This window comes from Microbacterium sp. ZW T6_19 (genome assembly GCF_044987465.1).
Classification (GTDB): Bacteria; Actinomycetota; Actinomycetes; order Actinomycetales; family Microbacteriaceae; genus Microbacterium; species Microbacterium natoriense_A.
Genome location: NZ_JBJDRH010000003.1, coordinates 337,304 through 423,693 on the forward strand (window position 1 = coordinate 337,304; position 86,390 = coordinate 423,693).

The following is an 86,390-nucleotide window of genomic DNA, read 5'->3' on the forward strand; positions in this document are numbered from 1 at the left end:
GCGTCACCGTGTACGTCGCCGTGCAGATGACCTGTGCGCCGGGCGCGAGCGACGCCGCCCCAGCCGGGCAGGTCACCGCCGACAGTGTTCCGGTGCCGGTGAAGCCGGTCTCGTTCACGACGATGTCCGTGAGCGTGAGGTTGCCGGTGTTGGTCACGACGAACGAGTACGTGATCGCCTGTCCGACCGCGGTGGCGCGGTCGATGCTCGCGGTCTTCACCACGTTCAGCCCGGGCGCCGGAGCACTCGGAACCGCCACCTCGGACGGCGGTGACACGGGGTCCGGTCCGGTGGGCGGAGTGCCGGTCGCGGTGGCGGAGTTCGTCACCGTGCCGGCGTCGACGTCTGCCTGCACGACCGTGTAGGTCGCGGTGCAGGTGACCTGAGCGCCCGGGGCGAGGGCTGCCGCGGCTTCCGGGCACGCGATCGCGGAGAGCTCGCCCGCACCCGAGAAGTCACCCTCGACGACCGAGACGTCGGTCAGGGTCACGTTTCCGGTGTTGGTCACGAGGAACGAGTACGTGACCTCTTGCCCCACCGCGATGTCGGCCTGTGCGGCCTCATCGGCGGACTTCACGACCGTGATCGCCGGGGTCGGCGGGATGTCGACCGTGACCTCGTCCGGCGGGGACACCGGAGGCGGGGTCAGCGGGTTCGGCGGCGTGCCAGTGCCGGTGGCCGCGTTCGTGATCGATCCGGCATCCACGTCGGCCTGCGTCACGACGTACGTCGCGGTGCAGGTGACCGAGGCGCCCGGAGCGAGGGATGCAGCGCCCGCCGGGCATGCGATGTCCGAGAGCGCACCGGTGCCCGAGAAGTCCGTCTCGGTCACGGTGACGTCGCTGAGCGTGACGTTTCCGGTGTTGGTGACCAGGAACGAGTACGTGATCGTCTGGCCTGCAGCCGTGATCGTCTCCGGGTTCGCGGTCTTGTCGACCTCGAGAGCGGGGGCAGGCGGCACATCGACCACGACCTCGTTCGACGGCGTGACCGGCGGAGGCGTCAGCGGGTTCGGCGGGGTGCCGGTCACCAAGGCCGCATTCGTGATCTCTCCGGCATCCACGTCGGCCTGCGTCACGACGTAGGTCGCGGTGCAGGTCACGTCCGCGCCCGGAGCGAGGGACGCAGCCCCCGCGGGGCACGTGATCGCCGAGAGCTCACCGTTGCCCGAGAAGTCGGTGTCGGACACGGTGACATCGTTCAGGGTGACGTTCCCGGTGTTGGTGACCAGGAACGAGTACGTGATCGTCTCACCGGCCTCGCTGATCGTCTCGACATCCGAGCTCTTGACGATCGTGAGCGCGGGCGCCGGGTCGACCGACGGGATCGTGACCTCCGACGGCGGAGACACCGGCGGCGTGCCTTCCGGCGGGGTGCCGGTGGCGGTCGCGCTGTTCGTGATCGACCCCGCGTCCACGTCGTCCTGCGTGACGGTGTACGTCGCGGTGCAGGTCACGGACACCGAAGGCGCGAGGTTCGCGGCGCCTGCCGGGCAGACGATGGGCGACAGCTCACCCGTTCCGGTGAATCCGGTGTCGGTGACCTCGACGTCGGTCAGAGCGACGTTGCCGGTGTTGGTGACGACAAAGGAATAGGTGACCTCCTGGCCGACCGTGAACTCCTCCTCGGAAGTCGGCGTGGCCGACTTCACGACGCGGATCGCGGGTGCCTGCTCATCGAACACGACGGTGGAATCGGCGGGCGGGTTCAGGCCCGTGCTGGTGATGTTATCGGGGCCGTTCGTGAACGAACCGGCCACCGGAGACGTGACGTTCACGGTGATCGTGCACGACGCCATTCCGGCGGTCAGGTTGCCGGACGCGGTGATCGACGTGCCGCCGGCCGGCGCGTCCACGACGCCTGCGGGGCAGGTCGTCGCGGCGGCGCCGTCGGCGATCGTGAGTCCGGCGGGCAGGTCGTCGGTCAGCGACCAGCCGTTCTTCGCCGCAAGATCGTTGGTGTTGGTCACGGTGAGCGTGAGAGTGGAGACCTCACCGGCGACGAGGGATGCCGGGCTGAACGACTTGTCGAGCTGCGGGGTGACATCGAGGATGCGGATGTTGTCGAACGCCGCGTCGTTTCCGATACCCGAGCCGTTCGCATTCGTCATGCGGATGCCGAGCGCCGAACCGCTGAACAGCACCGAGCCGTTCGAGGTGTACGTGCCCACGCTGACGGCCCGAGCGGCGAGAGGTCCGACCGCCGGAGCGGTCACGGTCGAGCTCGACGTGCACGCGTCCAGCACTCCGCCGACGTTGGTCGCGGTGCCCCCTTCGTTGAGGAACGCGAACTGGTACTGCGGCGCGGACACCTGGCAGTTCACCGCCGCGGTGTCGACGCTGAACGTGAGGAACCGCCCGGATGCCTGAGCGAGCGGAATGTTGTTGACCGTCTGGAACTCGACCGCGTTCGCGCCCGGGTTGTTCTCCGTGTATGCCGCGACGACATCATTCGCGTTCGGGTTGGCGGCGCCGCTGTGCACGCCGAGCGCGTACGCGAGCTGACGGAGGTTCGCCGAACTCCCATCCGAGACGCAGTTGCCGCGGGACGTGTACGGGATGCTGAAGTTGACGATCGCGCCGTTGCAGTTGGTCAGCCACGACTGGTCGGCCGTGTAGGTCTGGCCGCCGGCACCGGTGTACGCGCTCAAGAGCTGCGGAGCCGTGCCGGGACCGTTCTCGAAGTTCTCCTGGAACACGACCGAATTGGCCTGCGGCGTGCCCGGCGTGCCGGGTGCCGCCTGTGCAGCAGTCGCGACCCCGACGAGCGAAGCGCCCGTTAGAGCCAGAAGACCGAGGACGGCGGCGATCGACCGCCCCGCAGCTCTCGGAGATGATGGGCGCGATCGCGCCCGATGGTGTGTACGCATGTGTTCCTCCCCGTCTGCTCGGAAGAGCAGACCCTGTGTGCCGGCGGCGACGACGTCCGGAGCACCCCTCGCACCATGACAAGCGCGGATGCGCAGGACCGGATTCATCGCCCGGATCAGAGCCTGAACGGACCGCTCGGGCCTGACTCCAGGGGGAGTCTTTCAGCGACCCGAGAACTCACCTCACCCACAGAACGGAAAATCACCCCTCCGCGAGAAAAATCACCCCGTCGCCTGACCGCCCGATCTCCTCGCGGCGCCCAGAGAGCGCAACGGCACGAACTAGCCGGAGCCGCTCAACGGCCGAGCTGGAACAACTGCTGCAACTGTGACCGATTCGAGACGCCGAGTTTGCGGTACGCGGTGCGCAGGTGCGTCTTCACCGTGTTGACGCTGGTGTGGTGGTCTTCGGCTATCTCTACGTTCGAGCGCCCTGCCAGCGCGGCACGCACGACCGCGTTCTCGCGTCTGGTGAGTGCTTCGGCGCCCGCGACGGCTGCGCTTTCGACGACCGCGAGCAGGCGGTCGGCGATCTTGCCCTCTCCGCGCTCCCGCACCAACTCGGCCAGGCGCCCCCGCACGTCCGCCGAGCCGAGAGTCAGGGGGGCATGACAGTGATTCCACGCCGCCAGCGCCGCCGCACGACGCAGAAGCGCATCGCGGTGATTGACAGTGTCGGTTTCGGCGGCGATGAGCAGAGCAGGAATGAGCACACGCGGGTGTGCGCTGGAGGTGTGCAGCAGAGGCGTGATCACCGCGCGAGCGTCGGTGCCGCGCCCGAGCTTCAACAGACGAAGAGCGTGCAGCGTGGCGCCCGTCTGTCGCACCACGCTCGACTCGGCGTCCACCCGCGCATCGCCGAGCGCCCTCGTCGCGCGGTCCGACTGGTGAAGGATCTGCAGCAGCAGATACCGAACGATGGAGGTGTACTCCGCGTTCAGCGGGACGTTCGCGTATTCCGGCGCGAGTCCACCCACGAATGCGTCGAACTCCGAGAGCAGTGCCTGGGCGTCGCCCGGGTCGTCGGGGGTGAGAAAGGCGCGAAGCGCGAAGTACGGACCCCAGTAGTCCAACGACAAGCGGATGTCGATGCGCGACAAGACCACGCGCGCAGCGTCAGGCTCCAATCGCTCGGTGTGCAGGATCGCGTCGGCCAGGCGCGCTGGGGTGGCAGCGTCGCTCGCCCACCAGGCGTCGTCGGGGATGGGCGGGAGCTTCGCGAGCCATTCGGATGCCTGTCGGCCCCGCCCGTGAAGCGCGTGGATGAGAGATGCAGCGCCGACCGCGCGGGCGTCGACCATCCGGTTGCCAGCGGACACGGCCCAATCGTGGCTGTGCGTGAACTGCTCGAGAGCGTCGTCGAAGCGACTCACCAGAAGGAAGGTGACTCCCCAGTGATAGTGGAACTCCGGCAGTGCGTTCGCGAACGTCGGAATCACCTCGACGGGCATGCTGCGCAGAGTCGAGACGGCGACCTCCGTCGCCCTGACGGCATCACGATGTCGGCCCGCTCCCCGCGCCGCGGCGATGCGTCCAGTCAGCGAGGCAAGGCGGTCGAGTGGTGCCGCTTCCGGGTCGTCGCTGATGATGTCGTCGTAGGCGCGCCCCTGGGGCTGGCGATCGAGCGAGCGGCGCAGGTACTGAATGGCCAGACGAAGCCGACTGTTCTCGGCCATCACCTCTTGCGGCAGGGCGGCGATGACATCGATCAGGACCTGCGGCGCATCCTGGGACAGCGCGCTCCATTCGTCGCGCAGTATCACCAGGACGCGATCCCAATCGCCCGCCCGTTGCGCTTTCGAAAGCGATTCGACCACGCCGACATCGATCGGTTCACTCACAATTCTGCCCTCCCAAACAGAACCTTCCGGCCCACTCGGTGTTACGGAGCAGCCACCGCCTCAACGATATCCATACCGACCACTCGGTCGGGATCGTCTCCTTTCACACCGGCCGTGTGTGTGAGCTGGTGGAGAGGCGCGCGCGGGAGGGTGAACCGCGTCAGAGGGAGGTGTCGACGCCGATCCCGTGCTGCTTGCGGAACCACTTCTCGGCAGAATCAGCGTCTCCGGCGAGCATCGCGGCGCGCATCTCGCGGAAGCACTCGATGCGGTCGGCCGCCGAGCCCTCTTCCGGGCGCAGGTGGCGGAGGTTGCGAGCGACGAGAAGGCTGGTCTCGGCCATCATCGCCGCGAAGACCGGGTTGGCGCTCTTGCCCACCAGGTACTCGAGGAGCGCGAGAGACTCGTTCATCATCGCTTCGGCCTCACCGGCTTCGGTCGCAGCCACGACGCGGTCGAGGATCCCGACCGCCTCGGTCAGCTCGTCGGCATCCATGCGGCGCATCGCGAGCTGCAGCGCGATGCTGGCCTGCATGCCCATGTACTCGAGCGTGCTGCTCACCATCTCGTCGGTGATCTCGGTGACGCGGGTGTAGCGGCTGGGTGCGACTTCGACCAGTCCGACCCAGGTGAGGCGCTGCAGAGCCTCGCGCACCGGAGTGCGGGAGATGCCCAGAGCCGCCGCGAGTTCCTTGTCGTTGACCTTCTCGCCGGGCTCGAGCGTGCCCTCGACGATGGCGTTGCCGACGATGTCGAAGATCTGATCGGCGAGCGCCGATCCCTCGACGCTCACGGGGCCGAGTCGCTCATCGAGCGACACCTGTGCATCAGTCATGGTGCTGTACAGCTTTCTGTGTTCAATTCGCGCCCACGGGCCCCTCGCAGCGCGGCTCGATACTACGTCGTGAAGTTCAAGATTTCCTGGCAGCACGCCAGCGCCCCGGCGCCCGAGAGCGCCGGATCGCGACCGGCGACCGGCCCGGCTGCCCGGAGCGTTCTCTTCGGCGGCATCCGAATCCCGGTATATTTACGTCACGCATGCGATCGGCAGGGAGTGGCCGGTCGAACGGAGCCGGCGGCTTCGGACGAAGGGATCGGCGGTACGGATGTTCCAAGGGCAGGAGGGGCCCGTTGTGGACTCGGACGCGCCTGAAAGCACGGGCGCACGCAAGGTCCGCCACAGCGCGGAAGCGACAGCGCCCCTGCCCGCCGCCGGAGCCGTCGCTCGCGCGCACACGCGTGTGAACGGCTGGTCGCGACCGCGGAAGATCCTCGCGATCGGCTCCGTCGTCGTCGGCGCGGGACTCATCGCCTTCGGTCTGTTCAGCCCGGGTGGCGGCGATGTGACGGCGCTCGCGAACGCCCCGGTGACGACATATGCCGACCGCACCGATGACAAGGTTCCGGCCGGGGAGTACGGAGTGGTCGATCGCACGGGCGCACCCACATCGCCCGCCACGGACGAGCCGTCGACCGACGAGCCGTCAACCGACGGGGCGAAGACCACGCCCGATTCCGAGTCGCCGACGACGCCGCACTCGGACGATCCGGGTACGACGACACCCGGGACGACGACACCGACAGACCCCGGGACGCCCACGACGCCTACAGCGCCGACTACACCCACGGTCCCGACGATGCCCACGACCCCACCACCGGTCGCCCCGAAGCCGCTCACGTTCGCGGGGGTCCAGAAGGAGAAGAGCCCGCTCGGGCTCATCACCAGCTACACGCTGAGCGTCACCGGCAATCCCGGATCGAAGGCGCTCGTGAAGTACGGCACGCTCGAAGCGGGGACGATCACGTTCGACAGCGACGGCAACGGATCCATCGGCGTGGGTGGGGCGCTACTCGGCCTCAACCTGTTCAACCCCATGATCCGCGTGTCCTACTCCGATGGCACCGCCGGCTCGGCCATCGAGGCCCGTCGCGACGACATCTGAGCCGTTCGCCTCATCTGACCCGCACTCCCGACCGCGACAGTCCTGAAGCGAGACCGCCGGCGAGCGCGAGCGCGATCAACTCGCCGCCCAGACGTCCCAGAAGAGTGGCCGTCAGCACGACCGGCGTCAGATGATCGGGGCTGAACACGGGCAGCGACACGACGAACAGCGACACTCCGGCGAAAGCGGCGGCGGGGATCAGCCGCCGCCATGCGGCAGACCGCGAGCCGAGCAGGGCGACGTCGAAAGCCGCGGCGCCCGTCACGAGGGCGACGATGAACAGCGGCCCGATGGGGCTGAACGGCCAGACCAGCGCCCCGGCCACCCCCGCCGTCAGGGTGGCTGACCAGGGCGTTCTCGTGAGTATCCGCGCGAGGAACGGCATGACGCTGTGAACGGCAGCGACCAGGGCGTACAACGGGGGTGCGGCCGTGGCGATCGCCGGAGTCACCGGTGATACGCCCAGCGACGCGACGGCCTGTACCGCGGCGAGCGCAGCGCAGATCAACAGCATCCTCGTGGTCCACCTCGACCCGTCGCCGGAGGTCTGACGGGTCACGACAGCGTGTCCAGGCTCGTCGGCGAGATGAGCCGGCGATGCATCGCGATCGTGAGCGCTTCCTCTCGAGTGCGGGCACCGAGCTTGCGATACAGGCTCTTCATGTGGGTCTTGACGGTGTTCGGCGACACGAAGAGCTCGGCGGCGATCGCGCTCCGTGAGCCCGATCGCACCAGTACCTCGAGCACGGCCCGCTCCCGCGACGTGAGGCGAGGACGATCCGGCTCGGCGAGGAGCGAGCCGATCTCGCCGATCTCGGCGAGATCGGCGGCGCCCATCCTGGTCAAGGCCTCGGACAGCAGCGCCGAATCCTCCGGGGGCACGAGGCGCAGGGCGGTGCGCTGCTGCGACTGCCGGATCGTCGAGATCAGCTGACGCAGCAGCACATCTGTTCGCCGGCCGGAGCCGGCCCGCAGCGCTATCGCGGATTCGAGCGTGAGCGCCTGCGCCAGGGTCCTCGTGCTCTGCGTGCGCCCCGCTATGGCTCGGAGATGGCGCAGCGCATCGCTGGTCGCGCCTGTAGCCAGAGCGACTCTGGCTCGGTCGACGTGATCCTGCGGAGTGCGACCTGCGTCCCGTCGCAGCACCGTCGCGGCCGCCTCGTGATTCCCGAGCGCGAGATGGAGCACGCTGCGGATGGTCACCAGCCGGCTCCGGTTGGCGGCCGCCTGCCCCTCGGAACCTCGAAGCACGACGAGCTCCTCCAGCCGGGCGAGGGCCCCCGCCGGGTCGCCGGCGAACAGCCCCGTCATCGCTTCGACCCGTCCGATCGCCACCCAGTGCTCGATCGATCGCCGGTCGTGCCGCATGGCGGCGAGATGCTGCGCCGCCATGCCGGTGTCGAACCGCTCGAGCGCGAGGAGCGCCTCGGCCAGCCGGTAGAAGGTTCCGGTGTACATCGCCCGCTGCTCGTCGGTCCACGGTTCGCCTCGCGCGATGGCGACGAACGACGCCGCCTCGGTCATGTTCCCACGCAGCGCATGGATGCCGGCCATCATCGACAAGCTGCTGAAGCTCGAGACATCCGCCTCGCCGAACTCGGCATAACCACGGGCGAACACCTGCAGGGCGGTGGTTTCCGCTCCTCCGTAGTACAGAGAGGCGCCGAGCTGGGAGTAGAGGCGCGGCAGGTATCCGATGAGAGCGGCGCGGTCATCGCGGATCTCCTCCAGCGCAGCCACTCCTGCTCTTGCCGACCGCACGGACAGCGCAGACTTGCCCATCAACCGCAGCGCGGCGCTCTCGCTCGACAGCACCAGGGCCCGCTCCGAAGCCGGTGTTCGCTCGGTCCACGACCGTATCCCGAGCGAGGCGAGCCCGAAGTAGTAGGCGGCTTTCGTGCGGCGCAGTCCGTCGGCGTTGAGCAGTATCCCGAGAGCCATGGCGAGAAGGGGATGCGAGGTGAGAGCTGCGGCCGGAAGCTTCTCCAGCGCCGTCCTGCTCTCGTGCAGATGGTCGTCGCGCAGCAGATCGAACCAGGCGATGCGCAGGACGTCGGTCGCCGAAGAGAGGTCGTGCCCGTCGAGGGCCGCTCGCAGAGCCGCCCCGGGATCTCCGAGGCGGAGGGCGGAGAGCACATCGTCCGGAACGGTGTCGGGCAGAGAAGCGATCAGCGCGGCCGGAATCGGCGCGCGCGCACCGTGGTCGGAGGGCGAGCCGATCGTCATGATGCCTTCGGTGAGATGTCTACGTCAACAGGAGCATCGGCCTCCCCCCAGCGGGACCGCTCCCCTGATCATAGTTCTCACCCGAACAGAGGGCGTGCGCCCGCCGAGGAGGGAGCCGTCGTCGCGGCGACGACGGCTCCCTCAGCCGCTACTCCGCGATCACTCGCCGGCGTCGGAGGAAGAGCAGCACCGCGCCAGTCAGGAGAAGGACTCCCGCCGCAGACAGCACGCCGACACTGAGCTCGCCGCCGGTCGACGCCAGCGGAGACGTCACCCCCGCCGGCCACTCGGGCACCGCGCAGGCGTCGTCCGTGGCAGCGAGATCGTTGCTCTCCACGCCCGCGGTGTTGGCAAAGCCACCCACGTCACCCGCGCCGGGCGCCGGGCAGATGAGCGCGGTGCGATCCGCCGTCCTCGTGTCGAGCACGGCCGTCACCTGCACGCGGTAGGTGTGCGCCGCGCCAGGGCCGAGCTCATCCTTCGCCACTACGTTCTCGGCGGATCCCGCCGCTCCGCGCCCGGTCCAGGTCGGGCTCGATACGACACCGTCGGGCGTCTGTGCGATGTTCGCACTTTTCACTGTGATACCGGTCCCGAACCGCAGACGATCCGTCAGGGTGTAGTCGGTCGCGGCCGAGCCGTCGTTGGCGACGACGATCTCGTAGACGATCGACCATTCTCCGTGCAGGCCCTTCACCGGCTCGCCCACGATCGACTTCTCGATGCTGATCGAGGGGATCGGCGCACAAGCCTGATCCTGTTCGGTGTCGCCTGTCGCATCCGTCATGGTCGAGGAGTTGTTGAACCCCTGGTCCGCGTCAGACCCCTCCGCGGGGCACGCGGTCGGATCGACGCCGGCATCCGCGCCGTCCAGATGCAGGGGCACGTCGGCGATCACCGTGACTTCGTAGTGATGCGCGGCGTAGCCCTCGTCATCGGTTCCGAGCAGCGGCGTGCCGGCCGAGATCGTGAGCCGATCCGTTCCGTTCCACTCCGGATCGGCCAGCAGCACCCCGTCAGGAGAGGCCGTCACGACGGCGGAGTCGACGGTGACCTGCGCAGAGAAGTGCAGCTCATCCGACAACGTGTACGTGGTCGCGTGCGCGGAGGTGTTGCTCACGTCGATGCCGTAGACGATCTGCCACTGCCCGCCGCCGATCGGCGAAGCCGAGATGAGCGACTTCACGTGCGTCGGCTCCCCCTCGACTTCGACCCCGGCTGGGTCGCAGTTGATCGTCGGCGGGACGCCCGAGTCCGCAGGGGTCGCCGCCGTGCCGCACGCGGTGTTCACAACCGTGTCGAGATCGCCCGCTCCGAGCACGATCTCGAACTCGTGAGCCTGTTCGGCACCGGGAGCGAGCTCGTCGATCGTGAAGGAACCTTCGGGGAACAGATCGTCCGTGATGACCAATTCCGTGAGGGTTCCCTGCCCCGTGTTCGTGACGACGATGCGGTACGGCACGGTCTCGCCCACGTGATAGCTCGGATACTCCTCGACCGTGTTCGCGTCGACCCACTCTCCGGCCCGGTTCTGCACGTACTTCTTCAGCGATGCCGAATAGTGGTTCGCGACCGAGATCGGAGCGGAGGTGCGCATCACGAGTTCGGTGTTCCCGGTACGCGCCTGGGCACGGTTGACGAGAAGATCCCCGCCTTCGACGCCGTCGGTCTCGATCTCGACCGTGAACTGCTGAGTCGCACCCGCCGCCAGGGCCGGACCGATCACGCGCACGGCGGTGGGAGCCGCTGGCATCGTGGTCGACCAGCCGACAGTGTTGCCGGCGACTGAGCCCGCGGAGCCGTTGGAGGCCAGGGCCGGGTCATCACTCAGCGTTGCAGGGTCGGCGTCTGTGTAGTAGACGGTCGCCCCGGGCGCGACGACGCCGGTCAGGACGTACCCGCCAGCGAAGCTGGTGCCTCGACCGTCGCCGTTGTACGGGAGGATGTCGATCGTGTCGGTGAAGGCTTGCGACACCGGATCAAAGGACCGCAGCGTGACGGTCCAGGAGCCGGCTCCGACTCCGTCTCCGTTGAGGTTCGGGATGAACGCGGTGTCGGCGCTCTTACCGATGCTGGTGTATCCGCTCGTCGGCACGGTGATCGAGCTGCTGGCCGGGTAGGAATGACCCGCCACTGACGCGTTCGCCGTGTTCACCAGGGTTTGCCCCGGCGTCACACCGCTGCCCACCACCGCCTGATAGGTGAGCGCATGGGTCTCGTTCGTGGTGACGCCGTCGAACATCCAGGTGAGCACCTGCTGACCCGACCCGTCGGTGGAGACGCTCGGTGCCGGAGAAGCGGAGCCCTCCACGTACGTCATTCCGACGGGGAGCGTATCGGTGATCACGTAGTCGTCGACGGTGAGCGGACGACCGGGCCCGCCGTTGGCGGCGTAGTTGAGGGTGAACGTGGCGCTCTCGCCCGGTCGAACAGAGGACCGATCCGAGGACTTCTGCAGGAACGGCGCGACGCTGACGATGCGGACCACGTCACGGAAGGCGTTGACTCCCGAGTACCGCAGGCCTGGTGTGGGCGAGATCAGGTTTGCCGAGTCGTGGGCCCACGGCTGTGCGCCGACCTTGAACGAGTCGAACTTCCAGATGTCCGTTCCGGCGGGAGCTGCGAGGGTGACCTGCGAGTACCAGGCGAATCCGCCACTCGACGCCGGATACGCTGCGACATCGGCCCCGGTGAACACCAGCTTGGTCGCCTTCACGGTGCTGAGATCTGCTGGCGGCGTGGTGGACCATCCGCCCGGGTCCTGGTCGCAGTCCGTCGCGAGTGCTTCAGGGTTGTAGGACGGTGAAGCCGGGTCAACCGATGCCAGGGTGCCGGTGTAGTACCAAGTGGTACCGAAGCTCGTGTTCTGACCGGTTCCGATTCCTCTCGTAACGTGCCCGTTGAAGCTCATCCAGCGCGAGTCGTAGACCGAGCAGGCCTGCATCACTGTGGCCGGGGTCTCACCCGAGTGCAGGAGCCAATGCTGCTGGATCGTAATCTGCGAACCGGCGGAGGTCTCGATCTGTCCGCTCCATGCGCTGACAGTGGATCCCACGGACTGCGGCAGGAATGCCGAGGACCAGGCACCGGGCACTGTAAACGCCTTCGTCGCCGTGTTGTTCGACGCGTCGTCCTGTACCGTGATCGCCGTCGTCCCTGCGGCGGTGTAAGTGGGCGCGGAGGACTGCAGCTGCACGCTTCCCGAACCGGGCGTCGGCACGCGGAAGACGACCGCACCGCTTGCGATGGCATCCCGATCGGTGGGAAGCGGCTTCCCGGACGAGTCGAGGGTGGGGACGTTCGCGGGCGAGTAGTCGATGCCGCTGAGAGTGAGCGTGTACTGGTTCGGCGTCGCCGTCGGGGTCAACGAACAGGCGACCTGGTTCGCCATCTGCTCAGCGGGGTGAGAACCCGCTGACCACGGGTGCCCTGAGCTTGCGCCGCTGGTGCTGAACGGCATGCAGCCGATCGCCGTCGAAACCGCTCCCGGGTTCGGGGCGATGTCGATGATGTACGAGACCGAGGCCGGTCCCGCCTGGCTGCCCTTCAGAAGATTGAGCGTCCACTCGAACTGGAAATCGGTGGAGGCACCCGCGTTCGTCGTCGTGAGGCTCGGGTTGGTCCAGTTGATGTCCATCCCGAACGGCGTGACGATGGGGACCTCTGGCAGTGATGCGGAAACCCCGCCCACCGTACCGGATACGGAAATCGCGTCACCGCTCACCCCGTCCGCGACGACAGGCGACTGGACTGTGAGCGCCGTGCCCATGTCGTGGGTGCCGAAGTTGCAGACCATGACTTTCTTGTCGTCCGACAGCGAGGAGACGGGCGTCACATCCTGGGTCATACAGGCATCAGGAATCCCGGAGAAGTAGCCGTGCTCGATTGTGAACGTCGCCGTGACGTTGTCCACGGCCCCATTCGACGGCGCAGGGGAATCGTCATTGACGTTCACCCGCCACTGCGCGGTGATGACCTCGCCGGGGCTCACCGTCGCCGCTGTGCCGTCGGTCCAGCGCCCGGTGATCTCGTACACCGTCGCGGCCGACGCCGGCGTCGCCGTGAGCACAGCTGATGCGGCGAGGAGCACCGCCGTCGCCGCCGATGTGAGCGCTCGGAATCGGCGCCTTCTTCCCTGTGACTCGCGCATTCAGGTCCCTCCCGACCAGACGAACAACGGACGTATGTCTCCGATCGTGGCGGTCGGCGCCGACGAGTTGGGGAAATCTCACCCCGGCCTCACCCCGCCCCGCTGACCGCAGAGCGGATGCCGAGGCATCCGTCATGGGCAGTTCTCCCCACCGCGAGCACAGCGCAGTGCCGTTACGCTGATTCCCGGGGGATGGCCGTCGTGTCCCCGTGCGAAAGAGGAGACACCGATGAACGAGCCTTACGCGCCCGGCGCAGTCGCGGGTCAGGTCCCGCCTCCGCCTGCACCTCCTGTTCCCGCGACGCCGATCGCTCCCGCCCCTCCCGCGCAGGCGGCACCGCAGCAGGCGGCCGCCGCCGCACCACAGGCGCGCGCGAACGCCGAGCAGGCGCCTGTGAACAGGCAGGGCCCGTCGGCAGAGGAACTCGCCCACGCGAGCAAGGTCCTGGGGATCATCTCAGATTCGTACTCGGCGAAGATGGTGGGCCAGGATCGCCTGCGCATGAGCCTGCTGATCTCGCTCATCGCGGGCGGTCACATCCTGCTCGAGAGCGTGCCCGGTCTCGCCAAGACCACCGCCGCGAGCACCCTGTCCGACACGGTCAAGGCGTCGTTCAAGCGCATCCAGTGCACGCCCGACCTCCTGCCGAGCGACATCACCGGCAACCAGATCTACGACGCGTCGAGCGGCACCTTCCGCACCGTGCTCGGTCCTGTGCACGCCAACTTCGTGCTGCTCGACGAGATCAACCGCTCGAGCGCGAAGACCCAGAGCGCGATGCTCGAAGCCATGCAGGAGCACCAGACCACGATCGGCGGCGAGATCCACCACCTGCCGAAGCCGTTCCTCGTGATCGCGACGCAGAACCCCATCGAGCAGGAGGGCACGTACGAGCTCCCCGAGGCGCAGATGGACCGCTTCCTGCTCAAGGAGATCGTGGAGTACCCGAGCCCCGCAGAGGAGTTCGAGATCCTCGGCCGCATCGACTCCGGCGTGCTCGACCCCGACCGCCACGTCGAGAGCGCCGTGACGCTCGACGACGTGCGGATGCTGCAGGACACCGCCTCGCGCATCTACGTCGACCCGGCGATCCGCAACTACATCGTCTCGCTCGCGTACGTGACGCGGAACCCCGCACCGTACATCGGCGAAGAGCGCGCCCGCTACATCAAATACGGTGCGAGCCCGCGTGCGAGCATCGCTTTCCTGCAGGCGTCGCGTGCGCTCGCGCTGCTCAACGGCCGCGCGCACGTGCTGCCCGAGGACATCCGGTCCCTCCGCCATCTCGTGCTGCGCCACCGCGTGCTGCTCACGTTCGAGGCCGACGCCGAAGGCATCCGCAGCGAGGAGATCATCGACCAGATCTTCGCGGCCGTGCCGACCCCCTGACCCTCCGAACCCTTCGACAAGCTCAGGGACCCAGCCGGAAAGCGCAGATGCCCAGCCTGATCACCCAGGTGAAGAGCAAGCTCTTCATCCACTCGTCGCGCAAGTCGCTGCACGCGCTCGACGGCGCCTACGCGTCGCTGATGCACGGCCGCAGCCTCGACTTCGAAGACCTGCGCAAGTACGAGTACGGCGATCAGGTGCGCGACATCGACTGGCGCGCGACCGCCCGGCAGGGAACCCCGCTTGTGAAGCGGCACCGTGCGCAGCGGATGCACACGATCATGTTCGCGGTCGACACCGGTCGGTCGATGGCGGCACTCGCCCACGACGAGAAGTCGAAGAAGGACCTCGCGATACTCGCCGCCGGTGTTCTCGGGGTGCTCGCCCTCCGTCACGGCGACGACTTCACGGTCGTCTACGGCGACGCCGACCGCGTGCGGCGCCGGGCGCCTGGGCGCAGCGAGGGCGCCCTCGAGCATGCGCTGCAGACGATCGACTCGGCGATCGACTCGAGCCACGCCCCCAGCGACCGCGATGCGCTGCTGTCGTTCATCACCCGTACGATCTCGCGCCGGATGATCGTCGTGATCATCACCGACGAGGCGCCGATCACCGAGAACACCGAACGGATGCTGCGCCGGCTGCGCGTGCAGCATGACGTGCTGTGGCTCACCGTGCGCGATGCGGAGGTCGTGCTCGACCACGCGACGAACGCGACCCGCACCGACGTCGACACCATGTGGGACGTGCCCGACTTCGTGCAGGGCGACGTCGAGGTCGTGCGCGAGCTGACGGAGCAGACCGCGGCGGATGCGGCCTATCTCGTCGAGACGCTCAAGCGCATGGAGATCAGTCACAGCGTGCTCGAGGGGCAGGACGACGCGGTGCCTCAGTTGCTGCAGCTGCTGAACCGGAGGTCTCATGCCCGGCTCTGACGAACTGTATCCCCCGTTCCAGTACTCCGGATGGTGGATGCTGCTCGCCTTCGGCATCCTGGCGGCGCTGGTGCTGGGCGCCTGGCTCCTTGTCGTCCTGACCCGCCCGCGGCGCGGGCTCAGCGAGCTCGATGCGAATCAGCCCGGCCCGCAGCTGCTCACGATGGACGTGCTGTCGCAGCTGCGGCTCGAATACCTCGATCGGATCCAGCGCATCGAAGACGACTACCGTGCGCGCAGGCTGTCGGCTCGTCACGCCAACTTCGAGCTCAGCAAGGTCGTCCGCACCTTCGTCAACGAGTACAGCGGTCTCGAGGCGCCGGTGCTCGCGCTCGACGATCTCGTCGCCCGCGGAGTGCATCCTGCGCTGATCGATGCGATCAGCCGGCACTTCTACCCCAGCATCTTCCGCCCGGGCCCGGCGATCGATCCGACCGCCGGCGCCGAGGCCGCCAGAACGGTGGTGCGCTCATGGCACTAGCGAACTGGTGGATCATCCTCGTCGCGGCGGGCGTCGTAATCCTCGCGGTCGGGATCGGCCTCTTCCTCGGACTCCGCTCCCGCGCGCGCACCGCGGCGGGTGAGCGAGCGCGCATCGCCCGTGCCGAGCGCCTGCGGGCGCTGCCGACATTCCGCTCCGCACTGCGCCGACGCGTGCTCGGGCTCACCGGCATCCTCGCCCTCGGTGCGATCGCGACTCTGAGCGCCGGCGTCGTGGCCGCCCGGCCGATGTCGTCGCAGACGATCCAGCCGGTGAACACGAGCCGCGACATCATGCTGTGCCTCGACGTGTCGGGCTCGATGAGCGAGGTCGACGTCGAGGTGCTCAGCGTCTTCGAGGAGCTGCTCGAGGGCTTCAAGGGCGAGCGCATCGGACTCACGATCTTCAACAGCTCCCCCGTGCAGGTCTTCCCCCTCACCGACGACTACGAGTTCGTCCGCGAGCACCTGCAGAGCGTGCGCGAGAGCTTCGACTACACCGAAGACATTCCCGAGCACTGGGTCGGCACCCTGAACGGCGACGGCGCCTCGCTCATCGGCGACGGGCTGGCCGCGTGCGCGATGGCCTTCGACCACCCCGACGACGAGCGCTCGCGCTCGGTGATCCTCGCGACCGACAACGAGGTGAACGGCGCCTCCATCGTGACCGTCGAGGAGGCGGCCGCCTACGCGAAGGGCAACGGCGTTCGCGTGTTCGCGATCAACCCGGTGCAGGGCAAGGACGCCGCGGTGAGCGACGAACTCACGGCGGCAGCCGAGAGCACCGGCGGTCAGGCGTACGGTCTGCGCGACACGACGACGGTCGGCGACATCGTCACGGCCGTGCAGGAGCAGGACGCCACCGAGCTGAGGGGTCAGGCGCAGGTGGTCTGGACCGACACCCCCAACCTGTGGATCGTGGTGCTGATGATCGCCTCCCTCGCGTTCGTCGGGGTCGTCTGGAGGGTGAAGCTGTGATCTTCCAGCCCGTCCTCAACGTCTTCCTCCTGCTGCTGTTCTTCGCACCGGTGGTGGCGGTCGCGGTCATGACCATGACTCGGCCAGCGAAGCGGGGCGCACCGCTGTGGCTGTGGGTCATGCGACTGGCGATGCTGCTCGCCTGCTTCGTGATGCTGCTGCGCCCCGGCATCCCCGGCGGCGCCACACAGACCCTCGCGACCGACACCGACGTCGTGCTGGTCGTCGACACGACCGCGAGCATCGTCGCGGAGGACTGGGACGGCGACAAGCCCCGCCTCGACGGCGTGCGCGCAGACATCCAGGCGATCGTCGAGGAGTACCCGGGCGCCCGTTTCGCGCTCATCACGTTCGACGCCGCGGCCGACCTGCGGATGCCGTTGACCACAGACACCACGGCGCTGATCTCTTCTCTCGACGTGCTGCGCCCCGAGGTGACCAGCCAGTCGCGCGGCAGCTCGGTCGGCATCGCGAGCCAGATGCTCAGCGACACCCTCTCGAGCGCTGCCGAGTCCTCGCCCGACCGCTCGCGGATGGTGTTCTACTTCGGCGACGGCGAGCAGACCGATGGCAGCACACCGGAGGCCTTCACCGGCAGCGCGAAGCTGACCGACGCCGGCGGCGTGTTCGGCTACGGCACCGAGGAGGGCGGCGCGATGAAGCTCACAACAGGCGGAGTCGACGGCGCCGACGGCGGATACATCCAGTACCAGGGTGCGAACGCGAAGTCCGTGATCGACGAGGCGAACCTCCAGACGATCGCCGATCAGCTCGGCGTGGAATATCTGCACCGCACGGCGGATGCTGAGCCGAAGCTGCCCGAGGCGCCGTCGACCACGACGACCTATTCGAAGTCGGGTGAGATCGGCAACGTCACCGAGCTGTACTGGGTGGCCGCGCTCGTCGTGGTCCTCCTGCTCGCGGTCGAGCTCGCCAGGGCCACGATGCTCGTGGCGCGACTGCGTCTGCTGAAGACGCCGGCGACCCACGACGCTTCGTCTGGTCGCTCCGTTCCTCGCTCAACGACCGAGGAATCCACCGGAGGTGAGTCATGACCGACCTCTCGACCGACCCGGCCACCCAGACGACGAGCGCGGACACCACGGCCGCGGCATCCGCTCTTCTCGCCGCGAACCGCCGGCGGCGGCGCATCCGTCGCTGGATCGCCATAGGCACCCTCCCCCTCACACTCGCGGCGCTCCTGTTCGTCGGCAAGCTGCTGAGCATGTACGCCTTCGCCCACCAGAGCATCAGCGCCTACGTGGTCGACGACTACGCGGGTTCCGAGGCCTCAGCGCGCGGTCAGGAGTTCCTGAACTGGTTCGAGCCGTTCAAGGCGCCGTTCAACGTGGGCACCGCGCTCGCCGGCGCAGAGAAGCTCCCCGAGGCGCGCACGAAGCTCGAGGAGTCGCTCGAGCTCGCGCACGGTCTCGAGGTGTGCACCGTGCGCATCAACCTCGCGCTCGTGATCGAACGGCAGGGCGATGCGGCCGCCGCCGACGGCGACGGGGCCGCCGCCGCCGAGTTCTACGGCGAGGCTCTGACGCTCACCAGCGAGACGCCCGAGGAGTGCAACAGCGAAGAGGCGCAGCAGCAGTCGTCCGATCCCGACCGCGATATGCAGAAGACCAAGGAAGACACCGAGGACCGTCTGAAGCAGAAGCAGCAGGAGCAGCAGGAACAGCAGCAGCCCGAAGAGCAGAAGCCCGAGGAGCAGGAGCAGCCAGAGCCGCAGCCCTCGGACGAGAAGCTCGACGAGCTCAAGGAGAAGCTCGAGCAGGGTCAGCAGGAACGCGATCAGCGTCAGGACGGCGAGGAGCCGGGCGGCACCGGAACGGACAAGCCATGGTGATGGATCGGGAGAAGCAGCGGCAGCGCTACATCGCCGGCACCGAGGGCGCCCCGCCCGTGCCGCCGCCCGGCGGATACCGCGGGGCGAAACGGCAGCAGTCCGCGTATGCGGCGCCTACGCCCGCAGCGTCGATCTACAGCGCCGGCGAGACCGCCGCGGCAGCCATCGAGAAGAAGCCGTCGTCGGTGTTCAGCCGCGTCGTGCTCGTGGTCGCCATCGTGTTCGCGGCGATCCTGCTCATCGTGATGGCCGCCGGAGGCACGGACATGCTGTACGGCGTGACGATGTTCGCGTTGCAGCTCGTGGTGCTTGGCCTCGTGATCGCCACGCTTTTCACTGCGCGAGGACGGATGCTGGGCAGCATCGCGCTGGTCGTCACTCTGCTCTTCAACGTCGCCACGGTCGGTGGACTGAGTGCGCTGCGCACATCGGCGGCCGGCGCCTACGACGGCATGAAGAGCGACGAGCAGAAGCACGAGGAGGCGTACCCCGGGATCAAGGGCACCGACCCTCAGGAGGCGCTCGATCAGCAGTCCGTCGAAGAAGTCCGCGCCGCGGCCGCCGAGCTTTTCGCCGACATCCGCGCGCAGGTGACGGCGGAGTTCGGCTACGAGTGGGTGCAGGTCGGCGACGAAGACCTGCGGCCGGAGCGCAACGGCTACGGCGGCGAGTCGATGCTGTACGAGTTCGCCACCGAGGGCTGGGCGACGACGGAGCCGATCCACGACTATGCCACCAAGGTGGCGATCATGGACTTGATCGGTCAGATCGTGGTCGATCACGGCATGTACGGGCTGTACGCGTTCAACGACCCATCGGTGTCGAGCATCGACCCCTCGGTGATGACGAAGCTGTACGGCAGCGATGACCCGCGCACTCAGCACACCTGGGAGTCGTACACCGAGAACTACCCCGACCCCATGCGGTTCTACGCCGACATCTACGACCTGTCGCACGACAGCGACGGCAGCTTCCAGCGCACACGCGAGGCGCAGAACACCCGAACCGGCGAGCCGCTCGAGGGCCTGCAGCTCGTCGTGATCGCCAGTGCGGTGCTGCAGGATGCCGATCGCGATGCGTTCGAGAAGAAGCTCGAGGAGTATCCGGGGTTCGACTGAGGCGCCGACGTGCTGCCAATCAGCGTGTCAGCGCAGAAAACCGAGTTCGCCGAGCGCTGACCGGGATGCGTATCCGAAATCTGACACAAGGGTCGTTGCGTTGATCGGAGCGCTTGCTGGGGATGCGAGGAAGAGGACCTGGCGGGCGAGCTGCGAGGCTTTCATGACTGGCAGTGCGCTGTCCTCGAAACCGAGTTCGACGCGGCCGAGGTCGGTTCGCGACATCGGGGTGTCGACGATTCCGGGGCAGATGGCGTTGACCCGGATACCTGGGTGATCGATGGCTATTGCTTTGGCCAGCATCACGACCGCCGCCTTCGACGTGCTGTAGGCGGCCATGCCTTCGAAGGCGACCAATGCCGCATCAGATGCGACGAGAACGATCGTGCCTGCCTCGCTTCTCTCGAGGTGCGGCATCGCGTGCTTGGCCATCAGGAAGTTCCCGCGCACATTGATCGCGAGGACCCGATCGAAGTCGGCTGCGTCCGTCTCCGCCAGCTTCACACCTACGGGGCCGGAGATGCCGGCGCAGCCGATCAGGATGTCGATTCCGCCGTGCTGCGCGATCACTTCGGCGATCGCGGAACCGACCTTGTCCTCGTCGGTGATGTCCACCTCGTGTGAGGTGACCGTCTTTCCGTTGCGAGCATGCTCGGCCGCAACCGCCGCTCCTCGTGGATCTCGGTCGAGTATGGCGACGCGTACGCCTTCGGCAGCCAGCGCAGCCACGCACGCCTGACCGATTCCGGATGCGCCTCCGGTCACGACAGCGACCCGCCCGTCGATCTCGAGGTTCATCACGCCCTCGCTTTCTCGAAGGCGAGGGTTGGGAGATCGACGATGTGCGCTCCGCCGTCGACGACCAGCGTCGTACCGGTGATGCAGGCCGACTCGCCTGAGCCGAGGAACCGCACGGCGGCAGCGATGTCTGATGGGTCTGCCACACGACGTAGCGGAAGGTCGGTCGTCACCAGGTCGTAGGCCTCGTTGCGGTCGCTGAGTTCGAGATGCTCGACGAGTTCGTCCATCTCTTCGTCGGCCAGCGGCGTGCGGACCCAGCCGGGGCAGATGGCGTTGACGCGAATGCCTGACGCTCCGTAGTCCCGTGCGAGGGACTTCGTCAATCCGATCACGGCGTGCTTCGCCGTGGTGTATCCCGCCATGGCCGGACCGGCGAACAGGCCGGAGAGCGAGGAGATCATCACGATGCGGCCGTGTGAGAGCGCCAACGCGGGAAGGAATTCCCGCGAGGTCGTGAACGCGGTGGTCAGATTGGCGTGCATGGACGCTGCCCAATCGGCGTCGTCGGTGTTGCCGACCGTCGCGAACCCGCCGCCGCCGGCGTTGCACACCAGTGTGTCGACTCGCCCGTACGTCGCGATGATGTTCTCGACGGCAGCCTCCACCGATTTCGCATCACCGGCATCGGCGACGATCGGCAATCCTCCCGTGCGGCGCGCGACCTCTTCGATGGGTCCAGCACGCCGGCCCAGCAGCACGACGCGAGCGCCTTCGGCGGCGAATCGATCGGCGATGGCGGCGCCGATGCCGGTGCCGCCACCGGTGATGACGACGACGTCGTTCTCGACGCCGGCGCCGCCGAACGTCATCGGCTGATGACTTTCGGCGCGGCGACGGCCTTCAGGCCCGCGGTGCCGAACTCCTGTCCGTAACCCGAGGCCTTGGTGCCTCCGAACGGCACCTGGGGGTTGAGTGCGCCGTGCTGATTGATCCATACCGTTCCGGCCTGGAGTCGGTGGGCGACGGCGAGAGCCGCTTCGGGGTCGTCCGACCAGACGGAGGCGCCCAGCCCCTGCTCGCTGGCGTTCGCCCGAGCGACCGCGTCGTCGACGTCGGTGTACCGGATGACCGGGATCGCGGGACCGAACTGTTCCTCGTCTACGAGTGATGCACCGTCGGTGATGTCGGCCACGACGGTCGGCTGGTAGAACAGCGGTCCGAGGTGTGTCGCTGCCTCGCCACCCGCAACGATCCGGGCGCCGGCCGCACGGGCCTCTTCGACGAGGCGCGCGACGATGTCGAACTGGTTCTGGTTCTGCAGCGGGCCGAGCACGTTCGCTTCGTCCAGGCCCTGGCCCATCGGCATCGTGCGCGCGAGCTGAGCGAGGGCGTCGACGGTCTCGTCGTAGACGGAGTCGTGCACGTAAAGACGCTTCAGAGCCGCACAGGTCTGCCCGGTGTTGATGAAGCAGCCCCAGAAGAGATCCTCCGCGTGCGCGGTGATGTCCGTTCCGGGAAGGACGATACCGGCGTCGTTTCCGCCGAGCTCGAGGGTGAGCCGCGCGAGGTTGTTCGCGGATGCCTCGACGATCTTTCGACCGGTCGGTGTGGATCCGGTGAACATGATCTTGTCCACACCGGGGTGGGCGGCGAGCGTGGAGCCGATCTCGCGGTCGCCGGTCACGGCTGTGAGCACGCCGGTCGGGAGGTGCCGGTTGAAGATCTCGACGAGGGCGAGCACGCTGAGCGGCGTGAAACCGCTGGGCTTCACGATGACGGTGTTGCCCATGCGCAGGGAAGGTGCGATCTGCCAGACGGAGATCATCATCGGCCAGTTCCAGGGGCCGATCGCACCGACGACGCCGAGCGCGCCGTAGTGAACCTCCGCGCGCGCGGTCCCGGCCTCGAACACGACTTCGGGCTCCAGGACGGTGTCGGCGGCGTTACGGGTCCAGACCGCGCAGGCGCCGACCTCGAAGCGCGCGTTGGGGCCGTTGAGCGGCTTCCCCTGCTCCCGGGACAGGAGCACAGCGAGTTCTTCGGCGTTGGCCTCGAGATCATCGGCGACGGCATGCAGGATGCGGCTGCGCTCGGCGTGACCGAGTGCTTCCCATGCCGGCTGAGCGGTACGGGCGGACGTGATGGCGTGCTCGAGGTCTGCGAGGTTGTGAACCGGTGCGTGACCGATGACCTCACGGGTCGCGGCGTCGGGGATCGCTCGGCCGTTGGACTCGGGCACGGTGATGGTGTCGAGGATGCTGGTTGCGGTTGTCATGATGACTCCTGATCGTGTGAGGTCGAGATCGGGGCCGGCGCGCCGGCGGGCCCGGATGGCTGGCGATTGAGGATGCTGCGGGCTGCGGTGAGACCGCTTTCGATGGCACCGTCGATGAATCCGCCCCATCCGTCGGCGAAGTCCGACCCCGCGAAAACGATCCGTCCGTGCGGTGTTCGCATGGCAGGCAGCCCGGTCTTCAGGTAGCCGGCGCGGTGCATCGGCCAGGTTTCCCCGGAGAGCGGATCGCTCGTCCAGTCGTGTCCGGCGACCTCGATGACGGTGAGGCCGTCCACGAGCCGGTCGACGGCTTGTTGCACGGTCGACCGGTCGGCGGCATCGATGGCAAGAGCGTCGGTACCGAATCCGATGACGATGGTGCGCCCGTCGACGTGATACTCCGATTGCAGGAAGTTCAGGGGCGCGTCGTGCTCCCCGAACGCGACGAAATGCGGTTGCTCGCCATCGACGGAGAACCAGATCTTGGTTCCGAGTCCCACCTGCCCGGTGTCGAGCGTGCGCACGGTATCGGCCGGGAGCTCCGGCTCGAAGCAGATGCGTCCGAGGGCGTGCAGTGGCGCTGTCACGATCACTGAGGCGGTGCTGACAGACGAGCCATCCCCGAGGCCGACGATCAGACCGTCAGGACGATCCGTGATCGACGCGACGTCGGCGCCGAGCCGAAGGTCAGCGTTCGTATCCGAGAGGATCGCCTCCAAGAGTGCGCGCGTGCCACCAGCGATCTTGTAGCTCGCGCACGCCTCGAACAGCACGCGCCAGTCGCCGTTCGCCACCGCAAGCCAGCGCAGGGCCTGCGTGTACGCGGCATCCTCGAGTCGTCCGTTGAAGTTCAACGCCCAGAAGGACCGAAGAAGTGCGCGCTGTTCCTCGTCGAGGTCCAGCGCATCGAGACGGTCGATCAGAGGCTCGTCATCAAGGAGCGCGCCCTGCTCCGACTCGAGAGGAGAGAAGGGTTGAGGGAAGACTTCGCGTGCTACGCGTCCGAGTTGCTGGTTGGGCTCGTCGAGCAGGTCGAGGAGCGCATCGGGCGCGATGGGCGCGGGGCGGCCATCGATCGGCCGCCACGCCGCCACCGGCTCAGGACTGGGAATCAGTCCGAGCCCGTACCTGTGCAGCTCCGCCCAGACGAAGGGCTGGATCCAGTGGACCCACGTGCCGCCCAGCTCGATGTCGAGGCCGAGGCGCCGGTCGAGCCATGTGCGTCCCCCGATGCGGTCCCGCGCCTCGAGGATGAGTACGCGTCTACCGCTCCACGTGAGTTCACGGGCGGCTGTGAGACCCGCGAACCCGGCTCCCACGACGACGACGTCGTAGTCCTGCTCTGTCATGACCGGGCCTTCAGGAGTAGACGAAGAACTCGACAGTCGGCGCGAGTACGGTCCAGACGGCGGCTGTGTCCTTGTTGAACGTCGCGACGGATCCGGCGGTCAGCTCGAATGCGTTGCCGTTCTCCAGCTCGATGCGCAGATGGCCCTCGATGATGTACACCGTCTCGTCGGCGTGCCCGACTACTCGCATCGGGCCGGGCGCTTCCTCGGGGGTGATGAACCAGAATCCGGACGCAAGAGCCTCGCGGTCTCCTTCTCCCGGTCGGCGGGTCCACTGGACCGTACCGACCTCGAACGGCTCGGCGGCGGATCGGTCAAAACTGGAATTGCTGGCGAAATCGGACATCGTCGTGCCTTTCTGAGCCGTGAGCGGCTCAGTCGTTCGGGTAGGTGGTCTCGTTGAGGATCGTGAAGCGGCTGTCGAAGGGGATGTGGACGACGCTTTGTGTGGAGTTCTCCCAGCAGAACATCCGGCCGATGGACCGCTGCTCGTGCAGATCGACGACGAGGAAGCTCTCCACAGGCATCACGCTCTCCTTCCAGAAGAAGATGACGAGTCCGTCCGCCAGCGCGAGAGCCTTCGTCTGGTCGACGTCTGCGAGTCCCGATTCTGCACCGGAGATGCAATGCCAGACGAAGGTTCCCCCGTTGAGGTAGATGTGTTCGTAACGCTCCGTCTCGCTGTAGCGGTAGTAGATCCGTTTGCCGACGAGTTCCTGGCTGCTCGGCCGCTGCTCGATCTCGCCCATGCCATCGATGCGCCCGGAGAGGAAGAGGGTGTCGGTGCGACCGACCCCATCGGTGAGCGTGATGCCGCTCTCAGCGGCGGTGACCCTGCCATCCGCGAGGTCGATCACGAAGGTGATCGCTCGGGTTTCCGCGTCTGCACCCTCGACCACATCGATGATCTGGATTCCCGGGCGCACCTCCACGGCGCGATAGGCGAGCGTGCCGGATGAGCCGGCACGCGGTCCGGTGAGGACGGTCCTCGTTAGCTCCCGTGCGGAGCGGAACTCGTGCCGGATCGTCCGGCCATCGTCGAAGCGGATGTCGATGGTCTGACCAGCCAGAACCTCGCTCGCGGGCAGGCTCGGTTCGCCGAAGCCGTCGATCATCGCGGAGACGTCGGGCCAGTCATCCTGGGCGATGAAGCCCTGCGCGTGGACCTTCGAGTCGGTGGAGTTCACTGTGGGGATTCCTTTCGGGGGAGGATGTCGGGGGGCGATCGTCAGGCGATCGCGACGACCTTGAAGTCGATGTCCTTGCGGAAGCTCGGGATGATGAACCCGATGACGAAAGCGAGGGGAATGAGCCAGAGCATCGCCTTCGCCACCGTGCCGTCGCCGAACAGGAGGACATCGAAGTTCGACAGTGCGATCACCAGCACGGCACCGTTCAACAGGAGCGCGAGAGCCGGAGCGAACTTGGTGCTCCAGAAGCCCGTTTCAAGCCGCTCGCGGAGGAAGAACGCGAGGATGGCGACGGAGGCGAGAGTCATCATCGTGATGAACCCGATGGTCCCCAGCGCGACGAACCACGCGTAGATGACGACGATGGGGTCGGCGCCTGCAGCGAAGAAGATCGCGAGGACGACCACGCAGACGGCAGCATCCACGAGCGCGGCGACGTGGGGCGCACGCTTGACCCGGGAGACCCGCGCGAAGATCTGCGGAAGGACCCGTGCACGTCCCAGGGCGAAGCAGTAGCGGGCGAACATGTTCTGCACGCCGATCAGCATCGCGAGGAAGCTCGTCAGGACCAGGATCTGGAGCACCAGCGAGAGCCAAGGGCCTACGGCGCGCGAGGCGAGATCGAAGATGACGCCCGAGAGGTTGTCGGCCGAGGCCTGCTGCACGTTGTCGGCGCCCAGCCCGTAGCTCACGGCCCACGTGGCGAGGGTGTAGTAGACCGCGACGAAGCCGATGACGACGAACAGGGCGATCGGGATCGTGCGGCGCGGATTCCGCGCCTCTTCGGCGAAGACCGTGGTCGCTTCGAACGTGGTGAAGCAGGTGAACACGAACAGGCCGGCGACGCCGACGCCGGGGTTCGTCAGCACCGCAGGGCTGAAGCTCACCAGAGAAGGATCCTGCCCGGGGAAGGCGATGAGAATGCCGACGATGAGCACGGCCACGACGATCACCTCGAGCGCGATGATGACGCCAAGAACGCGCATGTTGAGATCGACACCGCGGATGACGAGGACCGTCGTGATGGCGATCGCCAGCATCACCCAGACCCACACCGGCAGGTTCAGCCCGACGCTCACTGCCAACTGCTGTGCGAAGACTCCGAACTGGGCGACGAGTCCGATCTGGAGGGCGAGGTAGGTCACCACGACGATGCCCGCGGATCCCGTCGCGGCACGCGAGCCGAGCCCTCGTGCGATGTATGCGACGAAGCCTCCCGCGTTGGTGATGTGACGGCTCATCTTCAAGTAGCCGACGGCGAACACGGCGATGATGGCGGCGACGATGATGTAGACGGCCGGGGCGCCGCTGCCGACGAGGGAGAAGACGACAGGAGCCGCGCCCACGAACGCGGCCATGGGAGCGGCCGCAGCGATGACGAAGAACGCGACACCGACCACGCCGAGGCTGTTGCGCTTCAGTGCTGTGGTCTGCTCAGCGGCGGATTCTGCGGTGGTCGACGCCATGGCGTTCTCCTTTGAACAAGGCGGATGGTGAAGCCATTTGAGCAGGTGCTGAATTCAATGTCAAGCATTTGCTCAATTCTTGTGCGTGCGGGCGGCTCGGGAGAGGTAGGGTGCCAAACATGGCCGAGGAACTCCAGCGCATCAAATACGGCACGGGCCGAGAGGCTCTCATCGAAGCGGCGGTCCGCGTTGTAGCGCGCCACGGCCTGCACGGCATGACTTTCAGAAAGGTGGCGCAAGAAGCCGGCGTCAACAACTCCCTCGTAGCTCACCACTTCGGCTCCTTGTCATCGCTGGCATCAGCCGCGCTCTCGTGGTCCGCGACGACCGCACTGAACGACTCGCATCTCGCTGGCTTCCGCGACTCGGCCGAGGACTACAGGTCAGCACTGTGGTCGACGCTCAGCGAAGAGAAGGACCTGCATGTCTATCAGTTCGAGATGGTCCTCGAAGCCAGCCGCGACGAAGAGATCCGGGAACACATCATCGCGATGTACGACCAGTACACCGCTGAAGTCTCACGAAGCATGTTCGGCGATTCGGCCAATGATGAGGACCGCGCTCTCGCCCGCGCCGTCTTCGCTGCCCTCGACGGGCTCGTCCTGCAGTTCGTAAGCGGCGCTATTGATCGCGAACAGGTCGACTCGTCGGTCGACGCTCTCTGGAAGCTGGCGGCCCTCGCGAGTGCTTCGAGCCATTGAGCACGGTGCCGGAGTCGAGCCGATGTCAGGGCGGTAGGCGACCGCGCTCCGGGGTCGATTGCCATGCCGATCAGGTCGCCAAACGGGGATCCGGCTTTGCCGCACATCGTGGACGTCCTACGCTGTCATACGCCCGGCCGCTCCCGGCGGGCTTCGCAGACGAAGGAACGCCGATGAGCACCCTCGCCCTCCTCTCGATGGACGCCGGACAGACCGGCACCAAGGTGCGACTGCACGGCTCCGACGGTTCGACCCGCGACGATCTTCTGCCCGGCGTGCTGACCGACAGGCCGCTCGCGCCGCAGCTGGCTGAGATCGCCGAGCGGTTGTCTCAGGCGGCCGGAGCGGCTCCCGACACCATCGCGATCGGCGTCTCGGGAGTCACCGACGTCCACTCCGAGGCCGAATCGCTGCTCCGCCACCCGGCACTCGCGGACGTGCGCCGAGTGATCGTCGCCCACGACTCGGTGACGTCGTTCCTCGGCGTTCTCGGCGACCGCCAGGGAGCGGTGATCGCCGTCGGCACCGGCGTCGTCACGCTCGGCGTCGGGCCCCGTTCCGCCGTGCGCGTCGACGGCTGGGGGAACATCATGGGCGACGCGGGCAGCGGCTACTGGATCGGTCGCGAAGCGCTGGATGCCGTGATGCGCGCGTACGACGGGCGCGGCGAGGCGACCGCGCTCACGCCTCTGGTTCGCGAGCGCTGGCCCGACCTCGAGGGCGCATACACCTCGCTGCAGGCGGACTCCGACCGCGTGCGTCTCGTCGCGTCGTTCGCCGCCCCGACCGCGACGCTCGCGGCCGAGGGCGATCCCATCGCTCGGCGCATCTGCGAGAAGGCCGCCGCCGAGCTCGCGCTGTCGGTGACGTCCGCCCTGCAGACGACCGCTGCTCCCGCCGATGCAGCGGTCGGCGCGATCGGCGGCGTGCTGCGCTCCGACCTCATCCGCAGCGCCTTCGAGGCGGCGGTGCGCGCCGCGCGTCCCGCGGTGCGCTTCGCACCCCCGGTCGGGACCGGCCTCGACGGAGTGGACGCCCTCGTCGAACTCGCGTCGGACCATCCGCTGAGAGGTCGCCTGGCCGAGCTCGTCCGCACTGAGAAGGAGGTGACGGCATGACCGCCGTCTTCTGGGAGATCGACAACACCCCGCGCGACTACGCCTGGGGAGAGATCGACGGGGTCGCGCACGTGCGCGGCACCGCCCCGACCGGTCTCCGCGAAGCGGAGCTGTGGCTGGGCGCTCATCCGGCGGCGCCGAGCCGCGTCGTCGGCGATGCCCCGTGGCAGACCCTCGACGAATGGGAGCGGGCAGCCGGCGTGCGTCTGCCGTTCCTGCTCAAGATCCTCTGCGCCGCCGAACCGCTGTCGCTGCAGGCGCACCCGAGCACCGCGCAGGCACAGGAGGGGTTCGCGCGCGAGAACGAACTCGGGATCCCTGTCGACGCCCCGAACCGCAACTACCGAGACCCGAACTCGAAGCCCGAGATGATCGTGGCGCTGCACGACGGATTCGAGGCCCTCTGCGGGTTCCGTCCGGTCGCCGACGTGCAGTCCGACCTTGAGGCGCTCTCGGCGGCGATCGGCCCGGATCACGGGTCAGCGCTGCAGGCCTGGAGCGAACTGCTGGCGGATGCCGACGGCATCCGCTCCGCGTTCCTGTGGCTGCTGTCGGGTGACGAGCGGATCGCTCCTCTTGTCGCTGCCGTCACCGAGGTCGGCGCGGCCGACGACCGGTTCGCTGTGCTGCGGCCGATCGCGCAGGCCCACCCGGGCGACCCCGGCATCCTCGGTGCGCTCATGCTGCAGCACGTGACGCTGCGGGCGGGCGAGGCGCTGTGGCTGCCGGCCGGGAACATCCACGCCTACCTCCGCGGCTCGGGGATCGAGCTGATGGGACCGAGCGACAACGTGCTCCGCGGCGGACTCACGCCCAAGCACATCGACACCGACGAGCTCGGCCGGGTGCTCGACGCTCGAGAGGGCGGCGACCCGCGCCTCGACGCGTCGCCTGCAGGCGACGGCATCCGTGTCTTCCGTCCCGGCGCACCCGACGATGCTCCCGGCTTCGTGCTCTACGAGTGCACGAGCGCCGGCGAGCTCGACCTCGCCGGCGCCGCGGTCGCCTTGTGCACCGAGGGCGCGTTCAGCCTGTCATCCGGCGACGCCACGATCGACGTGCCACGAGGGCGCGCGGTTCTCATCGCGCGCGCGGCGCGCGTTCACGTCGAGGGCGAGGGCCGGCTCTTCTTCGCCACAGGCGCCTGAGGCCTCCAGCTCTGGCCTCGGGCACCTGCCGCTCTACGGCGCCGGCGCTCCGATACGCTCGGCCTGAACCTTCACACCATCACCCCCGGATGAACCCTGGAGATCGACCGTCATGCCCCGTTTCGACCTGCCCCCTGCAGAGCTGCGCTCCTACCACCCCGAGGTCTCGGCGCCTGAGGACTTCGACGAGTTCTGGCGGAGCACGCTCGCGGAGTCACGGGCGGTCGCGCAGCCGCCGACGCTGACTCGCATCGACTCGCCGCTCTCACTGGTCGAGGTGTACGACGTCTCCTTCAGCGGCTTCGGCGGAGACGCGGTCCGTGGCTGGTTCGTGGTGCCCGCCGGCGCTACAGGGCCCCTGCCGACCATCGTCGAGTTCAACGGATACGGCGGCGGTCGTGGCCTGCCGCACGAGCGTCTCGCGTGGGCGGCATCCGGATACGCCTGGGCGTTCATGGACACGCGCGGCCAGGGCAGCTCGTGGGGCACCGGAGGCGGCACACCCGACCCGCACGGCACCGGAGCCTCGATACCCGGTTTCATGACCCGCGGCATCGACGACCCTGCGCAGTACTACTACCGGCGCGTGTTCACCGACGCCGCGCTCTTCATCGATGCGGTGCGTGGGTTCGACGGCGTCGACCCCACACGGGTCGCGGTCACCGGCGGCAGCCAGGGCGGCGGTATCGCGATCGCCGCGGCCGGCCTCAGCGAGGGCCTGGTCGGCGTCATGCCCGACGTGCCGTTCCTGTGCCATTTCGAGCGCGCGGTCGGGCTGACCGACAAGGACCCGTATCAGGAGATCGTCCGCTACCTGTCGGTGCACCGCGACGCCGTCGACCAGACGTACCGCACGCTGTCGTACTTCGACGGCGTGAACTTCGCAGCCCGCGCCACCGCTCCCGCGCTCTACTCGGTCGCCCTGATGGACCCGATCTGCCCGCCGTCGACCGTGTACGCGGCGGCCAACCACCATCTCGGCGGCGCCGAGGTGATCGAGTACCCGTTCAACGAGCACGAGGGCGGGCAGGGCGTGCACTGGCAGCGCCAGGCGGTCTGGCTCGCGGGGCGGCTCGGCCAGGACTGAGCGGGAGCTCACCGCCTCCCGAGCCTTCCCGAGCTCTCGCCGCTTCCCGAGAAATAGGTCAACCGCACGAGAACAGGACGGATGCCGACAGGTATCCTCCCCTGGCGCGGTTGACCTATTCTCGCGATGGGGTGCGGGCGGCTCGCCCGCCTGCGCCCGCTCAGCGGGCGAGGGTGAGCAGCATGCGCGCGAGCGCGTAGCGGGTGCGGCCCCGCGAGGCGCGTGGGTCGTAGCCGAGCACCTCGATCAGAGCTGTGAGCTTCTCCTGCACGCTCGAGTGGTGGCGGCCGAGACGCACCGCCGCGGCGCGCACGCTGCGCTCTTCGGCCACGGCGTCGAGCAGTTCGAGGGTGCGTGCGTCGAGGCTCCCGAGGACTTCGGCATCCGGATGCAGCGGCTTGCCCTCTGCGGCCTCGGCCACGATCAGGGCCGCGCCGATGTCGGCGGCGTCGACGACGGGATCCGCGGCACTCGTGAGGCGGACGGCGATGAGCGCCGACGACCACGATGCCGGGGCGAGTCCTTCGACGCCGACGCCGAGACGGAGGTCGACTCCGACCGGCCAGGGCGATCGAGGCTCGGTTCCGGACGGCACGATGGTCGCCCTCGTCAGCCCGTGGCGGGTGGCGACGACGGCTGACGGATGCCGGGTACCGGGCGCCGGATCAGGCGGAGAGGCCAGAACCACCAGAGGTCCGTCGCCGAATCGCAGCCGCGCCAGGGCGCTCGCGCGCTCCTGCGCACTCGCGTACGCACTGATCGCCAGCTCGACCGCGCTCTCCGGCCCGACAGTCCGCCGCGCGCGGATGATGCCCAGAGCCAGCACGAGCCGTTCGAGGATCATGGCGTCGTTCGTGTGCGGATCGCCGTCGCGCTCGATCCAGACGACCGCATCCGATCCGCTCTCGCGCATCGACCAGCCGTCCGACACATCCGCGGGATCGATCCGCACCCCGTCCGCCCGCACACGCGTGGTCTGGCGGCCCTCGCGGTGCCCGACGGTCGCGCCGCTGAGCAGCGCCGCACCGCGAAGCATGCTCTCCGCGCCCACCGACCGGGCGACGAGCGCGTCGAAGTACGAGACGACCTTGAGCGTCTCGCTCGCATCCGGGTCGAGGGCGGTGAGCCGCCCCAGCAGATCTTGCATGTCGGGCTCCATCGCGCGGGATTCCACCCTACGGGGTCGATCCCGCACCCCGTAGGGGCGGATCAGCCGAGCAGGCGGTTCACCCAGTTGTCGCGCGCCGCGAGCATGGCCTGTGAGACAGCGGCATGCGGCGCGAAACCGTCGAACGCGTGGAACCCGCCGGCCCACACGTGCAGCTCGGCCTGGACACCGGCTTCCCAGAGCTTGCTGGCATAGGCGACGTCTTCATCGCGGAAGACCTCGGCGCTGCCGCAGTCGATGAACGCAGGCGGGAGACCAGAGAGGTCGGTCGCCCTCGCCGGGGCGGCGTAGATCGACACATCCTCCTTGCCGCGGCGCTCGCCGAGCAGCGCGGTCCATCCGGTCATGTTGGATCCTCGGTCCCACACTCCGACGCCGTCGATCTGACGAGTCGAGACGGTCTCGTCGCGGTCGTCGAGCATCGGGTAGATGAGAAGCTGACCGATCAGGCCGGGACCGCTGCGATCCCTGGCGAGGAGGGCTGTGCCCGCGGCGAGACCTCCGCCGGCGCTGCCACCGCCGATCAGGATCCGGGACGGATCGATGCCGAGGTCGTCGGTGTGCTCGGCGGTCCACTCGAGCGCCGCATAGCAGTCCTCGACCGGGTAGGGGTCGGGGAACTCGGGGGCGAGTCGGTACTCCACCGTCACGATCACGCCGTTGAACCGCTCGGCCCAATCGAGGAATCCGGTCACGCCCAACCAGCGGTTGCCGAGGATCATGCCGCCGCCGTGAGTGTGAAAGAACCCAGGGCCGGTTCCGGTACGGCCGTCCTTCTCGATCACGGACACGACGATGTCGCCGGCGTCGTGACCGGGTATCGTCACGTCGCGCCAGACGAAGCCGCGTTCGGCGAGCAGCTGGAAGATCTCATCCTGACCGGCCATCGGCATCTGTCGCATGAGCGGGATCATCTCCGCCGTGAGCGTCGGCGGGATCTGATCTCCGACGAGCGCAAGCGCCGCCTCGAGTTCGGGATCGAATGGCGGTCGCGCCAGCGTGTCGGTCATCAGCAACTCCTTCGTCGACGCCGCCCGAGTGCGGCGTCCCGCCAGCATGCGTCACCTCGGGCACGAGGATAACCCGCCACTCACGCCCGATCCGCCCCCGCGAAGCCGCCGGGCGGCGGGTCGGGCCGTCATCCGACCCGGGCAGTCAGGTCAGCAGCGGCTGCAGCTTCCGGCGCTCTGGCCTGTCCTGGCCTTCGTGCTGCACGTGGAAGCGGTCTAGGGCCCGACGTCGGGAACACGCGCCGTTCAGCGCGTGTTCCCGCCGTGTGCCGTTCAGTCGATCGTGACGCGGTGGATGCCGAGGTCGGTGCGACCGGGAAGCAGATCCGCTCGGAGCGCTCGGGTGCCGTGGTACTCGCCGTCGCGGAGTCGGCGAAACGGGCTGCTCGGCGATTCGTCTCGGATGCCGGAGAGCCTCTCGACCAGCCGCACGCTCTCGTTATCGACCCCCGCCGACTCCAATCCGTCGGCGTCGTGGACGACGTGCAGGTCGAGCGGCTCGATCCCGGTGTACCAGAGTGTGCCATGGGTGAGCGGGAACAGCAGCGAGTCCAGGTCGCCGCTCACGCCCCGCTGTCCGATGGAACGCTCGTCTTCGCCTGCCGTCACGATCACGAGGGCACGGCGCCCGGCGAGCAGGCCGTCGCCGTAGCGCAGCGGCAGACCGGTGTGCGGGTCGACCGGGCCGTAGGCGAACCCGTTGGTCAGCACGCGATCGAACCACCCTTTGAGGATCGCCGGGGGTCCGTACCACCACAGCGGGAACTGCAGCACCACGAGATCGGCGGCCTGGAGCTTGCGCTGCTCCTCGCTCACATCCGACGGCACCCGCCCCTCGGCATGCGCCTCGCCCATGAGGTCGACGACGTTGCCGTCTCTCCCCTGCGGGTAGCCGAGATCCGGAGCCGCGAGCACGGGGTCGAACCGCTGGCGGTAGAGGTCGGTCGTCTCCACATCGTGATCGCGCGACAGCGCCTCCACCCCGTCGCGGAACAGCCGGGCGTTGAACGAGTTCTCCTGGGGGTGTGCGTAGATCCAGTGGACGGTCGGGCGTGATGCGGACACGGATGGCCTTTCTTCAGCGGGGTTCGAGGACGGAGGGCTTCGCGGCGCGTCTCCCGAGCGGCAGGAGCGCTGCGGCGACGACCATCCCGGTCGCGACGAGGAGCGCCACGATGAAGCCGCGAGAGCCGACGATCGAGGCGATCGTGCCGAGCACGGCGATGCCGAGACCTCCGCCGAGGGCGAAGCCGACCTCCTGGATCGCCCCGACCTGGCCGGCGTCGTCTTCGGTCGTCACGTCGAAGAGGGTCGTCGCGGCGAGCGTGGCGGCGATCCCGAAGCCCACCCCGACCAGCACGAGGGGGAGCGCGACGAGATCGACCCCCGTCGCGAGCCAGGCGAGCCCCGCCCCCTGCACCACGAGCGCCAGCACCGTCAGCGCGGGTGACGTCAGCCATCGGAGGAACAGTGGTGCGAGCACTCCGCCGAGCGCGATCGCCACCGCCTGCGGGAGGATCGCGATGCCGGCTTCGGCCGCGCTGAAGCCCCTGGCGTCCTGCAGGTGCAGGCTCACCAGGAGCACGGATGCCGTCGACACACCGCTGCTCGCCACGATGCGCACGATGGCGGGGCTGAACCCGGGTGCCCGGAAGAGTCGCATATCGATGAGGGGTTCGCGCAGGACGCGCTGCCTGCGGATGAAGAACACGAGCGTCACAACCGCGACGACTCCGGCGATGCCCGCGGCGAGCGGAGCTGCGAGCACCTCGTGCAGGGCGAAGACGAGAGCCCCGAGGGCCACGATCGACGACCCGATGCTGAGGATGTCCCACGACGGTGGGCGCGAGCTGCGGGAATCGGGCACGAGCCGGATCGCGAGCACGCCGGCGATGACCGCGAGCGGCACGCTGCCCAGCAGCAGCCAGCGCCACCCCGGGCCCTCGGTGACGAGTCCGCCGAGCACCGGCCCCAGAGCGCTGCCTGCCCCGAAGGTCGCGGTCCACAGCCCGTAAGCCAGTACGCGCTGGCGGGCGTGATAGTGCGCCCCGATCGTGGCCACGACGCCGGCCACGACGAAGGCCTCGGCGACGCCCAGGAGAGCACGCACCACGACCAGAAGCATCCCGTCCTGAGCGAACCCGCCCGCCGCGTTGAGCACCGCGAAGCCGGCGAGCCCCAGGAGCACGATCCGCTTGCGCCCGAACGCGTCGCCGATCCGTGCGGCGATGATCAGCGTCGCCGCCAGAGAGAGCGAATAGACGTCGACGAGCCACAGGGCGCCGCTGTCGCTGAGGACGAGGTCGCCTCGGATCGACGGCAGCGCGGTCGACATGCTGCTGATCGCGAGCGCGCCGATCAGGATGCCGAGAAGCAGCGGGATCATGGCGAGCCACGGATGGAGGGCGGAGCGGGGTCGAGCGGCTGTTGCGGGCGTCGAGAAGGTCACCGTCTCAGTCTCGAGGGAAGGTACACTTCTGACAAGTACGGTCATTGAAGGTACATAGTGACCTTTTGGATACTGTGGCACAGCGGGAGGCAGACCGATGAGGGAGAAGACGGAGCGCATCGTCCGGGAGTGGGGAGACGCGTGCGATGCCGAGATCTCGATCGCCGTGCTCGGCGGGGCCTGGAAGCCCAGCATCCTCAGTCTTCTCGACCAACACGAAGTGCTGAGGTTCGGCGAGCTCAGCAGGCTGCTCGACGAACCGACCGCTCGCGTGCTGACCCGACAGCTGCGCGAGCTGGAGGACGACGGTCTCCTCATCCGCACCGTCTATCGGCAGGTCCCGCCCAAGGTCGAGTACCGGCTGAGCGACCTCGGCCGGGGCTCGATGCCGCTCGTCGAGGCGCTGACGAGCTGGGGCGGTCGCTACGCCGCGCACCAGCGACGCGAATTGGCACGGACGGCGGACGAGCCCGAACTGCTCGACGAGCTCGAGGCCACCGGCGCGCCCTGACTCCCGAGCATCCTTCTACGGGTCGTACCCGATGCTCGCTGCAGGTCCGAAACAGCCGACACGCCGCCGATAGACTGGGAACCATGTCCAAGGTTCTCCAGTCACTGCCCGTCGGCGAGCGCGTCGGCATCGCCTTCTCCGGAGGACTCGACACCTCCGTCGCCGTCGCGTGGATGCGCGACAAGGGCGCAGTGCCCTGCACCTACACCGGAGACCTCGGCCAGCCTGACGAAGACGACATCGAGTCGATCCCCGGTCGCGCACTCGAGTACGGCGCCGAGGTCGCGCGCCTCGTCGACGCGAAGACCGCACTCGTCGAAGAGGGCTTCGTCGCTCTCGCCTGCGGCGCATTCCACATCCGCTCCGGCGGCAAGACCTACTTCAACACGACTCCCCTCGGCCGCGCGGTCACCGGCACCATGCTGGTGCGCGCCATGAAGGACGACGGCGTCGACATCTGGGGCGACGGCTCCACCTACAAGGGCAACGACATCGAGCGGTTCTACCGCTACGGCCTGCTCGCCAACCCTCGTCTGCGCATCTACAAGCCGTGGCTCGACGCCGACTTCGTCACCGAGCTCGGCGGCCGCCAGGAGATGAGCGAATGGCTCGTCTCGCACGGCTTCCCCTACCGCGACTCCGCCGAGAAGGCGTACTCCACCGACGCGAACATCTGGGGCGCCACCCACGAGGCGAAGACGCTCGAGCACTTGAACGTCTCGCTCGAGACCGTCGACCCGATCATGGGAGTGAAGTTCTGGGACCCGTCGGTCGCGATCGAGACCGAGGACGTCACCGTGACCTTCGAGGCCGGTCGCCCCGTGGCGATCAACGGGGTCGAGTACAGCAATCCGGTCGAGCTCGTGCACGAGGCCAACCGCATCGGCGGCCGCCACGGCCTCGGCATGAGCGACCAGATCGAGAACCGCATCATCGAGGCGAAGTCGCGGGGCATCTACGAGGCTCCGGCGATGGCGCTGCTGTTCATCACCTACGAGCGCCTGGTCAACGGCATCCTGAACGAGGACACCCTCGCGACCTACCACGAGCAGGGTCGCCGTCTCGGCCGCCTCATGTACGAGGGCCGCTGGCTCGAGCCGCAGTCGCTCATGCTGCGCGAGTCCATCCAGCGCTGGGTCGGCTCGACGATCTCGGGCTCGGTCACCGTGCGCCTGCGTCGCGGAGACGACTGGACGATCATCGACACGGTCTCGCCCAACCTCTCCTACGCGCCCGAGAAGCTCTCGATGGAGCGCGTCGGCGACGCGGCCTTCGGGCCGGTCGACCGCATCGGACAGCTCACGATGCGCAACCTCGACATCGCCGACTCGCGTGCGCGTCTCGAGCAGTACGCGAGCCTCGGCCTCGTGGGCGGTGCGACGGGCGAGCTCGTCGGCCGTGTCACCGCAGGCGAGTCGGCCGAGATCACCGAGTCGGTGCACGGCTCGATCTCCGAGGCCGACGAGACGCTGGCGGATGCCGTCGACACCGCGTCCGAGGGCGCGGCGTTCGACTCCGGCACCGACTGACGCCTGCTTCTCTGAGGGGGCGGATGCTTCGGCATCCGCCCCCTCAGGGTTCCTGCCCCACCCCTCTTCCACTTCGGGGGGCGACACGCCACATCGGGGGATCGTTTCGCGATTCCGTCCCCCGATCTGGCGTGTCGCCCCCCGATGTGTGATGGGTCGCGGACCGGATGCTGTGAACTTTCCGAGTTATCTTGCACACGCATGTGCACTATACGTAAAATGGTGCCATGACCACTCGTGCACCCCGCCGCGATGCCGTCGAGAACCGCGCCGGCATCCTGTCCGCCGCCCGCTCCGCCCTCGCGAACGACCCCCATGCCTCCGTCGACGTCATCGCCCGCAACGCCGGCCTGTCCCGCCGCACCCTGTACGGGCACTTCGACGACCGAGACGCCCTCATCCGCGAGCTCATCTCGAGCGGAGCCCAGCGGTTCAACACGATCGCCGAGTCTGTGACCGACGACGACAGCCGCCTCGCGCTCGCCCGCCTGGCCGCGCTGCTCTGGCGTGAAGCCGCGCACGTGCAGGTCGCCGCAGCCCTGGCTCTCGACGAGGCGCATGTCGAGCACACAGCCGAAGCGCTCGCGCCGCTGCGCCGCACCGTCGCGAACCTCGCCCGTCGCGGTCAGGACGACGGGAGCTTCCGCACCGATCTCGCCGCCCCCACCCTCGCGCGACTCATCGAGGAGATGGCGCGCACGGTCATCTCACGCACCGACGCGGCGAGTTCCGAAGCCGCGAACGTCGCCGTCCGCGCCGTGCTGAGCATCGCCGGACTATCGTGGCGCGAAGCGGACGAGCTGCTCGCCGCGCATCCTCAGATCGTCGCTGCGGAGGACGCCGAATGAGAGTCGCACTGCATGACGTGAGCAAGGGCCGCGCGCTGCCCACCACGAGCCTCGAGTTCCACACCGGCGCCGTGCGCTACGCGATCGCAGAGACCGAACAGCGGCCGACCGTGCTCGGTCTGATCGCGAGCGGGCGCATGAACCCGGCGACCGGGCGGGTCACGATCGACGGAGCCACGGACAATCGCCTGCTGCGACGCACGATCGCGCTCGTCGACGCCCCCGATGTCAGCGACCCGCACGCCGACATCGCTCTCGCAGGCGTCGTCGGCGAGGAGCTCATGTTCGCAGGACGCGGCGCCACGCCTCTGCACGCCCGGCGCTGGCTCAACGATCTGGGCTTCGGTGAACTCGCTTCGGTGCCGATCGGCAACATCGACCCGGCTGCGCGCGTGCGCATCATGTGCGAGCTCGCGATCCTGCGTGAAGGGACCGAGGGCATCGTGCTCGTCTCCCCCGACCGGCACGGCGGCAGTCCCGATGGCTGGTGGCGCATCGCGCGCGAGTTCGCCGAGCGCGGCTACGCCATGCTCGTGATCGTGGGAGGCTCGGCGGCCGTCGCTCTGGATCGGATGCAGGAGCTGGGCGCCGTGAACGCCTCCGGTCCGATCGAGCCCCTGGTGCTCGACGACGCACCGGACGCGGAACCCGACGATGACCTGCCTCTTCCCGCAGACGGGTCGGACACCCGGCCCGACGCCGACACCGATGACCCGGATCCGGGGGATCTCGAGTCGGATGCCGCAGCATCCGCTCCGATGCACGAGCCCTCTGCCGATACAGCCGCAGGCGACGACGAAGACCAATCGCCGAACGCCACCCCCGAAGACCTGAACGAGAACGGAGCCGAACGATGAAGGTTCCCTCGATGATCGCCGCCGAGCTGCGGCGACTCACCGCCAGCAGGATGGGCATCCTCGCCCTCGTCGCTCTCGTGTGCGTGCCGATCCTCTACGGAGGTCTGTACCTCTGGGCGAATCAGGACCCCTACGCGAAGTTCCCCGACGTCCCCGTCGCCCTCGTCGTGAACGATGAGGGCGCCGCCTCGACGAGCGACCCTTCGACAGGCTCAGAGACCCAGGATTCGAGGGTCAACTACGGCGAAGACGTGGCCGACAACCTCATCGAGGGCAACGCCTTCGACTGGCAGCGGATGACCGCCGCCGAGGGTGCACAGGCGCTCCACGACGGATCCGTCGACTTCATGGTGACGATTCCGGCGGACTTCTCCGAGGCGCTGACCTCGGTCGCGTCCGACGATCCGCACCAGGCGCGCATCGAACTCGACACGAACGACGCGAACAACTACCTCGCCTCATCCATGGGCACTCAGGCCGTCGAGAAGATCCGCAGCTCGGTCGCCGAGATGGTCGGCAGCGAGGCCGCAGAGCGCCTGCTCACCGGGCTCAGCGACGTGCGCGACAACCTGATCACCGCGACAGATGGCGCCTCGCAGCTCGCCGACGGTGCGACGACAGCGGCGACCGGCAGCAGCACTCTCGCCGACGGCACGGCCCAGCTCGCCGACGGCACCGCCCAGCTCGCCGCAGGCGCCACCACGCTCGCCGCGGGTGCGCAGCAGGTGAGCGACGGCAACCGCAAGCTGGCCGACATCGCCGACCGCGCGGGCTCCGCCGTGCAGCAGGCCGCCGACGCCCTGCCGCAGGTGCGCACAGACATCACCACTCTGCTCGCCGATCAGGGGCTCACGCAGGAGGAGATCGACGGCGTCCTCGCCACGCTCGATCCGCTCGGCACGAAGCTGCAGGAGGGCAACACCAAGGTGCAGACCGCGGTCGGCCAGGTCGATCAGCTGGCCGACGGCGCCGCATCCGTCGCATCCGGGGCGTCGACCCTCGCAACCGGCGCCGGTACCGTCGCGACGGGCGCTGCGGCTGCTAACGACGGCGCCGCACAGCTGCGCGACGGGCTCGTCACTCTCCGCGACGGCATCGGCACGCTGCGTGACGGCCTCTCCGACGGAGTGGCCAAGATCCCGGCATCCACCGCCGAGCTGCGCACCCTGCAGGCCGACACGATCGCCGACCCGGTGAAGGTGTCGAGCGACAAGCTCGCCTCCGCCGAGGACTACGGCGCAGGCCTCGCACCGTTCTTCGCCGCCCTGTCGGCCTGGATCGGCATCTACGCCCTGTTCCTGATCGTCAAGCCGATCTCTCGGCGCGCGGTGACCGCACTGCATTCGCCGCTGCGCATCACTCTCGCCGGCTGGCTGACTCCGGCGATGCTGGGGGCTGTGCAGATGATCGGCCTGATGGGGATCCTCGCCATAACCCTCGGCTTCACCTTCAACCATCCGCTCGGCACCCTGGGCGTGCTGATCTTCGCCTCGGCGACGTTCGCGGCGATCATCCTCACGCTGAACGTGTGGCTGGGATCGGTGGGCCAGTTCCTCGGCCTGGTCCTCATGGTTCTGCAGCTCGTGACCGCCGGAGGCACCTTCCCCTGGCAGACGCTTCCCGCCCCGCTCGCGGCGCTGCATCACGTGCTGCCGCTCGGATACGTCGTGGACGCGATGCGTCAGCTGATGTACGGCGGCGATCTCGCCAGGGCGGGCTGGGACCTCGCCGTGCTCGGCATGTGGCTCGTGGGCGCCCTGCTGCTGGCGGCGATCGGCGTGACGCGCATGACGCACAAGCGCACACTGCGCGATCTGCAGCCGAGCCTGATCGGTTGATCGGATGCCGGGGCCGCACTTCCGTCAGGAGGTGCGGCCCCGGCTATGATGCGAGGACGCGTTCTGATACGCGGACCGGGGCTCTGTGGGACTGAGTCCCACTTACCCGAAAGAGTTCTCGACGATGACAACCGATTCAGAGACCCCTGCCGCGCCTTCACGACGGCCGCTCGCCGCCCGCATCGGCCGGATCGCCTTCCTCGTGGTCGCCGCGATCGTGGTCGTCGCCGTCGCCGCCGCCCTCTTCGTCACCTGGACGATCCAGCGCTCCTTCCCGCAGACCGGGGGGACCCTGGCGCTCGACGGACTGAAGGCCGAGGTCACGGTGCAGCGCGACGACAGCGGCATCCCCACGATCACGGCGGATTCCACCCACGACCTGTTCTACGCCGAGGGCTTCGTGCACGCGCAGGACCGCTTCTTCGAGATGGATTTCCGCCGCCACGTCACCGCAGGCCGCGTATCGGAGATGTTCGGCGAATCGCAGGTCGGCACCGACTCGTTCCTGCGCACGCTCGGCTGGCGCGATGTCGCCGAAGCAGAAGTCGCGGCCATGGACGAGACGACGCTCGGCTACTACGAGGCATACGCCGACGGCGTGAACGCCTATCTCTCGACACGCTCCGGCGCCGAGCTCTCGCTCGAATATGCCGTGATCGGCATGCAGAATCCCGACTACGCACCCGAGCCGTGGACTCCCGCCGACTCGGTCGCCTGGCTGAAGGCCATGGCGTGGGACCTGCGCACGAACATCGAAGACGAGACAGAGCGCGCTCTGCTCGCCGCCGATCTCGCCGCATCGGGATCCGATACGGCCGAGACGCAGGCGACGATCGAGCAGCTGTACCCGCCCTACCCGTTCGAGCAGAACCCGGTGATCGTCCCGAAGATCTCGAGCGTCCCCGCGACGGAGACGGATGCCGACGCCGCGGCCTTCACGACGGACGCCGACACCGGCATCCAGAAGGCGAGCACGACGATCGAGTGGCAGACGGCATCAGACGTCATCGAGGCGGCGAGCCTGCTCGTCGGCGATGTCGGCGAGGGCATCGGATCGAACTCGTGGGTGGTGTCGGGCGCCCTCACCGAAAGCGGTCTGCCCCTGCTGTCGAACGATCCGCACCTCGGCGCCGCGCTGCCCTCGGTCTGGTACCAGGTGCAGCTCAAGTGCTCGAAGGTCACCGACAGCTGCCCCTTCGACGTCGGCGGCTTCTCGTTCTCCGGTCTCCCCGGAATCGTGATCGGCCACAACCAGCAGGTCGCCTGGGGCTTCACGAACCTCACCACCGACGTCACCGACCTCTACGTCGAGATGATCGAGGGCGACCAGTACTGGCGAGACGGCGCCCTGGTGCCGATCGGCGAGCGCACCGAGACCATCGAGGTCGCGGGCGGGGACGACGTCACCCTGAAGGTCCGCTCCACCGTGCACGGCCCGATCATCTCGGGGCTCGTCGACGACTTCACCGCGTTGGCCGAGGACCCGGAACCCGCACTCCCGACCCTCCCGACCCAACCGGCGGTGTCTGCTCCCGATCACGAGTACGCGGTCAGTCTGCGCTGGACCGCCCTCGACCCCGGCACCGCATCGACCGCGATCTTCGCGCTGGCGACCGCGAAGGACTTCGACGACTTCCGTCGCGCCGCCTCCCTCTTCGACGTTCCCGCGCAGAACCTCATCTACGCCGACACCGCGGGCAACATCGGGTATCAGGCTCCGGGACGGCTGCCTGTGCGCGGCGCCGGAGACGGATGGATGCCGCAACCGGGATGGGACAGCGCCTACGACTGGACGGGCTTCATCCCCTTCGAGGATCTGCCGGTCTCGTACAACCCCGCCTCCGGATACATCGTCACCGCGAACAACGCGATCGTGACCGATGACTACGACTACTTCCTGTCGAAGGACTGGGACTACGGGTACCGGGCGGCCCGCATCGCGCATCTGATCGAGCGCCGCTCCGCCACGGCTCCCCTGACGGCTCAGGACATGAGGGACATCCAGATGGATGCCGAGATGTGGATCGGCAAGCAGCTCGCGGCCGCTCTCGTCGACGTCGAGGTGTCGGGTGCCGGTCCGCGCGAGGCGGTCGAGCTGCTGCGCGGCTGGGATGCGCAGAACGAGGCCTCCTCGGCTGCCGCCGCGTACGCGAACGTGCTGTGGTCGAACCTCGTGCAGAACCTCTTCGCCGAACGCGAGCAGCCGCTGCCGATCGACGGGCAGGGCCGGTTGTTCACGGTGGTGGGCGCTCTTCTCGACGACCCGTCCGATCCGCTGTGGACCAACACGGCGATCGACGTCGCCGGAATGGACGAGATGCTCGCGCTGTCGGCCGAAGAGGCGTACGACGAGCTGTCGGGTCTGCAGGGAACCGCCGTCGACGCCTGGAACTGGGGCGAACTGCACGCGCTCACCCTGACCAGCTCGACTCTCGGGGAGTCGGGCATCGCCCCGATCGAATGGCTGTTCAACCGCGGGCCGTATCCGGTCAGCGGAGGCGCCTCGGTCGTCGACGCGACCGGATGGAAGCTCGGCGCCTCGTATGCCACGACCACGGTGCCGTCGATGCGCATGGTCGTCGATCTGTCCGACTTCGACGCCTCGACCTGGATCCACCTCACCGGGGCGTCGGGTCACGCCTTCCACGAGCACTACACGGATCAGACCGAGCGCTGGGCGGCCGGGGTGCAGCAGCCGTGGGCGTTCTCGGCGAAGGCGGTGGATGCCGCGACCACGCAGACCCTGGTGCTGACGCCCGCCGGCGGGGAAGACTGACGGTCCCGCGTCGCGGCGCGTTCCGTGACCGAGCCGGTGGCGGACGACCCGAGCGGGCCGCCCGCCACCGGATCAGCGCCGCGGCGAGGTGCCGGGCGTCGCGTCGCGCAGCGAGCTGAGCATCACGTCGAACGCGGGCTTCGGCGAGTAGTCGTCCTCGAAGATCGTGGCCCAGCCCTCACCGGGGAAGACGTCGGGAACCCACGAGTTCGCGTCGGGGAATCCCCATACGGTGAACGACGAGCACGCCTTCACGTTCAGGCATGCCTGAAGCAGCCCGTCGTACCGCTCGGCCTGCGTCGCCACCTGCTCGGGCGTCGGGCCGGTCTCGCCGTCCTGCAACGGGATGCGGACGTCGGCCTCGGTCACCGCCACGTGCAGACCCAGTGCGGCGAACCGCTCGAAGTTCGCCTGCAGGGTCGTGTCGAAACCGTAGAGAAGGCTGAGATGCGCCTGAGCACCGAATCCGCCCAGCGGCATCCCGTCGGCCAGCATCCTCTGAGCGAGCGCGTAGTACGCGTCGGTCTTCTCGTTGATGCCCTCCGCGTTGTAGTCGTTGAGGAACAGCACGGCATCAGGATCGGCTTCGTGCGCCCAGCGGAACGCGTCTTCGAGGAGAGCCACCGGGTCGTCGGCGCAGGCCTTGAGGAACGGGTTGGCCTCGGTGCGCAGCTTCACGCCGCCGTTCTCCCAGGTGTCCTGGAAGATCTCGTTCGCGACGTCCCACTCGTAGATCTCGCCCTTGAAATGGCCGACCACGGTGCGGATGTGGTCTTCGAGCACGTCGCGCGCTTCGTTGCAGGTCCAGGTCTTGCTCGCCTCGGTGACCCAGGCCGGGTTCTGGCTGTGCCACAGCAGCGTGTGCCCGCGGACCTGCTGATGATTCGCCTTCGCGTAGGCGACGAGCGCGTCAGCGGACGTGAAGTCGTACACGTCGGGGGCGGGATGCACGGCATCCCACTTCATGTCGTTCTCGGGGGTCAGAGACGAGAACTGCGCGCCGAGCACCTGCTGGTACTGCGTCGGGTCGGCCGCGTCGTAGTCCATGAGCTGCTTCTGGCCCCACACCGCGCTGCCGATCGCGAGGTCTTTGGGCGCCTGGTTGCGCAGAGCGTTCTTGTCGGCGTTGCTGTGCCCGGGCGGCGCGGCATAGGCGGTGCTCACGCCGCACAAAGGCAGCAGCAGCACGGCTGCCGCAGTGACCGAGAAGAGTGATCGCAGAGATCGTCGCATGTGGTTCTCCTGACATCATCGTCATGGCGGGCATGCCGCCGCACATATGTTGCTTACGCCAACAAAAGGTAGCAGCAGTTCCGCACGATGGCGACCCTCGGATCGCGATCCGGGAGCGGGCGTCAGGCTGACGCTGTCGCGGCACGCCGGGCGATGAGCCAGGTGCCCGACGCCGCGGCGAGGAAGATCGCGGCCAGCACGACCCACCCGAAGAAGCCGTAGGTGATCGCGGTGGCGTTCACGACGAGGGGCGCGGCGAGGGCCCCGAGCGAGAACCCCATGCCGAAGACGCCCTGGTAGGCCCCGGCGCGCTTCGCGTCGGCGAGCTCGAAACTGAGACCCCAGCCGCCGGCCTGGGACAGGATCTCGGCGAACGTGTATGCGATCGTCGCGATGAGCAGCAGCACGATCGCCGCCCACACGGGCAATCCTGCGGCGAGCGCGTAGACGAGGCACGCGATCACGATCAGTCCGCCTGCGATCAGCGTGACACGACCCGCGGTGCGCACATCGTGCGTGCCGCGGGACGCGCGCACCTGGAACATCACGACGAGGACCGTGTTCACGATCAGCAGCACGGCGACCATCACCTCGGGGGCGGTCGTCTCCCGGGTGATCCACAGCGGCACGCCGAGTTCGAAGACCCCGAACTGCATGGCGAAGATCCCGGTGAGTGCGGTCAGCGCCAGGTACTGCGGGTCGCGCCATGGCGAACGCTGGGCCCAGTCCTTGCGCTCGGCGAGCGCGGCAGCCGCGGCGGCCGTGTCGATCGAGCCGGTCTCGGTCACCTGCGGCCCGAGCCGCGTGCGTGCGGGCGCGTCGACGTCCGCGGTCAGCCGCAGCAGCGGCAGGGAGCCGACCGCGCAGAGAAGGCCCGCCACGGCGATCACCGCACGGTACGCCTCCGGGGTGCCGAGAGCGAGGGCGATCGCGCCGATCGCCGATCCCAGTGCGATCGAGAGGTTGGTGACCGTGCGCAGCACGGCGCGGGCGTGCACCCGCCGCTCAGGCGCGAAGCCGCGTGCGATGATCGCGGAGCGTGCCGAGTGACCCATCGAGTCGAAGAAGCCGGAGAGGGATGCGAGCAGCAGCGCTGAGGTGAAGTCGCCGGCGAACGCGTACGCCGCGAGCAGCAGTCCGCCGAGCGCCTCGAAACCGAAGGTGAGCCGGCGGGCGCTCCATCGATCGGCGAGCCAGCCGCCGAGGAAGGACGCCACGACGCCGCATCCGCTCGACACCGCGAGCACGATGGCCGCCTCGCCCGCACTCAACCCGACGATCTGCGTGAAGAACAGCACGGTGACCGCGAGGAACACCCCGCGGCCGATGCGTGAGACCGCGACGGCCGCGACCAGGGCGTTCAGCACCGGGTCGGTCAGGCTTGCGGAGATCCGCGCCCGCAGCCCCCGCTTCTCGGCAGTTTCGGATGCAGGGGAGGACACTGATCCATCCTCGCACGCGGCTCGCTCCCTGCCGCTCCACCGGTGGCGGATCCTGGACCCTCGCGCTCCGTCACGGCGGGAGTGCGCGGGTCGGATAGCGTGGGAGGATGCCGAACCGTCTGCTCGCCCCGCAGGGTGCTCCGGCATCCGTCGTCGAATTCGAGCATGCCGGCGCGACGCTCGTGGCCGAGACGTTCGGAACCGGCGGACCGGTGTTCCTGCTGCTGCATGGCATCGGCATGGGCCGCAGCGTGTACCTCGACCTGGTCCGCCAGCTCGACGGACGCGTGATCGCGGTCGACCTGCCCGGATTCGGCGAGGCGCCCGAGCCCGAGCGCACTCTGACCATGCAGCGGCACGCCGACTTCCTGGCGGCGTATCTGCGCCATGCCGACGAGTCGCCGGTCATCGTGATCGGGCACTCCATGGGCAGTCAGATCGCCGCGGAACTCGCGGTGCGGCATCCGGCGCTCGTCGAAGGCGTCGTCCTGGCGGGTCCGACCGTCGACAGCGCCGCGCGCAGCATCCGCGCTCAGGCCAACTATCTCCTGCGCGACCTGCTCGGCGAGAGCCCGCTGGTGCTGTGGCGCGGAGCGCGCGAATATCTGCGCGGCGGGCCCCACCTGCTCCGCAAGATGCGTGCCACGATCGTGCACGAACCCGAGAAGGTCTATCCCCGCATCGCGGTTCCGGTGCTGGTGCTGCGCGGCGAGCGCGACCCCATGGCTCCGCAGACCTGGTGCCGCGAGATCGTCGATTCGGTTCCGCAAGCCGAGCTCGAGGTCATCCCCGATCGCGGCCACAGCACGCTCATCAGCGACGCCGAGGTGGCCGCGGACCTGATCCATCGGTTCGCCGAGCGGATCTGATCCGGTCGGCGTTCGCTCACCGCAGCGGTGGAGGGGATGTCGGCAGGAGCATCGCGTTCCGGCGCGAGCGCGTCAGGAGCAGGATGAACAGCGCCAGTCCGGCGAAGACCACTGCGAAGACGAAGCCGATCGCGATCATGAACGCGCCCGCGGGACTCGCGCTGAGCGCGGCGCCCGTCACGCCCAGGGCGAGTCCGAGTACGGCGAGACCTGCCATGAACCAGCCGACGATCATCGACGTGATGTAACCACGGGGACCGGCGTAGCCTGGGCGCGCGCCGAACTTCATGCCGATGTACCAGCTCCAGCGAGCGCCCGTCCACCACCGGGTGACCTGCCCCGTCATCGGATACCAGCCGGCACCCGGGCCCTCCACTTCGCCGGGGAGCGGCCGGGCGACCGGGTCGATGATCGGCATGCTCTGCGGCGCAGGCAGGGCGCGCACCCCCTGCGAATGTCGCGCCCCGACGATCCAGACGACAGCCACCAGCACGAACAGCACCGGAGTGACGAAGTTGCCGGGACTCCGTGTGGCCAGCGCCAGTGACAGCTGAGCCAGGCCGAGCACCAGGAACATGATGCCGAGGATCAACCCGGTCGACGGCGGCTCGATGGCGAAGGCGTCAGGCTTCGGTTTGCCGTCGCGGATGCGGTAGGGCGTCCACACCGTGCCGTCCCACCAGCGGACGTCCACGGTTCCCGGCACGAGGTACCACCCCATCGATGGCGCCGCGACCGGCGAGTCCCGCTCGTGCGCGGTCCATTGCGCTCCGTCCCACCAGCGCTGCCGCCCCGGCACGCCTGCGTCGTACCACCCCTGCGGTGTCGTCATCTCGGCCCCTTCCCTCACCCCGCCGCGGGCGGAGTCTGCTTCGAATCGGCGAGCTCGTCGACCACGAGGTTGCGCTGCTCGATCGAGCCGTTGCGGTACGCCTGCCGTCCGACCATGTGCGCCGACAACGGGGCGGTGGCGAACTGCATAAGCACGATCGGCGCGACGAGCACGAGGCCCAGCAGGATGCCGCCGATCGAACGCTGAGACAGCGCGATCGCCAGGCAGATGAGCAGGAGTCCCAGCACCTGGGGCTTGGTGGCCGCATGCAGACGGGAGGGCACATCGCGGAAGCGCAGAAGGCCGATCGCAGCGAACAGGCACAGCAGGGCGCCGACGAGGATCAGCACGAGCACCGCCGCGTCGATCACGGCATCGGGGATCATGAGACCGAAGACGTTCATGGTGTCGTGTTGTCCCTCCGGGCGACGAAGCGCGCCACCGCGATCGAGCCGAACACCCCGATCGCGGCGATGATCAGCAGCACCGGGATGCTGCGGGTGTGCCCGTTGATCGCCATCTCGGCCCCGAGCACGCACATCACCTCCGTCAGCAGCACGTCGCTCGCGACGGCGCGGTCGAGGATCGACGGGCCGCGGACGATGCGGATCACGGTCAGCAGCGCCGCGACGCCGAAGACCACCATGATCACGCCCAGCAGGATGCTCATCGGTCCGCCTTCCGCTCGTCGGCCCTCAGCGCACGATACTGCGCCGGATCTCCCAGTGCGCGGACGATGCGCTTCTCCCAGCGGAGCACTCCCTCGCGCTGCTTCTCGACGTCCGCCATGCTGCGCACCCCGATCACGTGCAGATACAGGATGCGGCGGTCGCGGTCCGCCTCCACGACGAGCGATCCGGGGATCAGCGACGAAGCGACCGACACGTGCGTCATCATCAGGTCGTCGGAGTATCTCAGCGGCACGGCGATGATCGCGGTTCCCGGATGGCGACGGAGATCGAGCACCTGCATCGCGACGATGAGGGCGCCTCGCACGACGGCGAAGAGGAACTGCACTCCGAGGATCACCGCGAACCAGAGGTTCACCCGGCCCGAGAGCTCGACCGTGGGGAGGCGGAACACGCGCGTCACGAAGACCGCGACGATGAGGCCGGTCACGAACGAGAGCAGCGTGAACTGCGCCCACAGCAGCATCCACAGCACGACGAGCCAGGCGAGAAACGGCAGTTGCACGCCGAGGTCCCGCCAGAAGTGCCGGGTCGTGTCTGGACTCATCCCTTCACCTCGTCTTCGAGCTGGGTGAGCGTGACCGGCTGCAGCAGCGCCTCGCCGATGCGGTCGCAGAGCGCGTACAGGGGTCCCGCGAACACGGTGAGGGCGATCGTGACCACGACCATTCCTGAGGTCGCGATGGTCATGATGGCCGGGATGCGACGGCGCTCCTGCTGCTCGTCGGCGGCGGGCGCGTTGCCGAGATGCGAGAGCCGCCCCTCGGTCTCGGCCGAGTCCTCCTCCTCGCGCCAGAACGCGAGGTTCCACGCGCGCATCAGGGCGTAGAGCGTGAGCAGAGAGGTGACGATGCCGCCGACGATCAGCACGATCATGAGGGGGGTGCCGACGGATGCTGCGGCCTCGAACAGAGCGAACTTGCCGATGAACCCGGAGAAGGGCGGTAGGCCGCCGAGGTTGATCGCGGGGATGAAGTACAACACGGCGATCACGGGCGCGACTTTGAGCAGGCCCTTCACCCTCAGGATCGACGTGCTGCCGGCCCGGCGTTCGACGAGTCCCACGGCGAGGAACAGCGTGGTCTGCACGATGATGTGGTGGACGATGTAGTACACCGTCGCGCCGATCGCCGCGGGCGTCGCGATCGCGAGGCCGAAGATCATGTAGCCGACGTGGCTCACCAGGGTGAACGACAGGATCCTCTTCAGCTCGGCCTGCGCGACCGCGCCGAGCACGCCCACGATCATGGTCGCGAGAGCGATGATCAGCAGCAGCGTGTTGATGTCGTTCTCCGAGAACAGCTGCGTCTCGGTGCGGATCAGCGCGTAGACGCCGACCTTCGTCAGCAGTCCCGCGAAGACCGCCGTGACCGGCGCGGGCGCCGTCGGGTACGAATCCGGCAGCCAGAACGACACCGGGAAGATCGCGGCCTTGATGCCGAAGGCGAGGACCAGCATGAGATGCAGGACCAGTTGGGTCTCCTGCGGCAGCTCCGTCATCCGCTCGGCGATCTGCGCCATGTTCACGGTGCCGAGGGCGCCGTAGACCATCGCGATCGCGGCGAGGAACAGGATCGACGAGACCAGCGAGACGACGATGTAGACGGCGCCGGTGCGGATGCGGGACTCGGTGCTGCCGAGGGTGATCAGCACGTACGACGCGACGAGCAGGATCTCGAATCCGACGTACAGGTTGAACAGGTCGCCCGCGATGAACGCGTTGAAGATGCCGGCCGCGAGGATCAGGTACGACGGATTGAAGATCGAGATCGGGGTCTCCTCCGCCCCGTCTGCGATGCCCTGGCCGACCGAGAAGAGGAGCACCGCGAGCAGCACGATGCTCGACACCAGGACGAGCAGGGCCGCGAGCCGATCGACGTAGAGCACGATGCCGAACGGCACCGGCCAGCCGCCGACCGAGACCGCGAGCGGGGCACCGGCATCGACCACGACCAGCAGCACGGCCGCGATGATCGAGACGACCACCAGCGTCACCACGGTGACGATCGACTGCACTCGCGCGTTGCGCCCGAAGATCAGCGTGATCGCGGCCCCGAGGAGCGGCAGGGCGACCAGAAGCGGGATGAGCGAGTTCATCGGCCGTCCTCCTCTCCGGCTTCTGGAGCCTGACCTCTGGGTTCCTGAGCCTGTCCCCCGGGTTCCTGAGCCTGTCCCCCGGGTTCCTGAGCCTGACCTCCGGGTTCCTGAGCCTGACCTCTGGGTTCCTGAGCCTGTCGAAGGACGGGCGCGACCGGCCGGTCGACTGGCGCCCCGTCGACGATCGCAGGATGATCGCGCATGTGCAGCACCGTGATCGGGGCTGTCTGCAGGCCGACGAAGTCGGTCGTGGCGTCGTCGTCGGCGTAGTCGCCCTCGTCGTCGCCCATGAGATCTTCCTCGGCATCCGTGCGGCCGCGGATCGCGATGTCGTCTTCGTCGTCCTCGACGGTGTCGGCCTGGCCCAGCTGCCAGGAACGGTAGATGAGGGCGAGCAGGAAGGCCGAGACGGCGAACGTGATGACGATCGCCGTGAGGGTGAGCGCCTGCGGCAAGGGGTCGCTCATCTCGCCCTCGGCGCCGAAGAACGGCGCGTTCCCCGGCGCGCCCATGACGATCAGCAGCAGCAGGTTCGTGGCGTTGCCGAGCAGCAGGAATCCGATGAGCACCCTGGTGAGGCTGCGCTCGAGCATGGCGTACACGCCGCACGCGAACAGCACGGCCATGATGACGATGAGGGTCAGCGACACATCCATCAGATGTTCACCCCTCTCGCCCGCGATCGGGTCCCTGAGCCTGTCGAAGGGTCCTGAGCCTGTCGAAGGGCTGCGGCCTGCCGATCGACCTCGGCGCCGAGACTGCGCAGAACGTCGAGCACCAGCCCGATCACGACGAGATACACCCCGATGTCGAAGATCGTCGATGTGACGAACTCCATGTGACCGAGCCCCGGGATCTCCCACTCCCAGAATCTGCTGGTGAGCGGGGCCAGGCCGAAGAACAGCGGCACGACCGCCGAGCCGACCGCCAGCACGAGCCCCGTGCCGAGCAGCCGCCCGGCATCGGTGGGCGCCGCGGCGCCCAGCTCCCAGCGTCCGCCCGCGATGTACCGCATCACGAGGGCCATGCCCGCCACGAGGCCGCCCGCGAAGCCGCCGCCGGGCAGGTTGTGCCCCGAGAACAGCAGGAAGATCGACACGACGATGATGGTGTGGAACAGCACGCGGACGATCACTTCGAGCAGGATCGACCGGTTCTCGGGTTTCATGTTCGTGCCGCCGACGAGCCAGGCGCGAGGGCTGCTGCGATTCTCGGACGTCTGGAAGCGGATGCCGTCGGTGGTCTCGACGAGCGGCCTGCTGCGCGTCGCGCGTCGAGTGGTCCGGGGAAGGGTCCTGGTCTCGGCGAGCAGGTCGGCGCGATGGGTCACGAAGACGAGGGAGGCGACTCCCGTCGCCGCGAGGACGAGCACGGAGAGCTCGCCCATGGTGTCCCAGCCGCGCAGGTCGACCAGGGCGACGTTGACGACGTTTTTGCCGTGCCCTATCTCGTACGCGAGCTTCGGGAACGCCGCCGAGATGGGATCGGCGACGCGCGACTGCGTCGCGACGATCGCGACGAGAGCCATGGTGACGCCGACCCCGATGCCGAGCAGGGCACGGGGGATGCGGCCGACCGAGGCGTTGTGCTCGCCCATCCGCGCCGGCAGCCGCCGGAGTACGAGCGCGAAGGTGACCATCGTCACCGTCTCGACGAGGATCTGCGTGAGCGCGAGATCGGGCGCCCCGCTCGTCGCGAAGAGGGCGACCATGCCGAGGCCCGTGACCGACACGAGCACGACGCCGGTGTATCGCTTCTGCGCGCGCACGGCGAAGATGCCGGCGACCGCCATCAGGGGTGCGGCCGCGATCTGCGCCGGAGTGTGCCAGGCCGAGAGCTGGAAGCGGTCGATGTCGCTCGCGAGCAGCGCGGTGGTCTCGGCCGCCACGAACACGACGAAGATCGTGCCGACGTAGACCGGCAGCGAACCCCGCTGCGTCAGCGTCGTGCTCAGCACCGACAGCCGGTCGATCGCGCGGACCACCCAGTAGTACGCGTCGGCGGCGGTGAACGGCAGCACTCGCGGCCTGCGGTCCCACCCCGTGCGACGGGTCAGCAGGAAGACGCTGATGCCGAGCAGGATCGAGCCGATCGAGATGCCGAGTGCGGGCTCGAAGCCGTGCCACAGGGCGAGGTGTCCCGGCCCTTCGGCGGCGTCGCCCGCGTGATCGAGACCCGGCGTCGCGGTGATCGCGTAGCCGTGCAGAGCGATGTCGAGCGCCGGGGCGGCGAGCCCGGCCGCGATCGTGAGCGCCGCGAGCACGATGGGGGCGGCCACGAAACCGACCGGCGGGCCGGGCCACGCCGTGTCGGGCAACCGATCTCCGCGCTCGTCGCGCTTGGAGAAGAACGCACCCCACAGGAATCGCGCGCCATATGCCGCAGTGAGCATGGACCCGAGGACGACGCCCACGAGGGCGACCAGACCCCAGACCGAGCCGCCCAGCGCGTCGTCGAGAAGGGCGGTGAGCGCCGACTCCTTGGCGACGAATCCGATGGTCGGTGCGATGCCCGCCATCGAGGCGACCGAGACGAAAGCCGTCACGGCCAAGACCGGCGCCTGACGGCCGACCCCCGACAGCTCGGTGATGTCTCGAGTGGAGAGCTGACGGTCGATCACGCCGACGATGAGGAACAGCGCCGACTTGAACAGCGCGTGACCGATCACGAGGGCGAGCCCGGCCAGAGCCGACGCCTGCGTGCCGTAGCCGATCACGACTGCGAAGAAGCCGAGCTGGCTCACCGTCCCGAAGGCGAGGATGCGCTTGAGATCGGTCTCGCGGAGGGCCTGCACGCCGCCCAGCAGCATGGTGAAGACGCCCAGTGCGATCAGGATCGGCCGCCACGGGCCGCTGAATGCGAAGATCGGCGCGAAGCGCGCGATGAGGTAGATGCCTGCCTTGACCATGGCGGCGGCGTGGAGGTACGCGCTGACCGGAGTCGGCGCCGCCATGGCGCCAGGCAGCCAGAAGTGGAAGGGGAACAGCGCCGACTTGCTGATCGCGCCGATCAGCAGCATCACGATCGCCGCGTCCACGATCGGCCCGGTGGGCGCGAGTGCGAGGATCTCGCGGATGCTCGAAGTGCCCGCGTCGACGACGAGCAGCACCACTCCCACGAACATGATCAGGCCGCCGAGTGTCGTGACGAGCAGCGCCTGCAGTGCGGCACGGCGGCTGGCGGCGCGGCGGCGGTAGTAGCCGATGAGGAGGTACGAGAGGATGCTCGTCACCTCCCAGAACATGACGAGCATGACCAGGTCGTCGGTGAGCACGAGCCCGTACATCGCTCCGGCGAAGCCGAGCAGCACGGCCGCGAACTGCCCGAGACCGGCCGAGTCGTCATGGAAGTACCAGCGGCAGTAGAAGAGCACGAGCGCGCCGACACCGGTGACGATGAGAGTCAGCACCCAGCCGAGCACGTCCATGCGCATCGACATGTCCAGCCCCAGCTGCGGAATCCAGGCGACCGACTCGAAGGGCGTGGATCCGGCGTCGAGAACCTGCGGCGTCAGCATCAGGGCGTGGATGAATGCCGCGGCTGGAATAAGAGCGGCGATGAAGAACGCCCGAGCGCCCATCCAGCGCACCAGAACGGGCATGAGAACCGAGGAGAGGAGGAAGGCGCTGAGGAGAGTCAGCATGATCGTGGCTCCCTCGGGGCTCGTCGGCCTTGCGGCGCTGGCGGGCGGGTGTCCATCCAGTTTACCCGGGCGCGTGCGGGCCCCGTGCGAGAGTTGTCACATGCGACGGGTGTGGGCGCGGGAGCTGCTGGGGTGGTGCACCGCTCTCGGCATGTCGATCGCCGTCGCCGCGCAGGTGGTGGCATCCGCTCGTTCCGAGCTGTTGTTCCGCGACGGGGATTCACTGATCGTCGCGATGCTCACGCGCACGATCCTGTCTGGCGAACCTCTCGACTGGGCGATGTCGAGCGTACTCTTCCTTCCGGAGTCCGCCGTGTTCGCGGGTCTCTCTCTGCTCGCCTCCGGCGATCTGAACACGCTGCTCGCGATCAACGCCATCGTGAACCTCCTCGCCGTGTACGGCGCCATCCGCCTGGTCGCCGGGCCTCATCGAGCCGGCGCCTCGCCCGTCGGCTGGTCTCTGATCGCGCTATCGCTGTTCGGAGTCGTGGCGGTCACCGAGACCTCGGCGTCGCGCGACGCCCTCGAGCTCGCCTCCCTGCAGCTCACCACGACGTACTACTCCTCGACCGTCGTCGCCGTGATGATCGTGGTCGGTCTGCTGCGCCGCGCTTTCGACGGAGCGGGTCGCTGGCCGTTCGTCGCGGTCGGGGCCGTCACGATCATCGCCACTCTGAGCAACCCGTTGTTCGCGGCATGGGCGACCGCGCCGCTGACGGTTCTCCTCGCCGTCGGTGCGATGCGCGGTCGATATCGGCGCTGGATGCCGGTCGCGATCGCCGTTCTCGTAGGCGGCACGCTCCTCGGCCTCCTCGCGCGTATTCCGTTCACGGCATGGATCGCGAACACCGGTGCCGGATACGCGCAGCCCGAGCTCTGGCGAGAATCGATCGGGTACTACGGCGGCCTGCTCGCCGAGCGCCTCTCGACGCCGCTCGGCATACTCGGCGCACTGGTCGTCGTCGTTCTGCTCGCTCTCTCGGTGCTGCGTACAGTGCGCGCTGCGACGGACGGCGAGCGCCTCGTGGCTTCAGCGGGGTGGATGCTGCCTCTCATCGTGGTGATCGGCGCCATCGCTCTCGGCACGCACGCGGCCCGCTACCTGCAGCCGGTCGTGTTCGCTCCTCTTTTCGCCCTGGTCGCCTCGCCGCGAACCGTGCGGATGCCCCGGCCCCTCGTTGCGATCGCCGCGGCCCTCATCATCGTCGCCGGGGCGCTCAGCGTCCCTCGCCTTGAGGCTGCCGCGCATCGCCCCGACCCCGATCTCACATGCGTGACCGATTGGGTGACCGCGTCGGGCCGCACCGGCGCCGGCCAGTTCTGGACCGTGCGGCTCCCGAAGACGCACCTCGACGACCCCGCTCAGCTCGTGCAGGTCGACCATCGGCTGAACGGTTACGCGTGGCTGGTGAATCGCAGCGACCTCGATGCGCAGGCGGTGTCGTTCCTCCTCCAGGACTCGCAGAGCGTGCAGTGGCAGCTGCCCGAGCCGGCGATTCCCGAGCAGGTCGTGTCGTGCGGTCGCTACACGATCCTCGACTTCGGATCCCGCACCCTCCCTGTGGGCCCCGCGCACTCCTGACCCCTGTCAGCGGGGCGCGGCGGTCGTCGCGCCGGCGCGGAATCGGCACGTGAAGTGCACGTTCACGCCCTGCTCTCCGCGGAGCATCCTCGCGACCTGCTCTCCCGCGGCGCGCCCCTTCTCGACGGCCGGCTGCACACTCGTGGTGAGCACAGGTCCGCCGAGCCCGTCGACGGCGATCCCGTCGAAGCCGGCGACCGAGAGGTCTTCGGGTACCCGGAGGCCCAGTTCCTCGGCGGCTCGGATCACACCGACGGCGAGCAGGTCGCTCTGCGCCAGGATCGCGGTGGGACGGTGCGCGGCATCCGCGAGGAGCATCCTTCCGACCAGCTGGCCCTCGTCGATCAGACTGCCCGCTGCCGAGATGGCCGGGGCATCGGGGAAGATCGACCGCATGCCCTCGAGGCGATCGATCGTGACGTCGACGGTCGCACGGTCGACTCGCTCCTGCGTGACGACGCCGCGCTCGCGAGCGGCGTCGAGGTGCAGGGTGACGAGCGCGACATCCCGGTGCCCGAGGTCTCGCACGTGTCGGGCGACATCGGCTGCCGCTGTGACGTTGTCGAGGATGATCTGCGGGACCCCCTCCCCCGCATCCCCCTCGATGACGACGACGGGCAGACCCCGGCTGCGGACGATGTCGAGGGATGCTCGCGTGCGGCCAGAGCATCCGATCAGCACCACGGCGTCGACCGGGGCGTTCGCGAGCGCAGAGCCGTCACTCTCCCCCGGGTCGTCGCGAAGCAGCAGGATTCCGGCGCTGAGGTCGGCGAGGCCGTCGGTCAGGCCGTCCATCATCGCCGTGGTCACCGGGTCGAGGAAGGCCGCGCGCAAGTGCCCCTCGAGCACGACGGCGACGATCCCGCTGCGCCCGCGACGCAATGACGCGGCGCGCGGGTCGGGCCCGGTGTAACCGAGATCGGCGGCGGCGGCGAGCACCTTCTCGCGTGTCGTCGCCGACACCTTGGCTTTGCCGCTGAAGACGACGGAGGCCGTCGACGTCGCGACTCCGGCTGCTCGCGCGACGTCGGCGATCGTCGCGCGGCGCACCGACTCGTGACTGGTCATACTCCGAGGATAGCTCGCCCGGGTTTCAAACGATCGAATCGATTCGATAGGGTGTTTGGCATGGACACCGCCCTCACCCGCTCTCAGTTCGTCCGCTGGCGTGCCGCGATCTTCGCGATCTTCCTCGCGAGCGGCCTGTCGATCGCGACGTGGGCCTCGCGCGTGCCCGACATCAAGGTCTCGCTCGGCATCGACAACGCCCAGATGGGCCTGCTGCTGCTCGGCATGGGCATCGCGTCTATCATCGGCATCTCCACGAGTCCGGCCGTGATGGCGCGCACCGGAGCGCGGCTCGGGATGCTCGTGACGATGCTCATCTTCGGAGTCGGCGTGGCGCTGATCGGCCTGGGCACCAACGTGCTCGGATCGCTCCCCGTGGTGCTCGTCGGCCTCATCCTCTTCGGTTTCGGCAACGGTTCGCTCGACGTCATGATGAACGTCGAGGCCACCGCGGTCGAGCAGCAGATGGGCAAGACGATCCTGCCGGTGTTCCACGCCTTCTTCAGCTTCGGCACTGTGATCGGCGCCGGTGCGGGCGCCCTGGCCGTGCAGCTCGGTGCGAACGTCTCGGCTCACGCGTTCGTCGTCGCGGCGGTGATCGCGGTGCTCGCGGTGGTCTGCTTCGCGAACGTGCCCAACCGCGAGGCCGCCCTCGATCCCTCACCCGCCGAGAAACCGCATTGGCGTGAGCGCATGCACGTCGCGCTCGAGGCGTGGCGCGAGCCGCGCACCTATGCGCTGGGCATCGTGATGCTGGGCATGTCGTTCGCCGAAGGCGGCGCGAACGACTGGCTCGCGCTCGGCGTCTCCGAAGACCACGGCGCCGGGCCCGCGGCGGGCGCTGCGGCCCTCGCCACGTTCTCGGTCGCGATGACCGTCGTCCGCCTGTTCGGCGGCCCGCTGGTCGACAGGTTCGGACGCGTGATCGTGCTGCGGATCCTCGCCATCACCGCCGCGGCCGGCATCCTGCTGTTCATCCTGGCGCCCGACACGCCGCTCGTCTTCGTCGCCGCCGCGCTCTGGGGTGTCGGCGCCTCGCTCGGCTTCCCCCTGGGCATGTCGGCAGCCGCCGACGACCCGGCCAAGGCCGCCGCCCGCGTGAGCGCGGCTGCGACCATCGGCTACATCGCCTTCCTCGGCGGCCCTCCTGTGCTCGGCTTCATCAGCGAGCACATCGGCCTGCTCAACACCCTCTACATCCTGGTCGTGCTCGCGGCGCTCTCGGGACTCTTCTCGGCCGCAGCCCGTCCTCTCCGCGAAGACCAGATGACCTCGGCGAACAAGTAGTCGGCGTCACCCGTCGATCCGGCGCACGAGCGCGGCCGCATGCGAACGGCTGCGGGCGCCGAGTTTGGCGAGCACATTCGAGACGTGCGTCTTCACGGTCGGCACGCTGATGCCCAGACGTTGCGCGAGCTGAGCGTTCGACCACCCGCAGACGATGCCGTCGAGAACCTCCTGCTCACGCGCGGTCAGCGCCGACAGGGGGGCCTCGGCGGTCGTCGACGGTTTCGCCGCGAGGGCTGCCGCGGCGAGCGCTCGCCTCGTGACGCGCGGGTCGAGTGCACCGTCGCCGGAGGCCACCGCCCGCACCGCGGCGACCAGGGATGCAGCATCGGCGGTCTTGAGCAGGAAGCCCGCCGCACCCGCGCCGATCGCGCCGAACACCAGCTCGTCCTCGTCGAAGCTCGTCAGCACGAGCACGTCGCTCAGGCCGCGCTCGACGATCTCGCGAGTCGCCGAGACGCCGTCGCGTCCCGGCATCCGCAGATCCATGAGCACGACGTCCGGGCGCAGAGCGGCCGCGTTCCGCACCGCGACTTCACCGTCGGCCGCCTCCCCCACCACGGTGACGCCGTGAGACTCCAGCATGATGCGCAGCCCCGCCCTGATCGCCGCGTGGTCGTCGGCGATGAGCACGGTCGGTCCACCGCTCACGACACGGCCGCCGGAAGTCGCGCATCGACCCGCCACCCGCCGGGCCGCGGGCCCGCCGAGAACCGTCCGCCGAGGGCGTCGACCCTCTCAGCGAGCATGCTGAGTCCCCAGCCTCCCCCGGCGTAGGACGTCGCGACGAGCTCGGCGCCTCCGCGGGAGTCGACCCGCACATGCACGCCGTCGCCGGCGTCTTCCACCCTCACCTCGACGTGCGACCCGCTGGCGTGCCGGACGCAGTTCGACAGCGCCTCGCGCACGATGCGCACCGCCGCCTGCTCGACGGCGGCCGGCATGGCGGCGAGCTGCGCCACCGTCACCTCCACCTGCAGCCCCGCCCGCCGCGCGTCCGCGGCCAGCGCCCCGATGTCGTCGATCCGCGGCGTCGGCGACAGCTGTCCGTCGCCGCGGCGCAGCACCACGATCATCGACCGCAGCGCGCTGTGCGCGTCGAGTCCGGCATCCCTGACAGCACGCAGCGCGGCCCTGTCGACTTTCTCGTCCGCCGGCACCGACAGCGCGGCCTCCGCGCGGATGGCCATCGCCAGCACGTGGCCGGCGACCACATCGTGCAGTTCTCTCGCCATCGACTCGCGCTCGCGCTGTACCGCTTCCTCGCGATCTCGCTCAGCGACAGCAGCCGCCTCCTCGGCACGCTGACGATGGAGTTCGGCAAGCTCGTGCGCCTGGGACACCGCGACCGCCCACCAGTAGTCGGTGCCGACGAGGGCGCCGAACTGGACGGCGACGAGAAGGGCGAGAGGAGCGGACCCCTCCGGTCTCATCACCGCGATGATGAAGATGACCGCGACGCCGACCGCAGCCGCGACGAGGACACGGCCGCGGACGGACGGGCGGGCGACGAACACCGCGGTCCAGAGCACGTCGAGGAGGACGACGAGCGGGCCGAGCCCCCCGGTCGTGAACAGGTCGACGCCGAATATCACCGTGGCGACGATCAACGACGCCCACGGCGCACGGTGCTTCGTCAGCACGAGGACGCACGCGGGCACGGCCGTCGCCAGCGTCCACCAGGGAGAGACGTCGGCGGGGAGCACGGAGAGAACGCTCCAGTTCCCGCTGAAGCCGAGGAGAGCGGAGACGACGCTGAGCCCGGCGATCAGCAGCGCGTCGATCGGAGAGCGATGCGCCAGGTACCAGCCGCGGATGCTGTCAGCAGTCGCCTCCTTCATCCCCTCATGCAATCACGACCTCCCCACGGCCGCATCCGACCAAGGGATGAGAAATCGGCCACGGCGACCGCGACCTTCGCCCGATCCGCCTCGGCGTCGCCCGCGTGACGCTGGGAGCATGGAACTCCTCGGCGGCCTGCCCCTCCCCCTCGCACTTGCCGTGCTGGCTCTCGTCGACGGCCTCAGCGTCGGCACGCTGCTCATCCCCGTCTTCCTCCTCCTCAGTCCCGGACGTGTGCGCACCGGGCGCATCCTGCTCTACCTCGGAACGATCGGCGCGTTCTACCTGCTCGTGGGTCTGCTGTTCCTCTGGGGTCTGGTCAACGTCGTCGACGTCGCCTCCGGGTTCCTCGCTTCGCCGGCCGGGGTCGTCACGCGTCTCGTGGTAGGGGTCGGGCTGATCATCGTCGCCTTCACGATGCCGACCGGGCCGCCCGCGTCGACGCACCGAACCCCTGCGCGTGCGGCGGCGTCGGCATCCGTCACGACCGGCTCCAGCGATCACGAGGCGGCCACGCCCACCGAGTCCGATGCGGCGCCGTCGGGCCGCATGACCCGCTGGCGGGATCGCCTGCTCGATCCTCGGACCCGTGGCGCAGCGGTGATGGCCGTCGCCATCACCGCCGGGCTGGTCGAGGTCGCCACGATGCTCCCCTACATCCTCGCGATGACGATGCTCGCCGACGCCGGCGTCAGCACGCCCTTCCGGGTCCTCTCCCTCGTCGCGTACTGCGCCCTCATGGTGGCCCCGGCTCTCGTCCTGCTCGCGCTGCGGGTGGTCGCCGCGCCGCTCGTGCAGCGGCCGCTCGAACGGTTCGCCGCCTGGATGCAGCGCACCGGTGCGGAGAACACGGCCTGGCTCATCGGGATCATCGGGTTCCTGGTCGCACGTTCGGCGGCGGCCGAGCTCGGTGTCTTCGATGCGCTCGACGGGATGCTCAGCCGCTGACGGCTCCGCGACGAAGTAGGCTCGACGGGTGCGTCTCGTCATCGCCCGCTGCTCCGTGGACTACACCGGGCGGCTCAATGCCCACCTCCCTCTCGCCACGCGTCTGCTGGTGCACAAGGGCGATGGGAGTCTGCTCGTGCACTCCGACGGCGGCAGCTACAAACCGCTGAACTGGATGAGCCCTCCCTGCACGCTCGCTCCCGAGGAACCGGGCGAGGAAGAGGCGATCGCGGGGGTCGTGGAGGTGTGGCGAGTCACGCACAAGAAGACCGGCGACGCCCTGCGCGTGCAGATCTACGAGATCATCCACGATTCGAACCACGACCTCGGCATCGACCCCGGCCTGCAGAAGGACGGCGTCGAAGCCGATCTGCAGCGCCTTCTCGCCGAGCAGGTCGACCTGATCTCCGAGGGGGCGACGCTGGTGCGCCGCGAGTACCCGACGGCGATCGGTCCCGTCGACCTTCTGGTGCGCGATGCCGGCGGCGTGGCGATCGCCGTCGAGGTGAAGCGCCGCGGCGACATCGACGGCGTCGAGCAGCTCACCCGCTACCTCGAGCTGCTCGGCCGCGACCCGCATCTCTCCCCCGTGCAGGGCGTCTTCGCGGCGCAGGAGATCAAGCCCCAGGCCCGCGTGCTCGCCGAAGACCGTGGCATCCGCTGCCTGGTGCTCGACTACGACGACATGAAGGGCATCGAGTCGGGCATCCCCCGGCTGTTCTGAGCCGCGCAGTCGCAGCCCATAGGCTGGAAGCATGCCCTCCTCCCCCTATTCCTGCGTCCTCTGGGACGTCGACGGCACGATCATCGACGCGTCCGTCGGGATCCTCCGTCGGCTGAACGTCGCCCTCACGCATTTCGGGCACCCGGCGCCGACGAGGGACGACCTCGTGCACTGGATCGGTCCGCCGATGTTCGAGTCGTTCCAGGTGCAGGCGGGCATGACGCCCGAGCAGTCATCCGAGGCCGTCGCCTTCTACCGCACGCTCGGCAAGGCCGACGGATACACGACCGACGTGAACACGTACCCCGGCGTGCCCGAGATCATCCGCGAGCTGCACGCCGCCGGCATCCCGCAGGCGACGGCGAGCTCGAAGCCGGAGAACCAGGTCGACGCGCTCGTCGACCACTTCGAGCTGCGCCCGTACTTCCTCGCCACGGTGGGTGCGACGCCCGACGAATCGACTCTCGCCTCGAAGGCCGACATCGTCGTCGAGGCTCTCAAGCGCCTGACGGAGGGGGGAGCCGACACCTCGCGCCCCGTGCTGATCGGAGATCGACACCACGACGTCGAAGGTGGCAACGTCAACGGCGTGCCCGTGATCTTCGTCGAATGGGGCTTCAGCGACGCGCACGAGGGCGATGACGCAGCGTTCCGCGCAGCATCCGCCGAGGAGCTGCGCGCCCTGATGCTGAGCTGAATCCCGCGCCGGCGCCACTCCTCCGGGAGCGGCGCGCCCCGGCACGCGTTCGGGAGGAGTTCCCGCGCTCAGGCTGAGGATTTCAGCCCGAAGCTCCTCCCGAGTGCGCGTTCTCCTCCGGCAGAGCCACCGGAAAGCACAGAACTCCCCGCCGGATGCCGCACATGATGTCGGCCCCGGTCGGGGAGTTCCGGTGGAATCCGCGCTTAGAGCGGGCGGATGTTCTCTGCCTGCAGGCCCTTGGGGCCCTGCGCGACCTCGAACTCGACTCGCTGGTTCTCTTCGAGAGACCGGTAGCCGGATGCTTCGATGGCGGAGTAGTGCGCGAAAACGTCAGCGCCGCCGTCGTCGGGGGAGATGAAGCCGAAGCCCTTCTCCGAGTTGAACCACTTGACCGTGCCCTGGGTGCTCATTTACTGCCTGTTCTGCTGGAAAAGAAGCCGACGCAGGATGCACCGACGAGCTCAAAGATAGTGGAGCACGGCGTGAGCGGAAGAGCAGGGGTCAGCCCGTAACAGAAATGTTGCACGAGGCGTCATGTCGCGACACACAGAGGTCGCGGCTCGAGCCCGAAAAATTGTGTGGCCCTCACCGCGGGGGGAGCGATGAGGGCCGAAGACGACCGGAGGGTGCGTCAGAAATAAGCATATCCCCAACGCGACGTCCTTGTCCCCCATTTGGGGGACATTCTTCGAAAATCTTCAGGAGGGGGATAGCGACCCCCTCGAGCGGCCCATTGGGGACTGAACTGCTCGAGGGGGCCCAATCGCATACACGGATCGTCGCGCCTCTGGGGAAGGCTTCCCGTCCTCTGGGGAAGGACGGAGACGATCAATCCCCTGTGCATGCACCTACACCCTAGGCGACCCCGACCGTTCCCGTCAGCCCCCGGAATTCGGTTCCCGAGAGCGTTACCCTTGTGGCGTGACCATGCTGAACAAGGACATGACCCTGTGCATCTCGCTCTCGGCGCGTCCGAGCAACAACGGCACCCGATTCCACAACTTCCTCTACGAGGAGCTCGGCCTGAACTGGATCTACAAGGCCTTCGCGCCCACGGATCTCAGGCAGGCGATCGCAGGGGTCCGCGGTCTCGGCATCCGCGGATGCGCGATTTCGATGCCGTACAAGGAGGACGTGATCGCGCTCGTCGACCGCATGGATCCCTCCGCCTCCGCGATCGATTCGGTCAACACGATCGTCAACGACGACGGCGTGCTCACGGCGTACAACACCGACTACTCGGCCATCGCGCAGCTGATCGCGCGGAACGGACTGGATGCCGCAGCCGCTGTGCTGCTGAAGGGTTCGGGCGGCATGGCCAAGGCCACCGCCGCCGCCTTCCGCGACGCGGGATTCACGAACGTGACGATCGCGGCGCGCAATGAGGCGAACGGGCGAGGTCTCGCCGATCTCTACGGCTTCGACTGGACCGCGGACGCCGGCGCCCGCACGGCGGACATCATCGTGAACATCACGCCCATCGGCATGGCCGGGGGAGCGGAGGAGCACGACCTGTCGTTCAGCGAGGAGCAGGTGTCGGCGGCATCCGTCGTGTTCGACGTCGTGGCGCTGCCCGCCGAGACCCCGCTGGTGCGGGCCGGCCGTGCCGCGGGGAAGACCGTCATCACCGGCGCGGAGGTCGCGACGCTGCAGGCGCTCGAGCAGTTCGTGCTGTACACCGGCATCCGCCCGAGCGCCGATCAGGTGCGCACGGCCGAGGAGTTCATGCGGGCGCAGCAGCCCGATCTCATCCGTTGAACTCCGCCGGGTGCGGGCCGGTGCGGCCATCGCGTTCGAGCCCGTCGATCGCCGCGAGCTCGTCCGCCGACAGGTCGAAGCCGAAGACGTCGAGGTTCTCGGCGATGCGCGCGGGCGTCACCGACTTCGGGATCACGATGCGCCTCTGCTGCAAGTGCCAGCGGAGCACGACCTGCGCAGGAGTCCTCCCGTGGAGCTCGGCGATCGAGAGCACGGCCGGGTCGCCGAGCACCGCCCCCTGGGCGAGCGGGCTCCACGCCTCGGTCACGATGCCGCGAGCGCTGTTCGCCTCGACGACCGCACGGTTCTGCAGCGCGGGGTGCAGCTCGACCTGGTTCACCGCGGGAACGATGCCCGACTCGGTCTCGAGACGCACGAGATGCTCGGGCTCGAAGTTCGAGACGCCGATCGCTCGCACGCGTCCGTCGGCGTAGAGCCTCTCGAGAGCGCGCCACGTCTCGGGACAGGTGCCCGCAGCGGGAGTCGGCCAATGGATGAGGAACAGGTCGAGGTGGTCGAGACCCAGTCTCTCCAGCGCGGCGTCGTACGCGCGCAGAGTGCTGTCGTAGCCGTGGTCGCTGATCCAGACCTTCGAGGTGACGAAGAGGTCGTCGCGGGCGATGCCCGACTCCGCCAGCGCTCGGCCGACGCCCGCCTCGTTGCCGTAGATGGCGGCGGTGTCGATGCTCCGGTAGCCGGCCTCGAGCGCCGCCGACACGGCTGCGGTCGTCTCGGCATCCGGCACCTGGAAGACGCCGAAGCCGAGCTGGGGCATCTCGATGCCGTTGTTCAGGGTGAGGGTGGGGATGGTCATTCTCCTGCTTTCTGTGGGGGTACGGTCAGGCGGCGACGGTGCGGACGGTGCCGGTCGCAGAGTGCCGGGCGGGTCGCGCCGTGAGGGCGGCGACGGTCATCACGACCAGACCGGATGCCGTGATGGCGGCGCCGATCCAGATGGGCGAGGTGTAGCCGAGCCCTGCAGCGATGCCGACGCCGCCGGCCCACGCGCCCAGCGCGTTGCCGACGTTGAAGGCGCCGATGTTGGCGCCGGATGCGAGCGTGGGGGCTCCGCCTGCGTACTGCATGATGCGGCTCTGCAGGCCGGGAACCGTGCCGAAGCCGAACGCGCCGAGCAGCACGAGGATCGCGATGGTGGCGGGCTGCGACCAGGCGAGCAGTCCGAAGGCGATCAGGATCAGCAGCAGCAGACCGGTGAAGCCGAGCAGCGTGCGGTCGATCGAGCGATCGGCGAGGCGTCCGCCCACGGCGTTGCCGATCACGAGGCCGATCCCGAACAGCACGAGCAGCCACGGCACGGCGGAGGCCGCGAAGCCGGTCACCCCGGTGAGCGTGTACGCGATGTAGGTGAAGGCGCCGAACATGCCGCCGTATGCGAGCACGGTCACGGTGAGTGAGAGCCAGACCTGCCCGGAGCGGAAGGCGCGGAGCTCGTGCACCAGGCTCACCTTCTCACCCGTGGCGGGCGGTACGGTGACGAGCAGCGCGATGCCGGCGAAGGCGACCACTCCGATCGCCGAGATGGCCCAGAACGTCGCGCGCCAGCCGAACTGCTGTCCGACGAACGTGCCGAATGGCACGCCGAACACGTTGGCGGCCGTGAGTCCCGTGAACATGATGGCGATCGCGCGGGCCTTCTTGGCCGGAGCGACGAGGTCTGCCGCGACGACCGAGCCGATGCCGAAGAACGCGCCGTGGCACAGCGCGGCGATGATGCGGCCGGCCATGGCCGCCGGGTAGTCGGCGGCCAGCGCGGTGAGCGCGTTGCCCGCGATGAACAGCACGACGAGTCCCAGCAGAACGGGTTTGCGTGGCAGTCGGGTGGTTGCCGCCGTGAGGCCGAGGGCGCCGACGACGACGCTGAGCGCATAGCCCGAGATGAGCCAGCCTGCGGTGGCTTCGGTGACGCCGAAATCGGCGGCGACCTCGGGCAGCAGGCCCATGATCACGAACTCTGTGAGTCCGATCCCGAAGGCGCCGATGGCGAGTGCGATGAGTCCGAGTGGCATGATGAGCTCTCTGCTAAAGTAGTTGCAGACGCGGGATGTTGCGTCGCGAGCATTAATCATTGCACACGCAATTATCCCGCACAAGCAACTACTTTTGTGGAGGACATCATGGGCATCTCCGACGACGCCGTCGAGATCCGGGCACGCGGATGGCGCACCCTGGCGGCTCTGCACGGAATCATCGAGACCGAGCTCGAACGCGCACTCGGAGCATCCGTCGATCTCTCCGTCGTCGAATACACGGTGCTCGACGCGCTCAGCCGGCAGGACGGCTGGCACATGCGGATGCAGCAGCTGGCCCGCGCGGCGGCGCTGAGCCCGAGCGCCACCACACGACTCGTCACGCGTCTCGAGGATCGCGGGCTGCTCACCCGCATCCTGTGCGCCGACGACCGCCGCGGCATCTACACCGAGCTGACCCCGACCGGGCGGGAGCTGTACGAGAAGGCGCATCCCATCCACGACGAGACACTCGAACGCACGCTCGGCGAGGCGGTCGCACAGCCCGAGCTCTCACCCGTCGTGCACGCGCTGCAGGGGACTTCGGCCCTCACCTGACGGGATCAGTGATCGGGAGACGATTATCTGGATACCCTAGGCCCATGAGCCCGCGACGCAGGATCCTCCGCAGAATGCCGGCCGCCATCGCGGCCACGGCCCTCATCGCTCTGGTCCTGTCGGCCTGCACGCCGGGCGACGACACGGGAACCGACACCGAAGGACAGGGTTTCCCCTCGGACGGCTGCACGCACATCACCATCGCGACGTCGTCGGAGAAGGTGAACATGCTCGACAAGCTCGCCGAGGCCTTCAAGGACTCGCCCGAGCACGACGGCCTGAAGACCTGCGCGACCGTGCGACCGATCAACGTCTCGTCCGGCAACGCCGCACGCTATCTCACCGCGGGCGACGACTGGCCCAGCGACGATCACGACCTGTGGCCGACGCTGTGGTCACCGGCCTCCACGGTGTGGACCGACCGCGTCGCCGCCGCCGCGTCGGCGAATCTCGTCGGGGAACCTGCGTCGTTCACCCGCACCCCGGTCGTGTTCGGCATGCCCGAGCCGATGGCGAAGGCTCTCGGCTGGCCCGACAAGCCGATCAGCATCACCGACCTGTCGCAGCTGTGCCAGGACCCGGAGGGCTGGGGGAGTGTCGGGAAGGACATCTGGGGCGCGTTCAAGATCTCGAAGACGAACCCGAACACTTCGACGACCGGACTCTCGACGATCCTGATGCAGTCGTACGAAGCATCCGGCAAATCGGCGGATCTCACCTCGGCCGACGTCGACGCCGCAGCCGACTTCTCCCGCGTGTTCGAGGAGTGCGTGATCCACTACGGCGACACCACAGGCAACGTCCTGTCGACGCTCTACGACGAGACGCAGAACGGCTCGAACGGCTCTGCCTACGTCTCGGCGGTGGCTCTCGAGGAGACCTCGCTCCTCAACTACAACCAGGGCAACCCCGATTCGCACACGGTGCAGCCGGGCGAGACCCTGACCCCGCCCAAGACCAAGCTGGTGGCGGTGTACCCCGCGGGCGGCTCGATGTGGTCGGACAACCCCGTCACGGTGCTCGGCGCCCAGTGGGTCACGGCCGAGCAGCGCACTGCCGGAGAAGCCTTCGCCGCCTTCCTGCAGACGACCGACGCCCAGAAGATCCTGCCCGAGTACGGCTTCCGTCCACTCGACGAATCGGTGCCGCTCGGCAAGCTGTTCACGGCGAACTTCGGCGTCGATCCCGCGCAGCCGGCGGTGACGCTGCCCAAACCCGACGTCGACGTCATCTCGACAGCGATCGATCAGTGGACGCAGGTGCGCAAGCCCTCCTCCGTGCTCGAGCTCATCGACATCTCGGGCTCGATGGACGACCCGATCGGCGACGGTCGGTCTCGCCTCGACGGAGCGATCCAGGGAGCGCAGACCACACTCGATCACTTCCGCTCCACCGACGAGGTGGGCGTCTGGGCGTTCACCACGGGGATCTCATCGGATGCCGGTGAAGGCATACAGATTCTGCGCGACGTCACCGCGCTCGGGTCGGACGGCGAGAAGCTCGACTCCTCACTCGAGGATCTGCACTACGCGCAACGCAACGGCACGCCGCTCTACGATGCGATCCTCACCGCCTACGAGGCCATGAGCGAACGCGCCGAGCCCGGCCGCATCAACGCGATCGTCGTGCTCTCCGACGGCGAGGACACCGACTCCGCCACCTCGCTCGACTCGCTGATCGCGAAGATCGGCAAGAGCACCAAAGAGGGCGGAAGCGACGCTCCTGTGCGTATATTCCCGATCGCGTATGGAGAGGGAGCCGACACCTCTGCTCTGCAGCGGATCGCGGATGCCACGGGCGGGCAGCTGTTCGACGCGTCGAACGCCGAGCGCATCGATCTCGTCTTCGCCTCCGTGATCAACAACTTCTGAGGCGCGCATGCATCACTTCTCCGTGACTGGCGATTCCTGGACGGGTCCCGCGATCGAGGCGCTGGCCTCGACGAACGTGTACGTCTCCACGGACATCCCCGGCTATGCGGACCTTCAGGCCTCGTTGTCGCAGACGGTTCCCGCCGACGGTTCGATCGCTGTCGTCGTCCTCCCGGACGAGGCGGCGAAAGCCGACCAGTACACCTTCTATCTCCTCGACAAGCTCACGAAGGGTGCCGATCAGCAGACGGTGATCCTGGCGATCGGCGACGATCTGATGGGCGACTCCGCCGCGCTCGGTCGCGACGCCGTGCTGACGATCGCGAACCAGAACGAGGGCGCGGGGATGCCGGCGGGTCTGGTCGAGACAGTGCAGGAAGTGTCAGCGGAGCTCCCCGCGGCCGGCGGGAACCCGGGCAGCGGCTCCGGCGGCGCCGACCTCCTCATGCCAGTGATCATCGGCGGCGTCGTGCTGGTGGCGGCCGTAGGCACCGCCGTCGGTCTGGTCGCTCGCCGGCGACGCACGTCAGCGCCCTCCCTCGAGAGCGCCGACCCGGTGCCGCCCGGCATCCGTCTGCGGGTCGACCGACTGCGGGAGCTGGCCCCCTTCTACGCCGCCGTGGCGGGCAACGCGATCGCCGCCGAGACGGCGACGAACATCGAGGCGCTCGCCTCGCACGTCGAGCAGCTGTTCATCCGCCTGGATGCGAAGGCGGGTGAAGACCAGAGCGTCATCGCCGAGGCCGAGTACTCCGACAAGCTCGCCCGTCTGGTCGCCGCCCTCGACCGCGATTACCTGCTCGATCTGCTCACGCGGCCGGATCTGTGGGACGCGCCCGACGAGCGCATCGGCGAGGTCCGCGAAGCGCTGAGCGCCGTCACCACGCAGATCGTCGACAACATCAAGCAGGTGAACGCACGCAAGGGACTGCTCTTCCAGGTCTCGCTGGACTCCCTGATCGGCCGCAGCGAACTGCGCGACTGGGAGCGCCAGTTCAAGAAGAGCTCAGGGGAGCAGTAACGCACGATCTCGCGCCTCTCGAGCGTCAGAGCCGCGGTCGATCCCGCCGGCGCTCACGCACCCGCATGATCGCGATCGAGGCGTCGGGGGAGGACACCGCGATCGACCGCGCGTCCGGTCGGATCACGGCGCCCGGCGGCGCCACCTCGCCGCGCACCTCCACCCTTCCTGCGAGCACGACGATCGCGTCGGCGGTCTCGGCGATCGCACCCGAGACTCGCCGGATCGCCCATTGCATGCGTCCGCTCGACCGTCGAGCCATCAGGTTCACCACGGTCACCCGGCCCGAGCCGGTGTCTGCGAAGACCTGATCCTCTCCGCGGAACGTGATCGCCGAGTGCTGCGGCACGCGGCTCACGCGGCCGTTGATCTCGAGCGCGACGCCCGCAGGGCTGAGGGGGATCAACAGGCGATCGGCTCCGAGGAACGGCGAGAACGGCATCCGCCCCTCGATCTCCGCGAGACTGATGCGCCATCCCGGTCGCGCGGCGAGCACCCGCGTGACCCCGAGACCGTTCGCCCATGCCTGCGGGGCGACGTCCGTCGGGCGGACGATGAGGGACTTCACGCGGGTGCCGTGCGACATGACGTGCTCAGCGGATCGCGGTCGGGCCGGTCTCTCCCGTGCGAACCCGGATGACCTGCAGAACGTCTGTGACCCAGATCTTGCCGTCGCCGATCGCGCCCGTGCGCGCTGCCTCCTGGATCGCCTCGAGCGCCGACTCGAGCTCCTCGTCGGTCACGATCGTCTCGATCTGGATCTTGGGGAGGAAGTCGACCTTCACCCGCTGCGAGCGGTACACCTCGACCTTTCCGACCTGGCTTCCGTGCCCCTTCGCGTCGAGGATCGTCATGCCGGTGACGCCGATCTCGGCGAGGGCGGTCTTGATCGGCTCGAGAGCGCCGGGCTGGACGACTGCGGTGATGAGCTTCATGATGATGTCCTTTCTCGGGGACCGGCGCTCAGGAGCGCACGTCGTCCAGGTCGTAGGCGGTCTCGGCGTGCAGCGTGGTGTCGAGTCCCATGATCTCGATGCCGTCGCCGACCCGCAGACCGATCGTCTTCGAGAGCACCCACGAGATCAGCGCGGTGACGACTGCGGTGTAGGCGAACACCGCGACGATCGCGATCGCCTGTGTGCCGAGCAGGCTCGCATCTCCGCCGAAGAAGATGCCCTGCGCCCCTGCCGGAGAAGCCGGGTCGGCGAGGAAGCCGATCGCGAGGGTGCCGAAGATGCCGGGGAACATGTGGATCGCGACGGCGTCGAGTGCATCGTCGTAGCCGAAGCGCTCCTTCAGGCCGAGCGTCGCGAACGCGACGACTCCCGAGAGCAGGCCGATGACGATCGCGCCGATCGGAGACACGGAGTTCGCGGCCGGGGTGATTCCGACGAGGCCGCCGAGCACGCCGGAGATCGCACCGAGCGAGGTCGCCGCCTTCCGCACGATCCGCTCGACGACGAGCCAGCCGAGAAGACCGGCGCAGGCGGCGACGAGGGTGTTGGTGACCGCGACGCCCGCACTCTCGTTGATGCCACCCGACGAGCCGCCGTTGAAGCCGTACCACCCGACGAGGAGGAGCCCGCCGCCGACGATGGCGATCGGCAGGTTGCCCGGTCGTCCGACGTTCGGGAAGTGCCGGCGCTTGCCGAGGAAGATCGCGAGCACGAGGGCTGCGACACCCGCGTTCATGTGCACGGCGGTGCCGCCGGCGAAGTCGATCGCGTGCAGGCTGTTCGCGATCCAGCCGCCCGTGACCGAGCCGTCGGCGGAGTCGAAGGCGAAAACCCAGTGCGCGACGGGGAAGTACACGAGCGTCGCCCAGAGGCCGGCGAAGACCAGCCAGCTGGAGAACTTCATCCGGCCTTCGACCGCCCCGCCGATGATGCCGACGGTGAGGCCCGCGAAGATCAGCTGGAAGACCGCGATGAGGATGCCGGGCACGGCTCCCTCTGGCGTCTCGGCGCCCAGTAGCGACTGGATGCCGAACAGCCCGGTCGGGTCTCCGATGAGTCCCACGCCGCCGACCGAGTCGCCGAGCGTGAGGCCGTAGCCGTACAGGACCCAGAGGACCGCGGTGACGGCGAAGCCACCGAGCACGATCATCATGGTGTTCAGGATGTTCTTGGTGCGCGACAGGCCGCCGTAGTACAGCGCGAGACCGGGCAGCATGAGGGTGACGGCGACGGTTGCGGTGAGCATCCAGCCGGTGTTGACCTGCGAGGTGATGTCCATGTCGTTCTCCTTTCGATTGTGAGGGTGGGCCCCTGAGCCTGTCGAAGGGTCAGCGGGTGATCAGGGTTTCGAGCACGTCGGCCAGCGCGATCACGCCCACCGCGACGTCCTCGGGCCTGGCAGCCTCGGCAGGTGTGTGCGAGGCGCCGGTCGGGTTGCGGACGAAGAGCATGCCGGTGGGGATGACTCCGGCGAGCACGCCCGCGTCGTGCCCGGCGCCCGTGTCGAGCACGGGGGCGTCGGGGAGCACCGCGTGCATCCGCTCGCGGAGTCCGTCGTCGAACGCGACGGTGGGGGAGAACGACTGCTCGGTCACCTTGACCGTGCAGCCCTCTGCGGCGGCCGACCGCTCGGTCGCGGCGGTCACCTCCTCGACGATGCGCCTGACCGCCGGCTCGTCGCGATGGCGGACGTCCATCCACAGGTCGACGGATGCCGCGATCACGTTGGTGCCGCCGGGGGTGACCTTGATGCGGCCGATCGTCCCGCGGGCGTCGTCGACCACGAGAGCGTGCGCACGGAGCGCGCGCACCGTCTCGGCGGCGACCACGACCGGGTCCTGTCGATCGGCCATCCGGGTGGCGCCGGCGTGATCTCCACGGCCGTCGATGCGCACGTGCCAGCGGCCGTGGGCGATGATCGCTCCCGCGAGTGCGACGGGCTGCCCCAGGTCCTCGAGACCTCGGCCCTGCTCAACGTGCAGCTCGACGAAAGCGGAGATCGCTGCCAGGCGGGCGGCATCGAGGCCGATCAGTACGGGGTCGAGACCGGCGCCCCTCGCCGCCTCGGCGAAGGTGACCCCGTTCTCGTCGCGCAGCTCTCGCACGCGTTGCGGGTCGACGAGCCCGGCGAGCAGCCGTGTGCCGAGGCAGGCGATGCCGAAGCGCGACCCTTCTTCCTCGGGGAACGCCGCGACGACGAGAGGTCGCACGGGCCGGATGCCGCGCTCTCGAAGGACGTCGACGGCGGCGAGCGCACTGGCGATGCCGAGCGGTCCGTCGAGGTTGCCTCCGCCCGGGACGGAGTCGAGATGCGAGCCCGTGGCGATCGCGTCGACGCGACGCGCGTCGGGAGCATCCCACCACGCCCAGATCACGCCGTTGCCGTCGATCTCGACGTCGAGTCCGCGATGATCGGCCTGCGCGATGAACCAGGCTCTCAGTTCGAGCTCGGGAGCCGAGAACACGGGTCGGGTGTATCCGCCGCGCTCCGGATCGACGCCGATGTGCGCGATCTGGGCGAGGAGGGCGCTTGCGTCGCCGCTCATCGCAGTGCTCCCGCGAAGCGCTGCCCGACGGCGCGGAATCGCTCGGACGATCGTCCGGTTCCGGCGACGAGATCGTGCACGAGTTCGCCGAGCAGGGGAGCGAACTTGGCGCCCTGACCTGAGCACGGCGAGAGGATCGTGACCCCGGCGGCTCGATCGATGATCATGTCGTCGCGCGGCACGTTCGTGAACAGGCAGGTGGTCTCCGCGTAGGACTCGGCCTCCAGCCCCGGCGCGAACTCTTCGACGAATCCGGTCACACGTCCGCGGTTGTCCGGATCGACCGCGCCGTCCTGATCGCGGGCGGAGCGGATGACGCGGCCGCCGTTGTACTCGGCGATCTTCTGTCCGGCGAACTCCGCGTCTCGGCCTCCCGGCAGCCCGTAGGTCTGAATGTCCTCGCCCTTGTAGATGAAGGTCGGCCACGAGGTCTGAGATCCTCGGGCGGGCTCGCCCCGCTCGCTCTGATCCCGATACCTGTAGTGGAACGCGTTCTCCTGGCGCACCTCGAACTCGGGCAGCGCGTCGGCGAAACCCGGCGGCAGGTCGAGCTCGCCCAGCAGCGCGGGCAGCCATCCGCCCGCGGCGACGATCACCTGCTCGGCGTGCACGGTGCGGCCGGTCGTCGACGTGACCAGGTAGCCGGTGAATCCGTGCCGCACGGATGCGACCTCCCACTCGGTGCGCACCTGGGCGCCGGCCGCGCGGGCCAGATCGAGCATCGCGGTCACCGACTCCTCGGCGTCGATGACGCCCGCGCCCGGGTGCCAGAGCACCTCGGTGTCGAAGCGCAGCCCGGGCCAGCGGGTCGCGGCATCCGCGCCCGAGAGCAGCTCGTGCTCGACTCCCACCGTCTCGAGGACCTCGGCGAGCCGGCGCGGATCGCGCACGGCGCCGAAATCCAGCGACCCGCTCGGCGTGATCAGCCGCCTGCCGCTCGCCGCTTCGAGCTCGTCCCACGAGCTCTTCGCCCGCACGACGAGTCCTGCGTAGAACGGGTCGAGATAGCCGTAGCGGAAGATGCGCGCCGAACCGTGCGAGCTGCCGAGGGCGGATGCCGGCACGTCGCGCTCGAGGACGATCACGTCGGCGCCGGACGCCGCGAGGCGCCAGGCGACCGCGGCTCCGCTGAGACCGGCGCCGATGACGGCGTAGGTGGCGGACTCCCGCCTGTCGATGTCGTGCACGGGTCAGACCAGGTCAGGCGCGTCCCAGAGCTTCAGCGTGGTGCCGATGCCCTTCGCGACCGCGTTCTCGTAGACGGTCTTGGCCCAGGCGACATCCTCGACGCCCATGCCTCCCACGCTGAACAGCACGGGCTGCTCGTCGAACTCGCGGCCGACCGCGGTGCCGTCGAACACGTCGCCGATGTTGACCACGCGCGACTCGTCGAGCTCGCCTGCGTCGATGAGGTCCTGCCAGTACAGGCCGATCATGCCGAAGGCGGTCTCGTGCGAGGGCGAGGGGTACTCCTCGGCCCATGCCCCGTAGATCTTCTTGGCGTCCGCGATGAGCCGTGCCTTGCCGGAGGTGGTGTACTCCTTGTCCATGCGCAGATTGGCCGGCAGGCTGAGGAACGCGCCCGGCTTGATCCAGTCGCCGTCGATGTACGGATAGTTCTCCGAGCCGACCAGACCCGTGACCGCTTCGGAGACGATGTCGGAATCGCGCACGGCCTCTTCGACCGTCTCCGCGATCTCGATCGTCGTGAACTGCGGATAGTGCGCCTTCACATAGGCGGCGAACGCCTCGGAAGTGGAACGACGGCGTCCGTTGATGCGGATCGTGTCGAGCGTGGGGCGCGCCGTGGTCATGGCGTGCAGCGCGCTCTTGTTCATGGCGCCTGGGCCAATGATGCCCAGGGACTTCGCGTTCACGGGCGCCAGCTTCTTGGCCGCCGCTCCCGGCACGGCCGCCGTGCGATAGGCGCTCTCGAGATTGCCCGACATGATGGCGAAGGGCGCCCCCGTCTCCTTGTCGTTCAGCACGATCAGGTGGATCGAGCGCGGAAGACCCTTGTCGCGGTTGTCGACGTTCGAGCCGTACCACTTGACGCCGGCGACGTCGAAGCGGCCGCCGAGGTAGGCCGGCATGGCCATGAAGCGCCGGTCGGCTGCATCCAGAGGCATCGTCGGGAAAGGCGACGACGAGGGGAAGCCGATCTGGGCGCCGTGCGAGTTCGCCGAGCTCCCCGCCATCCGATAATCGCCCTTGGCGACCAGCACGAGCACTTCCTCCATGACCTCCATGCACCGCTCCATGTCCTTCATGCCCGCAGCGATGACCTCGGGCTCACTGAGGTAGAGCATGTCGATGCGGGTGTCGGGGGTGGGGTCTGCGGCCATGTCGGGTCCTCCATATCGGGTGCTTCACCACCAGATAAGCCGTCAGAACAACCCCAGGTCAAATACCTTTTCCACCTTCAATTGATAGCGTTTCGCTCGCAATGCGGCCGTAACGGATCGGTAATACACGGCGCGTATCGTGCCGGGAATGGAACTGCGTCAGCTGCGGTACTTCATGGCCGTCGCGGACGAGCTCCACTTCGGGCGCGCGGCGCAGAAGCTGCATATGTCACAGCCGCCGCTGAGCGTGCAGATCGGACGTCTCGAGCGAGAAGTGGGCACGCCGCTGTTCGTCCGCAGCACGCGCCGTGTCGCTCTCACCGCTGCGGGCATGCATCTGCAGGAGAGCGCGCGGCGGATCCTCGACGAGGTCGACGCGGTGCGGGCGGACATGCGCGACTACGTCGGCGGACTCTCCGGTCAGCTCACGGCCGGCTTCGTCAGCTCGGCGAACTACACCGTGCTGCCGGAGGTCGTCCGACTGTTCCGCGCCAGACGCCCGAAGGTGAGCCTCACGCTCGTGCCGCTCACCTCGGGCGAGCAGTTCGACCGTCTCCGTGCGGGCACTCTCGACATCGGCATCGTCCGCGACGAGCTCCCTCGGACCGGAGTCGGCGCCGATTCGCTGTCGACCGCCGTGGTCTTCGAGGAGCGTCTCGTGGCGTGCCTGCCCGCCGGCCATGCGCTCGCGGACCGCGCCGAGGCCTCCCTTCAGGACGTCATCGCCGAACCGATGATCGCCTACCCCCGTGCGCTGATGCCCGGTTACGTCGATCGGGTGACCGAGCTCCTCGCTCAGGCGGGACGCATGCGCGTGGTCGAAGAGGTCGTGCACCAGGAGACGGCGCTGGGGTTCGTGGCGGCGGGTGTGGGGATCAGCATCCTGCCGGAGTCGGTCCGCCAGCTGGTGCCGCCGTCCATCGCCGTCGTACCCCTCGCCGGATCACCGACGACGCGGCTCCTGGCCGCCTGGCGCACGCGGGACGACGAGAGCGCGGTCCGCGGGGCGTTCCTGGAGTGCCTGCGGGACGCAGCGTCCGCCTGACGGCTCTTTCCGCGGGTTCAGCGCTCGGCATCCACCTCGTCGTCCTGGAGGTCGAAGTCGTCGGGCGCTTCCTCGGGCACGAGCGGCTCCTGGGGGCCCAGGAAGGCTTCGGGATTCATCATCATGCTCTCCTCTCCTGTTCAGGTGGAGTCCAGCATCCGCGCGCGGCGCACACGGGGCAGGCCCGTTGACAGGAAGGGGTCGCCGGAGTATCCCGTCGCCGCCTCGTCCCCTCCGCCGGTCGAGAAGGGACCAGGCGGACGACATCAGGCGAAGAGCGTGTCTCCGATGAACCCGCCCTCTTCGCATCCGGGCGGGACGGCGAAGACCGCGGAGCCGATCGGCGTCGTCCACTCGTTCAGCAGATCGAGTTCGGCGAGGCGCCGCTGCATCGGCGTGAACTGCCGCTCGACGTCGGCCTGGAAGGACACGAAGATCAGGCCGGAGTCGGAAAGCCCCGCGCCGATGGGTCGCTCCTCGTAGTTGTAGGCCCGCCGGAAGATCTTCTCGGCATCGTCCCCCCGCGCACGCCGGATGTGCGCGAACTGAGGGATCACCGGGAAGCCGATCGCCGTCTTCGCGTCGAAGTCCGGCTCGTCGAACTCCTCGCCGCCGGTGAGCGGCGCACCGTTCGAGAGTCGGCGCCCGACGGACGCCTCTCGACCGCTGCGATCCAGGCGATCCCATTTGTCGAGGTCCATCCGGATGCGTCGGATCACGACGCCCGTCCCGCCGGCGAGCCACCCTTCGCGCGACCACACGACGTCGTCGAACTCCTGGGTGCCGGGTCGCGGGTTGGCGGTGCCGTCGACCTGGCCGAACAGGTTGCGCATCGTCGTTCCCGGGCGCTCGGTGCCGTACGCACGGCGGAAGCCCGCCTGCGTCCAGCGCACGGCGGCGAACGACCTCGAGTCCTTCAGCAGCATCCGCCCCGCGTGCGCGACGGTGAGCGGGTCGTCGGCCGCGATCTGGATGAGCAGGTCTCCGTCGGAGAACTCCGGCTGCAGCGCGTCGATCCCGAAGGCCGGCAGGGGAGCGAGCCAGGCCGGCGGCTGCGCGCTCGCCCTCGCCACGAGCCGCGCGCCGAAACCGAAGGTGACGGTGAGACGTGCGGGGCTCGCGGCGAGCTCGGGTTCCGAGTCGGCGAGGGCGGGCCTGCCCTGGGTCAGCCTCGCCGCGTCATCAGTGAGGAGCCGCAGCAGGCGGATGATCCCGTCACGGTCGACGGCGTCGAACAGGTCGAGCGCGATGAACATCCCGTGGGCTTGAGCCGAAGTGTCGACGCCCGCCTGGTGCACGCCGAAGAACGGCACGCTCTCTTCGCCGTTCATCGGCTCGGACGGCGCAGCGGGCGCCGGTTTCTGATTCAGGGCGTAGTCGATGCCGACCGCAGCCGCCGCCCCCAGCCCGGCGACAGCCCCTCCGAGGAGGAACTGCCGCCGGGAGGAACCGGCGCGGTCGGATCGAGCGCCCTCGAGGGGCGCCGACATCACTGATCCGTGTCGTAGTTCTCGTTGGCGCCGGAGTAGTCCTTGACCGGTGCCGTGAAGTCGACCGTCGAGCCATCGGAGAACGTCAGCGTGAAGGCCACTTCGTCTCCGGCCTTCAGCGGCTTCGCCAGATCCATCAGCATGATGTGGTTCGCCCCCGGCTCCAGTGTGAGCGTGCCTCCGGCCGGAATGACGAAACCGCCCTCTCGCTCGCGCATCACCATCTCGCCGGCGTCGTTCTCGACGGTTTCGTGCAACTCGACCATGCTCGACGCTTCGGTCTGCGCCGAGACGACGGTCACGTCCTGTTCTCCGGAGTTGCGGAGCATCCCGAATCCGGCGGACATGCCCTCGTCCGCCGCCTTGACCCAGGCGTCATCGATCGTGACGGTGTCGGCGGCGGCGACCTTCTCGGCTTCCGCCGCGGGCGAGGCCGATGCACAGCCGGTGAGTGCGAGCATGGCGGCCGCGATCACCGCGGCCACGTGCAGGGTCGATTTCTTTGCAGTGGTGTCCATGTTGTTGCCTTTCAGAGTTGAGAGTCCGCAGGGTCGCCCTCGTCGGGCGCCGCGGCCGTCGCCTTCCGGCGACGGAGGAATCGATAGAGGAGGTAGGCGATCGCGGCGACGGCCGCTCCGCCTGCAGCGACGAGCAGCGTCCGCACCGCACCGTCGGCTTCGTCAGCCGCTTGATCCGTCGTCGTCGACGGTGGGTTCGCACCGCCGGTTCCCGCTTGTTCGCCCTTCATCGGCGCTGCGTCGCCGATCGTGAACGGGATGACTCCCGAGATCGGATGCCCATCCTCGGAGATGACCTGCCAGCGCACCTGGTAGCCCGCCTCGGGCATGCCCGGCTTCACCGCCAGCGTGACGCTGTTGCCGTTCACGACGGCGTCGCCGTCAGCCCACTCCCGGCCCTCCTCGTCCACGACGAGCACCACGGCGCCCGTCATCGAATCGCCGAGCGTGAGCAGCTCGCCGCTGAAGGTGAGCGAGATGCCGTCGGGCGGGACGGAGAGCCTTTCGTCGGTTTCGGGTGTGCTCGAGGTGAGCGAATCATGAGCGGATGCAGGCAGGGCGGTCGCGAGGATCACGACGACCGCCGCGAGCGCACCCGCCGCGAATCTGCGGACAGGGGACATGCAGGACGGACCTCTCGACGGGCGTCGTCGATCGACGCCTCGGATGGGAATCGCGACACCGGCTGCGCCGGATGGCACGCGACGGGAGTCGCCGAAGGACTCGGAGGAGTCGCGACGACGCGGATCAGACGGCGGCGAGAGCCGGCGGAGCGCGCCCGCGGAGAGGGGAGAGGAATGCGAGGTCGCGAAGGGCCTCGGGTTCGCGGGACGCAGTCGGGGAGCCGACAGGCGAGGGGGTCGGCGTGAAGAGGATCGCGTCGATGCGACGACGCAACCAGCGGATGCTCTGCTCCGCGAGATCGCGCAGAGCGAGCAGCATGCTCTCGCCACGATGCAGGGCGACGATCGTGATCAGCGCCGCGACGAGGTGCCCGAACCACATCATGCCGTCTGCCGCCGCGGTGGCGCTGAGCCCCTCCGTCGGAGGAAGCTGCAGCGGTGCGCCGTGCACGTGACCGCCGACGGTCCCTGACGGCGTGATCGTGCCCAGGACGAACAGCGCGTGGAAGAGGAACTGGCTCACGGCGACCGAGACGCTCAGCCGCACGGCCGAGAGCCGGCGGCCGGCCAGCAGCACGCAGACCATGAAGGACAGCACCCACGGCACCAGGATGCCCAGAGGGCCGGGCATGGCGCCGCCGGCCGTGACGTGCCCGGCGAGAGCCACGAAGATCGCCAGCGCCGACGCCGCGAAGCCGCGCAGGACGGCGGGCTTCCGGGACTGACGCACGGGTTCATTATGCCAGGGCGGCATCGTCGGCCCGCGTCTCAGTCCAGCACGAGGAAGATCCCCGCAGCGACTCCGAGCAGCAGGGTCGACGCGGTCGCCAGAAGCAGCGGCAGTGCGCTGCGGTCGAGCACACCGTCACGGATCAGGCTCGCCGTGGCGCGCCGGTAGCCCACGGCGGCGAGCGCGTACGCGGCGAGCGCGAGTGCGGTGCCTGCGAGCGCGATCATGACCGCGACGGCACCCGCGAGCTCGATCGTGAAGCGCAGGGCGATCAGGTTGGCGGTGGCGAAGGCGAGGCAGGTCCGTCGCCACGCGAGCAGGGTCCGCTCGGGCTGCAGGCCGCTGTCGAAGATCGAACGGGGACCCTCGCTCACACGAACATGCCGATCGTCACAAGGCCTGCAGCGACGACGACGCCGATGACGATGACGCCCCCGACCCCGAGGCCAGGCAGGGGCGCCGAGCGGCGCAACGCCTTCTCTGCGGCGCTCCATCCGAACCACGCCTGCACTGCGGCGAGCGTACCGAGGAGCAGGAACACCGCGGCGGCGGCGATACGCCACCCGACCGCCTCTGGCAGCGACAGGGCCTCGAGCGCGAAGGCCGCCGCGTACATCGCGAGCGCGGTGCGCAACCACGCGAGAAAGGTGCGTTCGTTCGCGAGGCTGAATCGCGGGTCCGGCTCGACCCCCTCGCGATAGACGCGGTCTGGGAACCGTCTTCTCGTCATGATTCCACCTCTCTGCCCGCCGCGGAGACGGTGCGGAATCCGGCGTTGCCCATCGACGAGTCCGGTGTGTTCGACGACCGCGCGGAGTTCCGGTACCTGTTGCAGTACGAAGAATGGCACAGGTAGCTGCCGCCGCGGAGAACTCTCGACGACCCGGGCGATCCGTGTTCTGCGGGACGGCCCTCCGCTCGCCGCAGATGCGCGTCGGCGGCGAACGCGTCGGCGCACCACTCCCACACGTTGCCCACGGTCTGCCACAGGCCGTAGCCGTTCGGTGCGAACGAGCGCACGGGCGCGGTCGTCAACCATCCGTCCTCGGCCGTGTTCACGCGCGGGAACACGCCCTGCCAGATGTTGGCCCTCCACCCGCCCTCGTCGACGTCTTCGTCACCCCAGGGATACCTCGCGCCGACCAGGCCGCCTCTCGAGGCGTACTCCCACTCGACCTCGGAGGGAAGCCGGCGCCCGGCCCACCCGCAGTACGCCTGAGCATCGTTCCAGCTCACATGGACGACGGGATGCTCCTCGAGGCCGTCGAGGTCCGACTTGCGCCCCCGCGGGTGGGCCCAGTCGGCACCACGCACACCGAACCACCAGGGCGTGCCGCCTGCCGGCCCCATGACGTCTGCGGGGTCGGCCTCGACCACGACGTGGAAGACTGCCGAGTACCCGAACAGCTCGGCTTCGGTGCGGTATCCGGTCTCGGCGACGAAACGCGCGAAGTCCGCGTTGGTGACGGTGGTCGCATCGATCTCGAACGCGGCGACGTCGACGGGGTGCACCGGCAGCTCGCCGTCTCCGGGGTTGTGGTCGCCGGAGGAGTCGCCCATCAGCAGGGTTCCCGCCGGCATCCGCACCTGCTCGACCAGATGGCCGCTCGAGCTCGACGACGGCGCCACGGGCGGGACCACGAGCGCCGGACGGGATCCGATCTCGATGTTCTGCGAGATCGGGCGTGGGGGCATTCCGCACCCGCATCCGCACCCCACGACGCCGTCGTTCACGGGTATGTCCTAGATCGCCGCGAGCTCGTCGGCGACCCGATGCAGCTGCGGCACCGGCATTCCGACCACCGCGGCGAGGCTGTACAGGCTCGTGCTCCCCAGCATCCCGAGGATCTCGCTCTGCGCGAGCATCGGCGCGTAGCGCGTGACGATCTCGCGCGACACCGGGTGCGCGAGCAGCTCGGGCACCGGGGTGGCGAGGCCGAACGTCCCGTGGGCGAACTCGTCGAGCGCCGGCATGGGGATCGCCGCCGCCGTCGCGCGGTCGCGCTGGTCGTGCACGAGAAGGTGCTCGTCGCCCGGCTCGTCGTCCACCGGGATGCCGAGGCGTTCGAACTGGCTCGCGGGCGCGTCGTTCTCGCGCAGCAGGCGGGCGAGGAGCCTCAGCATCCGCAGCTCGACGGCGGCGTCGTCGAGCGGATGCTCCTGGGCGGGGTCTTCGTGGAGGTCGAAGAGCAGCGTCCCGTAGTTGAAGGGATTGATCTGCGCGCGACCGGTGAGCCGCAGCGGGCGGATGCCCTTCGTGAACGAGAACGGCTCGGAGAGCTCGGCGCCGGCGAACTCCGCCGGATCGAAGCGTCCGCGCATGTGCGTGGGCATGAGCGTGTACTCCTCGAGCGGAGAGTTCTCGGCCGTGGCACATGCGCGCATGTAGACGTAGCGGCCGTCGGTGACGTTGACGTGGCCGCCGTGGATGCCGAACAGCGCACCGTCGCGGGAGACGCTCTGAAATGGAGCTCCGAGCATGTCCTCGGTCGGGTCGACACCGAAGAAGTCGAGGAGCGTCGGAGCGATGTCGATGGTCTGCACGAGATCTGCGCTGCGCTCGCCCGAACGACGGGTGCGGGGGTCCCAGACGAAGGCGGGCAGGTGCACGAGCTCGTTGAACCACGGCTGCACGCTCTTCGCCCACCATCCGTGCTCACCCAGGAGGAAGCCGTGGTCGGTGTTGACGATGAGGAGCGTGTCGTCCCACATGTCGTGTTCGTCCATCACGTCGAGCACCCGCCCCAGGGAGCGGTCGCACATGCTCACGAGCGCCTTGTATTCGAAGCGCGCGTGCTCCACCTGATCCTCGGGTTCGGTGACCTTGGAGTACGACGGCCAGTCGAACTCGGGCCCGTCGTAGTCGTGCGGGTAGAGCTTCTTGTACTCGTCGTACGTGAAGAACGGCTCGTGAGGGTCGAAGCACTCGATCTGCACGAACCAGCGATCGGCGTCGGCGTTCGTCTGCAGGAACTCCACTCCGGCGTCGAAGGTGAGAGTCTGCGGATGATCCGCCTCGCGCCGGAGGTAGCCGCGGTTGATCGCGTCCTGCCGATGCAGGCGACCCTTGAACCCTGTCGTCCCGTGCGGCTCGGCTGCGACGTCGGCCTTCCACGGGTCGCCTTCCTGACCTCGGAAGAACTCCCACGTGGTGTAGCGCGGGTGGTACGTTGCTCCGCCGTCCTCCCAGTAGTGGGGATGGTCGCTGGCGAGGTGCGTGTGCACGCCGTTGCGTCCGAGGATCTCAGGCATCGAATCGTCGAAGGGCTCGAGCGGACCCCAGCTGCGATGCAGGAAGTTGTATCGACCCGTATGCAGTTCGCGCCGTGCGGGCATGCACGGCATCGAGCCCGCATAGAAGTTGTCGAAGGTGACCGTGCGCTCGGCCAGCCGACGGAAGTTCGGCGCCTCGATCTCCTCTGAGCCGTAGGGCGGCAGCATGTGCCGGTTGAGGCTGTCGAACATGACCATGATCGCCCGCATCGTCGCGTCTCCTTCTCGCCACCGCCTTCGCAGACCATGACACTTGTAGAATAAGTTCCCCTCACGATCCCATGTGCCGCAGCGATCTGTCAACGTCGGCTCGTTGACAGCGGATAGCACTTGTGTCATTCTTCGAGAGTTCCCCTCGCCCCCGTCCGGACCGGATCCATGAAGCTTGAGCACCTACTCCTCGGACTCATCGGCGAGATGCCGCGCACGGGCTACGAGATCAAGAAGTTCCTCGACTACCACGGCCGCTTCCTCCGCTCGAACACGACGATGAGCCAGGTCTATCGCTCGCTCTCGTCGATGGCCGATCGCAGCTGGGTGGCCTACTCGGTCGACGAGCGCCCAGGCGCACAGGATGCCAAGATCTACCGCGTCACCGCGGACGGGATGACGGTCTTCCGCGACTGGCTCGAGGGCCCCTACACGCCTCCCAGCCGCTTCCAGGATCCGGAGTTCGCCGCGCGCCTGGGGTTTGCGGGGTACCTCACCCCCGAGAAGCTCATCGCCCTCGTCGAGATCGAACTCGAGGCGCGGCGCGAACAGGTCGCCAAGTACCGGTTCCGCGACCGCACGATCCAGGAGGGCACGGCGATCGAGTTCGACCGCGCCCTGGCCGCGTCCATGGGCGAACGGCTGCATCAGCACGGCACGCAGCAGATCGACCTGCACATCGCGCAGCTCGAGGAGCTGCGACGGGAGCTGCTCGACGGCACGCTCCCCGCTCCGGCCCCGACGGCATCCGCCGCGCTCTGAGCGGGATCCCCCGACGTCGCCGCGACGACTCGCCGTGGCGGGAATGATCGTTGGCGCGCCCTCGCTCCCGCACCCGCCCGTCGACGATTCAGTGTTGACAGCGAGCATTCCACTAGTGGACTATTACTGCATGCCACTTGTGCAATGACTTGACGCAGCTTGCCGTCGACCATTTCAATGACGAAAGGGATTCACATGAACACGGCCACAACGGCGCCGGCGGACCCGACCGCGGCCTCCCGATCAGTGAAGGTGAAGGGGCGCTGGCGCAACCTCTCCACACTCGTCGGGGTCACGGTCGTCGAGAGCGGCGAAGGCAGCCTCACCACCACGCTGTTCCCCGCCATCGCGAAGACCCTCGGGCTGGGCAACACCGAGCTCGGTCTGCTCTCGACACTGGGCCGCCTCATCGGCGTCCCCTTCGGTCCGTTCTGGGTCTGGTACGCCAACCGCACCACCCGGCGTCAGGCGATCTTCGTCAGCACGCTGCTGAGCGGTGCGCTGGCCGCGGCATCCGGCTTCGCCGACAACTTCCTCCTGCTGCTCCTCCTGCAGACCCTCCAGGCGGGCGCTGTCATCGGGCTCACACCGATCACGAACGCCGTCATCGCCGATTCCTTCGACGACAAGTCTCGAGGACGGGCAGTGGGGATGCTGTACGGGATCTCCGCCGTGCTCAGCTCGGTCATCGGCCCGCTCATCGGCCTGCTCTCGCTGTGGGAATCGGGCTGGCGCTGGGGATTCTGGGGCGTGGGCGCGCTGCTCGTGCTGACCGGGTTCCTCGTGCTGGTGTTCTTCAAGGAGACTGAGGTCGGCGCGTCCGACTACGGCGCCGAGGCCGCGAAGATCGAGTACGCCCGCCCGCGGCTGAAGGACTCGATCGCCTTGATGAAGATCCCGACCTTCAGCGTGATGATGGGGTCGCGGCTGCTCTCCGGCCATCTGCTCATCGCCGTGTTCGGCGTGCAGTTCCTCGTCACCGAGCGCGGCTTCGACGTCGCCACGGCCGCGATCGTCGCGCTGCCGTTCGGCATCGGCTACTTCCTCGGAACCGTGGGCGGCGGCTTCATCGTGTCGGCGCTGGATCGCCGCGGCGGGCCGAACGCCCGAGTCGTCTTCCTCCAGACCGCACAGGTGCTGTTCGCCGTCGTCGCATTCTTCGCCACGCAGTTCGACGTCGGCTCCATCGCGTTCTACGCGGCTTTCTGGGGACTGATGGGCCTCACGCAGGGCCTCAACCCCGGCGTGAACCGGCCCATCCTCATGTCGGTGATGTCGCCGGAGCTCCGGGCACAGGGCTTCGTGATCTACCTGACGATCTTCGAGGTGATCGGATGGGCGGCGTTCACGTTCGTCGCCGGCGTGCTCGCCGATGCGTTCGGGCTGCAGGCCGTGTTCCTCTGGGTGCTCGTGCTCCTGATGCTCGTGAACGCGGCGTTCCTCAGCCTTCTGTACCGTTGCTACCCGCGTGATCGTCAGCGCGTGGACGACCTGATCGAGAGTCGTCTGGCCGCCGAGGCGAAGTGATCGACGACCGATGAACGAGTGAGGGCCGGGTCCGTGAGGATCCGGCCTTCACCTGTCTTCGCTGGGTGCGCGACGCCTCCGTCTGTGACTGAGCCGTGAGAATGCCGCTCGATTTGGGCCCCGCGGCGAATCGTCCTAAAGTTACAGATCGATAACGGATGATACCGCCTGCCCGAGGAGCTTCATCATCATTTCGCGTTCCCCCGAAACCGCGCCGTCTTCTGCGCCTCTCGACGAGGCGCCCGCCGCGGACCCGATCACCCCTGCCCCGATGCTCCGCCGCGACCGGCGCCGTGCGCAGGCGGCCGTCGCCGCAGCCGTGGTGCAGACC

77 protein-coding genes (1 of these 77 cut by a window edge) are annotated in these 86,390 nt (G+C 68.5%); 31 read left to right on the top strand and 46 right to left on the bottom strand.

The window, feature by feature from the left end; translation table 11 throughout:
- The 3 genes from ACI3KT_RS06640 to ACI3KT_RS06650 form a co-directional block, all read right to left on the bottom strand.
- Positions 1-2,869 carry the 5' portion of a hypothetical protein gene (locus ACI3KT_RS06640; RefSeq protein WP_404903238.1) on the bottom strand. 242 nt of this gene lie to the left of the window's left edge, so 2,869 of the gene's 3,111 nt are visible here — the first part of the coding sequence; the start codon lies at positions 2,867-2,869; its stop codon lies beyond the left edge, outside the window.
- Positions 2,870-3,165: 296 nt separating this feature from the next.
- The gene (locus ACI3KT_RS06645; RefSeq protein ID WP_404903239.1) at positions 3,166-4,710 is read right to left on the bottom strand and encodes a LuxR C-terminal-related transcriptional regulator; all 1,545 of its coding nucleotides are present in this window, start codon (positions 4,708-4,710) and stop codon (positions 3,166-3,168) included.
- A gap of 160 nt (positions 4,711-4,870) precedes the next feature.
- Complete coding sequence (locus tag ACI3KT_RS06650) at positions 4,871-5,545, bottom strand: GntR family transcriptional regulator (protein WP_292906789.1); 675 nt, start codon at positions 5,543-5,545, stop codon at positions 4,871-4,873.
- A gap of 298 nt (positions 5,546-5,843) precedes the next feature.
- Between ACI3KT_RS06650 and ACI3KT_RS06655 the strand changes: the two genes are divergently transcribed.
- Positions 5,844-6,653 (top strand): hypothetical protein, encoded by an 810-nt coding sequence (locus tag ACI3KT_RS06655; RefSeq protein WP_404903241.1) that lies wholly within the window; start codon positions 5,844-5,846, stop codon positions 6,651-6,653.
- Positions 6,654-6,663: 10 nt separating this feature from the next.
- On the opposite strand, the gene ACI3KT_RS06660 is transcribed toward ACI3KT_RS06655, so the two are convergent.
- The 3 genes from ACI3KT_RS06660 to ACI3KT_RS06670 all read right to left on the bottom strand — a co-directional run bounded on the left by ACI3KT_RS06660 (position 6,664) and on the right by ACI3KT_RS06670 (position 12,969).
- Positions 6,664-7,212, bottom strand: coding sequence for a hypothetical protein (locus ACI3KT_RS06660; RefSeq protein WP_404903242.1), 549 nt, complete (start codon positions 7,210-7,212; stop codon positions 6,664-6,666).
- Positions 7,209-8,879, bottom strand: coding sequence for a LuxR C-terminal-related transcriptional regulator (locus ACI3KT_RS06665; RefSeq protein WP_404903244.1), 1,671 nt, complete (start codon positions 8,877-8,879; stop codon positions 7,209-7,211). Before ACI3KT_RS06665 ends, ACI3KT_RS06660 begins: the two co-directional genes overlap by 4 nt.
- 148 nt (positions 8,880-9,027) lie before the next feature.
- The gene (locus ACI3KT_RS06670) at positions 9,028-12,969 is read right to left on the bottom strand and encodes an LPXTG cell wall anchor domain-containing protein (protein WP_404903245.1); all 3,942 of its coding nucleotides are present in this window, start codon (positions 12,967-12,969) and stop codon (positions 9,028-9,030) included.
- A gap of 289 nt (positions 12,970-13,258) precedes the next feature.
- On the opposite strand from ACI3KT_RS06670, the gene ACI3KT_RS06675 reads away from it, so the two are divergent.
- Genes ACI3KT_RS06675 through ACI3KT_RS06705 form a run of 7 tightly spaced genes read left to right on the top strand, consistent with a single transcriptional unit; the run spans position 13,259 to position 19,782 of the window.
- Entirely contained in the window at positions 13,259-14,419 is a 1,161-nt protein-coding gene (locus ACI3KT_RS06675; RefSeq protein WP_404903246.1) for an AAA family ATPase, read from the top strand.
- 47 nt (positions 14,420-14,466) lie between these two features.
- A complete protein-coding gene (locus ACI3KT_RS06680; RefSeq protein WP_404903247.1) occupies positions 14,467-15,354 on the top strand; it encodes a DUF58 domain-containing protein in 888 nt (295 codons plus the stop codon).
- Positions 15,341-15,835 carry a hypothetical protein gene (locus tag ACI3KT_RS06685; RefSeq protein ID WP_292906775.1) on the top strand — a complete coding sequence of 165 codons (495 nt, stop codon included), beginning with the start codon at positions 15,341-15,343 and terminating at the stop codon, positions 15,833-15,835. Before ACI3KT_RS06680 ends, ACI3KT_RS06685 begins: the two co-directional genes overlap by 14 nt.
- Positions 15,826-16,812, top strand: a complete 987-nt coding sequence (locus tag ACI3KT_RS06690; protein WP_404903248.1) for a vWA domain-containing protein — start codon at positions 15,826-15,828, stop codon at positions 16,810-16,812. Before ACI3KT_RS06685 ends, ACI3KT_RS06690 begins: the two co-directional genes overlap by 10 nt.
- Positions 16,809-17,867: a vWA domain-containing protein gene (locus ACI3KT_RS06695; protein ID WP_404903250.1), complete on the top strand. Its 1,059-nt coding sequence runs from the start codon at positions 16,809-16,811 to the stop codon at positions 17,865-17,867. The genes ACI3KT_RS06690 and ACI3KT_RS06695 overlap by 4 nt, the downstream gene beginning before the upstream one ends.
- Positions 17,864-18,664, top strand: coding sequence for a hypothetical protein (locus ACI3KT_RS06700; RefSeq protein WP_307293378.1), 801 nt, complete (start codon positions 17,864-17,866; stop codon positions 18,662-18,664). Before ACI3KT_RS06695 ends, ACI3KT_RS06700 begins: the two co-directional genes overlap by 4 nt.
- Positions 18,658-19,782 (top strand): hypothetical protein, encoded by a 1,125-nt coding sequence (locus ACI3KT_RS06705; RefSeq protein WP_292906767.1) that lies wholly within the window; start codon positions 18,658-18,660, stop codon positions 19,780-19,782. The genes ACI3KT_RS06700 and ACI3KT_RS06705 overlap by 7 nt, the downstream gene beginning before the upstream one ends.
- 27 nt (positions 19,783-19,809) lie before the next feature.
- Here the strand turns inward: ACI3KT_RS06705 and ACI3KT_RS06710 are convergent, their stop codons facing one another.
- Genes ACI3KT_RS06710 through ACI3KT_RS06740 form a run of 7 tightly spaced genes read right to left on the bottom strand, consistent with a single transcriptional unit; the run spans position 19,810 to position 26,803 of the window.
- A complete protein-coding gene (locus tag ACI3KT_RS06710; RefSeq protein WP_404903251.1) occupies positions 19,810-20,580 on the bottom strand; it encodes an SDR family NAD(P)-dependent oxidoreductase in 771 nt (256 codons plus the stop codon).
- Positions 20,580-21,392, bottom strand: coding sequence for an SDR family NAD(P)-dependent oxidoreductase (locus ACI3KT_RS06715; RefSeq protein WP_404903252.1), 813 nt, complete (start codon positions 21,390-21,392; stop codon positions 20,580-20,582). Before ACI3KT_RS06715 ends, ACI3KT_RS06710 begins: the two co-directional genes overlap by 1 nt.
- Positions 21,389-22,798, bottom strand: coding sequence for an aldehyde dehydrogenase family protein (locus ACI3KT_RS06720; protein WP_404903253.1), 1,410 nt, complete (start codon positions 22,796-22,798; stop codon positions 21,389-21,391). The genes ACI3KT_RS06715 and ACI3KT_RS06720 overlap by 4 nt, the downstream gene beginning before the upstream one ends.
- Entirely contained in the window at positions 22,795-24,147 is a 1,353-nt protein-coding gene (locus ACI3KT_RS06725) for a flavin monoamine oxidase family protein (protein ID WP_404903254.1), read from the bottom strand. Before ACI3KT_RS06725 ends, ACI3KT_RS06720 begins: the two co-directional genes overlap by 4 nt.
- A 10-nt stretch (positions 24,148-24,157) precedes the next feature.
- A complete protein-coding gene (locus ACI3KT_RS06730) occupies positions 24,158-24,493 on the bottom strand; it encodes a cupin domain-containing protein (RefSeq protein ID WP_292906757.1) in 336 nt (111 codons plus the stop codon).
- Positions 24,494-24,521: 28 nt separating this feature from the next.
- Entirely contained in the window at positions 24,522-25,334 is an 813-nt protein-coding gene (locus tag ACI3KT_RS06735; protein ID WP_292906755.1) for a MoaF C-terminal domain-containing protein, read from the bottom strand.
- A 41-nt stretch (positions 25,335-25,375) separates the two neighbouring features.
- Positions 25,376-26,803 carry an APC family permease gene (locus tag ACI3KT_RS06740; RefSeq protein ID WP_404903255.1) on the bottom strand — a complete coding sequence of 476 codons (1,428 nt, stop codon included), beginning with the start codon at positions 26,801-26,803 and terminating at the stop codon, positions 25,376-25,378.
- Between the two features lie 119 nt (positions 26,804-26,922).
- On the opposite strand from ACI3KT_RS06740, the gene ACI3KT_RS06745 reads away from it, so the two are divergent.
- From ACI3KT_RS06745 to ACI3KT_RS06760, 4 genes are all read left to right on the top strand, one after another.
- The gene (locus ACI3KT_RS06745; RefSeq protein ID WP_292906751.1) at positions 26,923-27,504 is read left to right on the top strand and encodes a TetR/AcrR family transcriptional regulator; all 582 of its coding nucleotides are present in this window, start codon (positions 26,923-26,925) and stop codon (positions 27,502-27,504) included.
- A gap of 173 nt (positions 27,505-27,677) precedes the next feature.
- On the top strand, positions 27,678-28,622 hold the full coding sequence (locus ACI3KT_RS06750; RefSeq protein ID WP_404903257.1) for an N-acetylglucosamine kinase: 945 nt from the start codon (positions 27,678-27,680) through the stop codon (positions 28,620-28,622).
- A complete protein-coding gene (gene manA / locus ACI3KT_RS06755; protein WP_404903259.1) occupies positions 28,619-29,770 on the top strand; it encodes a mannose-6-phosphate isomerase, class I in 1,152 nt (383 codons plus the stop codon). The genes ACI3KT_RS06750 and manA overlap by 4 nt, the downstream gene beginning before the upstream one ends.
- Positions 29,771-29,882: 112 nt before the next feature.
- On the top strand, positions 29,883-30,857 hold the full coding sequence (locus tag ACI3KT_RS06760; RefSeq protein ID WP_404903260.1) for an acetylxylan esterase: 975 nt from the start codon (positions 29,883-29,885) through the stop codon (positions 30,855-30,857).
- Positions 30,858-31,017: 160 nt separating this feature from the next.
- On the opposite strand, the gene ACI3KT_RS06765 is transcribed toward ACI3KT_RS06760, so the two are convergent.
- The 4 genes from ACI3KT_RS06765 to ACI3KT_RS06780 form a co-directional block, all read right to left on the bottom strand.
- A complete protein-coding gene (locus ACI3KT_RS06765) occupies positions 31,018-32,004 on the bottom strand; it encodes a hypothetical protein (protein ID WP_404903261.1) in 987 nt (328 codons plus the stop codon).
- A gap of 62 nt (positions 32,005-32,066) precedes the next feature.
- Positions 32,067-33,035, bottom strand: coding sequence for an alpha/beta hydrolase (locus ACI3KT_RS06770; RefSeq protein WP_404903263.1), 969 nt, complete (start codon positions 33,033-33,035; stop codon positions 32,067-32,069).
- Between the two features lie 273 nt (positions 33,036-33,308).
- A complete protein-coding gene (locus ACI3KT_RS06775; RefSeq protein ID WP_404903264.1) occupies positions 33,309-34,100 on the bottom strand; it encodes an NAD(P)H-dependent oxidoreductase in 792 nt (263 codons plus the stop codon).
- 13 nt (positions 34,101-34,113) lie between these two features.
- A complete protein-coding gene (locus ACI3KT_RS06780) occupies positions 34,114-35,484 on the bottom strand; it encodes an MFS transporter (protein ID WP_404903266.1) in 1,371 nt (456 codons plus the stop codon).
- 97 nt (positions 35,485-35,581) lie between these two features.
- Between ACI3KT_RS06780 and ACI3KT_RS06785 the strand changes: the two genes are divergently transcribed.
- From ACI3KT_RS06785 to ACI3KT_RS06810, 6 genes are all read left to right on the top strand, one after another.
- Entirely contained in the window at positions 35,582-35,995 is a 414-nt protein-coding gene (locus tag ACI3KT_RS06785; RefSeq protein WP_404903268.1) for a winged helix-turn-helix transcriptional regulator, read from the top strand.
- Positions 35,996-36,078: 83 nt separating this feature from the next.
- Entirely contained in the window at positions 36,079-37,524 is a 1,446-nt protein-coding gene (gene argG, locus ACI3KT_RS06790; protein WP_307299344.1) for an argininosuccinate synthase, read from the top strand.
- A gap of 227 nt (positions 37,525-37,751) precedes the next feature.
- A complete protein-coding gene (locus ACI3KT_RS06795; RefSeq protein WP_307293364.1) occupies positions 37,752-38,372 on the top strand; it encodes a TetR/AcrR family transcriptional regulator in 621 nt (206 codons plus the stop codon).
- The gene (locus ACI3KT_RS06800; RefSeq protein ID WP_404903270.1) at positions 38,369-39,229 is read left to right on the top strand and encodes a hypothetical protein; all 861 of its coding nucleotides are present in this window, start codon (positions 38,369-38,371) and stop codon (positions 39,227-39,229) included. Before ACI3KT_RS06795 ends, ACI3KT_RS06800 begins: the two co-directional genes overlap by 4 nt.
- Positions 39,226-41,067 (top strand): YhgE/Pip family protein, encoded by a 1,842-nt coding sequence (locus tag ACI3KT_RS06805; RefSeq protein ID WP_307293362.1) that lies wholly within the window; start codon positions 39,226-39,228, stop codon positions 41,065-41,067. The genes ACI3KT_RS06800 and ACI3KT_RS06805 overlap by 4 nt, the downstream gene beginning before the upstream one ends.
- 124 nt (positions 41,068-41,191) lie before the next feature.
- Entirely contained in the window at positions 41,192-43,843 is a 2,652-nt protein-coding gene (locus ACI3KT_RS06810) for a penicillin acylase family protein (protein ID WP_404903271.1), read from the top strand.
- A 72-nt stretch (positions 43,844-43,915) separates the two neighbouring features.
- Here ACI3KT_RS06810 and ACI3KT_RS06815 read toward each other — a convergent pair whose 3' ends face one another.
- Together ACI3KT_RS06815 and ACI3KT_RS06820 are read right to left on the bottom strand one after the other, a co-directional pair.
- Entirely contained in the window at positions 43,916-45,076 is a 1,161-nt protein-coding gene (locus ACI3KT_RS06815; RefSeq protein WP_404903273.1) for an endo-1,4-beta-xylanase, read from the bottom strand.
- A 122-nt stretch (positions 45,077-45,198) separates the two neighbouring features.
- Positions 45,199-46,518, bottom strand: coding sequence for an MFS transporter (locus tag ACI3KT_RS06820; RefSeq protein WP_404903275.1), 1,320 nt, complete (start codon positions 46,516-46,518; stop codon positions 45,199-45,201).
- A 107-nt stretch (positions 46,519-46,625) separates the two neighbouring features.
- Between ACI3KT_RS06820 and ACI3KT_RS06825 the strand changes: the two genes are divergently transcribed.
- On the top strand, positions 46,626-47,387 hold the full coding sequence (locus ACI3KT_RS06825; RefSeq protein WP_404903276.1) for an alpha/beta fold hydrolase: 762 nt from the start codon (positions 46,626-46,628) through the stop codon (positions 47,385-47,387).
- Between the two features lie 16 nt (positions 47,388-47,403).
- Here the strand turns inward: ACI3KT_RS06825 and ACI3KT_RS06830 are convergent, their stop codons facing one another.
- Genes ACI3KT_RS06830 through ACI3KT_RS06860 form a run of 7 tightly spaced genes read right to left on the bottom strand, consistent with a single transcriptional unit; the run spans position 47,404 to position 54,648 of the window.
- Positions 47,404-48,219, bottom strand: a complete 816-nt coding sequence (locus ACI3KT_RS06830; protein WP_404903278.1) for a DUF2510 domain-containing protein — start codon at positions 48,217-48,219, stop codon at positions 47,404-47,406.
- Between the two features lie 14 nt (positions 48,220-48,233).
- Positions 48,234-48,623 carry a monovalent cation/H(+) antiporter subunit G gene (gene mnhG, locus ACI3KT_RS06835; RefSeq protein WP_307293354.1) on the bottom strand — a complete coding sequence of 130 codons (390 nt, stop codon included), beginning with the start codon at positions 48,621-48,623 and terminating at the stop codon, positions 48,234-48,236.
- Positions 48,620-48,889: a monovalent cation/H+ antiporter complex subunit F gene (locus tag ACI3KT_RS06840; RefSeq protein WP_292906715.1), complete on the bottom strand. Its 270-nt coding sequence runs from the start codon at positions 48,887-48,889 to the stop codon at positions 48,620-48,622. Before ACI3KT_RS06840 ends, mnhG begins: the two co-directional genes overlap by 4 nt.
- Complete coding sequence (locus ACI3KT_RS06845) at positions 48,886-49,455, bottom strand: Na+/H+ antiporter subunit E (protein ID WP_404903280.1); 570 nt, start codon at positions 49,453-49,455, stop codon at positions 48,886-48,888. Before ACI3KT_RS06845 ends, ACI3KT_RS06840 begins: the two co-directional genes overlap by 4 nt.
- The gene (locus tag ACI3KT_RS06850) at positions 49,452-51,005 is read right to left on the bottom strand and encodes a Na+/H+ antiporter subunit D (RefSeq protein WP_292906711.1); all 1,554 of its coding nucleotides are present in this window, start codon (positions 51,003-51,005) and stop codon (positions 49,452-49,454) included. The genes ACI3KT_RS06845 and ACI3KT_RS06850 overlap by 4 nt, the downstream gene beginning before the upstream one ends.
- Positions 51,002-51,661 (bottom strand): Na(+)/H(+) antiporter subunit C, encoded by a 660-nt coding sequence (locus tag ACI3KT_RS06855; protein WP_404903281.1) that lies wholly within the window; start codon positions 51,659-51,661, stop codon positions 51,002-51,004. Before ACI3KT_RS06855 ends, ACI3KT_RS06850 begins: the two co-directional genes overlap by 4 nt.
- Complete coding sequence (locus ACI3KT_RS06860) at positions 51,661-54,648, bottom strand: Na+/H+ antiporter subunit A (protein WP_404903283.1); 2,988 nt, start codon at positions 54,646-54,648, stop codon at positions 51,661-51,663. Before ACI3KT_RS06860 ends, ACI3KT_RS06855 begins: the two co-directional genes overlap by 1 nt.
- Positions 54,649-54,748: 100 nt before the next feature.
- Here ACI3KT_RS06860 and ACI3KT_RS06865 point away from each other — a divergent pair, with 100 nt between their 5' ends.
- On the top strand, positions 54,749-56,230 hold the full coding sequence (locus ACI3KT_RS06865) for a hypothetical protein (protein ID WP_404903285.1): 1,482 nt from the start codon (positions 54,749-54,751) through the stop codon (positions 56,228-56,230).
- 6 nt (positions 56,231-56,236) lie between these two features.
- Here ACI3KT_RS06865 and ACI3KT_RS06870 read toward each other — a convergent pair whose 3' ends face one another.
- Complete coding sequence (locus ACI3KT_RS06870; protein ID WP_292906703.1) at positions 56,237-57,298, bottom strand: LacI family DNA-binding transcriptional regulator; 1,062 nt, start codon at positions 57,296-57,298, stop codon at positions 56,237-56,239.
- A gap of 60 nt (positions 57,299-57,358) precedes the next feature.
- Here ACI3KT_RS06870 and ACI3KT_RS06875 point away from each other — a divergent pair, with 60 nt between their 5' ends.
- Complete coding sequence (locus tag ACI3KT_RS06875) at positions 57,359-58,585, top strand: MFS transporter (protein WP_404903286.1); 1,227 nt, start codon at positions 57,359-57,361, stop codon at positions 58,583-58,585.
- 6 nt (positions 58,586-58,591) lie between these two features.
- Here ACI3KT_RS06875 and ACI3KT_RS06880 read toward each other — a convergent pair whose 3' ends face one another.
- Positions 58,592-59,170 carry a response regulator gene (locus ACI3KT_RS06880; RefSeq protein ID WP_404903329.1) on the bottom strand — a complete coding sequence of 193 codons (579 nt, stop codon included), beginning with the start codon at positions 59,168-59,170 and terminating at the stop codon, positions 58,592-58,594.
- 62 nt (positions 59,171-59,232) lie between these two features.
- The gene (locus ACI3KT_RS06885; RefSeq protein ID WP_404903288.1) at positions 59,233-60,426 is read right to left on the bottom strand and encodes a sensor histidine kinase; all 1,194 of its coding nucleotides are present in this window, start codon (positions 60,424-60,426) and stop codon (positions 59,233-59,235) included.
- Between the two features lie 118 nt (positions 60,427-60,544).
- Between ACI3KT_RS06885 and ACI3KT_RS06890 the strand changes: the two genes are divergently transcribed.
- The 3 genes from ACI3KT_RS06890 to ACI3KT_RS06900 are packed head-to-tail and all read left to right on the top strand — an operon-like array spanning position 60,545 to position 62,796.
- Positions 60,545-61,375: a GAP family protein gene (locus tag ACI3KT_RS06890; RefSeq protein ID WP_404903289.1), complete on the top strand. Its 831-nt coding sequence runs from the start codon at positions 60,545-60,547 to the stop codon at positions 61,373-61,375.
- 28 nt (positions 61,376-61,403) lie between these two features.
- On the top strand, positions 61,404-62,099 hold the full coding sequence (nucS, locus tag ACI3KT_RS06895; protein ID WP_292906693.1) for an endonuclease NucS: 696 nt from the start codon (positions 61,404-61,406) through the stop codon (positions 62,097-62,099).
- A 31-nt stretch (positions 62,100-62,130) separates the two neighbouring features.
- Complete coding sequence (locus ACI3KT_RS06900) at positions 62,131-62,796, top strand: HAD hydrolase-like protein (RefSeq protein ID WP_404903290.1); 666 nt, start codon at positions 62,131-62,133, stop codon at positions 62,794-62,796.
- 206 nt (positions 62,797-63,002) lie between these two features.
- Here the strand turns inward: ACI3KT_RS06900 and ACI3KT_RS06905 are convergent, their stop codons facing one another.
- Complete coding sequence (locus tag ACI3KT_RS06905) at positions 63,003-63,209, bottom strand: cold-shock protein (protein ID WP_045257445.1); 207 nt, start codon at positions 63,207-63,209, stop codon at positions 63,003-63,005.
- A 511-nt stretch (positions 63,210-63,720) separates the two neighbouring features.
- Here ACI3KT_RS06905 and ACI3KT_RS06910 point away from each other — a divergent pair.
- Positions 63,721-64,557, top strand: coding sequence for a shikimate 5-dehydrogenase (locus ACI3KT_RS06910; RefSeq protein WP_404903292.1), 837 nt, complete (start codon positions 63,721-63,723; stop codon positions 64,555-64,557).
- Here the strand turns inward: ACI3KT_RS06910 and ACI3KT_RS06915 are convergent.
- Positions 64,547-65,371: an aldo/keto reductase gene (locus ACI3KT_RS06915; protein ID WP_404903294.1), complete on the bottom strand. Its 825-nt coding sequence runs from the start codon at positions 65,369-65,371 to the stop codon at positions 64,547-64,549. The two genes, ACI3KT_RS06910 and ACI3KT_RS06915, sit on opposite strands and share 11 nt — an antisense overlap.
- Positions 65,372-65,396: 25 nt before the next feature.
- Positions 65,397-66,584, bottom strand: coding sequence for an MFS transporter (locus tag ACI3KT_RS06920; protein ID WP_404903296.1), 1,188 nt, complete (start codon positions 66,582-66,584; stop codon positions 65,397-65,399).
- Between the two features lie 108 nt (positions 66,585-66,692).
- On the opposite strand from ACI3KT_RS06920, the gene ACI3KT_RS06925 reads away from it, so the two are divergent.
- Genes ACI3KT_RS06925 through ACI3KT_RS06935 form a run of 3 tightly spaced genes read left to right on the top strand, consistent with a single transcriptional unit; the run spans position 66,693 to position 70,034 of the window.
- Positions 66,693-67,142: a MarR family winged helix-turn-helix transcriptional regulator gene (locus ACI3KT_RS06925; protein WP_292906681.1), complete on the top strand. Its 450-nt coding sequence runs from the start codon at positions 66,693-66,695 to the stop codon at positions 67,140-67,142.
- A gap of 44 nt (positions 67,143-67,186) precedes the next feature.
- Positions 67,187-69,013, top strand: a complete 1,827-nt coding sequence (locus tag ACI3KT_RS06930; RefSeq protein WP_404903298.1) for a substrate-binding and vWA domain-containing protein — start codon at positions 67,187-67,189, stop codon at positions 69,011-69,013.
- 7 nt (positions 69,014-69,020) lie between these two features.
- Positions 69,021-70,034: a hypothetical protein gene (locus ACI3KT_RS06935; RefSeq protein ID WP_404903300.1), complete on the top strand. Its 1,014-nt coding sequence runs from the start codon at positions 69,021-69,023 to the stop codon at positions 70,032-70,034.
- Between the two features lie 25 nt (positions 70,035-70,059).
- Here the strand turns inward: ACI3KT_RS06935 and ACI3KT_RS06940 are convergent, their stop codons facing one another.
- The 6 genes from ACI3KT_RS06940 to ACI3KT_RS06965 are packed head-to-tail and all read right to left on the bottom strand — an operon-like array spanning position 70,060 to position 75,881.
- Entirely contained in the window at positions 70,060-70,620 is a 561-nt protein-coding gene (locus ACI3KT_RS06940; RefSeq protein ID WP_307293318.1) for a HutD family protein, read from the bottom strand.
- Positions 70,621-70,627: 7 nt separating this feature from the next.
- Positions 70,628-70,969 carry a P-II family nitrogen regulator gene (locus ACI3KT_RS06945; RefSeq protein ID WP_292906673.1) on the bottom strand — a complete coding sequence of 114 codons (342 nt, stop codon included), beginning with the start codon at positions 70,967-70,969 and terminating at the stop codon, positions 70,628-70,630.
- A 28-nt stretch (positions 70,970-70,997) separates the two neighbouring features.
- Positions 70,998-72,269: an ammonium transporter gene (locus tag ACI3KT_RS06950; protein ID WP_292906671.1), complete on the bottom strand. Its 1,272-nt coding sequence runs from the start codon at positions 72,267-72,269 to the stop codon at positions 70,998-71,000.
- Positions 72,270-72,318: 49 nt separating this feature from the next.
- Complete coding sequence (locus ACI3KT_RS06955; protein WP_404903302.1) at positions 72,319-73,536, bottom strand: allantoate amidohydrolase; 1,218 nt, start codon at positions 73,534-73,536, stop codon at positions 72,319-72,321.
- A complete protein-coding gene (locus ACI3KT_RS06960) occupies positions 73,533-74,723 on the bottom strand; it encodes an FAD-dependent oxidoreductase (RefSeq protein ID WP_404903304.1) in 1,191 nt (396 codons plus the stop codon). The genes ACI3KT_RS06955 and ACI3KT_RS06960 overlap by 4 nt, the downstream gene beginning before the upstream one ends.
- A 3-nt stretch (positions 74,724-74,726) precedes the next feature.
- Entirely contained in the window at positions 74,727-75,881 is a 1,155-nt protein-coding gene (locus ACI3KT_RS06965) for a tyramine oxidase subunit B (RefSeq protein ID WP_404903306.1), read from the bottom strand.
- A gap of 148 nt (positions 75,882-76,029) precedes the next feature.
- Between ACI3KT_RS06965 and ACI3KT_RS06970 the strand changes: the two genes are divergently transcribed.
- The gene (locus tag ACI3KT_RS06970) at positions 76,030-76,926 is read left to right on the top strand and encodes a LysR family transcriptional regulator (protein WP_404903308.1); all 897 of its coding nucleotides are present in this window, start codon (positions 76,030-76,032) and stop codon (positions 76,924-76,926) included.
- Positions 76,927-77,192: 266 nt separating this feature from the next.
- Here ACI3KT_RS06970 and ACI3KT_RS06975 read toward each other — a convergent pair whose 3' ends face one another.
- The 8 genes from ACI3KT_RS06975 to ACI3KT_RS07010 all read right to left on the bottom strand — a co-directional run bounded on the left by ACI3KT_RS06975 (position 77,193) and on the right by ACI3KT_RS07010 (position 83,770).
- Positions 77,193-78,416 carry a Dyp-type peroxidase gene (locus ACI3KT_RS06975; RefSeq protein ID WP_404903309.1) on the bottom strand — a complete coding sequence of 408 codons (1,224 nt, stop codon included), beginning with the start codon at positions 78,414-78,416 and terminating at the stop codon, positions 77,193-77,195.
- The gene (locus ACI3KT_RS06980) at positions 78,416-78,934 is read right to left on the bottom strand and encodes a copper chaperone PCu(A)C (protein WP_292906655.1); all 519 of its coding nucleotides are present in this window, start codon (positions 78,932-78,934) and stop codon (positions 78,416-78,418) included. The genes ACI3KT_RS06975 and ACI3KT_RS06980 overlap by 1 nt, the downstream gene beginning before the upstream one ends.
- An 11-nt stretch (positions 78,935-78,945) precedes the next feature.
- Entirely contained in the window at positions 78,946-79,557 is a 612-nt protein-coding gene (locus ACI3KT_RS06985) for a copper resistance protein CopC (protein ID WP_404903311.1), read from the bottom strand.
- Between the two features lie 124 nt (positions 79,558-79,681).
- Complete coding sequence (locus ACI3KT_RS06990; RefSeq protein WP_404903313.1) at positions 79,682-80,287, bottom strand: hypothetical protein; 606 nt, start codon at positions 80,285-80,287, stop codon at positions 79,682-79,684.
- A 38-nt stretch (positions 80,288-80,325) separates the two neighbouring features.
- Positions 80,326-80,661 (bottom strand): DUF202 domain-containing protein, encoded by a 336-nt coding sequence (locus ACI3KT_RS06995; protein ID WP_292906649.1) that lies wholly within the window; start codon positions 80,659-80,661, stop codon positions 80,326-80,328.
- Positions 80,658-81,017, bottom strand: coding sequence for a YidH family protein (locus ACI3KT_RS07000; RefSeq protein WP_404903314.1), 360 nt, complete (start codon positions 81,015-81,017; stop codon positions 80,658-80,660). The genes ACI3KT_RS06995 and ACI3KT_RS07000 overlap by 4 nt, the downstream gene beginning before the upstream one ends.
- Positions 81,014-81,868: a formylglycine-generating enzyme family protein gene (locus tag ACI3KT_RS07005; RefSeq protein WP_404903331.1), complete on the bottom strand. Its 855-nt coding sequence runs from the start codon at positions 81,866-81,868 to the stop codon at positions 81,014-81,016. The genes ACI3KT_RS07000 and ACI3KT_RS07005 overlap by 4 nt, the downstream gene beginning before the upstream one ends.
- Before the next feature lie 162 nt (positions 81,869-82,030).
- Entirely contained in the window at positions 82,031-83,770 is a 1,740-nt protein-coding gene (locus tag ACI3KT_RS07010; protein ID WP_307293293.1) for a sulfatase, read from the bottom strand.
- 168 nt (positions 83,771-83,938) lie between these two features.
- Between ACI3KT_RS07010 and ACI3KT_RS07015 the strand changes: the two genes are divergently transcribed.
- Positions 83,939-84,532 (top strand): PadR family transcriptional regulator, encoded by a 594-nt coding sequence (locus tag ACI3KT_RS07015; protein ID WP_404903316.1) that lies wholly within the window; start codon positions 83,939-83,941, stop codon positions 84,530-84,532.
- A 195-nt stretch (positions 84,533-84,727) separates the two neighbouring features.
- Positions 84,728-86,059, top strand: coding sequence for an MFS transporter (locus ACI3KT_RS07020; RefSeq protein WP_404903318.1), 1,332 nt, complete (start codon positions 84,728-84,730; stop codon positions 86,057-86,059).
- Positions 86,060-86,390: the final 331 nt, after the last annotated feature.

What these genes read in the sequence shown, in the direction of transcription:
- ACI3KT_RS06650 (WP_292906789.1), bottom strand. Translation starts at nt 5,545, where the DNA reads ATGACTGATGCACAGGTGTCGCTCGATGAGCGACTCGGCCCCGTGAGC.
- ACI3KT_RS06665 (WP_404903244.1), bottom strand. Translation starts at nt 8,879, where the DNA reads ATGACGATCGGCTCGCCCTCCGACCACGGTGCGCGCGCGCCGATTCCG.
- ACI3KT_RS06675 (WP_404903246.1), top strand. Translation starts at nt 13,259, where the DNA reads ATGAACGAGCCTTACGCGCCCGGCGCAGTCGCGGGTCAGGTCCCGCCT.
- ACI3KT_RS06680 (WP_404903247.1), top strand. Translation starts at nt 14,467, where the DNA reads ATGCCCAGCCTGATCACCCAGGTGAAGAGCAAGCTCTTCATCCACTCG.
- ACI3KT_RS06685 (WP_292906775.1), top strand. Translation starts at nt 15,341, where the DNA reads ATGCCCGGCTCTGACGAACTGTATCCCCCGTTCCAGTACTCCGGATGG.
- ACI3KT_RS06690 (WP_404903248.1), top strand. Translation starts at nt 15,826, where the DNA reads ATGGCACTAGCGAACTGGTGGATCATCCTCGTCGCGGCGGGCGTCGTA.
- ACI3KT_RS06700 (WP_307293378.1), top strand. Translation starts at nt 17,864, where the DNA reads ATGACCGACCTCTCGACCGACCCGGCCACCCAGACGACGAGCGCGGAC.
- ACI3KT_RS06705 (WP_292906767.1), top strand. Translation starts at nt 18,658, where the DNA reads ATGGTGATGGATCGGGAGAAGCAGCGGCAGCGCTACATCGCCGGCACC.
- ACI3KT_RS06710 (WP_404903251.1), bottom strand. Translation starts at nt 20,580, where the DNA reads ATGAACCTCGAGATCGACGGGCGGGTCGCTGTCGTGACCGGAGGCGCA.
- ACI3KT_RS06715 (WP_404903252.1), bottom strand. Translation starts at nt 21,392, where the DNA reads ATGACGTTCGGCGGCGCCGGCGTCGAGAACGACGTCGTCGTCATCACC.
- ACI3KT_RS06720 (WP_404903253.1), bottom strand. Translation starts at nt 22,798, where the DNA reads ATGACAACCGCAACCAGCATCCTCGACACCATCACCGTGCCCGAGTCC.
- ACI3KT_RS06725 (WP_404903254.1), bottom strand. Translation starts at nt 24,147, where the DNA reads ATGACAGAGCAGGACTACGACGTCGTCGTCGTGGGAGCCGGGTTCGCG.
- ACI3KT_RS06730 (WP_292906757.1), bottom strand. Translation starts at nt 24,493, where the DNA reads ATGTCCGATTTCGCCAGCAATTCCAGTTTTGACCGATCCGCCGCCGAG.
- ACI3KT_RS06740 (WP_404903255.1), bottom strand. Translation starts at nt 26,803, where the DNA reads ATGGCGTCGACCACCGCAGAATCCGCCGCTGAGCAGACCACAGCACTG.
- ACI3KT_RS06745 (WP_292906751.1), top strand. Translation starts at nt 26,923, where the DNA reads ATGGCCGAGGAACTCCAGCGCATCAAATACGGCACGGGCCGAGAGGCT.
- ACI3KT_RS06750 (WP_404903257.1), top strand. Translation starts at nt 27,678, where the DNA reads ATGAGCACCCTCGCCCTCCTCTCGATGGACGCCGGACAGACCGGCACC.
- manA (WP_404903259.1), top strand. Translation starts at nt 28,619, where the DNA reads ATGACCGCCGTCTTCTGGGAGATCGACAACACCCCGCGCGACTACGCC.
- ACI3KT_RS06760 (WP_404903260.1), top strand. Translation starts at nt 29,883, where the DNA reads ATGCCCCGTTTCGACCTGCCCCCTGCAGAGCTGCGCTCCTACCACCCC.
- ACI3KT_RS06765 (WP_404903261.1), bottom strand. Translation starts at nt 32,004, where the DNA reads ATGCAAGATCTGCTGGGGCGGCTCACCGCCCTCGACCCGGATGCGAGC.
- ACI3KT_RS06770 (WP_404903263.1), bottom strand. Translation starts at nt 33,035, where the DNA reads ATGACCGACACGCTGGCGCGACCGCCATTCGATCCCGAACTCGAGGCG.
- ACI3KT_RS06785 (WP_404903268.1), top strand. Translation starts at nt 35,582, where the DNA reads ATGAGGGAGAAGACGGAGCGCATCGTCCGGGAGTGGGGAGACGCGTGC.
- argG (WP_307299344.1), top strand. Translation starts at nt 36,079, where the DNA reads ATGTCCAAGGTTCTCCAGTCACTGCCCGTCGGCGAGCGCGTCGGCATC.
- ACI3KT_RS06795 (WP_307293364.1), top strand. Translation starts at nt 37,752, where the DNA reads ATGACCACTCGTGCACCCCGCCGCGATGCCGTCGAGAACCGCGCCGGC.
- ACI3KT_RS06800 (WP_404903270.1), top strand. Translation starts at nt 38,369, where the DNA reads ATGAGAGTCGCACTGCATGACGTGAGCAAGGGCCGCGCGCTGCCCACC.
- ACI3KT_RS06805 (WP_307293362.1), top strand. Translation starts at nt 39,226, where the DNA reads ATGAAGGTTCCCTCGATGATCGCCGCCGAGCTGCGGCGACTCACCGCC.
- ACI3KT_RS06810 (WP_404903271.1), top strand. Translation starts at nt 41,192, where the DNA reads ATGACAACCGATTCAGAGACCCCTGCCGCGCCTTCACGACGGCCGCTC.
- ACI3KT_RS06815 (WP_404903273.1), bottom strand. Translation starts at nt 45,076, where the DNA reads ATGCGACGATCTCTGCGATCACTCTTCTCGGTCACTGCGGCAGCCGTG.
- ACI3KT_RS06825 (WP_404903276.1), top strand. Translation starts at nt 46,626, where the DNA reads ATGCCGAACCGTCTGCTCGCCCCGCAGGGTGCTCCGGCATCCGTCGTC.
- ACI3KT_RS06830 (WP_404903278.1), bottom strand. Translation starts at nt 48,219, where the DNA reads ATGACGACACCGCAGGGGTGGTACGACGCAGGCGTGCCGGGGCGGCAG.
- mnhG (WP_307293354.1), bottom strand. Translation starts at nt 48,623, where the DNA reads ATGAACGTCTTCGGTCTCATGATCCCCGATGCCGTGATCGACGCGGCG.
- ACI3KT_RS06840 (WP_292906715.1), bottom strand. Translation starts at nt 48,889, where the DNA reads ATGAGCATCCTGCTGGGCGTGATCATGGTGGTCTTCGGCGTCGCGGCG.
- ACI3KT_RS06845 (WP_404903280.1), bottom strand. Translation starts at nt 49,455, where the DNA reads ATGAGTCCAGACACGACCCGGCACTTCTGGCGGGACCTCGGCGTGCAA.
- ACI3KT_RS06850 (WP_292906711.1), bottom strand. Translation starts at nt 51,005, where the DNA reads ATGAACTCGCTCATCCCGCTTCTGGTCGCCCTGCCGCTCCTCGGGGCC.
- ACI3KT_RS06855 (WP_404903281.1), bottom strand. Translation starts at nt 51,661, where the DNA reads ATGGATGTGTCGCTGACCCTCATCGTCATCATGGCCGTGCTGTTCGCG.
- ACI3KT_RS06860 (WP_404903283.1), bottom strand. Translation starts at nt 54,648, where the DNA reads ATGCTGACTCTCCTCAGCGCCTTCCTCCTCTCCTCGGTTCTCATGCCC.
- ACI3KT_RS06865 (WP_404903285.1), top strand. Translation starts at nt 54,749, where the DNA reads ATGCGACGGGTGTGGGCGCGGGAGCTGCTGGGGTGGTGCACCGCTCTC.
- ACI3KT_RS06870 (WP_292906703.1), bottom strand. Translation starts at nt 57,298, where the DNA reads ATGACCAGTCACGAGTCGGTGCGCCGCGCGACGATCGCCGACGTCGCG.
- ACI3KT_RS06875 (WP_404903286.1), top strand. Translation starts at nt 57,359, where the DNA reads ATGGACACCGCCCTCACCCGCTCTCAGTTCGTCCGCTGGCGTGCCGCG.
- ACI3KT_RS06880 (WP_404903329.1), bottom strand. Translation starts at nt 59,170, where the DNA reads ATGCTGGAGTCTCACGGCGTCACCGTGGTGGGGGAGGCGGCCGACGGT.
- ACI3KT_RS06885 (WP_404903288.1), bottom strand. Translation starts at nt 60,426, where the DNA reads ATGAAGGAGGCGACTGCTGACAGCATCCGCGGCTGGTACCTGGCGCAT.
- ACI3KT_RS06890 (WP_404903289.1), top strand. Translation starts at nt 60,545, where the DNA reads ATGGAACTCCTCGGCGGCCTGCCCCTCCCCCTCGCACTTGCCGTGCTG.
- ACI3KT_RS06900 (WP_404903290.1), top strand. Translation starts at nt 62,131, where the DNA reads ATGCCCTCCTCCCCCTATTCCTGCGTCCTCTGGGACGTCGACGGCACG.
- ACI3KT_RS06905 (WP_045257445.1), bottom strand. Translation starts at nt 63,209, where the DNA reads ATGAGCACCCAGGGCACGGTCAAGTGGTTCAACTCGGAGAAGGGCTTC.
- ACI3KT_RS06915 (WP_404903294.1), bottom strand. Translation starts at nt 65,371, where the DNA reads ATGACCATCCCCACCCTCACCCTGAACAACGGCATCGAGATGCCCCAG.
- ACI3KT_RS06920 (WP_404903296.1), bottom strand. Translation starts at nt 66,584, where the DNA reads ATGCCACTCGGACTCATCGCACTCGCCATCGGCGCCTTCGGGATCGGA.
- ACI3KT_RS06925 (WP_292906681.1), top strand. Translation starts at nt 66,693, where the DNA reads ATGGGCATCTCCGACGACGCCGTCGAGATCCGGGCACGCGGATGGCGC.
- ACI3KT_RS06930 (WP_404903298.1), top strand. Translation starts at nt 67,187, where the DNA reads ATGAGCCCGCGACGCAGGATCCTCCGCAGAATGCCGGCCGCCATCGCG.
- ACI3KT_RS06935 (WP_404903300.1), top strand. Translation starts at nt 69,021, where the DNA reads ATGCATCACTTCTCCGTGACTGGCGATTCCTGGACGGGTCCCGCGATC.
- ACI3KT_RS06940 (WP_307293318.1), bottom strand. Translation starts at nt 70,620, where the DNA reads ATGTCGCACGGCACCCGCGTGAAGTCCCTCATCGTCCGCCCGACGGAC.
- ACI3KT_RS06945 (WP_292906673.1), bottom strand. Translation starts at nt 70,969, where the DNA reads ATGAAGCTCATCACCGCAGTCGTCCAGCCCGGCGCTCTCGAGCCGATC.
- ACI3KT_RS06950 (WP_292906671.1), bottom strand. Translation starts at nt 72,269, where the DNA reads ATGGACATCACCTCGCAGGTCAACACCGGCTGGATGCTCACCGCAACC.
- ACI3KT_RS06955 (WP_404903302.1), bottom strand. Translation starts at nt 73,536, where the DNA reads ATGAGCGGCGACGCAAGCGCCCTCCTCGCCCAGATCGCGCACATCGGC.
- ACI3KT_RS06965 (WP_404903306.1), bottom strand. Translation starts at nt 75,881, where the DNA reads ATGGCCGCAGACCCCACCCCCGACACCCGCATCGACATGCTCTACCTC.
- ACI3KT_RS06970 (WP_404903308.1), top strand. Translation starts at nt 76,030, where the DNA reads ATGGAACTGCGTCAGCTGCGGTACTTCATGGCCGTCGCGGACGAGCTC.
- ACI3KT_RS06975 (WP_404903309.1), bottom strand. Translation starts at nt 78,416, where the DNA reads ATGTCGGCGCCCCTCGAGGGCGCTCGATCCGACCGCGCCGGTTCCTCC.
- ACI3KT_RS06980 (WP_292906655.1), bottom strand. Translation starts at nt 78,934, where the DNA reads ATGGACACCACTGCAAAGAAATCGACCCTGCACGTGGCCGCGGTGATC.
- ACI3KT_RS06985 (WP_404903311.1), bottom strand. Translation starts at nt 79,557, where the DNA reads ATGTCCCCTGTCCGCAGATTCGCGGCGGGTGCGCTCGCGGCGGTCGTC.
- ACI3KT_RS07000 (WP_404903314.1), bottom strand. Translation starts at nt 81,017, where the DNA reads ATGACGAGAAGACGGTTCCCAGACCGCGTCTATCGCGAGGGGGTCGAG.
- ACI3KT_RS07005 (WP_404903331.1), bottom strand. Translation starts at nt 81,868, where the DNA reads ATGCCGGCGGGAACCCTGCTGATGGGCGACTCCTCCGGCGACCACAAC.
- ACI3KT_RS07010 (WP_307293293.1), bottom strand. Translation starts at nt 83,770, where the DNA reads ATGCGGGCGATCATGGTCATGTTCGACAGCCTCAACCGGCACATGCTG.
- ACI3KT_RS07015 (WP_404903316.1), top strand. Translation starts at nt 83,939, where the DNA reads ATGAAGCTTGAGCACCTACTCCTCGGACTCATCGGCGAGATGCCGCGC.
- ACI3KT_RS07020 (WP_404903318.1), top strand. Translation starts at nt 84,728, where the DNA reads ATGAACACGGCCACAACGGCGCCGGCGGACCCGACCGCGGCCTCCCGA.